General features: G+C 68.9%; 92 protein-coding genes, 2 tRNA genes and 1 pseudogene (1 of these 95 running past the window's edge). 61 read left to right on the forward strand and 34 right to left on the reverse strand.

The features are described 5' to 3' along the window. Positions 1 to 85: 85 nt before the first annotated feature. Positions 86 to 1,495 carry a dipeptidase gene (locus JD292_RS10160; protein ID WP_200132646.1) on the reverse strand — a complete coding sequence of 470 codons (1,410 nt, stop codon included), beginning with the start codon at positions 1,493 to 1,495 and terminating at the stop codon, positions 86 to 88. Positions 1,496 to 1,630: 135 nt separating this feature from the next. Between JD292_RS10160 and JD292_RS10165 the strand changes: the two genes are divergently transcribed. Continuing rightward, positions 1,631 to 1,828 (forward strand): hypothetical protein, encoded by a 198-nt coding sequence (locus JD292_RS10165; protein ID WP_200132647.1) that lies wholly within the window; start codon positions 1,631 to 1,633, stop codon positions 1,826 to 1,828. Positions 1,829 to 1,861: 33 nt separating this feature from the next. Here JD292_RS10165 and JD292_RS10170 read toward each other — a convergent pair whose 3' ends face one another. The 3 genes from JD292_RS10170 to JD292_RS10180 form a co-directional block, all read right to left on the reverse strand. Further along, positions 1,862 to 2,314 carry a nuclear transport factor 2 family protein gene (locus tag JD292_RS10170; protein WP_200132648.1) on the reverse strand — a complete coding sequence of 151 codons (453 nt, stop codon included), beginning with the start codon at positions 2,312 to 2,314 and terminating at the stop codon, positions 1,862 to 1,864. Positions 2,315 to 2,471: 157 nt separating this feature from the next. Then, a complete protein-coding gene (locus JD292_RS10175; RefSeq protein WP_200132649.1) occupies positions 2,472 to 3,068 on the reverse strand; it encodes a TetR/AcrR family transcriptional regulator in 597 nt (198 codons plus the stop codon). Positions 3,069 to 3,198: 130 nt separating this feature from the next. After that, positions 3,199 to 4,053 carry an SDR family NAD(P)-dependent oxidoreductase gene (locus JD292_RS10180; RefSeq protein WP_200132650.1) on the reverse strand — a complete coding sequence of 285 codons (855 nt, stop codon included), beginning with the start codon at positions 4,051 to 4,053 and terminating at the stop codon, positions 3,199 to 3,201. 232 nt (positions 4,054 to 4,285) lie between these two features. On the opposite strand from JD292_RS10180, the gene JD292_RS10185 reads away from it, so the two are divergent. From JD292_RS10185 to JD292_RS10195, 3 genes are all read left to right on the forward strand, one after another. After that, a complete protein-coding gene (locus JD292_RS10185) occupies positions 4,286 to 5,029 on the forward strand; it encodes a hypothetical protein (protein ID WP_200132651.1) in 744 nt (247 codons plus the stop codon). A 128-nt stretch (positions 5,030 to 5,157) separates the two neighbouring features. Continuing rightward, on the forward strand, positions 5,158 to 5,856 hold the full coding sequence (locus JD292_RS10190; RefSeq protein WP_200132652.1) for a hypothetical protein: 699 nt from the start codon (positions 5,158 to 5,160) through the stop codon (positions 5,854 to 5,856). Further along, complete coding sequence (locus JD292_RS10195) at positions 5,843 to 6,364, forward strand: S26 family signal peptidase (RefSeq protein ID WP_200132653.1); 522 nt, start codon at positions 5,843 to 5,845, stop codon at positions 6,362 to 6,364. Before JD292_RS10190 ends, JD292_RS10195 begins: the two co-directional genes overlap by 14 nt. A 2-nt stretch (positions 6,365 to 6,366) precedes the next feature. Here the strand turns inward: JD292_RS10195 and JD292_RS10200 are convergent, their stop codons facing one another. Next, a complete protein-coding gene (locus tag JD292_RS10200) occupies positions 6,367 to 7,497 on the reverse strand; it encodes a YihY/virulence factor BrkB family protein (protein WP_200132654.1) in 1,131 nt (376 codons plus the stop codon). A gap of 272 nt (positions 7,498 to 7,769) precedes the next feature. Between JD292_RS10200 and JD292_RS10205 the strand changes: the two genes are divergently transcribed. The 9 genes from JD292_RS10205 (at position 7,770) to JD292_RS10245 (ending at position 16,787) form a co-directional block, all read left to right on the forward strand. Then, positions 7,770 to 8,087: a YegP family protein gene (locus JD292_RS10205; RefSeq protein WP_200132655.1), complete on the forward strand. Its 318-nt coding sequence runs from the start codon at positions 7,770 to 7,772 to the stop codon at positions 8,085 to 8,087. Positions 8,088 to 8,424: 337 nt separating this feature from the next. After that, positions 8,425 to 8,595 (forward strand): hypothetical protein, encoded by a 171-nt coding sequence (locus tag JD292_RS10210; protein ID WP_200132656.1) that lies wholly within the window; start codon positions 8,425 to 8,427, stop codon positions 8,593 to 8,595. A 225-nt stretch (positions 8,596 to 8,820) separates the two neighbouring features. Next, a complete protein-coding gene (locus tag JD292_RS10215) occupies positions 8,821 to 9,894 on the forward strand; it encodes an alpha/beta hydrolase fold domain-containing protein (protein WP_369411230.1) in 1,074 nt (357 codons plus the stop codon). 150 nt (positions 9,895 to 10,044) lie between these two features. After that, positions 10,045 to 11,631: an ABC transporter substrate-binding protein gene (locus JD292_RS10220; protein ID WP_369411231.1), complete on the forward strand. Its 1,587-nt coding sequence runs from the start codon at positions 10,045 to 10,047 to the stop codon at positions 11,629 to 11,631. Beyond that, entirely contained in the window at positions 11,628 to 12,587 is a 960-nt protein-coding gene (locus JD292_RS10225; RefSeq protein WP_200132657.1) for an ABC transporter permease, read from the forward strand. Before JD292_RS10220 ends, JD292_RS10225 begins: the two co-directional genes overlap by 4 nt. Position 12,588: 1 nt before the next feature. Continuing rightward, positions 12,589 to 13,545 (forward strand): ABC transporter permease, encoded by a 957-nt coding sequence (locus JD292_RS10230; protein WP_200132658.1) that lies wholly within the window; start codon positions 12,589 to 12,591, stop codon positions 13,543 to 13,545. Between the two features lies 1 nt (position 13,546). Continuing rightward, on the forward strand, positions 13,547 to 15,361 hold the full coding sequence (locus JD292_RS10235; protein ID WP_233614122.1) for an ABC transporter ATP-binding protein: 1,815 nt from the start codon (positions 13,547 to 13,549) through the stop codon (positions 15,359 to 15,361). Positions 15,362 to 15,570: 209 nt separating this feature from the next. Beyond that, positions 15,571 to 16,302, forward strand: coding sequence for an ABC transporter ATP-binding protein (locus JD292_RS10240; protein WP_200132659.1), 732 nt, complete (start codon positions 15,571 to 15,573; stop codon positions 16,300 to 16,302). Positions 16,303 to 16,304: 2 nt separating this feature from the next. Next, positions 16,305 to 16,787 (forward strand): hypothetical protein, encoded by a 483-nt coding sequence (locus JD292_RS10245; protein WP_200132660.1) that lies wholly within the window; start codon positions 16,305 to 16,307, stop codon positions 16,785 to 16,787. Between the two features lie 319 nt (positions 16,788 to 17,106). On the opposite strand, the gene JD292_RS10250 is transcribed toward JD292_RS10245, so the two are convergent. The 5 genes from JD292_RS10250 to JD292_RS10270 all read right to left on the reverse strand — a co-directional run bounded on the left by JD292_RS10250 (position 17,107) and on the right by JD292_RS10270 (position 22,586). Beyond that, entirely contained in the window at positions 17,107 to 17,466 is a 360-nt protein-coding gene (locus tag JD292_RS10250) for an immunity protein CdiI family protein (RefSeq protein WP_200132661.1), read from the reverse strand. Positions 17,467 to 18,052: 586 nt separating this feature from the next. Beyond that, a tRNA-Gln gene (locus tag JD292_RS10255) sits at positions 18,053 to 18,127 on the reverse strand. Positions 18,128 to 18,174: 47 nt separating this feature from the next. Then, positions 18,175 to 19,194, reverse strand: a complete 1,020-nt coding sequence (locus JD292_RS12500; RefSeq protein ID WP_200132662.1) for a universal stress protein — start codon at positions 19,192 to 19,194, stop codon at positions 18,175 to 18,177. Then, entirely contained in the window at positions 19,191 to 20,717 is a 1,527-nt protein-coding gene (locus JD292_RS10265) for an amino acid permease (RefSeq protein WP_200132663.1), read from the reverse strand. The genes JD292_RS12500 and JD292_RS10265 overlap by 4 nt, the downstream gene beginning before the upstream one ends. Before the next feature lie 204 nt (positions 20,718 to 20,921). Continuing rightward, positions 20,922 to 22,586 carry an aminotransferase class I/II-fold pyridoxal phosphate-dependent enzyme gene (locus tag JD292_RS10270; RefSeq protein WP_233614125.1) on the reverse strand — a complete coding sequence of 555 codons (1,665 nt, stop codon included), beginning with the start codon at positions 22,584 to 22,586 and terminating at the stop codon, positions 20,922 to 20,924. A gap of 74 nt (positions 22,587 to 22,660) precedes the next feature. On the opposite strand from JD292_RS10270, the gene JD292_RS10275 reads away from it, so the two are divergent. Together JD292_RS10275 and JD292_RS10280 are read left to right on the forward strand one after the other, a co-directional pair. Continuing rightward, complete coding sequence (locus tag JD292_RS10275; protein ID WP_200132664.1) at positions 22,661 to 23,581, forward strand: LysR family transcriptional regulator; 921 nt, start codon at positions 22,661 to 22,663, stop codon at positions 23,579 to 23,581. Positions 23,582 to 23,694: 113 nt separating this feature from the next. Continuing rightward, positions 23,695 to 24,075, forward strand: a complete 381-nt coding sequence (locus tag JD292_RS10280; protein WP_200132665.1) for a VOC family protein — start codon at positions 23,695 to 23,697, stop codon at positions 24,073 to 24,075. Between the two features lie 90 nt (positions 24,076 to 24,165). On the opposite strand, the gene JD292_RS10285 is transcribed toward JD292_RS10280, so the two are convergent. Next, positions 24,166 to 25,131 (reverse strand): Ppx/GppA phosphatase family protein, encoded by a 966-nt coding sequence (locus tag JD292_RS10285; protein WP_200132666.1) that lies wholly within the window; start codon positions 25,129 to 25,131, stop codon positions 24,166 to 24,168. 45 nt (positions 25,132 to 25,176) lie between these two features. Then, complete coding sequence (gene deoC / locus JD292_RS10290; RefSeq protein ID WP_200132667.1) at positions 25,177 to 25,908, reverse strand: deoxyribose-phosphate aldolase; 732 nt, start codon at positions 25,906 to 25,908, stop codon at positions 25,177 to 25,179. A 43-nt stretch (positions 25,909 to 25,951) separates the two neighbouring features. Here deoC and JD292_RS10295 point away from each other — a divergent pair, with 43 nt between their 5' ends. Next, positions 25,952 to 26,353, forward strand: a complete 402-nt coding sequence (locus JD292_RS10295; protein ID WP_233614141.1) for a GntR family transcriptional regulator — start codon at positions 25,952 to 25,954, stop codon at positions 26,351 to 26,353. Between the two features lie 62 nt (positions 26,354 to 26,415). Here the strand turns inward: JD292_RS10295 and JD292_RS10300 are convergent, their stop codons facing one another. From JD292_RS10300 to JD292_RS10310, 3 genes are read right to left on the reverse strand one after another with little or no spacing between them, the layout of a single operon-like run. Next, positions 26,416 to 29,004 (reverse strand): DEAD/DEAH box helicase, encoded by a 2,589-nt coding sequence (locus JD292_RS10300; RefSeq protein WP_200132668.1) that lies wholly within the window; start codon positions 29,002 to 29,004, stop codon positions 26,416 to 26,418. Next, a complete protein-coding gene (locus JD292_RS12505) occupies positions 29,001 to 32,150 on the reverse strand; it encodes an AAA family ATPase (protein WP_200132669.1) in 3,150 nt (1,049 codons plus the stop codon). Before JD292_RS12505 ends, JD292_RS10300 begins: the two co-directional genes overlap by 4 nt. Further along, positions 32,147 to 33,349 carry an exonuclease SbcCD subunit D gene (locus JD292_RS10310; protein ID WP_200132670.1) on the reverse strand — a complete coding sequence of 401 codons (1,203 nt, stop codon included), beginning with the start codon at positions 33,347 to 33,349 and terminating at the stop codon, positions 32,147 to 32,149. Before JD292_RS10310 ends, JD292_RS12505 begins: the two co-directional genes overlap by 4 nt. Positions 33,350 to 33,503: 154 nt before the next feature. Here JD292_RS10310 and JD292_RS10315 point away from each other — a divergent pair, with 154 nt between their 5' ends. Both JD292_RS10315 and JD292_RS10320 read left to right on the forward strand, forming a co-directional pair. Continuing rightward, positions 33,504 to 34,679: a winged helix DNA-binding domain-containing protein gene (locus JD292_RS10315; protein WP_200132671.1), complete on the forward strand. Its 1,176-nt coding sequence runs from the start codon at positions 33,504 to 33,506 to the stop codon at positions 34,677 to 34,679. A 63-nt stretch (positions 34,680 to 34,742) separates the two neighbouring features. Continuing rightward, on the forward strand, positions 34,743 to 36,491 hold the full coding sequence (locus tag JD292_RS10320; RefSeq protein WP_200132672.1) for a cation:proton antiporter: 1,749 nt from the start codon (positions 34,743 to 34,745) through the stop codon (positions 36,489 to 36,491). 54 nt (positions 36,492 to 36,545) lie between these two features. On the opposite strand, the gene JD292_RS10325 is transcribed toward JD292_RS10320, so the two are convergent. Further along, on the reverse strand, positions 36,546 to 37,034 hold the full coding sequence (locus JD292_RS10325; RefSeq protein WP_200132673.1) for an Lrp/AsnC family transcriptional regulator: 489 nt from the start codon (positions 37,032 to 37,034) through the stop codon (positions 36,546 to 36,548). 188 nt (positions 37,035 to 37,222) lie between these two features. Here JD292_RS10325 and ald point away from each other — a divergent pair, with 188 nt between their 5' ends. The 12 genes from ald (at position 37,223) to JD292_RS10385 (ending at position 49,863) form a co-directional block, all read left to right on the forward strand. After that, entirely contained in the window at positions 37,223 to 38,350 is a 1,128-nt protein-coding gene (gene ald / locus JD292_RS10330) for an alanine dehydrogenase (RefSeq protein ID WP_200132674.1), read from the forward strand. 26 nt (positions 38,351 to 38,376) lie between these two features. Continuing rightward, positions 38,377 to 38,829: a hypothetical protein gene (locus tag JD292_RS10335; RefSeq protein ID WP_200132675.1), complete on the forward strand. Its 453-nt coding sequence runs from the start codon at positions 38,377 to 38,379 to the stop codon at positions 38,827 to 38,829. 29 nt (positions 38,830 to 38,858) lie between these two features. Beyond that, complete coding sequence (locus JD292_RS10340) at positions 38,859 to 40,457, forward strand: helix-turn-helix domain-containing protein (RefSeq protein ID WP_200132676.1); 1,599 nt, start codon at positions 38,859 to 38,861, stop codon at positions 40,455 to 40,457. Positions 40,458 to 40,604: 147 nt separating this feature from the next. Then, positions 40,605 to 41,276, forward strand: coding sequence for a helix-turn-helix domain-containing protein (locus tag JD292_RS10345; RefSeq protein ID WP_369411232.1), 672 nt, complete (start codon positions 40,605 to 40,607; stop codon positions 41,274 to 41,276). 40 nt (positions 41,277 to 41,316) lie between these two features. Continuing rightward, positions 41,317 to 42,444: an ABC transporter substrate-binding protein gene (locus JD292_RS10350; protein WP_233614144.1), complete on the forward strand. Its 1,128-nt coding sequence runs from the start codon at positions 41,317 to 41,319 to the stop codon at positions 42,442 to 42,444. A gap of 13 nt (positions 42,445 to 42,457) precedes the next feature. After that, positions 42,458 to 43,339 (forward strand): ABC transporter permease, encoded by an 882-nt coding sequence (locus JD292_RS10355; RefSeq protein WP_200132678.1) that lies wholly within the window; start codon positions 42,458 to 42,460, stop codon positions 43,337 to 43,339. Continuing rightward, the gene (locus JD292_RS10360; protein ID WP_200132679.1) at positions 43,339 to 44,136 is read left to right on the forward strand and encodes an ABC transporter permease; all 798 of its coding nucleotides are present in this window, start codon (positions 43,339 to 43,341) and stop codon (positions 44,134 to 44,136) included. Before JD292_RS10355 ends, JD292_RS10360 begins: the two co-directional genes overlap by 1 nt. After that, the gene (locus tag JD292_RS10365) at positions 44,129 to 45,139 is read left to right on the forward strand and encodes an ABC transporter ATP-binding protein (RefSeq protein WP_200132680.1); all 1,011 of its coding nucleotides are present in this window, start codon (positions 44,129 to 44,131) and stop codon (positions 45,137 to 45,139) included. The genes JD292_RS10360 and JD292_RS10365 overlap by 8 nt, the downstream gene beginning before the upstream one ends. An 11-nt stretch (positions 45,140 to 45,150) precedes the next feature. Further along, positions 45,151 to 46,320, forward strand: a complete 1,170-nt coding sequence (locus tag JD292_RS10370) for an NAD(P)/FAD-dependent oxidoreductase (RefSeq protein ID WP_439649273.1) — start codon at positions 45,151 to 45,153, stop codon at positions 46,318 to 46,320. A gap of 310 nt (positions 46,321 to 46,630) precedes the next feature. Continuing rightward, complete coding sequence (locus tag JD292_RS10375) at positions 46,631 to 48,091, forward strand: APC family permease (RefSeq protein WP_200132682.1); 1,461 nt, start codon at positions 46,631 to 46,633, stop codon at positions 48,089 to 48,091. Next, on the forward strand, positions 48,088 to 48,714 hold the full coding sequence (locus JD292_RS10380) for a DUF3156 family protein (RefSeq protein WP_200132683.1): 627 nt from the start codon (positions 48,088 to 48,090) through the stop codon (positions 48,712 to 48,714). The genes JD292_RS10375 and JD292_RS10380 overlap by 4 nt, the downstream gene beginning before the upstream one ends. Positions 48,715 to 48,753: 39 nt before the next feature. After that, the gene (locus JD292_RS10385) at positions 48,754 to 49,863 is read left to right on the forward strand and encodes a Zn-dependent alcohol dehydrogenase (protein ID WP_200132684.1); all 1,110 of its coding nucleotides are present in this window, start codon (positions 48,754 to 48,756) and stop codon (positions 49,861 to 49,863) included. A gap of 119 nt (positions 49,864 to 49,982) precedes the next feature. On the opposite strand, the gene JD292_RS12245 is transcribed toward JD292_RS10385, so the two are convergent. The 4 genes and pseudogenes from JD292_RS12245 to JD292_RS10400 form a co-directional block, all read right to left on the reverse strand. Beyond that, on the reverse strand, positions 49,983 to 51,167 hold the full coding sequence (locus tag JD292_RS12245) for a pyridoxal phosphate-dependent aminotransferase (protein ID WP_233614206.1): 1,185 nt from the start codon (positions 51,165 to 51,167) through the stop codon (positions 49,983 to 49,985). A 120-nt stretch (positions 51,168 to 51,287) separates the two neighbouring features. Beyond that, positions 51,288 to 52,364, reverse strand: a pseudogene (locus JD292_RS12510) (hypothetical protein); the annotation flags it as partial. A gap of 4 nt (positions 52,365 to 52,368) precedes the next feature. Further along, positions 52,369 to 56,040, reverse strand: coding sequence for a TM0106 family RecB-like putative nuclease (locus JD292_RS10395; protein ID WP_200132686.1), 3,672 nt, complete (start codon positions 56,038 to 56,040; stop codon positions 52,369 to 52,371). A 127-nt stretch (positions 56,041 to 56,167) separates the two neighbouring features. Beyond that, positions 56,168 to 57,451 carry an ATP-binding protein gene (locus JD292_RS10400; protein WP_200132687.1) on the reverse strand — a complete coding sequence of 428 codons (1,284 nt, stop codon included), beginning with the start codon at positions 57,449 to 57,451 and terminating at the stop codon, positions 56,168 to 56,170. Between the two features lie 304 nt (positions 57,452 to 57,755). On the opposite strand from JD292_RS10400, the gene JD292_RS10405 reads away from it, so the two are divergent. Beyond that, on the forward strand, positions 57,756 to 59,360 hold the full coding sequence (locus JD292_RS10405; RefSeq protein WP_200132688.1) for a DEAD/DEAH box helicase: 1,605 nt from the start codon (positions 57,756 to 57,758) through the stop codon (positions 59,358 to 59,360). Positions 59,361 to 59,669: 309 nt separating this feature from the next. After that, positions 59,670 to 60,905 (forward strand): MFS transporter, encoded by a 1,236-nt coding sequence (locus JD292_RS10410; protein WP_200132689.1) that lies wholly within the window; start codon positions 59,670 to 59,672, stop codon positions 60,903 to 60,905. A gap of 96 nt (positions 60,906 to 61,001) precedes the next feature. Here JD292_RS10410 and JD292_RS10415 read toward each other — a convergent pair whose 3' ends face one another. Both JD292_RS10415 and JD292_RS10420 read right to left on the reverse strand, forming a co-directional pair. After that, the gene (locus tag JD292_RS10415) at positions 61,002 to 62,396 is read right to left on the reverse strand and encodes a flavin monoamine oxidase family protein (protein WP_200132690.1); all 1,395 of its coding nucleotides are present in this window, start codon (positions 62,394 to 62,396) and stop codon (positions 61,002 to 61,004) included. Positions 62,397 to 62,445: 49 nt separating this feature from the next. Then, positions 62,446 to 63,960, reverse strand: a complete 1,515-nt coding sequence (locus tag JD292_RS10420; RefSeq protein ID WP_200132996.1) for an APC family permease — start codon at positions 63,958 to 63,960, stop codon at positions 62,446 to 62,448. Positions 63,961 to 64,219: 259 nt separating this feature from the next. Here JD292_RS10420 and JD292_RS10425 point away from each other — a divergent pair, with 259 nt between their 5' ends. Then, a complete protein-coding gene (locus tag JD292_RS10425; RefSeq protein WP_200132691.1) occupies positions 64,220 to 65,575 on the forward strand; it encodes an NAD-dependent succinate-semialdehyde dehydrogenase in 1,356 nt (451 codons plus the stop codon). A gap of 137 nt (positions 65,576 to 65,712) precedes the next feature. Here JD292_RS10425 and JD292_RS10430 read toward each other — a convergent pair whose 3' ends face one another. Beyond that, the gene (locus JD292_RS10430; RefSeq protein ID WP_200132692.1) at positions 65,713 to 67,593 is read right to left on the reverse strand and encodes an FAD-binding monooxygenase; all 1,881 of its coding nucleotides are present in this window, start codon (positions 67,591 to 67,593) and stop codon (positions 65,713 to 65,715) included. A gap of 148 nt (positions 67,594 to 67,741) precedes the next feature. Between JD292_RS10430 and JD292_RS10435 the strand changes: the two genes are divergently transcribed. After that, positions 67,742 to 68,458, forward strand: a complete 717-nt coding sequence (locus JD292_RS10435; RefSeq protein ID WP_200132693.1) for an IclR family transcriptional regulator — start codon at positions 67,742 to 67,744, stop codon at positions 68,456 to 68,458. A 202-nt stretch (positions 68,459 to 68,660) separates the two neighbouring features. Next, positions 68,661 to 70,541 carry a thiamine pyrophosphate-binding protein gene (locus JD292_RS10440; RefSeq protein WP_200132694.1) on the forward strand — a complete coding sequence of 627 codons (1,881 nt, stop codon included), beginning with the start codon at positions 68,661 to 68,663 and terminating at the stop codon, positions 70,539 to 70,541. 4 nt (positions 70,542 to 70,545) lie between these two features. Here JD292_RS10440 and JD292_RS10445 read toward each other — a convergent pair whose 3' ends face one another. Both JD292_RS10445 and JD292_RS10450 read right to left on the reverse strand, forming a co-directional pair. Continuing rightward, a complete protein-coding gene (locus JD292_RS10445) occupies positions 70,546 to 70,797 on the reverse strand; it encodes a PLDc N-terminal domain-containing protein (protein WP_200132695.1) in 252 nt (83 codons plus the stop codon). 54 nt (positions 70,798 to 70,851) lie between these two features. Continuing rightward, the gene (locus JD292_RS10450) at positions 70,852 to 71,592 is read right to left on the reverse strand and encodes a TetR/AcrR family transcriptional regulator (RefSeq protein WP_200132696.1); all 741 of its coding nucleotides are present in this window, start codon (positions 71,590 to 71,592) and stop codon (positions 70,852 to 70,854) included. Positions 71,593 to 71,704: 112 nt separating this feature from the next. Between JD292_RS10450 and JD292_RS10455 the strand changes: the two genes are divergently transcribed. From JD292_RS10455 to JD292_RS10490, 8 genes are all read left to right on the forward strand, one after another. Further along, positions 71,705 to 72,769 (forward strand): phosphotransferase enzyme family protein, encoded by a 1,065-nt coding sequence (locus JD292_RS10455; RefSeq protein ID WP_200132697.1) that lies wholly within the window; start codon positions 71,705 to 71,707, stop codon positions 72,767 to 72,769. Between the two features lie 101 nt (positions 72,770 to 72,870). Next, positions 72,871 to 74,139, forward strand: coding sequence for an aspartate aminotransferase family protein (locus JD292_RS10460; protein ID WP_200132698.1), 1,269 nt, complete (start codon positions 72,871 to 72,873; stop codon positions 74,137 to 74,139). Positions 74,140 to 74,244: 105 nt separating this feature from the next. Continuing rightward, complete coding sequence (locus JD292_RS10465) at positions 74,245 to 75,204, forward strand: AraC-like ligand-binding domain-containing protein (RefSeq protein ID WP_200132699.1); 960 nt, start codon at positions 74,245 to 74,247, stop codon at positions 75,202 to 75,204. A 425-nt stretch (positions 75,205 to 75,629) separates the two neighbouring features. Continuing rightward, entirely contained in the window at positions 75,630 to 76,454 is an 825-nt protein-coding gene (locus JD292_RS10470) for a MoaF C-terminal domain-containing protein (protein WP_200132700.1), read from the forward strand. A 54-nt stretch (positions 76,455 to 76,508) separates the two neighbouring features. Continuing rightward, entirely contained in the window at positions 76,509 to 77,684 is a 1,176-nt protein-coding gene (locus JD292_RS10475; RefSeq protein ID WP_200132701.1) for an ABC transporter substrate-binding protein, read from the forward strand. 126 nt (positions 77,685 to 77,810) lie between these two features. After that, positions 77,811 to 78,686, forward strand: coding sequence for a branched-chain amino acid ABC transporter permease (locus tag JD292_RS10480; RefSeq protein WP_200132702.1), 876 nt, complete (start codon positions 77,811 to 77,813; stop codon positions 78,684 to 78,686). Next, positions 78,673 to 80,472, forward strand: a complete 1,800-nt coding sequence (locus JD292_RS10485) for a branched-chain amino acid ABC transporter ATP-binding protein/permease (protein WP_200132703.1) — start codon at positions 78,673 to 78,675, stop codon at positions 80,470 to 80,472. Before JD292_RS10480 ends, JD292_RS10485 begins: the two co-directional genes overlap by 14 nt. Next, the gene (locus JD292_RS10490; protein ID WP_200132704.1) at positions 80,469 to 81,164 is read left to right on the forward strand and encodes an ABC transporter ATP-binding protein; all 696 of its coding nucleotides are present in this window, start codon (positions 80,469 to 80,471) and stop codon (positions 81,162 to 81,164) included. The genes JD292_RS10485 and JD292_RS10490 overlap by 4 nt, the downstream gene beginning before the upstream one ends. A gap of 106 nt (positions 81,165 to 81,270) precedes the next feature. On the opposite strand, the gene JD292_RS10495 is transcribed toward JD292_RS10490, so the two are convergent. Next, complete coding sequence (locus JD292_RS10495; protein ID WP_200132705.1) at positions 81,271 to 82,110, reverse strand: SDR family NAD(P)-dependent oxidoreductase; 840 nt, start codon at positions 82,108 to 82,110, stop codon at positions 81,271 to 81,273. Between the two features lie 224 nt (positions 82,111 to 82,334). On the opposite strand from JD292_RS10495, the gene JD292_RS10500 reads away from it, so the two are divergent. The 3 genes from JD292_RS10500 to JD292_RS10510 all read left to right on the forward strand — a co-directional run bounded on the left by JD292_RS10500 (position 82,335) and on the right by JD292_RS10510 (position 87,072). Next, positions 82,335 to 84,479, forward strand: a complete 2,145-nt coding sequence (locus JD292_RS10500; protein ID WP_200132706.1) for a primary-amine oxidase — start codon at positions 82,335 to 82,337, stop codon at positions 84,477 to 84,479. Positions 84,480 to 84,928: 449 nt separating this feature from the next. Beyond that, positions 84,929 to 86,569, forward strand: a complete 1,641-nt coding sequence (locus tag JD292_RS10505) for an amidohydrolase (protein WP_200132707.1) — start codon at positions 84,929 to 84,931, stop codon at positions 86,567 to 86,569. 194 nt (positions 86,570 to 86,763) lie between these two features. Next, on the forward strand, positions 86,764 to 87,072 hold the full coding sequence (locus tag JD292_RS10510; RefSeq protein WP_200132708.1) for an EthD family reductase: 309 nt from the start codon (positions 86,764 to 86,766) through the stop codon (positions 87,070 to 87,072). A gap of 269 nt (positions 87,073 to 87,341) precedes the next feature. On the opposite strand, the gene JD292_RS10515 is transcribed toward JD292_RS10510, so the two are convergent. Then, entirely contained in the window at positions 87,342 to 88,982 is a 1,641-nt protein-coding gene (locus JD292_RS10515; RefSeq protein ID WP_200132709.1) for a GMC family oxidoreductase, read from the reverse strand. 195 nt (positions 88,983 to 89,177) lie between these two features. Between JD292_RS10515 and JD292_RS10520 the strand changes: the two genes are divergently transcribed. After that, positions 89,178 to 90,596 carry an aldehyde dehydrogenase family protein gene (locus tag JD292_RS10520; protein ID WP_200132710.1) on the forward strand — a complete coding sequence of 473 codons (1,419 nt, stop codon included), beginning with the start codon at positions 89,178 to 89,180 and terminating at the stop codon, positions 90,594 to 90,596. Positions 90,597 to 90,621: 25 nt separating this feature from the next. Continuing rightward, positions 90,622 to 90,972: a nuclear transport factor 2 family protein gene (locus tag JD292_RS10525; protein WP_200132711.1), complete on the forward strand. Its 351-nt coding sequence runs from the start codon at positions 90,622 to 90,624 to the stop codon at positions 90,970 to 90,972. Between the two features lie 90 nt (positions 90,973 to 91,062). Here JD292_RS10525 and JD292_RS10530 read toward each other — a convergent pair whose 3' ends face one another. Continuing rightward, positions 91,063 to 93,195, reverse strand: a complete 2,133-nt coding sequence (locus JD292_RS10530) for a DEAD/DEAH box helicase (protein ID WP_200132712.1) — start codon at positions 93,193 to 93,195, stop codon at positions 91,063 to 91,065. 205 nt (positions 93,196 to 93,400) lie between these two features. Between JD292_RS10530 and JD292_RS10535 the strand changes: the two genes are divergently transcribed. From JD292_RS10535 to hpaD, 6 genes are all read left to right on the forward strand, one after another. Then, the gene (locus JD292_RS10535; RefSeq protein ID WP_200132713.1) at positions 93,401 to 94,186 is read left to right on the forward strand and encodes a fumarylacetoacetate hydrolase family protein; all 786 of its coding nucleotides are present in this window, start codon (positions 93,401 to 93,403) and stop codon (positions 94,184 to 94,186) included. Next, positions 94,171 to 95,001, forward strand: coding sequence for an HpcH/HpaI aldolase family protein (locus JD292_RS10540; protein ID WP_200132714.1), 831 nt, complete (start codon positions 94,171 to 94,173; stop codon positions 94,999 to 95,001). The genes JD292_RS10535 and JD292_RS10540 overlap by 16 nt, the downstream gene beginning before the upstream one ends. A 143-nt stretch (positions 95,002 to 95,144) precedes the next feature. Then, positions 95,145 to 96,680, forward strand: coding sequence for a fumarylacetoacetate hydrolase family protein (locus JD292_RS10545; protein WP_200132997.1), 1,536 nt, complete (start codon positions 95,145 to 95,147; stop codon positions 96,678 to 96,680). A 1-nt stretch (position 96,681) separates the two neighbouring features. Then, the gene (locus JD292_RS10550) at positions 96,682 to 97,368 is read left to right on the forward strand and encodes a GntR family transcriptional regulator (RefSeq protein ID WP_200132715.1); all 687 of its coding nucleotides are present in this window, start codon (positions 96,682 to 96,684) and stop codon (positions 97,366 to 97,368) included. A gap of 116 nt (positions 97,369 to 97,484) precedes the next feature. After that, entirely contained in the window at positions 97,485 to 98,984 is a 1,500-nt protein-coding gene (gene hpaE / locus JD292_RS10555; RefSeq protein WP_200132716.1) for a 5-carboxymethyl-2-hydroxymuconate semialdehyde dehydrogenase, read from the forward strand. 124 nt (positions 98,985 to 99,108) lie between these two features. Next, complete coding sequence (gene hpaD / locus JD292_RS10560; protein ID WP_200132717.1) at positions 99,109 to 100,251, forward strand: 3,4-dihydroxyphenylacetate 2,3-dioxygenase; 1,143 nt, start codon at positions 99,109 to 99,111, stop codon at positions 100,249 to 100,251. Positions 100,252 to 100,359: 108 nt separating this feature from the next. Here the strand turns inward: hpaD and JD292_RS10565 are convergent, their stop codons facing one another. Next, the gene (locus JD292_RS10565) at positions 100,360 to 101,037 is read right to left on the reverse strand and encodes a TetR/AcrR family transcriptional regulator (protein WP_233614152.1); all 678 of its coding nucleotides are present in this window, start codon (positions 101,035 to 101,037) and stop codon (positions 100,360 to 100,362) included. Positions 101,038 to 101,146: 109 nt separating this feature from the next. Continuing rightward, complete coding sequence (locus tag JD292_RS10570) at positions 101,147 to 102,658, reverse strand: APC family permease (protein WP_200132718.1); 1,512 nt, start codon at positions 102,656 to 102,658, stop codon at positions 101,147 to 101,149. A 101-nt stretch (positions 102,659 to 102,759) separates the two neighbouring features. Between JD292_RS10570 and JD292_RS10575 the strand changes: the two genes are divergently transcribed. The 4 genes from JD292_RS10575 (at position 102,760) to JD292_RS10590 (ending at position 107,917) form a co-directional block, all read left to right on the forward strand. Then, entirely contained in the window at positions 102,760 to 103,908 is a 1,149-nt protein-coding gene (locus JD292_RS10575) for a DmpA family aminopeptidase (RefSeq protein ID WP_200132719.1), read from the forward strand. Between the two features lie 292 nt (positions 103,909 to 104,200). Continuing rightward, positions 104,201 to 105,655 carry an APC family permease gene (locus tag JD292_RS10580; protein ID WP_200132998.1) on the forward strand — a complete coding sequence of 485 codons (1,455 nt, stop codon included), beginning with the start codon at positions 104,201 to 104,203 and terminating at the stop codon, positions 105,653 to 105,655. A 130-nt stretch (positions 105,656 to 105,785) separates the two neighbouring features. Continuing rightward, entirely contained in the window at positions 105,786 to 106,715 is a 930-nt protein-coding gene (locus tag JD292_RS10585; protein ID WP_200132720.1) for an ABC transporter ATP-binding protein, read from the forward strand. Beyond that, entirely contained in the window at positions 106,712 to 107,917 is a 1,206-nt protein-coding gene (locus tag JD292_RS10590) for an ABC transporter permease (RefSeq protein ID WP_200132721.1), read from the forward strand. The genes JD292_RS10585 and JD292_RS10590 overlap by 4 nt, the downstream gene beginning before the upstream one ends. Positions 107,918 to 108,043: 126 nt before the next feature. On the opposite strand, the gene JD292_RS10595 is transcribed toward JD292_RS10590, so the two are convergent. The 3 genes from JD292_RS10595 to JD292_RS10605 form a co-directional block, all read right to left on the reverse strand. Continuing rightward, positions 108,044 to 109,021, reverse strand: coding sequence for a ribose-phosphate diphosphokinase (locus tag JD292_RS10595; RefSeq protein WP_200132722.1), 978 nt, complete (start codon positions 109,019 to 109,021; stop codon positions 108,044 to 108,046). Positions 109,022 to 109,045: 24 nt separating this feature from the next. Continuing rightward, on the reverse strand, positions 109,046 to 110,503 hold the full coding sequence (gene glmU / locus JD292_RS10600; protein ID WP_200132723.1) for a bifunctional UDP-N-acetylglucosamine diphosphorylase/glucosamine-1-phosphate N-acetyltransferase GlmU: 1,458 nt from the start codon (positions 110,501 to 110,503) through the stop codon (positions 109,046 to 109,048). Positions 110,504 to 110,572: 69 nt separating this feature from the next. After that, a tRNA-Gln gene (locus JD292_RS10605) sits at positions 110,573 to 110,644 on the reverse strand. 136 nt (positions 110,645 to 110,780) lie between these two features. Between JD292_RS10605 and JD292_RS10610 the strand changes: the two genes are divergently transcribed. Then, a complete protein-coding gene (locus JD292_RS10610; RefSeq protein ID WP_200132724.1) occupies positions 110,781 to 111,317 on the forward strand; it encodes a MarR family winged helix-turn-helix transcriptional regulator in 537 nt (178 codons plus the stop codon). A gap of 16 nt (positions 111,318 to 111,333) precedes the next feature. On the opposite strand, the gene JD292_RS10615 is transcribed toward JD292_RS10610, so the two are convergent. Then, entirely contained in the window at positions 111,334 to 113,046 is a 1,713-nt protein-coding gene (locus JD292_RS10615; protein WP_200132725.1) for an amidase, read from the reverse strand. A gap of 182 nt (positions 113,047 to 113,228) precedes the next feature. Here JD292_RS10615 and JD292_RS10620 point away from each other — a divergent pair, with 182 nt between their 5' ends. After that, positions 113,229 to 113,840 (forward strand): TetR/AcrR family transcriptional regulator, encoded by a 612-nt coding sequence (locus tag JD292_RS10620; protein WP_200132726.1) that lies wholly within the window; start codon positions 113,229 to 113,231, stop codon positions 113,838 to 113,840. A 101-nt stretch (positions 113,841 to 113,941) separates the two neighbouring features. Further along, positions 113,942 to 115,343: the 5' portion of an amino acid permease gene (locus JD292_RS10625; RefSeq protein WP_200132727.1), read on the forward strand. 104 nt of this gene lie beyond the right edge of the window; 1,402 of the gene's 1,506 nt are visible here — the first part of the coding sequence; it begins with the start codon at positions 113,942 to 113,944; its stop codon lies beyond the right edge, outside the window.

Below are 115,343 nucleotides of genomic sequence, written 5' to 3' on the forward strand. Positions count from 1 at the left end.
CCGCCCCCCCCCCCCCCCCCCGGGGGGGGGGGGGGGGGGGGGCCCCCCCCCCCCCCCCCCCCCCCCTCGCCGCGTCCTCGGAGGTTTACGCGGTGCGCGCGTCGACGCGGCCGAGGAACAGTGCCTCACTGAGCACGGCCTTGCGGAAGGCCTCGAGGTGCAGCGACTCGTTGGGGCTGTGCGCGCGACCGTCCGGGTCCTCCACTCCGGTGACGAGGATCTCCGCGGCCGGGAACTCCTCGACGAGCTGGGCGATGAACGGAATCGATCCGCCGACCCCGATGTCGACGGGCGCCTTCTCCCAGCCGTCAGTCATCGCACCGCGGATCTCCTCGACGGCCCAGCCGCTCGTATCGACCAGGAACGCCTGCCCCAGACCCGGTTCCTCGAAGGTGAGCTGCGCGCCGAACGGGGCGCGGGCCTCGAGGTGCGCCTTGATCGCCGCGAACGCCTCGGCGGGATCCTGGCCGGGGGCGACCCTGGCGCTGATCCGCACGCGCGCCGACGGGATCAGGGTATTTGAGGCGTTCGCCACATCGGTCGCGTCGATGCCGGTGATCGTGATCGAGGGCTGCGCCCAGATCCGGGAGAGAATCTCGCCCCGGCCGATCGGGCTGACGCCCTCGAGGAGACCGGCCTCTTCCCTGAGGCGGGCCTCGTCGTAGTCAGGCGAAGCGAGATCGGCCGATCGGAGCCCCTCGACCGCGACCGCGCCGTCGTCGTCCCACAGTGTGGCGAGCAGGCGCACGGTCGCCATCATCGCGTCGGGTACGGCCCCGCCGAACATGCCGGAGTGGGACGCTCGGTCGAGCGTGTCGATACGCAGGTTGAACGCCGCTGCGCCGCGCAGGGCAACCGTGAGGCCGGGGGTGTCCTCGTCCCAGTTGCTCGAGTCCGCGACGATGATCGCGTCCGCGGCAAGGAGCTCCCGGTTCTCCCGCAGGAAGTTGCCGAACGACTGAGAGGCCCACTCCTCTTCACCCTCGATGTAGAGCGCGATGCCAAGTTCGAGTTCCCTCCCCTCGGCCGCAGCGGCGTCGGCGACCGCGCGGATCGCGGCGAGGTGCGCCATGACGCCGGCCTTGTCGTCCGCGGCCCCGCGCCCGTAGAGGCGGCCGTTTCGGCGCGTCGGCTCGAATGCCGGCGACTCCCAAGCTGCCTCGGCGCCGGGCGGCTGCACGTCGTGGTGCGCGTAGAGCAGCACCGTCGGCCGGCCGTTCCGCGATTCACGGCGGGCGATCACCGCGGGCTGGCCCAGCTCTTCCCCGCCCTCGATCGGTGCACGGCGGATATCCACGAGGTCGAACACCCCGCTCTCCCGCACGAGCGCGGCGATCGCTTCGGCGCTTTCGGCGACGTGGGCAGGGTCGAACGCAGGCCACGACACCGACGGAATCCGCACGAGCGCCTCGAGGTCCGAGAGGGTCTCATCGTGACGCTTCTCGACCGCCTCCCTGATCAGGTTCTCATCAAGTGGCTGTGGCTCGCTCGTCATCTCGCTGCTCCTCTTCGTGTTCGGCTCTGCCGCTTCGCCGTTGTCGGCCGAACCCCAGACTACTCCCGGGGAAAACGCCTCAGCGCCGGGCGCAGCACCGCGAAGCACGCACCGCGAATCGCGTAGCCTGGAACCATGAGCGAACGCGAGAAACGGTCCGGCAGGGGCGCCCCGATGGTGTGGGTCGCCGCTGGAATCATTCTGGGAGTCGCGATCGGGGCGGCGGTCGGCGCGCTCGCCGGGACCGTGGGGGCCGGTGCGGGCGTCGGGCTCGCCATCGGCGCGGTCGCCGGGTTCATCCTCGGCCTGCCGAAGGGCGACCCGGAGGACTAGTCACGCCGGGTTGCAGCCAGGCACTGCGAGTCCTCAGTCGACGATCGGCGCAGCGATCGCCTCGGTCTGGCCAGCGGCCGCGACCGAGGCAAGGGCGCGCTCAAGGATCTGGAGATTCTCGAGCGTCTCGATCTCGGTGACGCGCCCCCAGCGGATCGTCATGAACTGGAACATCGTGTTGTCGTAGACCTCGCCGGTCGGGAGGTCTCCGCTCACGCGCAGGCGCGCGGCGACCCGCGTGCGCCACGGCCAGCCGGTGACGAGCACCTCGCGCACCTCGAACTTCGCGCCGGGCAGCAGGCGCGTCACCCGCTCCCACCAGGCCTCGATCGTGGCGCGCGAGGTGCGCACCCCGCCGAGCGCGTGGTCGCCGTGGAAGCGGTAGTGGAACGGGTCGCCGAGGCCGTCGACCATCGCGTGCCAGTTGCCCCGATTGATCTCGGAGAACACCTGCTCGACCTTGCGGCGAACGATCGTTCCGTACATCTCGCACCCTCCTCGACGGTTTGGTTACGAAAGGTAACGTTACCAGCTGCGGGGCGGGCGCGCGAACGGGCGGGCGCGCGAACGGACGGGCGCGGGAACGGGCGGACGCGCAGGCGAGCGGACGCGCAGAAAGGCAGACGCGCAGGCGAGCCGCGAACTACGAGCGGGCCAGCTCCCGGGCCCCCACGTAGACGAGAGCCGTCTCGACGGTGCGCTCGACCACGACCCCGTCGATCGCCTCGAACCCGGGGACGACGGAGCGGAGCAGCAGCGGCCCGACGAGCACATCGAGCACCGCGCGCGGGTCCCTGGGCGTCTCGATCTCGCCCCGCAGATCCCCGCGCACGAGGATCGCGCTGAGCGATTCCAGCCGCGGACCGAGGAAGCCCGAGATGAAGACCTCAGCGTCGCCGCGACGGGAGGAGAGATACGCGAGCCAGCCGGCCATCGCCTGCCGCACGAGTTCGTCGTCGAAGATCAGCGCCTGCTCGCGCTGGAAGGCGAGCAGGTCGTCGCGCAGAGATCCCTCATCGATGTTCGCCGACAGGGCGAAGCGCGCGGCGAGGATCGCGGGGATCATGTCGCCGATGCTCGCAAACCTGCGATAGAACGCGGGCTTCGTGGTGCCTGCGCGGCGCACGATGCCATCGATCGTCACCGCCGGGAACCCGTCCCGCATGATCGATTCCGTCGCGGCCTCGACGAGCGCCGTATCGATTCTGCGGTCGCGGGGTCGTCCTGCTCCTGTGGTCACTTCTGCCTCTCGCACGAGTAGTCCCCCACGAATCAGGGTAAGCCAGGCGTTACCCGAGATTTCGATTCGCTCGAGATTTTCCACCCGTCTTTCGTGCGGCGAGAGGAGCCTTACGCCCCGGATAAAGGCGTCAGGATCGGCCGGTGAAGCGATCCATCGAGGAATAAACGTGGAAAATCTTCCCGGCGATCAGGTCCCACAGGCGGACGGGGAGGACACCGCGGAGCGCGGCGGACAGCTTCACGGTCCACGGCTTCGTGACGATCGGCGTTCCGAGGATCATGCCCCGCCATGCTGCCGCCACCGCTCGGCGCGGCGTCATGACGGGAGTCATGAGCGGCCCGCGGGCACCGGCGAACATCCCCGTGGAGATGTAGCTCGGGCAGAAGGTCGTCACCCGCACCCGGCCGGCGTCCTCGCGCTCGAGCTCGAGGCGGAGCGAATCGCTCCACCCCAGCATTGCCCACTTGGAGGAGGCGTAGACACTCATGCGCGGGTTCGCGAGCAGCCCGGCAGCCGAGGCGACGTTCAGGATCCGCTTCGGCCGGGAACGATCCGCCATCATGTCCGGGAGCGCCTCGCGGGTGAGCCACATCGGACCGAGCGTGTTGACCCGCATGATGGCCTCGATGTCGCGCTCGGCGTCGTGGTCCCAGAACAGCGCACCGCGGACGATCCCGGCGTTGTTGATGAGCACGTCGGGCGCGCCGGACTCGGCGACCGTGCGCGCGTACGCCTCGCGGATTGCCTCGCGGTCCCCGAGATCGACGACGTAGGCGCGCACCGCGGTTGCCGGGCGGTCGAGCTCGGCGGCGAGCGCACGCGCGCGGTCCCCGTCGACGTCCCACAGCGCGATCGCGGATGCGCCCGCGGCCACGGCACGTCGCGCGTAGAGCTCGCCCATGCCGCGCGCGCCGCCGGTGATCAGCACGCTGGAGCCGCGGATGACTTCGTCTTCGGTCGGGTGCTTCGCCTTGGTTCCCATGCGCCCACCCTAACGTCCTGATCCGGCACGATTTATTTGACAGCGTCCAGGCGGAGGCCGTCGCTGGCCTGCGGCAGAACCCCCGTCGGGTCCAGTGTTCCGCCCAACCCTGGACGCTCCCTCCGACCCCTGCGCGCGAGGAGTCCGCCGCGAACAGTGGATTGCACTACAGGTGTCGATTACTGTCCAGAAGCGCAAGGCAGTCCCATCCACACCGGGAAGGATCCCATCGATGACCTCGCAGTCCCTCACCCCGCCGCTGTCCCGCTCGCTCCCTCGCCCGACTGAGACCGATCCCACCGGTCCGCCCATGCTCGCCGACGGGGTCGCCCACGGCGCTCCCGGCGCTCCGGACTTCTCCCCAGCGCAGAACCCCGCGGAGGCCCCCCTGGGCCGCCACTCCCGGCTCCGCCGCAACCTCGCGGTGATGGTGATCGCGGGCACGGGCGCGCTCGCGCTCGGCTTCGGCGGCACCGCGCTCATGAACGCCTTCTTCACGGCGCAGGCTTCCGTCACGGGGCAGCAGGTGACGACCGGCACGGTGAACGTCACGGCGGCGACCGCGGCGAACTCGAGCCCGATCCAGGTCACCGGCCTGATGCCGGGCGACGCGGCCGAAACCCTGATCACGGTCCGTAACAGCGGCTCGGAGCCGGTCTACCTGAACTTCGGGATCCCCGTCGGAGAGGGGGCAGACGCAACCCTCGCCGGCGCCCTCCAGGCCCGCCTCACGGTCGGACCGGCCGACGGCCCCAGCACGACGCGCTCGCTCACCGACTGGCAGAGCGGCAGGTTCCAGCTCGCAGCGCCGCTCGCGCCGGGCGCTGAGACGCAGGTCGCGGTCAACGCGAGCCTGCCCGGCACCGCCACCGACACCGCGCTGCAGGCCAAGAGCGCGGCGTTCGCGGTGAACGTCACGGCAACGCAGGTCAAGAACACGCCCGTTCCCACGGGCAACACCTGGGTCGCGAACTAACGCGGTCCCGCCAGCCGCCCCCGCCGGCCGGCAGGACGGAACGGCGGCCGGTGCACCCCGCGTGCATCGGCCGCCGTCACCGCGCCCCGCCCACTGACCGGTTTCGAGTGGTTCATCAGAAAGGCATCATGAATCCGCCCCCGCTGTGCGTTGCAACGATCACCACCCGAAAAACCGGCCTCGGCGAGACGCTCCCCCAGCTCGGCGGCGCGTCACCCACCTGGCTGCCGCTCCTCGCCATCGCGCTCCTCGGAGCCGGAGCCGGCGTGATCCTCCTCGCGAGCGCGCTCAATCTCCGCGCCGATCGCTCACGACGGTCACGGAACCGCGGCACGGCGATCGCCGCCGGTATCGGCGGACTCGCCTTCCTCGCGCTCCTCGCGGGCGCCGAGCTGACCGCACCGCGAGCGGAAGCGGTCGGAGTATCGCGCGCGCAGGCCGGCCCGGAGCGGCTCGACACGAGCTACGGCGCCGGATGCCGGCTGTTCGAGGTCACGGGCATCGACCGGAACGAACGGATCGGACGGATCCTCCCCGGGGACGATGCCCCGATCCTGACCGTGGCGCTCACCAATCGCTTCGCGCAGCCCGTCACGGTGTCCGCGGCAGCGGAGCTCCGCCCGACCGCGTCCCACCTCGACGCGCTCCCCGTCACGGCCCGCTTCGCCGGAGCCGCGGAGGGTCCGGCACGGCTCGGGCCCGGACAGGCGACGGAGCTCAGCGTTGCCGCCACTCCCCCTCCAACGCTCGGCAATGAGGCGCAGGGGGCCGAGTACGCGCTCACCGTGATCGTGACCGCGACGGGGCAGCGCGATGTCCGAGGCTGAGGTGCGGCGGAGGCGCGGACGGCCGGCGCGCATCGTCGCGTGGGCGCTCGTGGCGATCGGCGCGATCCTGCTGCTCGCGGCGCCGCTCGCCCACGCGTTCGGCGTGCGCTTCGCCGTCATCAGCGGCGGCTCGATGTCGCCGACGCTGCAGCGAGGAGACGTCCTCGTCCTCGGGAAGGCGCCCGCGGCGCTCGACGTTGGCGACCTCGCGGTCGTCGGGCTGGGCGAGACCGCCTACGTGCACCGCGTGATCCACGCGGAAGACGGCCTCTACGTGCTGCAGGGGGACGCGAACGCTGAGGCCGACCACCGCCGCGTGCCGCACAGCGAGATCACGGGCCAGGTTCTGCATCGCATCGCCGCACCGTTCGCGATCCCTGCGGCGGCGGCGATGAGCGGCGAGGGCAAGATCTGCATCACGCTCGGGTCGATCGCCCTGGTGCTCTGGGCCGCGTTGACCGGCCGCCGGCCGGCCGGGCTGGCGCCGCCGGAATCCCGGACAGCCTGAGCTCAGGCTTTCCCCGCCTCGATCTTCTCGATCTCCTCGGCCTCGGCTTCGCGCGCCTTCTCCAGGTCGTCGGCCGCGATCCTCGCCCGGTCCTCCGCGCGCCTGCGGCGGTGCTGCAGAAGCGTCGCGGCCCCGTGACGCTCCCGCACGGGCTCGCGGGCCTCCTTCGTCGCCACGATGATGTAGCTCGACGCGATCAGGATCACCTGGGATGAAAGGTTGAACCAGATGAGCAAGGCGACGAGGGCGGCAAACGATCCGAGGAGCGGGTTCGTGGTCGCTCCGCGCACGAACAGGCCGGAGAGTTCCTGCAGCACGACGAGGCCGACTCCGCCGATCGCCGCGCCCGTCCAGAGCGCGCGGGCGGGTGGCTTCACGCCCGAGAGCACGCGGAATGCGAGGGCGATCGCGATCGCGTCGATCACGAACACGAGCAGGACGCTCACGATCCGGACCACGACGCTCGTCGTCCCGCCAGCCTCGTAGCCGAGCCACTCAGCGAGTACCTTCCCCGCGACCGAGGCGACACCGGTGAGCACGGCCGCGGCAACCAGGAGACCGCCGAAACCGATCGCGACCAGGAGGTTCCGCAGGATCGCCCAGATGAAGAGCACGTCGTCCTGCATCTCATCGGCGAGCACCCTCAGCGCGGATCGCAGGCTGGCGATCGCGCTGATCGCGGCCCCGATAAGGCCGAGCAGTGAGACGACGCCGACGATCGAGAAGCTCTTCGGGGCATCGATCTTCGTCGGGTCGATCACCTTGCCGATCCCGGGAATGAGCTTCTCGAGCGCGTTCGACAGCGCCTGCATCGCGTCCGGATTGCCCCCGAGCCAGAGCGCTGCGAGCGAGAAGCCGAGGAGGACCGCGGCGAAGACGCTGAACAGGGCCCGGTAGGTGATGCTGTCCGCCAGCATCGAGCCGCGGTTCTCGGAATAGCGCAGGAAAGCGCGCACGATGCGGTGCTTGAGCGCTTTGCCGATCAGCCGGTTCGGGAGCTTCTGCGGCTTCGCTGGGGCGTGCGTCTGCACCGAGACGTCGCCCCCCTCACCGGCCGGAGCCTCTCCGACCGGAACCTCGTGCTCCCGCAGACCGTTGGTGCCTGAGTGCCGCTTTCCCGCTGTTTCGCTCATGCTGTCAGCATAGTAAAGCAACCGCGTTCACTGCGGTAAATTTCCGCCAGGATCAGGACTTCACTCGGAAACAGGAGGCACGGGCCGGGCGCGAGCTCGAGCGCCGCCCCGTGCACGAAACCGGGCCGCAAGAACACTGGGGCAAACGCCGCACCGACGATTTCCCAGGCGTCCACAATTTCGCCATATTTTGCTCGTCACGACGCTAAAAACGCCTGGTAGCATTTCGATTCCATAGGGCTCGATGCGGAGCCCCCGAACGGAGGAACGCCGTGCGATTCAAGGTGGAAAACAACTCTGGAGGCAAGCCGAGCTGGTGGCTGATCGCCGGGAACGGCGAGCAGGTGTGCTGGGCCGGGGAGTCGTTCGCGAGCATGTCGAACGCGAAGCGTGCCGCGGCCTCGTTCAAGGAGGGGGCCGCCGAGGCGAACTTCGAGGTGTACGAGGACGCCGGCGGTAAGTTCCGGTGGCGCGCCAAGCGCGGCGGGCACATCGTCGCCTCCTCCGGCGAGGCCTTCGCGTCGAAGAGCAACGCGCAGCGCGCGGCGGACAATGTCCAGAGCAAGGTCGGCGCGGCCGAGGGGCCCTAGCCCGGGCAGTGTACCGCCGGGCGGTGGCCGCTCCGCACCGGGGTTCGCGTGCGCCCGGCGCGAGGCCCGATCACGCTCGCCTCGCTCCGCCCCTCACCGCGGCACACTTTCCCGGTTTTCCGCGCGCCTTCGCGGCAATTATCACGATTGCATAACATCACGGGCGCCAGTTTCCGTCGCGAAACGCTCCGCAAATCCGGAGCGTGCCTGGGCGCCAGGCCGTTGCCAGCTATGGGAAGACGGCGCCCCGGCAAACCGCTCGCTCCGCGTCGCCAACCAAGAATCTCATCCAATTTTGATGCTTGCGGGTCCTGATCGGGCCACCTATCGTCGTGGCATGGCAAGCTCAGCGCAGCAGGTCACTCAGGACCGCAAGGTCGCACACGGCGGCGCCGCTGCCCGTGCGAATTTCGCGCTCCGTGCCTCCGTGCCCGCGCTGTCAGACCCGAACCGGCGCTCCGACCAGTTCATCGAGCGTGTCCTGATCAAGACTCGGACCCCTCCCTGACGAGCTCATTCAGCCCCGTGCCCAACGGCCGGGGCAGTCCGGGTGCGCCCGGACGAACGTTCCGCGTTCCCTGCGCATCGGATCGCACCTGAGCCGGTGCGCGATCTCCGCGTTCAGAGCCGTGACTCGCCGAGCAGCGAATCCCATCGCCCGGTCGCCGCGCCCATCTTCGTGCGACGCCCTCATGCCTCCCGTTCCCCGTACCCGCGAGCCGAAAGGAAAGCCGTGCAGACGTTCTCCGCGATCCCTGAGCGCATTCGAGACGCATTCACCCCGCAGATGCGGGCCGTCGTCGAGCACCAGCTCGACCGCGCGGCGGCCCTGCGCGCCGACGGCGCGGATCAGGCAACCGACGGGACGCTCGCGGAGGATCCCCGGCCGGGCCCGAACGGCGCCGCGCTGATCGCCGCGGCACGATCCGAGTACCTCGCGGAGCGGGCGTTCTGGAACCAGGGCGGGCCGCGGATGCACGAGACCAGGGATTTCCTCATCAACGCAGCCGGAACGGAGGTCCCCGTGCGCATGCACCGCCCCGGTGACGCGCGCGTTCTCCCCGCGATCGTGTTCCTGCACGGCGGCGGCTTCACCCTCGGGAACCTCGACTCCCACGACCGGATCGCGCGGGTCCTCGCGGAAGCCAGCGGCGCGGCCGTGATCGCCGTCGACTACACGCTCTCCCCCGAGGCGCGGTTCCCCCAGGCCCTGCACGAGTGCGCGGGAGTGATCGCGCGGCTCGCGCTCGACGGCGAACGGTACGGACTCGACGGCGGGCGGCTCGCCGTCGCCGGCGACTCCGCGGGGGCCGCGCTGTCGCTCGGCTCCGCGCTCCTGCTGCGTGACGAACCGGACCGCGTCCCCGAGGCCGCAGCGGATCCCGATCGGGTCTTCGCTTCGCTCCGCGCGATGCTGCTCTACTACGGGGCGTACGGTCTCGCGAACTCGTCCTCGCGCGCCAGCTACGGCGGCTTCTGGGACGGCATGTCCTCGGACGACCTCGGCAGTATCACCGACACGTACCTGTCGAAGCCAGCGGACCGGAAGAGCCCGTACGCCTCGCCGCTGACGGCAGACCTCGACGCGGCGCTCCCTCCTGCCCTCATCATCGGGGCCGAACTCGATCCGCTGCGGGACGACAGCGAGGCACTCGCGACGCGGCTCGAGGCCGCCGGCCACGAGGTCGAGTGGGAGATCGTCCCCGGAGTCCTGCACTCCTTCCTCCACTTCGGCCGCATGCTCGACGAGGCCGGCGCTGCGCTCACCCGCGGAGCCGAGTTCGCGCGAGACCGGCTCGCAGAATAGACCAGCGCCCCACGCGGGCACCACCCCCCGAGAGAACGCAGGACCACCAGGAAACAGACCGAAGCCCACACCGAGCATCGCAACTCGGCCCGACGAATCCCAGCTCAACCGCACCCGCGGACCTGGAAACGCGAAAGGAAGCGACTCAAGGTGAACAGCGGATCGCATCTGCACCACGCGCGGTGGACCCCGTCCCGCCGCACACTCATCGGCACGACACTCCTGGTCGGCCTGTCCGGCCTCCTGACCGCCTGCGGCAGGCCCCCGGCTCTCAAGACCGGCCCGATCGACATCGGCCCGCCTGTCACGGGCGGCACTCTCCGGATCGGCTTCGTCGGCGGCGGCGCCGCGGACACCCTCGACGGCGCCATCGCGACGAACCTCGGCGACGTCGCCCGGGCGATCAACATGTATGACGCGCTTCTCTACCGCGACGACGATTTCGTCCTGCAGCCGTTGCTCGCGACATCGGTGACGTCGAACCCCGACGCGACCGTCTGGACGGCGAAGCTGCGCCCCGGCGTGAAGTTCTGCGACGGCCGGCCGGTGACGTCGAAGGACGTCGTGGCGAGCATGCGCAGGATCATCGACCCCGACGATCCCAAGAGCGGCGCGGCGAGCCTGGGCCATCTGCGCGAGGTCGTTGCCCTCGACGAGCACACCGTCGAGTTCCGTCTGAGCCAGCCGGACTCCGCGCTCGATGACAGCCTCGGGCAGTACTCCATCACCATCGTCCCCGAGGACTTCGACCCGGCGAAACCCGTCGGCACCGGCCCCTTCATGCTGCAGAGCTTCACGCCGGGTCAGTCGACGATCCTGCGCAGGAACCCGCACTACTGGGGCGATGAGGCGCCCTACCTCGACGAGGTCGAGCTGCTCAACTTCAACGACACCGACGCGCTCATCAACGCGCTGCTGTCGAGCCAGGTCGACGCCGTCGCGCAGATCCCGGCGGCGCTCGCCGAGGTCATCGGATCCGACGCCCGCATGCAGATCCTCAATTCCAAGACGGGCATGTGGCTTCCCTTCACGATGCGAACCGACGTCGCCCCCTTCAACGACGCCAGGGTGCGGCAGGCCTTCCGCCTCGCTGTTGACCGCGATCAGATGGTCGAGCAGGTCCTTTCCGGGTACGGCACGGTCGGAAACGACATGTTCGCGAGTTTCGATCCCGCGTATCCCTCCTTCCCGCAGCGGGTTCAGGATCTCGCCGAGGCGAAGCGCCTGCTCGCCGAAGCTGGGCACCCGGACGGGCTCTCCGTCGAACTCGTGACGGCCCCGATCCAGGCCGGCGTCGTCGAGGCGGCACAGGTGTTCGCCGAGCAGGCGGCCGGGGCAGGGATCACGGTCAAGATCAAGAAGATGGATCTCACCTCCTACTGGGGCGACTATCTCAACTATCCGTTCTCGCAGAGCTTCTGGTACACGCGCAACTTCCTGCCCCAGGCGAACTCCGGCGCAATGCCGGACTCCCCGTTCAACGAGACGCACTGGACCGACAAGGAGTTCGTGGCGCTCGTGCAGCGGGCCCGCGGAGAGACGAATGAGGCGGCGAGGAACCGCCTGATCGAGCAGGCCCAGAAAATCATGTACGACCGCGGGGGCAACATCATCTGGGGCTTCGCGAACCAGCTCGACGCCTACCAGAGCTACGTCGGCGGCCTCGTTCCGAACGCGACGGGCCTGCCGCTCTCCGGGTTCCAACTGCGTCGCGTGTGGATTGGAGAACCGGCATGATCCTGCGATTGATCGTCAAGCGACTCGCCATCAGCGTCGCGACCCTGCTCGTCGTCTCGATGGTGATCTTCTTCGTCACCCTGCTCCTCCCCGGTGATCCCGCTCAGGCGATCCTCGGGCAGCAGGCGACGCCCGAGCGGATCGCCGCCATTCACGAGCAGATGAACCTCAACGAGCCGGCGTGGAAGCGCTACCTGCTGTGGCTCGGCGGACTCTTCGTCGGGGACTTCGGTGTCTCGGCGGCGACCTCGCAGCCCGTTTCGGCCCTCATCGGGCAGCGGGTTGGCGCTTCGCTCTTCCTCATGGTCTCGGCGGCGATCATCTCGATCCCCGTCGGCATCATCGTCGGGATCTGGTCGGCGCTCCGGCGCGGCCGCGCCACCGATACCGCGATCACGGGCATCTCCCTCGTGCTCGCCGCGCTCCCCGAGTTCGTGGTCGGCATCGCACTCGTCGCGCTGTTCGCCACCACCGTGTTCCCGATCCTCCCCGCCGTCACGATGCAGCCGCCGGGCACCCAGGTGTGGGACTACCCGGCGCAGCTGATCCTGCCCGTGCTGGTGCTCGTGCTCGTCGTCACGCCCTACATCGCGCGCATGATGCGCGCGACCATGCTGGAGGTGCTGGATTCCGGGTACGTCGAGATGGCGCGCCTGAAGGGCACTCCCGAGCGCCGGATCATCTGGCGCCACGCCCTCCCGCACGCGATCGGACCCGTCGCCCAGGTCATCGCGATCCAGCTCGCGTGGATGGCCGGCGGCGTCGTGGTCGTCGAGTTCCTGTTCCGCTATCCGGGCCTCGGGCAGGCCCTCATCGAGGCGGTGAACTATCGCGACGTGATGGTCGTGGTGGCGATCACGATGATCGTCGCGGCGATCTACGTGGTCGTCAACCTCATCGCGGACATCATCGGGATCCTCGCGAACCCGAAACTGCACACTCGAGGGGAGAATTAATATGTCGAACCAGCGAGAAGCTGCGAGTGTCCACAGCTCAGATGGGCAGATCCCGCAGGGCCCGAACACGGGAGCACCGTCCGCTGAGCCCGGCCACGGGGGCGGAGGCGCCGCGAGCTCGCGCGTCACCCTCGTGTCCCGGTTCTGGCAGCAACGCCAGGCCAAGGTGGGCGTCGTGCTCACCGCCGTGGTCCTGCTGTTCGCCTTCCTCGGGCCGCTCCTGCTGCCGTGGGCGACGGGCTACACCGCGACCGAGTTCGCGGGCCGCCCCTTCCAGCCGGACGGCCTGTTCGGCACCGACAACCTCGGCCGCGACGTGTGGTCGCGCTTCCTCGCCGGCGGACTCAGCCTCCTGTTCTATTCGGCCCTCGCGACCCTCCTCGGGCTCGCCATCGGCGTCGCATTCGGCATGGCAGCCGCCTACGCGGGCGGCTGGTTGGATTCCCTGATCATGCGCGCAAATGACGTGCTTTTGGCGGTGCCGCAGCTGCTGTTTGCCCTGCTCGCCGTCACCGTCCTCGGGCCGCACGGCTGGGTGCTCGTCACGGTGATCGGGATCACCCACGCACCGAGAATCGCGAGGGTGACCCGCTCGGCCGCGCTCAACGTCATCAACGAGGACTACATCCGCGCCGCCGAAATGTACGCGGTGCCGCGCTGGCGGATCCTGTTCCGCGAGATCATGCCGAACATCACCGGCCCGCTGTCGGTCGAGGCCGGGCTCCGCCTCACCTATTCGATCGGCGCGATCGCCTCGCTCTCGTTCCTCGGATTCGGCGTGCAGCCCCCGACCGCAGACTGGGGCCTCATGATCAACGAGAACCGCATCGCGCTCTCGCTGCAGCCGGCGGGCGTCCTGCTCCCGGTGCTCGCGATCGCAGTGCTCACCATCGGCACCAACCTCATCGCGGATTCGATCGCACGCGCATCCGCCAACACGAACGCAGGTGAGAACTAACATGGCTCAGAAACACGCAGCGGCCCGCCCCGCAACCGTGAGCCGCAAGGACGGAACCGCCTGGCACTCGCGCATGATCGCGGAAGAACCGATCCTCGAGGTCGAAGGACTCACGATCTCCGCGACGGCGACCGAGCTCCCCGTGGTCTCGGACGTGTCGCTCAGCCTGAAGGCCGCGGAGATCCTCGCCCTCGTCGGCGAGTCCGGATCCGGCAAGACGACCGTCGGCCTCGCGCTCCTCGGGCACATTCGCCGGGGACTCGAACTCACGCGCGGAACCGTCACCCTGCACGCCTCCCACGACAGCGACCCCGCCGAGATGTTCACGGTCGACGACGCGTCACGGCAGGCGCTGCGCGGCGCACGCGTCAGCTACGTGCCGCAGGACCCCGCGCTCTCGCTGAACCCGGGAATTCGCGTCGGCCAGCAGATCAGGGAGGTGCTCGACGTGCACGGCTTCGGCGATTCGGAGGCGGATCGCGACGAGCGGGTGCGCTCCGTCCTGCGCGAGGTCGGGCTTCCCGACACCGACGCCTACCAGCGCAGGTGGCCCCACCAGCTCTCGGGAGGGCAGCAGCAGCGCATCGGCATCGCGATGGCGTTCGCGATGTATCCCGACGTGATCGTGCTCGACGAACCCACGACGGGCCTCGACGTCACCACGCAGGAGCAGGTGCTCGAGACGATCCGCGATATGACGGTCAAGAACCGGGTCGCAGGGCTGTACATCACGCACGACCTCGCCGTGGTCTCCGAGATCGCGGACCGCGTCGCCGTGATGCTGCACGGCGAACTCGTGGAGGTCGGGGAAACGGCGCAGGTGCTCGGCCGCCCGCAGCACGCCTACACCCGCCGTCTCCTCGCGGCCGTCCCCGATCTGGCCGGAAAGAACCAGATCGGCAAGCGCTGGAAGCTCGACTCGCGCACCGCGGACTTCCTCACCGGGGAGCTCGACATCCTGCGGCACACGAACCCGGAACTCGTCGAAACGCAGCGGCGCAGCGCCGAGACGAGTGACGAGCCGGGCGCGGAGGAGCAGGCGCCCGGAGCGGCCGACACTCCCCCGGAGCCGATCGTCTCCGTCCGCGACCTCAGCGTCGCGTACGGCAAGAACCGGGTCCTGCGCGGCATCGATCTCGACTTCAGGCTCGGCGAGAGCACGCTGCTGCTCGGCCAGTCCGGATCGGGCAAGACCACGCTCGCGCGCGCGATCTCGGGGCTCCTCGGCAACTACGAGGGCTCCGTGTCCTATCGTGGCGCGGAGCTCGCGCGGTCCACGCGGGACCGCACCCAGGAGCAGCGGCGCGCGATCCAGTACGTCTTCCAGTCGCCGTTCTCATCGCTGAACCCGCGCCGCACGCTCGGCCAGTCGCTCTCCGTTCCGCTCGAGATGTCCGGCGAGCTCAGCGCGCAGCAGCGACGCGAACGCGTGCGCGACGCGCTCGACGCGGTGCAGCTCGGACGGGAGTTCTTCAACCGCCGGCCCGGCGACCTCTCCGGCGGCGAGCGTCAGCGCGCCGCGATCGCACGCGCGCTCGTGAATACGCCCGAGGTGCTCGTCTGCGACGAGATCACCTCCGCGCTCGACGTCTCGGTGCAGGCGAACATCATCTCGCTGCTGCACACGCTGCAGGAGGAACGCGAGCTCACGATCCTATTCGTGACGCACAACATCGCCCTCGCCAGGCACATCGCCACCCGCATCGCCGTACTCAACCGCGGCGAGATCGTGGACGACGGCCCCGTCGACGACGTGCTCGAGCACCCGCGCCACGACTACACGAGGGAGCTGCTCGCGAACATCCCGACGCTGTGAGGGGTGGCAGGGGCGGGCCGCACACGCAACCGGAATGAAACTCGTCTCCGAACGTCCACCGAGCATGCGTGGGGGCAGAGGGACCAATTCGGTGCGAAAAATGTTGGTGCTTGCGTAGTGCGGGTCGTCAGCATGGACGGCGTCCGAGAATGCGCAGGACCCGTGCGACTTCGAGCTGTGGAACGCACTCCGGCACGTGAAAGGCGCTCATGCCCGACTCCTCCCGGCATCCGAGCATCGAGTATGACGGCTTCTCAAAGCACTTCGGTCGGATCAGAGCAGTCGAGGGGATCACTTTCAGCGTTGCTCCGGGCCCAATCGTCGGGTTCCTGGGACCCAACGGCGCCGGCAAAACGACGGCCCTTCGCGGTATTCTCGGCCTCCTGCGTCCCACGCGCGGTTCCGCAACAGCGCTAGGCAAGCCGCTCGAGGCGCCCGAGAACCGCGGGCTGGTCGTCGGAGCCCACCTTGACGGAATCGGGTTCGAGACCGGTATCACCGCCAGCCGCCATCTCAAGATCGCCTGCCTCGCGCTCGGCCAGCCACGGAGTCGCGTGGACGAAGTGTTGCGGGAAGTCGACTTAGCGGCGCTGGCGAGACGACGCGTAAAGACATTTTCCACGGGAATGGTGCAGCGCCTCGGGCTTGCGACCGCGCTCCTCGGGTCACGACCCATTTTTGTAGTCGACGAGCCGGGGAACGGTCTGGACCCGGAAGATCTGCGCTGGCTGAAACAGAACCTCCGCACATTCGCAGACGAGGGCGGAACCGTGCTGGTGTCGAGTCACCAGCTTGCAGATTTTTCGAGCATCGTTGACGAGCTCGTGATCATGAAACGCACCGTACTGTACGCGGGTACCCATGAGTCGCTCGTGGGTGCAGACAACGCGACGCTCGAAGAGAAGTACTTCGAATTGACTGACCCATTTGCGGCTCAGTAGGAATGCGACGCGCTGTTGCAGCAGAACTGCTCCGGGCGGTCAGCGGATTCTCCTTCATTGCCGCGGCGCTGTACTTCTTCCTCATCCCATTCTTTGTTCTCACCCAGACAAGTGGCTTCGATGGTCTCTCCGGGGTGTCGTCCGTAGAGGCGAGCCACGCGTTCTTTCGTCCAGCGGGAAGCATTTCCATTGCGACGGCCTCCATCGCCGCCTCTTCAGTCACCCGAGAGTTCTACTACGAATCGATTGATCGGAGCTTGATACTGAACGGGAAGCGGCAGCTTCTGCTCGCAAAGGTCGCCGCCACCGCGATCGTCGGCGCCGGAATGTCCCTGTTCCTGCTCGCAGCGTGGTCAGCGATAGGCCTTATCTGGCTGAGGAACCCGGGATTGAGCCTCGTGTTCGATGAGGTCACTCTCGAGGTGGGACTCGGCATGGTGTCCGCCAGTCTCCCCGCGGTGGCCTTCGGATGCCTTCTGGCCTGAGGAATCAGAAACTACTACGCGACCGCGGCTCTCGTCCTCGTCCCGCCACTGACCCTGAAAATTCCGCTGAGATCCTCGAACCCCGGCCGAGGTCGAACAGGCCCATTCTGCTGAAACCGAGACGCTACTGTCACCGACCGGATGACAGGAAACCGTTCAGAACAAAAACTAGGCCAATTCACTTGACGCAGATCCGTGCCGTGCACCCTTGCGTCTGCCATTCACGGCGCCGCGCTGCCCCGCTTGCTCACGGCAAGGTCCCGCTCCGAGCAGGCATTCGAGATTCGTTGCGAGTGCGTAATTCCGGCACCCTTACACATTAACTTTCGAGGGAAAGTTCAACGTTTGATCCCAGTACGGGATTCCAAGCTGTCACTACCCACTCAGCAGGGAGTTCAGCACGAACTCGCTGCGCCAATTCGTAACCCTCCTGCAGGAAACCGTCCGACAGTTCAAAGCTCGCTGGATCATCGGCCGGGAAAACAGCATCAGCCCGGTCTCCCCATTCGCACAAATCTTGCACGAGCTCAGCGCTCAAACCGATCTCGTGACCATCCAAGTTGCCGTAGCCATACTTCCCTGACATCCACAGAGCGAACTGAGTCCACTCATAGTGCACATCGATGGCGGGCGGTTCGTTCGGGTCCTCGACCTCGAGGTCAATCTTAAGACTCTTCATTTGGAGAAGTTCGCCCCCACAATATAGCCGTTGCCACCGATAGTAATTGCAAGTTTCAAAGTCTTACCTTCGTATTCGAACTCATAGATTGGCCTCCCCGTCCCCTTGCCTGGGTAACCAACGACTTTTCCCTCTTGGATTGCTTTCGTCAAGACTTCCGGGATTTTTGTCGCCGCTTCGGGCATGCCTCCAGACACGCTCGTCTACACCTGTCGTGGTGACCCATCCAAAGCATGCAAGTCATTACTCATCGGCCACTAACTCCCGCCCAGAACCCCGGTGTTTGGGGTGTTCCAGGCGGCCCGGTACCCCTCAGCGACCCTGGCAACAGACAAGCATTAACGGACGCCCCTTTCCAAGGCCCGTCGCAGGCCCCGGCGAGAGATTTTCACTCTAAGGTCCGCGTCGAGTGCTGTGCTTTGCTTGCCACAGCCGGAGTAGATGAAGCGTCGCGCTTTCAAGTGTCACCGCCGGTGGATCCACACGTAGGGTTCATGCGCGAGGCTGTGGAAGATGATGCGGCACCGGGCTGTGAGGGATCGCGAGGAAAAACACGAAAGGCCCTGGGAAACCAGGGCCTTTCATTTGGCTGGGGTACCTGGACTCGAACCAAGAATAACGGTACCAGAAACCGTCGTGTTGCCAATTACACCATACCCCAAGGGTGGGATTCCGCTGCTCCGAGGAGCGCGGCACCGAGAGATTACTCTACCCGAAGTCCCGGCTTCTCGTCCAATCGAGGAGGCCCGGGCGCGGCGTTCGCGTCCGGGCCTCCTCGATGCGCGGAAAACCCCGAGGATCAGTGCCGTGCTTGGCGTCAGCGCGCGCGGCGTACTCCTCGCTCGCGCGGCGCGGCACCATGACCACGGGCACGGGCGACGAGCGGACGATCTTCGCGGCGTGCGATCCGAGCGAGATCCGGGCGAGCGGGCCGAGGCTGCTCGACCCGACGACGAGCACCTCGGACTCCTGCCAGGGGATCGAGCGCAGGGCGCTCCCCCAGCCGTCGCCCGATCCGACGGCGGTCTCGAGCGAGGCTGGCAGGTCGCGGAAGCCCTCGATCTGGTCGAGGATTCCCGCGGTGCGCTCGCGGATGAGGCGCTCCCACTCGGCGAGCACCTCGTCCTCCGCGCGCAGCGAAATGTTCGCCGACACGAAGGAGCGGGGCCGCGTGTGGAACGACGCGATCCGGAACCCGGCGCCGGCCTCAGCGGCGATCGCGGCGGCGCCGAGCACGAGTTCCACCGAGGAGTCCGTGCCGCTGTACGCGGCGGTCACGCGGGAGAGACGCGCACCCTCGGGCGCGACGTACCCCATCGGTGCGATCGCCACGGGCAGGTCCGCGCCCTGCAGGAGGCCGGTGCTGACCGAACCGAGACCGATCTCACCTGCGGCGGCGTTCCCCGCAGAACCGACGACGAGGCGCATCGCCCCCTCCGACTCGCTGACCTCGAGGAGGCCGCGGCGGGCGCTCGAGGCGCCGTGGACGAGGAACCGGGCGGTCACGTCGGCGGGAACGAGCGGGCGTACCGCGTCGAGAGCCTCCTCGGCCTGCTCGACGAGGAACCGCTGATACTCGCTGTCGACAGCGCTCTCGCTCGGCGGCCATGCGGCCGAGTTGATCGCCGCGACCACGAGCTCGCGGCCGTAGCTGCGCGCGAGCAGCACGCCGAGGTTGATCGCCCCCTCGGAGACGTGCCCGGGGGCGACGCCGACGACGATGCTCACTTGCGGCCGCCCTCGCGCTCGGATCCCTCGCCGACGACGGGGATCGACATCGACTCGGCGTAGGCGTCCTCGTCCTCGATCACGTACTTGCCGGGGCCAACGAGGCGGATCATGCCGGTCTTCAGCTGGTGGCCGAGCACGGAGTTCCTGCGGCCCGTGAACCAGTACCAGACGAGCACGAGCACGGTCCAGATCGCGAACACGATGATCGTGATCGGGCGCAGATCCTTGATGATCCAGAGGCAGCCGATGATCGACAGGATCGGGATCACGGGGTACAGCGGGACGCGGAACTTGCGCTCCAGATCCGGCTCGCGGCGGCGGAGCACCATGACGGCGATCGAGACCACGAGGAACGCGGCAAGCGTACCGATCGAGGTCATCTCCGCGAGGAAGTTGATCGGCAGGACGCCCGCGAGGATCGCGACGATGACGGAGACGATGATCGTGTTCGCGACCGGGGTCATCGTGCGGGGGTTGACCTTCTGGAAGATCTTCGGCGCCATGCCGTCGCGCGACATCGCGAACAGGATACGGGTCTGGCCGTAGAGCACGACGAGGGTCACGCTGAAGATCGAGATCACGGCACCTGCCGCGACGACCGTGCCGGGCCAGGTGGCGCCGACGATGTTCTCCAGGATCGCGGAGAGGCCCGCGCTCTGGCCGTCGAAGTCGCCCGAGGCCTGCGCGCCGAGCGCGGTCATGGCGACGAGCACGTAGACGCCGGTCACGATGACGAGCGCGGCGATGAGCGCGATCGGCAGGTTGCGGCGCGGGTTCTTCGCCTCGTCACCGGCCGTGGCGACGGCGTCGAGACCGACGAAGGAGAAGAAGATGATGCCGGCGCCGGTCATGATGCCGGTGAGGCCGAACGGCGCGAAGTCGGCGAAGTGATCGGCGTTCCAGCCGGTGATGCCGACCGCGACGAAGAAGAGCAGGACGGCGATCTTGATGAGCACCATGATCGTGTTCGCGACGACCGAGTGCGAGGTGCCGCGGATGAGGAGCAGGCAGCAGAGTGCGATCAGGATGACCGCGGGGAGGTTGATGATCCCGCCCTCCTCGGGGGCGGCGAGCAGCTCCTTCGGGAACTGGATCCCGAACAGGTTGTTGAAGAGCTGGTTCACGTACTGGGACCAGCCGACCGCCACGGCTGCCGTCGAGACGCCGTACTCCAGGAGCAGACAGGCGGCGACGCCCATCGCGGGCAGCTCGCCGAGGGTGCTGTAGGCGTAGGAGTAGGAGGATCCCGAGACGGGAACGCTGCTCGCGAGCTCGGCGTAGCAGAGCACCGAAAGACCCGCGACCGCGCCGGCGATGATGAAGGACCAGATCACGGCCGGTCCGGCGACGGGAACCGCCTCGGACAGGATGAAGAAGATACCGGTGCCGATCGTGCCGCCGACGCCGATCAGCGTGAGCTGGAAGAGGCCGATGCTGCGTTTGAGCGTGCTGCCGCTCTCACCGCCGTCCTTTGGGACGGGCTTCACACGGAAGAGTTGCTGCCGCAACGTGCTTGTCATCTGGTCGTTCTCCGACTTCTTCGTCTCATCCGGGGACCCGTTCCCCGTTTTTCCTCCCCGACACTATTGCAGGTCGGGCGCCCGGGAGGTCCGGGCTGCCGCGGTTCGTACCGCGAAGTCTAGGTGTTGCGCGCGCCGCGCGGTTGGGGTGTTCGGAACAGTGCTCCGGAGCACCCCGCCGCGAGAGGAGCGCGCTGGCGTGCCCTAAGAATCCCTGATCACGCGATACTTGGTGACGGCGGGATCGATCGCGCCGCGAACATAGCCGGTCGGAGACGCCGCGACGGCGCTCAAGAACCGCACCGCCTCATCGGTGATCTCCTCGCCCGGCATGACGTTCGGAATCCCGGGCGGGTAGGCCGCGAGAGTGTCGGCGGACACGCGGCCGACCGCCGCGGATGCGTCGACGACCTCGGTCTCCGCGAAGAATCCCTCGCGGGGGCTCACGCGCATCGCGCCGGGAGCCGGCAGACTCGGGAAGCGCTCGGCGCCGGCGTGCGCCGCCCGCTCGGCCGCTGCCTCCGGCGACTCGACAGCCTCCACCATCGCGCGGTAGGTGAAGTCGAGATCCGGCGTCTTGCCCGCACCGATCACCGCGACGATCGAGGTCGCCGTCGACATCTCGAAATAGATGTCGTTCGCCTCGATCAGGCGCTGACGCAGCCAGTGGCCGCCCACGCCGGTCACGGAGACGTCGATCGGGACGCGCAGCAGATCGGTGTCCACGATGTCGTCGAACGCGCCAAAATCGTCGCTCACGACGGCGAAGCGCGAATCCTGGCGCAGGATCTCGCGGAAGCGCTTGGCCTCCTCGATCGACCGGCCGATCTGCTCGGTGCCCGTCATGAGTGCGTGGCGGGCGATATCGAGCGAGGCGCGCAGCAGGGCGCTCGTCGAGGTCGAGGCCGTCATGCCGAAGGCGCGCTCGACCAGGGGCTCGAGTCGATCAGCGAAGGGGCCCTCCCCCAGGTGCAGCATCGCGGACTGCGTGAGCGAGCCCGCGAGCTTGTGGGTGCTCGAGATCACGAGGTCGGCGCCGAGGCGGGCGGGAGACTCCGGCAGTTCGGGGTGGAAGCCGAAGTGCGGCCCCCACGCGCCGTCGACGATGAGCGGGGCGCCGTGCCGGTGAGCGACCTCCGAGAGACCGCGGACGTCGGCGACGGAGCCGAAGTAACTCGGGGAGATGACGTAGACCGAGTTGGCGCGCTCGCCGCGCGCCTCGGCCTCGGTGAGCGCGCGATCGAGCGCCTCGGGCGAGACGCCGTGCGCCATCCCGTTGTCGTGATCCACGTTCGGGAACACGTAGCTCGGGGTGATGCCGGCGACGAGCACGCCGTCGCTGAAGCTCGAGTGCGCGCTGCGCTGCTGCATGACGCGGTCCCCCAGACCGCGGACCGCGAGCGCGACCGTGCGGTTCGCCTGCGAGGCGCCGTTGGTGAGGAACCAGGTGCGGCGCGCGCCCCAGGCGTCCGCGGCGAGCGCGAGCGCTTCGTCGAGCGGGGTGCGGGGGTGCTCCGCGGTCGGGAGATCGATGCCGTCGATCAGCATCGGCACGTCGAGGTGCATGGCCTTCTCGCCCAGGAATTCGGCGAGACGGCCGTTGATCCCGCGATCCGAGCCGCCGTGCCCGGGGACCATGAGGTGCGTCGGACCGCTCTCGACGTAGCGCTCGAGCGCGGAGGCATATGGGGTCAGCGTGTGGTCGAACGCCTCGGGCTCGCCGGTCGTGCGGCCGGCCTCGCCGGGGGTCGTGGCCTCATCGCGAGGGATCAGCGGGGTTTCCGTGCGCGCGGCAGCGCTGGCATCGATGAGCATTCCCCCATGCTTGCGCGCCTCGGCCCGCTGGGGAATCCCCGAGAGTTCTCGCATGTGACATATGCTCTCTGTGATGGAACGGACGGAATTTCGTTCCATCAACTATTGGATAGGTGAAAGGTGCTCGCATGATCGACCTGCGACAGCTCCGGGCCCTGCGCGCGGTCCACTCCGAGGGCTCCGTCACCGGGGCAGCCCGGTTGCTCGGCTGGAGCCAGCCAACGGTCGACTACCACCTGCACAACATCGATCGGCTCGTCGGATCCCCGCTGCTCACGCGCACCAAGCGCGGCAGCACACTCACCCCGGTCGGTCACCTCGTCCTCGATCGCGCCCAGCAGATCCTCACGCTCGCGGACCGCACCCTCCACGACGCCCGCGACCTCGCCCAGATGGGCCGGGCGAAGCTCCGCTTCGGCACGTTCCCCACCGCGGCCGCCCACCTGCTGCCGGCGATCGTCTCCGAGATCAGCGCGCTCGGGATCGAACTCGACGCCGTGCTCGAGGAGGTCGACCCGCTGATCGCGCACGTCAACCGTCACGAACTCGACGCCGCGCTCGTGTACTCGGTTCCCGGATACGAGCTGCCGCTGCGCTCCGGGATCGCCGCCACCGAGGTGCTGCGCGATCCGCTCCTGCTCGCGCTCCCCGCCGAGCACCGGCTCGCCTCGCGCACCTCGATCGACCGCTCAGCCCTCCTGACCCTGCACGATGAGCGCTGGCTGCTCGGCGCGACGCCCAACGACCCGATGGACCAGGTGGTCGTCGACGCGTTCGCCGCCGAGGGCCGCAGCCTGGAGGTCGCGATCCGCACCGACGATTTCCAGGTGATGCTCGGAATGATCGCCGCCGGAATGGTCATCGGTCTCGTGGCCCGGCTCGCGAGCGCCCCCGTGCACCCCGGCGTCGTGCTCCTCCCCATCGAGGATCCCTCGTTCGCGCGATCCGTGCTGCTCGTCGCCCCGACCGAGGCGGCGACGCGCGAGCCGTCGACCGCCGTTCGCCAGCTCGCCGGGGCGGTCCGGCACGCGGTCGACGGGATCCGGTAGCGCCGCGCCCTGCCGTCCTCCGCGCTTCGCGCTTCGCGGGGACGTTCCCCGTGCGTGTCGGCGGTCCGTGGAATACTCTGGTCCAGCATCGCATCTACCCGAAGGAGCCCCAGATGATCGATCAGTTCGGCAAAGTCATGATCTACGTTGAGAACCCGCGCGCGTGCGCCGACTTCTGGGTCGACGCCGTCGGTCTCACGGAGGTGTCCACCACGGAAATGGATGAGAAGATCATCTCCGTCGAGCTCACCCACGATCCGGAGGCCGGTGCGGGCATCGAGCTCTTCGATCGCGCGGTGGTCGCTCAGATGTCTCCGGAGATCACCCTCGGCACGCCCTCGATCCTGTTCTCGAGCCGCGACGTCTCGGCCATGCGCGAAGCGCTCCTCGAGAAGGGGATCACGGTCGGCGAGATCGTCAACGCTGGCGGCATGACCACGTTCAATTTCGCTGATCCTGAAGGCAATTACTTCGCGGTGCGCGAGATCGCGTAGGCGCCGCCTGCTCGCTCGCGAGCGTGCGGGCGCCCCGGGGTCGCGGGCGCACGAGCGTGCGGGCGCCCCGGGGGCGCGCGCGGCCGGGGCTCAGGCCTCCGGCGACTCGTCGACGGGATCGGCGCCGCGACCGTCGAGCGCGTCGATGTAGCGCAGCACGATGCCCTCGCGCAGCGCCCACGGGGAGATCGTGAGCGTCTCGACCTCGAACACCTTCATCGCGGTGCGCAGCACGACCGCTCCCGCCATGATCTGGTAGCCGCGCTCCGGCGTGATTCCCGGCAGGTACTCGCGCACGGTTCCCGGCATCTCCCGCAGGGTCGGCTCCCACTCGCGCAGGCCGACGTAGTGGAGCTGCGCGAGATCGCCCGTGAGCGGGTCGGGCGGGCCGCCGATCAGCCGCGCCAGGGAGCGGATCGTCTTCGAGGTGCCGACCACGCGCTTGGGCCGCGGACGATCGAGGAAGAGCTCCTCGCGCACGCGAGTGAACTCCTCCCGCGCGTGCGCGCGCAGCGCGGAAACCGCCTCGCGCGTTGGCGGATCCTCCGCGAGATAGTTCACCGTCGTGCGGCCGGCGCCGAGCGGCAGCGACACCTGCACGTCGGGATACTCGTCGGCGCCCTGCGCGATCTCGAAGGAGCCGCCTCCGATATCGAACAGCAGAATCTCTCCGGCCGACCAGCCGAGCCAGCGGCGCACCGCGAGCATCGTGATCCTGGCCTCGTCCTCGCCGGACAGCACCCGCAGCGCGGCGCCCGTCTCGCGGGCGATCCGCGCGAGCACCTCCTCGCCGTTCGCCGCCTCCCGGATCGCGCTCGTGGCGGTGCAGATCAGATCGTCGACGCCTATCTCGTGGGCCGTGCGCACCGATTCCTTGATCGCATCGATGATGAGGCGAACGCCCTGCTCGATGATCGCGCCGTCGGCGTCGAGGTAGCGCATGAGCCGCAGAATCGCGCGCTGCGAATGGTACGGCACCGGGCTCGCCCCGGGGTGCGCGTCCACGATTAACAGGTGGACGGTATTGGATCCGACATCGATCACTCCGAGGCGCATGAGCAGCAGTCTACGGGGAAGTGAACACCCAGATCCGCAGCGGGATCAGTAGTGCCCGCCCGACGGCGCTGACGCGGCGGCCGGAGCCGGCTCTTCCCACGACGCCACGATGGCGGCCGTGGCGGATACTCCGAAACGTGTGGCGCCCGCCTCACGCATGCGCCTCGCGTCCGCCGCGGTCCGGATGCCCCCGGATGCCTTGACCCCGAGGCGACCGCCCACGGCGTCCGCCATGATGCGCACGGCCTCGACGCTCGCGCCCCCAGCCGGATCGAAGCCGGTCGAGGTCTTCACGAAGTCGGCGCCCGCCGCCTCGGCTGCCGCGCAGCTCCACGCGATCTCGGAGTCGCTCAGCGACGCGGTCTCGAGGATGACCTTTAGGACGGTTCCGGGGATCGCGTCCCGCACCGCACGGATCTCGGCCTCCACTCCGGCGCGATCGCCAGATTTCACGGCCCCTCGGTTGACGACCATATCGACCTCGCGCGCCCCGTTGCGGACCGCGAGCGCCGCTTCGGCGGCTTTCGTCTCGGCGGAGTGCGCGCCGCTCGGGAATCCGGCCACGGTGACGACCTCGAGGCCGCCGAGCGCCTCGGGATCGACGGGCAGCATGCTCGGGCTGATGCATACGCGCGCGACGCCGAGTTCTCGGGCCGCGGCGAGGAAGTCGTGGAGCTCGTCCCGCGTGGTCGCGGGGGCGAGAAGGGTGTGGTCCGCGTTCGCGAGGAACCAGTCGACGGTGAGCTCTTCGGTGGGTGCGCTGGCGTCATTCGTCATGCCGCAAGCGTAGCAACGCTCGGGGTCGCCGTAGGCTGTTCGCATGACTGATGCGGCGCGGATGCCTTCTCCCGGCTCGGGTTTTCGGATCACGGTGGATCGCGAGGCCGCCGAGCCGGCGTTCGAGCAGTTGCGCAACGCGATTATCGCGGCGGTGCGCAGCGGCCATCTGCCCGCGGGATCGCGGCTCCCGACGGTGCGCGCCCTGGCCGCGGAGTTGGGGCTCGCGACGAACACGGTTGCACACGCCTACCGCGCGCTCGAGGAGGCGGGTGTTGCCGAAGGGCGCGGCCGCGCGGGGACGTTTGTCCGTTTCACCGCGGTCGAGGAGCCGGAGGCGCGTGCCGCGGCCGCCGCGTTCGTGGCGCGCATGGGCGAGCTCGGGGTCGCCGAGGGGCGCGCCTTGGAGTTCGTCTCCGAGGCGTTCCGCGCGGTGAACGGGTAACGGTCAGCGGTCAGCGGTCGCCGGTCCCGCGTCGCGCATGTGGCTCGCCGCTGCCGGGCGAGCTACTCCCCCAACGGCCCGACGCGTTCGACGCGGACCGCCGGCTCTCCTTCCGCTTCGGACTCTGCCAGGTCGATGGTGCCGGTGATGGCCCAGTCGCGGTCCCCCTCGGGGTCCAGGAGGACCTGGCGGAAACGCCACACGCCCGCGGCCACACTCTCGGCGCTGCGGTCGAGCTCGAGGAGCGCGGCCGAGCGGGCGTCAGCGTCGACGCGGATCTCGTCGTATTCGGTGTAGTAGCCGGCGAGGGCATCGCGCCAGCGCTGCTCGCCGAAACCGTGCGCGCCGTCGAGTTCGGCGAGCTCGCCGTATCGCTCGAACGCGGCGGCCTGAACGCGCCGGAAGAGCGCGTTGCGGAGCATGACGAGGAAGGCGCGCTCATTGCCGAGCACCGATCGCGCCGGCGGCGGGGCGATCGCGGCCGCGTTCTCGGCGACCTCGCGGTGCTTTTCGGGGTCGGGGTGCGCGAGCTCTTCCCACTCGTCGATGAGGCTCGAGTCGACCTGCCGCACGAGTTCGCCGAGCCACTCGATGAGCTCATCGAGCTCGGGGCTCTTCGCCTGCTCGGGAACCGTGCGTTCGATAGCGCGGTAGGCGTCCGAGAGGTAGCGGAGCACCCCGCCCTCGGAGCGTCCGAGCTGGTAGAAGGAAACGAGGTCGCGGAACCCGAAGGCCCGCTCGATCATGTCTCTGACCACGGATTTCGGCTTGAGCGCGTAGTCGCGCGCCCACGGCACTTCCCGGACATACTCCTGGAATGCCTCGTCGAGGAGCTCCTTCAGCGGCTGCGGATACGTGACCTCCTCGAGGAGTTCCATGCGCTCCTCGTACTCGATGCCCTCGGCCTTCATGGCCGCGACGGCCTCGCCACGGGCCCGGTGCTCCTGGGCCCGCAGGATCGCGCGCGGGTCCTCGAGCGTGGCCTCGATGATGGAGATCACGTCGAGGGGGTAGCTCGGGCTTTCGGGGTCGAGCAGCTCGATCGCGGCGAGCGCGAAGGGCGAGAGCGGCTGGTTGAGCGCGAAGTTGGCCTGCAGCTCGACGGTGAGGCGCAGGAGACGCTGGCCCCTCGCGTCCTCGTGCACCTCGACGATGCCGCCGCGCCGGAGGGTCCGGAAGATCTCGATTGCCGTGCGGGCGTGCTGATACTGAACGGCGCGCGGCTCATGGCTGTCGAAGACGAGTGTGCGCATGGTCTCCAGCGCCTCGCCTTCCCGCTCTTCGCCTCGGCCGATGACTCCGAGCACCATCGAGTGCGTGACCCGCATGCGACTCACCAGGGGTTCCGGGGGCGAGGCGACGATCTTGTCGAGCGTGGCCTCGTTCCAGGCGACGAAACCCTGGGGCGGAGACTTCTTCTTCGCGGGCTTCGCTTTCTTGCCGCCCTTGCCGCCAGCGGCCTTCGCCGCGGCTTTGGCCGCGGACTTCGCGTTCTCGATCTCGTATTCCGGGGCGAGCGCGATGACGTCGCCCTCGGTGTCGAAGCCGGCCCGGCCGGCGCGGCCAGCGATCTGATGGAATTCGCGGGCGGACAGGCGGCGCATCTTCTCGCCGTCGAACTTCGTGAGCGCCGTGATCACGACGGTGCGAATCGGCACGTTGATGCCGACGCCCAGCGTGTCGGTACCGCAGATGACCCTGAGGAGTCCGCGCTGTGCGAGCTGTTCGACGAGCCTCCGGTAGCGCGGGAGCATCCCGGCGTGGTGCACGCCGATACCGGAACGGACGAGCCGGGACAGCGTCTGACCGAAGCCGGTCGAGAATCGGAAGTCGCCGATCGCGTCGGCGATCTCGGTGCGGCCCTCGCGGTCGACGATGCGGATGCTCGCGAGGGCCTGCGCCTGCTCGACGGCATGGGACTGGTTGAAGTGGACCAGGTAGGCCGGGGTGCGGCGCTCCTCGAGGAGTTCCTCGACGACCTCGTGTGCCGGCGCGACCGCGTAGGAGAACTCGAGCGGGACGGGCCGCTCCACCCCGGTGACGAGGCTCGTCTCGCGGCCGGTGCGCCTGGTCAGGTCCTCACCGAGTTCGGTGACGTCTCCGAGGGTCGCCGACATGAGCAGGAACTGTGCCTGCCCCATGAGGAGCAGCGGGACCTGCCAGGCCCAGCCCCGATCGGGCTCGGCGTAGTAGTGGAACTCGTCCATGACGACCTGAGTGATACCTCCCGCTGTCCGGTCTCTGATCGCGAGGTTGGCGAGGATCTCAGCCGTGCAGCAGAGGATCGGAGCGTCGGGATTGATCGAGGTGTCCCCGGTGACCATGCCCACTCTGTCGGCGCCGAACACGTCGACGAGGTCAAAGAACTTCTCACTGACCAGGGCTTTGATGGGTGCCGTGTAGACGGTGCTCCGGCCCTCCGCGAGCGCGATGAAGTGTGCGCCGAGCGCGACGAGGGACTTTCCCGTGCCGGTCGGTGTTGCGAGGATGACGTTGCCGCCGAGGGTGATGCCGAGAATCGCCTCCTCCTGGGCCGGATAGAGGCGGAGTCCCTTTTCTTCCCAGACCCACTCCTCGAAATCGGCGAAGGCCTCGTCGGCCTCGGGCGCACCCTGGCTCGCGTAACGGTCGAGGAGCGTGGCGAGCGTCATGGCTTCTCCTTCTGGGTGGACGATCCAGCGACCACACCTTCTCCGCGGAGCGAACTCACCCCGCGGTCGTCGACGATCACCTCGAGTTGGGCGGGGAGCCGTTCGCGCAGTTCGGCAACGTGGCTGATGAGCGCGACGGTTCGGCCCCCTTCCCGCAGCGCGTCGAGTGTCGCGAGCGCCTGGTCGAGCGCGTCCGGGTCCAGGGTCCCGAATCCTTCGTCGATGAACAGGGTATCGAGTCTGATCCCGCCGGTCTCCGCGGTTACGACGTCGGCGAGCCCGAGGGCCAGCGCGAGCGAGGCGAGAAACGTCTCGCCGCCGGAGAGGGAGTCCGTACTGCGCTCTCGACCCGTGTACTCGTCGAGAACGGCAAGGCCGAGCCCGGATTGCCTGCCGCGACTGCGCAGGCCATCGTCGTGGAGCAGTCGATAGCGGCCGCCGACCATGCGCGTGAGCCGCTGGTTCGCGGCATCGACGATCGCCTCAAGTCGCGCCGCGAGGACGAACGCCTCGAGCCGCATGCGTCGCGTGTTCGGTTCCTTGCCCTGTGCCGCGTCCGCGAGGAGGCGCAGGCGGTTGAGGCGCTCGGCCGCCCCGGCGATGCGCTCGAGCTCCGTGTCGATGCGCGCGAGTTGCGTCTGCCGTCCGGTCAGGCGCTCGCGGGCCGCGGTTTCGGCCTCGGCCGCGCGATTGCCCGCTTCGCGGGCCCGCTCGAGGCGGCCGTTGGCTTCGTCGAGCTGCGCCGGTTCTGCGGGGAGATGTGCGAGGGAAGCCTCCGCGAGTACGCCCTCGATGCGTTGCCGCTCGGCGGTGTGGCGCTCGATCTGCTCAGCCGTGCGCGCGCGTTCCGGCTCCGGCAGTGCCGCCGCGCGCGCCTCGGTTGCGCTGCTGAACGCCGCCTCGGCGAGAACGGCCTCGGCTTCCCGTGCGGCACGATCGCGCAGTTCGACGGCGCTTCGCTCGGCGAGCATCGTCTCCAGCGCGCGTTCCGCGAGCTCGCGGAGTTCGCGTGTGGCGCGCCGCCGCTCCCCGAGAGAGGGGAAACCGCCGCGATCGAGTTCCAGCTGGCGGGAGAGTTCGCGTTCACGACGCTCCTGCGCCGCGGCCGCCTCACGGAGCGCAGCGATCCGCTGCTGATTCGCGGAGAGGTCCCGGGCGTGCGCCGACTGCTCGGTTTCGAGCTCCGCGAGCGCGCGGGTGCGCGCCTCGGCCTCCGCGACCGCAGTCGACGCGCGCTCGAGCGCCGCGCGGGCGGCCGCGGCTTCAGCGGCCGCAGACTCGAGCGATGCTCCTGCCGCACCGGCGAGAGCCGCGGCCCGGCGTTCGCCGAGCTCGCGCTCGCGGGACCTGGCGGCCTCGTAGCGGGTCTGGGCCGACGCGAGGGTGGCTTCCGCCGAATCAATCTCCGCCTCATCGACGGGGTCGTTCTGGACGGCGGGCGCAGGGTGCTCGGTTGATCCGCAGACGGCGCACGCCTCCCCCACACGAAGCCCTGACGCGATCTCGCCGGCCATCCCAGCGAGACGGCGATCGAGCAGCGCGCTGACCGCTGCGGCCGCGTCTGCCGACGCCGCCGCCGCGGCGGCCGTTTCTCCCTCGGCGAGTGCGATCTCCGGCGCGAGCGCCTCGAGCTGCCGCGCCGCGCGCAGCACCCCTTCCGCTCGCTCGACATTGGCTGCCCGTTCGGGCCGGGCCGCGGCCTCGCGTTGCACGCGCTCGTGCTCAGCGCGCGCATCAGCGATCAGCCCAGGGAGCGCTTCGGCTCGCGCGGCGAGCCTGCTCCCCTCCGCCGCCGCGCGTTCAGCTTCGGCGGCGCTGCGGCGCTGCTCGTCGCGCAGCTCCGCGAGATCCCGCTCGGTCTCGTGAGCCCGGTCGAGGAGCGCGAGCGTGGCCGTGGCCCCGTCGCGCAGCGACCCGAGCTCTTCCTCGCTGAGTCGCTCTTTCCCTGGCGAGGGTGCGCTGCCGGAATCCTCCGACGCGAGTGCGATCGGCGAGCCTGTCGCGAGGCCGGCTTCGAGCTGCTCTCTCGCCTGCCGCGCTCCCGCGCTGAGGCGCGCGTGCTCGGCCTCGGCTTCCTCCAGCCGTTCGAGCGCGGGGACCGCGCGCTGCGCTCGGTCTGCCGCTGTCACGCGAGCGCGCAGCGCAGCGATCTCCGGCTCCCGGTCGGCGAGTTCGCGCTCGCGCGCCTGTGCCGCGGCGAGCCGCGCCTGAGCCTCGGCGATCGCCGCGACGCCCCGCTGCTCTCGCTCGGCTGCTGCCGTGCGTTCCCGCGCGGAACCCGCCGCTGCGGTGAGCGCTGCGACGTGTGCCGCGGAGGCCTCGAGCGATGCCGCCACGACCGTCCGCCTCCCCTGCAGGGTGGTGGGGCGTGGGAGATCCTGATCCTGATCCTGATCCTGATCCTGATCCTGATGCGATTGATTGCGTTCCGCTGCCGGTTCGTTCGGTGCAGCCGCAACCGCGAGCGGGTCCGCGGCGATGGCGGCTTCGAGCTGTTCGAGGAGCCCGAGAATCCGCGCCTCGGCGAGGTCGACCTCGTCGCCGAGCGCTTTCCGCCGCTCAAGCAGCAGGCGTTCCACCTCGGCGAAGCGCTCGGTCCTGAAGAGGGTGCGAAGCGTCGCCTGCCGTTCCTGGTCACCGGCTTTCAGGAAGCGCTGGAAGCCGCCCTGCGCCAGGAGGACCACCTGCAGGAACTGCTCGTGGCTGAGTCCCAGCACGGGGGTGAGCATCGCCGCGACGTCCACGGGCCGCGAAGCGAGCCCCTCCCAGTCCTCGCGCGATGCATCCCAGCGCCAGAGTTCCGCCGTGGGCTTCTGCACCGTGGTGCCCTCGCCCTTCAGCTTGGGCCGCTCCCACTCGGGGCTTCGAGCGATGCGGAACCGCTCCCCCGCCATCTCGAAATCCAGGCGGACTCGTGCGCCGCGATCCGGAGCGAGGTGGTCGGAGCGAACCCTGCCGACCTTTCCGTCGTAGCGCGGAACCGAGCCGTACAGCGCGAAGCTGATGGCGTCAAGGATGCTCGACTTCCCCGCCCCTGTTCGGCCGGTGATCAGGAGAATTCCGCCTCTCGCCGCGCGATCGAAGTCGAGAATCTGCTGGTCTTTAAAGGGTCCGAAGCCCTCGATTTCGAGCTCAAGGATTCTCACCGGGTGCCTCCAGTTCGATGGGACGCGAGGGCGATCCGGGACTCCACGAGCACCTCGGCGAGGACTTCACGCTCGGCGGCGTCAAGGCCGTGACCATTGCGGACGTGCTGCAGGAATTCGTCGACGACCTCCTCGTCGCTGCGCTCCGCGACGCGCGAGGCATAGCTGCGCCGTTCCGAGGCTTCCCCGCTCTCCGGCTCGAATTCGATTCTGGCGCAGTGCGGGAAGCGCTCCCGCAACCGACGCATCGCGTCGAGTGGCCGGACCGGATCGGTGAGTACGGCCTCGACCCAACTCTCCTCAGCACCTTCGTACTCGGAACTACTGAGCAGATCAGCGATCCGACCTCGGATCCTCGCGAGATCACGGGGAACCGGGAGCGGGACCCACTGCACCTCGCCGAGGCCATCGGCGGTCAGTTCGACGAGCCAGCTGCCTCGCGGTCTCCCGGCCTCGCCGAAGGAGAAGTGGAGGGGTGCTCCGCTGTAGCGAATATTGGGGGCGAGCTCGCTGCGACCGTGCAGGTGGCCGAGCGCGACGTAGTCGTGGGCGGCGAACACGGAGGCCGGCACCAGGTCGAGACCGCCCGCGGTGAGATCCCACACGAGATCGGCGCCCGCTGCTGCGACGGACTCGCCGTCTCGACCGGCTGCGGCATTCACGGCGAAGCAGTGTGAGAGCACGACAGAGCGATTTCCGCGCTGCGAACGGAGCTCCTCGAGTTCGTGACCGACCCGTCCGAGGAGTTCGCGGTGCTCCCGCAACCGTTCACCCGGATACAGCTCGCGATTGAGCATCGGTTCCAGGTACGGAACGCCATAGATATCGACTGCACCGTGGGCGTCGCTGAGCTCGAGCGGCGAACGGAAGGCGTCGGGTCTGGTGAGCACGTGAACGCCGCCGAGGGCCGCCCACTCCGCCTGGAATCCCAGCCGGATCGCGTTGTCATGGTTCCCGCTGATCAGCACGACTTCCGCGCCGGCCGCGCGGATTCCCCTGATCGCCTCGGCAAGAACGAGATACAGTTCCGCCGCTGGCGCCGCGTGATCGAAGATGTCTCCTGCGACGAGCACCACGTCGACCGAGTGCTCCTCGACCTGCGCCGGAATTGCCGCGAGGACCTCTCGCAGATGCGGCAGCGTCGAATGGCCGTGAAAACTGCGGCCCAGGTGCCAGTCCGAGGTGTGCAGCAGGCGCATCCCGATCCTTCCCGTCATCGAACCCGAAATCGACCGAGGATCCGGGCGATGGATCCAGCCTGTCACAGACCACTGACACGGACGCGACACCGCGCGCCGGCGGGCCGACACGCCGAGACCCGTCAGTGTCGGAGGTCCGACCTACACTGACCCCATGAATCTTCGAATCACCTCACGCGAGCTCCTCGGGCTCCGCACGCGGGCGCTCGGAATTGACGCAGCGGCTCCGCGTGAGCCGCTGGCCGGGAGGAAGCTCTCGCCCGTCGAGGGGATCGCGGAAACGGCCTCCCGCATGCTCGCGGTGCAGGGGCAGGACTGGCGTTCAGCGCGCTGGGCCCTCGGCCTCCGCACGCCTGGCACCTCGCTCGCCGATGTGCACGAGGCATTCTCGAGCGGCAGGATCGTGAGATCGTGGCCCATGCGCGGCACGATTCACGTCCTCGCTGCGGAAGATATCGGCTGGATCCAGCGGGCACTCAACCATCGCGTCCTCGCTGGCGCGCCGAAGCGGCGCCAGACCATCGGCATGAGCGATGCCGCGCTCGAACGCATCGTGGAGGTATCGCTCGCCGCTATCCGAGCCGGAGACGGAATCGATCGGGATCAGTTGTCTACGGCGTGGACGGAGGCGGGAATCGAGTGGCAAGCAGCGTGGCGGTACCACGCGATCTGGTGGCTCTGCCAGAACGGACTCGCGGTGTTCGGACCGGTCCGCGCCGGAGGAGAGCCGCTGCTCGTCGATGCGGAGCGCTGGATTCCGCGGCCGCGGATCCTCGAGGGAGAAGACGCGCTCGCGGAACTCGCGGCGCGGTACGCGGTGGGACGCGGGCCCATCAGGGAGCGCGACTTCGCGTGGTGGACCGGCCTCACCCTCACTCAGGCGCGCGCCGCGATCGCCCACGCGGCAGAGGCCGATCGTCTCCAGCCGCTCAGCCTCGACGGGGCGGCGGGGAGAGCCGGGGAGCTCTGGGCCGCCCCGGAGCAGCTGGAGTGGCTCGGAGAGCGACAGGTGGCCAACGGGAGCGAGGAACCCACGTGGCGCCTGCTCCCCGCCTTCGACGAGCATCTCCTCGGGTACACGGACCGCGAGCCGCAACTCGCCCCCGAGCATTTCGACCGCATCGTCCCTGGCCGGAACGGGATGTTCCTCGCAACGATCGTGCGCGGCGGGGAGGTGGTCGGCACCTGGCGGCGCCCACCGAGGAAAACCTCCGGGATCGAGCTCTCCCCCTTCCCCGGGCACACCGTTCCCCCGGAGGAGCTTCGCGAGGAGGCGGCGCGCTGGGCCAGGTTCCACGCGCTCGAATTGCCCGCGCCGGTCACGGCCTGAGAATGACACCGGGGATCGCTTCACCCGCACGCCACCTCCGGGCTCGCGTGGGAAAATAGCCGAATGGAGTTCGGACTCGTAGCAGTAGCCGCCGTCGTCCTGCTGGTGGGCGCCTCGATTCTCGGCAGCAGAATCGGCGTCGCCGCCCCACTCCTGCTCGTCGTGCTCGGCATCGGTCTCGGCTACCTGCCGTTCCTTCCCCTTATCGAGGTCGACCCGGAGATCATCCTCCTCGTGGTGCTCCCTCCCCTGCTCTACTCCGCGGCCGTCAACGTGCCACTCGTCGACTTCAGACGCAACTTCCGGCCGGTGATCGGGCTCTCCGTGATCCTCGTCCTCCTGACTGCGCTCGTCGTCGGATTCCTCCTGCACCTTGTCGTGCCCGCGATCCCGCTCCCCGTGGCCATCGCGCTCGGCGCCGTCATCAGCCCCACCGACGCCGTCGCCGCGACCTCCATCGGCAAGCGGCTCGGCATGCCCGAGCGCGTCGTCTCGATCCTCGAGGGAGAAAGCCTCGTCAACGACGCCACCTCGCTCGTCCTCCTCAAGACCGCCCTCGCGGCCGTCGCCGGAACATTCGTCTTCTGGGACGCCGCCGGGTCGTTCGCGTACTCGGTCGCGGTCGCGGTCCTGATCGGCGCGCTGATCGGCGTCGTCACGGTGTGGATTCGCGCGCACCTGCGCAACCCGATCTACGACACGATGATCTCCTTCGTCGTGCCGTTCATCGCGTTCATCCCGGCCGAGGCGATGCACGCCTCCGGCGTCCTCGCCGTCGTGATCACCGGCCTCTACACCGGGCATCACGCGTCCAGGCGCTTCAGCGCCACCGCGCGAATGAACGAGCGGCTCAACTGGCGCACCGTCGAGTTCGCCGTCGAGAACGGCGTGTTCCTGCTGATGGGCCTCCAACTGCACGCGCTCGTCGAGCAGACCGGCGACTCCGCGTTCCGGCTCGAGCACACGATCCTCATCGCGGTCGGACTCGTCATCGTGCTCGTCATCTGCCGAGCGATCTTCGTGTTCCCGCTCCTCGGCGTGCAGCGCCGGGCGGCTCGCCGAATCGCGGGGAAGGTCGAGGGCGTCGCGAGGCTCGCTGACCGCTTCCGCAGCAGGGAAGGCGTCAACACGGAGCGGCTGCGCCGGGTCGAGATCCTCGAGCAGCGCTCCCAGGCCGACCTCGATCACGAGCGGGATCAGCAGCTCGGCTGGCGCGACGGCGTCGTCCTCTCCTGGAGCGGCATGCGCGGCGTGGTCACCCTCGCCGCGGCGCAGACCATCCCCGCCGAGGTCCCCTTCCGCGCGCAGCTCATCCTGGTCGCGTTCGGGGTCGCCGTCATCACCCTCCTCCTGCACGGGCTGACGCTGCCGCCGCTTATCCGCAAGCTGTGGCCCAACGGCACGAGCAACGGCGACAGCGCCGGAGAACTCCTCTCGCTGAGCGGCGACCTCATCGAGGCCGCCAACGAGGCCATCGACGACGCCCTCGCCGCAGCGGACAACGCCCCAGCGCCGAGCGAACTCATCGTCGCAAAGGCCAGAGCCAGCGCGCGCATGGCGCTCACACCCATCGTGATCAGGGCGAACGGCGCCAAGACGGCGGAGGCGGCCGCAGCGGCGGGAGCCGAGCTCGACCCCGTCGAGACGCCGCAGCAGACCTTCATGCGGCTCGCGCGCATCGGCCTCGAAGCGCAGCGAACGGCCCTCCTCGAGGAACGCGCCATCGGCCGCTACAGTTCGCGGGCCCTCAAGAAAGCCGAGGCGGCCCTCGACTCGCACGAGACGCAGCTCAAAGCACCGCCGCTCACCTGATCAGGGCGTGCCTGCTCCGGGCGCGCCCTCCCAGCGCGTCCGCCCAGGGCACGACTACTCCGCGCGCACCGGATTCTGGTGGTGGCTGAACACGATGCTCGTCCGCGTCGACGACACCGCGGGATCAGCAGACAGATGCTCGACCACGAAGTCGCGCACGTGATCCGAGTCGCGCGCCGCGAGGTGGATGATGAAGTCCTCGACCCCGCCCAGGAAGAACAGCTGCATGACCTCGGGAAGCGAGCGCAGCTCCTCGCTCAGTTCGGCGATCCGCTGGCGCGCACCAGAGCGCACCGTCACGCTCACGAGCACCTCGAGGTCCAAACCCATCGCGCGCGGATCCACCGACGCCGTAAACCCGGTGATCACCTTCCGCGACTGCAGCCCCCGCACGCGAGCGATGCACGTCGACGCCGCCACGCCCACACGATCGGCGAGCTCCGCATTCGTGATCCGGCCGTTGGCCTGCAGTTCCTCGATGATTCTGCGGTCAACGTCATCCAACTCTACGTCCGGACGCAGATTCTTCGATCCGTCGGGCATGGTGGCCACCTCTCGCTCGCAATATCAGTCCGGACACGATGAAATCCGAAGAGTATTCATCGTTTCGCAACTGAATACGAATATACTGCACTATTAGTAGGTTCCTCACGCAGCGTCGACGCGAGCCGGTGTCGTGCGCCAGGAGTGCACCCACCCCAACCATTCGCAGACTTCTTTGGAGCTCAATCATGCGCGTCGGTATCCCTACCGAGATCAAGAACAACGAGAACCGCGTCGCCATCACGCAGGCGGGCGTCTTCGAGCTGGCCCGTCGCGGCCACGAGGTGCTGGTCCAGGCCGGCGCAGGCCTCGGCTCGGCCATCACCGATGCTGAGTACGTCGCGGCCGGCGCCAAGATCGTCGACGGCGCGGACCAGATCTGGGCTGAGTCGGACATGATCCTCAAGGTCAAGGAGCCGATCCCCTCCGAGTACGCCAAGATGCGCAAGGGCCAGGTGCTCTTCACCTACCTGCACCTCGCGGCCGACCTCGACCTCACGAAGGCCGTCCTCGACTCGGGCACCACGGCGATCGCGTACGAGACCGTGCAGCTCCCGACCCGCGCCCTCCCCCTCCTCGCCCCGATGTCCGAGGTTGCGGGCCGCCTGTCGGTTCAGGTCGGCGCCCACTCCCTCATGAAGGCCAACGGCGGCCGCGGCGTGCTGCTCGGCGGCGTTACCGCGACCCGTCGCGGCAAGGTCGTCGTCATCGGCGGCGGCGCAGCCGGCGAGCAGGCCGCGCGCATCGCGTTCGGCATGGGCGCAGAGGTCACGGTCATCGACATTGCGATCCCCCGCCTCAAGCAGCTCGAGGACGAGTTCTCGGGCCGCATCCAGACCCGCACCTCGAACGCGCACAACATCACCGAGGCGCTCAAGGAAGCCGATCTGGTCATCGGTTCGGTCCTGATCCCGGGCGAGAAGGCGCCGAAGCTCGTCACCGACGAGATGGTCGCGCAGATGAAGCCGGGCTCGGTGCTCGTCGACATCGCGATCGACCAGGGCGGCTGCTTCGAGAACTCGCACCCGACCACGCACGACGATCCCACCTTCCCGGTGCACAACTCGATCTACTACTGCGTGGCGAACATGCCGGGCGCGGTCCCCGAGACCTCGACCGCCGCGCTCACCAACGCCACCCTCCCCTATGTCGTCGCGCTCGCCGACAAGGGCTGGGTCAAGGCGCTGAACGACGACGCGTCGCTCGCCAAGGGCCTCAACGCCCATGACGGCGTCGTGAACTACAAGGGCGTCGCCGACGCGTTCCCCGAGCTCCCGTTCTCGTCCGTCGAGGACGTGCTCGCGGCCAACGCCTAAGCACGCACCCGAGTACTCTGGATCCCATGGATCTGAAGTTCTCGTTCGGAGGGGCGTCACCGGATCACGATCACGGTGGCGCCCCTTCGGGCATTCCCCTCCCCTTCGACGTCGCCCCGGTCTCGTCGAGCAGTGAACTCGAGCTCGTCGTGCGTCGCGATGCCGCCGCCGACGGCGAGCGGATCGTCGCCGAGGCGATCTCCGGTGACGGCGTGACTTATGCCCGCGCCGAAGTGCCCGCGGCGGGGGACGATGCTCCGGCGCTCGCGAGGGCGGCCCGCTCCGGAATGTCCCGCGCGGTTGCCGAGCTGGAGGGCCCGCTCGCCGAGGCGATCACGGCGGTGGTGCTCGATCTCGGCGGATCCGGTTCCGACGTTGCGCGGGAGCTGGGCATGGATCCCGCCGTGCCCGTCATCACCGAGGCGCTGCAGCGCAGGATCGGCGTCGGCGCAGGGACGAAGGTTCGCCTCGGCGCCTAGTCGCCTCTCTCCGCGCATAGCATGGGGGCGTGTCCCTCAGCCTGCGCAAACTCCTTCTGAACGCCTCGCTCCACCTGCGGCTCGTCGTCGGCGGCGGACCGGGGACCACTGAGGAGCAGGCGTTCGATCGGCCTTTCGAGTGGCTGCACGCCACCGACATGATCGATCCGACGCCTTTTCTCGGGCCCGCGGAGGTGATCCTCACCCTGGGCTGGCAGTTCCCGGTGACGGAGTCCGCAGACCCTGCGGTCCCGTCGGTTCGGGTGGAACCCGAACGACTCGCCGCGATCTACGACGATTACGCGGCCCTCGTCTCGGCGCACGGCGTGATCGGGATCGGCTTCGGGAGCGACGTGGTGCACCGCGGGATCCCGCCCCAGCTCGCCGAGGCGTGCCGCAGGCACGGCCTGATCCTGTTCGATGTCCCCTATGAGATCTCGTTCATGGATCTCCTGCAGGAGGCGGCCCAGGTCCTGCAGCGCGATGAGACGGAACGCTACTCGCGTTCACTGCGCGCGCAGCGTGCGATCGCGAATGCCGCTACGAGACGCGACGGCCTCGAGGCCACGCTCCGGGAGACGGCGCGTCAGCTCGACTGCGGCGTGGCGCTCTATGACCCGGTGGGGCGGCCGATCACCGTCGTCGACGCCCCGGACGGGCCGCGCGTCGCCGAAGCGGCGCTCACCGGCATCGTGCTGGAGTCGCTGAGCTCCGGCCAGCGCTTCCGATCCGCCCAGGTCACGCCCGACGTCGAAGCGGTGCTGCAGCTCCTCGGCGAACCCGGCGAGCCCAGCGGCATGCTCGCGCTGACACTGAGCCGCGGGCTCGACGATCTGTCCCGGGACGTCATGTCGAGCGTGCTGGCCCTCGTCAGCGTGTCGCTACAGCAGAACCAGAAGCTCGCCGGGCTCTCCGAGACGCTGCGGGAGGCCCTGCTGCACCTGATCCTCACCGGAAACGCAAGCGTGACCAGCCACATCGTCGAGCGGCTGTGGGGCCCGCTCCCTGCGCCGCCGCTCGTTGCGCTGATCGGGATTCCGCGCCGCTTCGACACCGCGCGGCTGATCCCGGCGCTGGAGGCCCTCCCCTCGACGCCGGAGCTGCCTCTGTTTTTCGCGGGGTACCGCGGCGACGCCGCCGTCATCGTGCCGGAATCCGGCGCGGACCGCGCGATCGAACGACTCGCGCCGTTTGAGCTCACCCTCGGCCGCTCACGCACGGACGAGTGGTCGGGCCTGGGGATCGCGCTCGATGAGGCGAAGAAGGCCGCGGATCACGGTCGCCGCCTGGGTTCCGAGCGGGTGACTCGGTTCTCCGAGATCTGGCGCAATGGGGTGTCTGATCTGGTCGATGCCTCCGACGGCTCGCTGGTGGCTCGCAGGCTGCTCGGTCCCCTGCGCGGCTATGACGCGGAGCACGGGGGCGCGCTCCTCGAGACGCTCGCGGTGTGGTTGCGTCACCACGGACGCCCGCTTCCGGCGTCGCAGGAGCTCGGGATCCACCGCCACACGCTCGCGCATCGCCTCACCACGATCGCCGGGTTGACTGGCCTGGATCTCGACGATTTCCAGGCCAGAGCGGAGCTCGCCCTCGCGTTGCGCTTCCTCGACACGGACCGTCGACCGTAGCACCGGCTGATCAGCCCGTCGTTCGGAACCGCCCACCTCAAATCTGGGAATCACTTGCGGAGTTGCTGAGTGAACGCTAGTGTCGCTCTTACTGAACACAGATGTTCAGTGGACTGAATAACGGCGTTCAGAATGATTGGTGGCAGGGTGAACACTGAACTCGGTACTCGCTCGCACAGCACCCCGCGCGCGGAAGCACGCCCCGGCTCCACTGCCGTTCCCGCGGCCAAAGGCGATGATGGCCCGGACCTCGGCGACCGCGTCGCCGCCGTTCGCCGCTCGCGCGGACTCAGCCTCCGTGCACTCGCCTCGGCGGCCGGCGTCAGCTCGAGCTTCCTCAGCCAGCTCGAGAACGGACGCACCAACGCGAGCGTCTCCTCGCTGCGGAAGGTCGCCGCGGCGCTCGGCCTCACCCCGGCCCAGCTGCTCGATGACGGCGTCACCCACACCGCAGGCGTGCTCCGCGCCGAGGATCGGCCCACGATCCCCCTCGATGGCGGGATCAAATACGTCCTCTCGCTCCCGCCGCTCCGCCAGCTCGAGGTCTACGCCGGCACCTTCGAGCCGGGCGCCTCGACCGGTCCGGATCACTACGTGCACGGCGCCTCGCAGGAGATGTTCGTCGTGACCGCAGGCTCGGTCGTGCTCACTCTCGACGGCACCGACTACACCATGCGCAAGGGCGACTCCATCGAGTACATGAGCAATGTGCCGCACCGCGTCGCGAACCCGTTCGAGCAGGGCGCGGAGGTGCTGTGGATCAACAGCCCGCCGACGCCAGACGAGACCGTCGCGGACCCGACAGGTCCGTCCCGCTGAGACCACCCCGAACCATTCCCACATCGAAGGAGATCTGAAGATGAAGAACACCAGCGCCATGAAGCGCCGCCTCATGACCGCGCTCGCGGTCGTCGGCGTCGGCGGCATGCTCGTCGGCTGTACCGCTGGCGGCGGCGGACCGGTCGACGTCGACCTCGGCAGCGGCCCCGCTGCTGCCGGCGAGGTCAAGAAGGACGCTCTCGCGGGCGTCACCCTCACGTTCTCCTCCTGGGGAGGCATCTTCCAGGACGCGCAGATCAAGTCCCTGAAGCCCTTCGAAGAGGCGTCGGGAGCGAAGGTGCTCTCCGACGGCCCGACCGAGTACTCGAAGGTGAAGGCCCAGGTCGACAGCAAGAACGTCAGCTGGGACGTTGTCGACACCGACATCATCTGGGCCGACAAGAACTGCGGCGAAGACGGCCTGCTCATGGACCTCGACACCAAGATCGTCGACACCTCGAAGATCCCGAACCAGGAGCTCGTCGGCAAGTGCTACGTGCCGGCCATGCAGTACGGCTACGTCATCATGTACAACGAGGAGGCCTACCCGACGGCCCCGACCGGCTGGGCCGACTTCTTCGACACGAAGAAGTTCCCGGGCAAGCGCGCGATCGCTGGCTTCGAGGACATCGGCCCCGGCGTCTACGAGGGCGCACTCCTCGCCGACGGCGTCGCTCCCGACAAGCTCTACCCGCTCGATATGGACCGCGCGTACAAGAAGCTCGACGGCATCCGCGACAACCTGATCTACTGGAAGACCGGAGCGGAATCGCAGCAGATGGTCGAGTCCGGCGAGGCCGACATGGTGCTTCTGTGGTCGGGCCGAGGATACGGCGCGGTCGAGAACGGCGCAAAGTACAAGCCGATCTGGAACCAGTCACTCATCATCGCGGACGCACTCGCGGTTCCGAAGGGCGCGAAGAACCCTGACGCCTCGATGGCGCTGATCAACTACTACCTGGGCACCAAGTCCCAGGAGATCATGGCAGTCGACAGCTCCTACTCGCCGGTCAACGTCGACGCCAAGCCGAAGCTCTCGAAGCTGGCCGAGGAGTACCTCACCACCAAGCCGGAGATCGCCGACCAGATGGTCAAGACGAATCAGGCCTGGTGGGCGGAGAACTACGACGCCGAGCTCGAGCGCTGGATGACCTGGATGCAGGGCTAGGCCAGGACATCCCATGACCACCACGAACATCCCGATCGGGCGCGCGGACCGCAGGTCCTCGCGCGCCCGGTCGCGGGCCCTCCTGCTCATCCTTCCGGCGTACGCGCTCCTGATCGGGGTGTTCGCCTATCCGCTGCTTGAGAGCGTCATCCAGAGTTTCACGGTCCCCGAGCCGGGACTCGAGAACTACACCTGGGCGCTCTCGAACTCGAACAACCTCGAGGTGATCGGCCGCACCTTCGGCAACGCGGTGCTCGCGATGCTGATCTGCCTCGTGCTCGCGTATCCCTACGCCTATCTCATGACGATCGTCGGGAAGCGCGCCCGCGTCGTGCTCATCGTGATCGCCCTGATCCCGTTCTGGACCTCGCTCATGATCCGCACCTTCGCCTGGATCGTGCTGCTCCAGGACAGCGGCATCGTGAACTCCCTGCTCGGCTTGGTCGGCATCGGGCCGCTGCAGTTGATCCGCACCAACACCGGCGTGCTGATCGGACTGAGCCAGGTGCTCATGCCCTTCATGGTCCTCCCCCTGTACGCGGTGATGAGCGGCATCGATCACCGGCTCGTGACGGCGGCGCGCTCCCTGGGGGCCCGCCCGTCTGCGGCCTTCTTCAAGGTGTTCGTTCCGCTGTCGCTCCCCGGAGTGGCGGCCGGCAGCCTGCTCGTGTTCATCCAGGCGCTGGGCTTCTACGTCACCCCGGCCCTGCTCGGTTCACCGTCCGACAGCATGCTCGCCCAGGCGATCTACGCCCAGGTCAGCGGGCTCCTGCAGTGGGGTCGCGGCGGAGCACTCGGCGTGATCCTGCTCGTGTGCACGTTGATCGTCCTCGGGATCATCGGGCTCATCTCGAAGTTCGGTGCCAAACGCGGCATGGCAGTGAAGGTGTTCTGATGCTGAAAGTCACTCCCGTCACCAAGGTGCTCCTGTGGACCGCGGCGATCATCGTCGCGATCTGGCTCGTGGCTCCGACGATCGTCGTGATCCCGCTGAGCTTCACCGATAAGGCCTCGCTCGTGTTCCCGCCGACCGGCTGGTCGTTCCGCTGGTACGAGTCGTTCTTCTCGAACCCGCAGTGGACCGGGGCGCTTTGGAACTCGTTCCTGATCGGCCTGCTCGTCGCCGCGCTCGCGACCGTGCTCGGCCTCCTCGCCGCGATGGGCCTGCGCAATCTCGTCAACAAGAAGCTCGCGGGCGCGCTCACGGTGGGGCTGCTCGCCCCCATGGTCGTGCCGGGGATCGTGCTCGCGATCGGCATCTACGCCGTGTTCCTGAAGCTCGGCCTCGTCGGAACGCTCGTCGGCTTCGTCTTCGCGCACACCGTGCTCGCCCTGCCGTTCACGGTCGTCGCGATCACGGCGGGCTTCGCCAACTTCGACGAGCGGCTCGAGCTGGCGTCGCAGAGCCTCGGCGCCTCGCCGGTGCGCACCTTCTTCCGGGTGACGCTGCCGAACATTATCCCCGGGATGGTCTCGGGTGCGCTGTTCGCGTTCGTCACCTCGTTCGACGAGGTCATGATCTCGCTCTTCATCAAGAGCCCGTACCTGCAGACGCTTCCCGTCCTCATGTACGCGAGCGTGACCCGCGATACCGACCCGACGCTCGCTGCCGCAGCGACCGTCATCCTCATTCTCACCACGGCCATCGTCATTGGTGCGCTCGTGTTCACCGGAAGGAAGCAACGTGGCTGAAACAGCGCGCGGCGCCGAGATCATCCTCGACGGCGTCTCCAAGCACTACCCCAAGTCGATCGCCCTCGACGACGTGAGCCTCGAGGTCCGGGCGGGCGAGTTCATGACCTTCCTCGGTCCGTCCGGCTCCGGCAAGACGACGACGCTCAATCTGATCGCCGGCTTCACCGAGCTCACGACCGGAAGCGTCTACATCGACGGCAAGCAGATGGACCGGGTGCCCGTGCACAAGCGCGAGCTCGGGATCGTGTTCCAGCACTACGCGCTGTTCCCGCACCTGTCCGTGTTCGACAACGTCGCGTTCCCGCTGTCGGAGCGACGCGTACCGAAGGCGGAGCAGAAGCAGCGCGTCCTGGCGGCCCTCGAAACCGCTGGTCTCAAGGGATACGAGGATCGCTTCCCCAAGGAGCTCTCGGGCGGCCAGCAGCAGCGCGTCGCCCTTGCCCGCGCGCTCGTCTTCGAGCCGCGCGTGCTCCTGCTCGACGAGCCGCTCGGCGCGCTCGACAAGAAGCTGCGTGAGCAGCTGCAGCTGGAGCTGCGTCGCGTTCACCGCGAGGTGGGCCGCACCTTCGTGTTCGTGACCCACGATCAGGAGGAGGCGCTCACCCTCTCGGACCGGATCGCGGTCTTCAGCGCCGGCCGGATCGAGCAGGTCGGGACCGCGAAGGAACTCTACGAGAAGCCGGCATCGCGCTTCGTCGCCGAGTTCATCGGCGAGTCGACGGTTGTGGAGAGCGAGGACGGGACGACGGTCACGATCGTTCGCCCCGAGCGCGGCGAACTCGTGCGCGACGCCGCGGCTGCCGGCCCCGGCCGGCCCGCGATTCCCGTCACCGTGCGACAGGCGATCTACCTCGGCTCCGGCTGGAAGTTCGAGATCGTGCTTCCCGACGGCGCGGTCGGCGTGGTGCGCGGCGAGCGCGAACTCGACTGGATCGCCGGCGGCACGGGCGAGGCGGTTCTCACCTGGGATCCGGCGCTCGCGCCGGTGCTGCCCGCCTGATCGGAGCGATGGTGAGCGAGCAGCGAGTCGTCGTCGGCGGGGGCGCCTGGGGCCTCCCCGCCGCGCTGCGACTGCAGGATCAGGGGTTCTCGGTCACGCTGGTGGAGCGCTTCGAGCCGGGCGGTCCGTTCGCCTCGAACGGCGGCTCGACGCGTTTGTGGCGGCTGGCCGACACGCAGGTGTGGCGCGCCCGCGCGATGCTGGACACGCTTCGCGCTCTCGAGCGCCTGAGCGATCGGCTGGGTGAACCGGTGTTCCGTCGCACGGGACTCGTGTGGCGCGACGATGTCTCCCTGCCCCGGGTCGAGGCGGCACTCAGGTCGATCGATCAGCCGGTCGTCAGGATCCCGGCCGACGACGTCGGCGACCACTTCCCCGGACTGCGGCCCGACGGTCGCGACGCGCTCTGGGTGGAGGAGGCCGGGGTCGTCCTTCCCGAGGTTGTGCTCGGCAAGTCCCTCACCGCGTTCCTCGCTGCCGGCGGGGAGTTCCGCGCGCAGACGCGGGTCACCCGGATCGAACCGGGCGATCGCACCGCGCTCGTGCACGTCGAGGGCGGCGAGCCGATCGAGGCCGAGCAGGTGCTCCTGGCGGCCGGACCCGGCACGGCAGAGCTGCTTCCCGGACTGGGCCTCTCCCTTCCGTTGAAGCCCTACATCGAGCAGGTCGTCGCGCTCGGCGACCCCGCGGCGCACCCGCCGGCTCCCGAACTGCCCGGCCTCGTCGATTGCCCGATCGGCGACGAACCCGGCATCTACGCGATGCCCAACGGCCCGCTCGGCTACAAGGTCGGCCTCGACCTACCGCTCCGCGCGCTCGCGGACGGCACGCTCGGGGACGATCTGGAGCGCGACGTCCGGCTGGAGCGTTCGGAGCTGATCCGCGCCAGAATCGCCCGGGACATCGCCTCGATCGTCCCCGAGGTCGTGACCGCCCAGGTCTGCACCTGGACCGACTCGGGCGATGGCGATTTCATCATCGGACGGGTCGCGCCGACGGTCGTGCTCGCCTGCGGCGATTCGGGAGAGGGGTTCAAGTACACCGCGTTCATGGGCGAGTACCTGGCCGACCTCGTCTCCGGCGGTCCGGGCGACGAGGAGTTCCAGCGGTACTGGGATCCCGCTCGCTTCGAGGGTCGCACTGCCCCGCGCGAGCACTTCGACCCGATCGGTCGCCACTGACCGATCCACTCCGCGCGCGGGCCGGTCGCCCGCGGTCCCGGACCCGTCTCCGAACGTCACGACCCGTCTCCTCCTCGCTTCCGCGAGCGGGAGGCGGGTCGTTCGGTTTTGCCGACCGCCGAGCGATCACTGTGGCAAAACGTCCAACGTTCGAGACGTAAAACGACATTCTGGGGTTCGCTCGGACCAGATTGCCCGTTTTTACGTCCATGTTTCACCAGGAATAGACTGAAACGGCCAATGCGGCGGAGTTGCTCCGCACCGCAGAATAGGGGTCTCGACACCGGCCGTCCAGCAAAGGAGCTCGTACATGGTCAAGTTGAAGAGAAGTCTCGGCTTTGGAGCCGCCTACGCGGCCTCGACGGGACTCGTCGTCTCGGGCACCGCGATGGTGTCGCTCGGAAACGGCTTCGGAACGGGCGGCCTCGCCTTCGCGATCCCAGCGTTCATCGGGCTGATCATCATCACAATGGTGGCGATATCCTACGGCGAGCTCGCCTCGATGCTGCCGGGCGGCGGCATGGTGGGCGAGTACACGCTGCCCGCGCTGGGCCGGCTCCCGGCGATCCTCGCCGTCCTGGGCGGGTACCTCGTGCTCGTGTCCGCCGACGGCGGCACCCAATTGCTCGTCGCCGGCGACTCGTTCGAGGGCCTGACCGGCTTCCCGGCACCGCTCTTCTCGTTCATCCTGCTCGCGATCCTCCTCACCCTGAACATCTCGGGCGTCGACATCTTCGCGCGCGTGCAGATCCCCGTCGTGTTCGGCATGATGGGCATCCTCGCCGTCATGGGTCTCGCCGGCGTGTTCGGTTTCACCTCGAGCACCCCCGTCGACAACCCGTTCCTCAACACGGACTGGGGCACCCTCGCCTCCATGGGGGCGGTCGCGATCTGGCTCTACATCGGCATGGAGTTCGTCGCTCCCCTCGCCGAAGAGGTCCGCCGCCCGTGGAAGACGATCCCGCTGGCAATGATCATCGGCGTCTCCACGATCTTCGTCGTCGACGTCCTCTTCGGCTGGGGCGCGACGCGCTACGCCGACCTCGCCGAGATGGCCGCCTCCTCGATCCCGCACGTCGTCGGCGCGACCGCGATCTTCGGGGCCACCGGCGGCCTCATCATGACCGTCGTCACGATCCTCGCGTCCTTCTCGACCGGCAACTCGTACCTCGCGGCCATCCCCCGCATGCTCTACGGCCTGGCAAACGAGGGCCTGCTGCCGAAGTGGCTCGCCAAGGTCAGCAGGCGATCCCGCGTTCCGTGGGCCGGCATGCTCGTGACCGCCGGCTGCATGGCATCCGTGCTCCTCTACTCGACCTTCACTGAGGGCGGCATCGACCTGATCCTGAATCTCATCAGCATCGCCTGTGTGACCTGGCTCTTCAGCTACATCATCGCCCAGGTCGACGTGATCGTGCTGCGCCGTCGCTATCCGAACGCACGCCGCCCGTTCAAGACGCCCCTGTACCCGCTGCCCCAGATCCTCGGCATCGCGTCCTGCGTCTACCTGATCGTGTTCATCGTTCCCGACATGGATCAGCGCCTCGTCGTCTGGGGCAGCGCGGGCATCATCCTCGCCGCCATCGCGATCTTCGCGCTGATCTGGCTGAAGCTGAACCGCCTCCCGATCTTCACCCCCACCGATCTGACGCACACGCAGAACAACATCGTGATCCGCTCCGAGGACCTCGGCGGCGAATACGGCGAGGAGCTCGAGCAGCAGGCCGAGGCGGAGCTGGCAGCCCCCTCCGATCCGGGGGCCCGAGCATGAGCCGCCAGCGGAAGCACGCGCTCGCGGGCGACGGCCCGATCGTCGGCCGGGCGCGGGCCTCCCTCAGAAGGGTCGCCGAGCAGTTCGGCACGATCGAAGCGGCCGATCGCACCTCGGTGCGGGTGCGCACTTCGGAAGGTGTGCCGCTCACGCTGAGCTATTCCCCGGGCAACTACGTGTTCTCGCGCGTCTACAATCTCACGGTGACGGCCGAGCTGCCGCCGGAGTCCGAGGTCCCCGCAGGGATCGAGGTCTCGCACCGGGGGCGGGGCGGGGCACACTTCATCGCTTCGTCCGGGCCCGCGAATACTGGCGCTTTCGGAGTCCCCGGCGGCCCCGCGAACAGCAGTGGCCGGGCCGTCGATCGAGCGCTCGTCGCGTCCCCGCGCCTCGGCGCGCTGAACGCGGCCGTTCGCGAGCACCTCGCCGGCATCGATCTCGTCTCCGCCCGGATCACCGCCGAGCGGGGCACGCGCTCCGTCACGATCACCCCGCTCGGGGGCTCGTTTGTCTGGGTCCTGATCCCGCCCGTGTTCCACGCCACGGCGTTCCCGGCGGGCGAGCCTCGACGCATCATCGACCTCGTCGCAGCACTCCGCGGTTTCCACCCGGTCGCTGCATAGATTCCAGCTGCTGTAACCACCGAACCGAAAGGACTCCTCATGATTGACGTGAAGGCGGCCGTGTTTGTCGGCCCGAATGAACCGCTCGAGATCCGAGATCTCACGATTTCCGATGAGCCCGGCCCCAACGAGGTCCTCGTTCAGATGGCGGCGTCGGGCGTCTGCCACAGCGACCTGCACGCGCTCGACGGCGACTGGGAGACCCCGGCGCCGCTCGTCCTCGGGCACGAGGGTGCTGGGGAGGTGCTCGCGATCGGCTCCGAGGTCACCGATCTCGCGGTCGGCGATCACGTGATCCTCTCGTGGACGCCGTCGTGCCAGAAGTGCGAGTTCTGCGTGTCCGGCAATCCGGTGCTCTGCCAGCTCGCCAATGAGACCGCCTATCAGCACGTGTTCTTCGACGGCAAGCCACGGCTGCGAGATGGGGACGAGGATGTGAAGAGCTTCCTGGCGGTCGGCTCGTTCGGCTCGCACGCGATGGTTCCGGCCTCCGCCGCGATCAAGATCCGCCGGGACGCCCCGCTCGCTCAGGCGGCGCTCGTCGGCTGCGCCGTGACCACCGGGATTGGCGCCGTGATCAACACCGCGAAGGTCGAGCCGGGGAGCACGGTCCTCGTGGTCGGTTGCGGCGGTGTCGGCCTCAACGTGGTGCAGGGCGCTCGCCTCGCAGGTGCCAAACAGATCATCGTCGCCGATGTGAGCGAGGAGAAGCTCGAGCTCGGCCGGAAGTTCGGCGCGACACACACGGTGAACAGCCGGGAGCGGGATCTCGCGGAGGCGGTGCGCGAACTGACGGATGGCCGGGGCGTCGACTACGCGTTCGAGGCGATCGGCCTGCCGTTCACGATCGAGGCGTGCTACGAGGCGGTCCGCCGCGGCGGGACCGCCGTGGTGGTGGGCCAGGTCGCCGATGGCGTGAAGATTTCGATCGATCCCTTCGTGATGAGTGATCAGGAGAAGAAGCTGATCGGATCGAACTACGGGTCGAGCAGGCAGTCCATCGACTTCCCGAAGATCCTCGACCTCTACATGGAGGGGCTCGTAGATCTCGACTCGATGGTGACGGGGCGCATTCCGCTCGAGGGCGTGAATGAGGCGTTCGAGGGCATGCGCAAGGGGCAGGGAATTCGGACGGTCATCGAGTACTGATCTGCGCTGCCGCGCCGCAGCCGGGGTGAGCGCGAATTCCCCTCCCCCGGGATTCGGCAACGCGAACGGCCCGGGCCGGAGGTGTTCTTCTTCCTCCGGTCCGGGCCGTTCGCCTTGTCCTAGCGCTCGGCCTGGAAGCGGAGGATCCTGTTGAGCGCCTCTTCGACGGCGGGTGCGCCCGCGGCGTAGGAGAGGCGCACGGCGCGGTCTCCCGCGACCGGGTCGAAGTCGACGCCCGGCACGATGGCGACGTCGGCGTGTTCGAGGAGGGCGCGCGCGTAGGCCGTGGAGGTGCCGTAAACGTCGAGCTGGGGTCCGAGTTCGGAGTAGTAGTAGAAGGCGCCGTCGGAGGGCGCGGCCTCTCCCCACCCGAGCGCGGGCGCTGCGTCGAGGATGAGCGCCCTGGCGCGGGCGAAGTCGGCGACGATCGCGTCTCGTTCCGCGTAGGTCTCGGGCGTGAACGCCGTGAGCGCGAGCTCCTGGGCTGGGGCCGGCGGGGACAGCGCGAAGTTCGAGGCCAGCGCCTCGACCGGGGCGATGAGGTCTTCGGGGAGGAGCGCCCAGCCGAGCCGCCAGCCGGTCATGCCCCAGTACTTCGAGAAGGAGTTGATGACCACGGCGTCGCGGGTGAGCTCGCGGACGCTGACGCCGCGGGGATCCGGGTCTCCGGGCTCGGGGAAGGCGATGCCGTGGTAGATCTCGTCGCTCACGATGCGCGTGCCGTGCGCCGCGCACCAGTCGACGAGCGCGGCGAGGTCTGCGCGGTTCAGCATGGTGCCGGTGGGGTTCGCGGGCGAAGCGATGATGAGGCCCGCGAGGGCGCCGTGCTCGGAGACCGCCGCCTCGAGCAGCTCGGGCGTGGGCTGGTAGCGCGTTTCCGGGCCCGTGGGGATTTCGATGACGCGCACGCCGAGCGCCGCGAGAATGTTGCGATAGGCGGGGTAGCCGGGGCTCGCGAGGGCGACGGCGTCGCCCGGGTCGAAGGCCGCGAGGAAGACGAGCTGGAATGCCCCGGAGGAGCCGGTCGTGACGGCGACCTCGCCCGGGTCGACGTCGACGCCGTACCAGTTCGCGTAGTGGCCCGCGATCGCTTCGCGAAGCGGCATCGTTCCGAGCGGCCCGGTGTAGCCCGCGGGCTTCAGCGTGCCTGGCGCCGGTCGCGCGGAGGGCTCCCCCGCGCAGAGTGAGACGACGTCGTGGCCGGCGAGGCGGCGGCGCGCGACCTCGTCGGTGATCTTCATCACCTCGAAGGCCGGGATCTCTGATCGCCGGGAAACTCCAGGTGAGGGGGTGGTCGATGCCATGGAGCGGGATGCAGCCTCAGGGGTCGTCATGAGGTCAACGTTACCGGCAGGGGTCTCGTCTGCGAGAACCAACCCCGGGGGTTGGCCGCCGGCCGAGAAGTCGATGTGCCGCAGGAGGATGACGAGCCAGGCGAAGATGATTCCCGCGGCGATGAGCTCGAACCCGGCGAGGTTGAGGTATCCGACCGGCCAGAAGAGGATCGTCGCGACGACGAGCGCTGCGAGGGTGGCGTCGGAGAACGCGAGGAATGAACGGCTGAAGCCGTCGAGCACCCACCGCATGCTCGCGAGCAGGCCGGCGAAGACCACGGCCATGCCGGTCGCGAAGGTGTTGTGCATGATGAGGCTGATATTGACCGGCACGGATCCGACCCCGATGAGACAGCAGCCGATCACCACAAAAGCCCACGCGACCAGGGGAACGTTGCGCGTTCTACTGGGCCGGGCCCGGTCGCTCCAGCGCCGGAGCTTCGGCGCGACGAGGCTCGCGAGCGATGCGAGGAGGAGACCGCCGACGATGAGCGTCGCGTTGAAGATGAAGCCGGAGAGGTTATCGCCGACGCCGAGCTCACTGAAGTGGAGTTTCCACCAGTTGGCGTCGCTCGTGGTGAGCATGGCGATCACGACTCCGCCGGTCATGAATGCGGCGAGCAGCCCGGAGATCCGGGTGGGGGTCACGTCTCCGACGGAGAGCGTGACCCCGTACGCGACGGCTGCGCAGACGAGAGCGACGATGAGCGCGCTCGGGATCGCGTCGAGGAGCAGCCCGGTAAAGCTGTTGGAGAGAACTGCGATGATCAGGGCGAGGATCATGAGGACGATCCCGCAGTTGACGAGCGCGAGGGCGAGCGGGTTGACGATGCGCTCGATCCGCCGCACGAGCGGGGTCGCCCCGTGCGCTGGCGGCCCTGGTGGCCTGAGCTGCTCGATGGCGGCAACGGCGAGCGCGGTCGCGCCGCCGAGCATCAGCGAGATACTGCCGGGACTCACCGGCCCCCAGATGGGGACCGCGTCGCGGAACGCGATGAGTCCGATGATGCAGGCCACGATGGCGGCGACAACGGCGTTGCCCATTGCCCGCTGTTCCCGCCTGGCCGCTGGCGTGTCCCGCCAGGATTCGGATCCCGGATAGAGCAGGGCGAACACCCGGTCGGCCGCCCGGTGAAGCGCCCGAGGTTCGTTCCGTGAGGTGGCCATGGCGTCAGTGTATGCGGCTGGAGTCGAGCGGCCATTCGTTCCGTCGGCCTCGCTCCGTGAGGCGCAGATAGCCGGAGAGCGCGGCAACGCCCTCCGGGCTCGTGGGCAGCCCGTCTCCGAGCCGGTCGGAGGAGACGAGGTGGGCCGACCACTGTGCTCTGCTGATTGCGACATTGAGGCGGTTCCTCATGAGCAGGAACTCGAGCCCTCGCGGCACGTCATCCGGGCTCGACGCCGCGAGGGTGACGATCGCCATGACGGCTTCCTGCCCCTGGAATCGATCAACGGTGCCGACGCGCACGGACCCGAACCCGGCCCGCTCGAGAGCCTCCGAAACGCACTCGACCTGCGCGTTGTAGGGCGCGACGACGATGAGGTCCTCTGGCGTCATGGGCTCCCCCGCGAAGCTCTCTCCGGAGAGCGCCGCCGTCACGAGGCGGACGACTTCCTCAGCCTCCTCCGGCGAGCTCGTCGAATTTCCGCGGTGGGACAGCGGGTGCCAGTGCAGGCCGGGCTCCCCCAGGCCGCTGGCGCGGCGGTCCGCGGCGCTCGCGTGCGCGTGCAGGCGCCCCTCATAGGAGAGCTCGGAAACCACCTCGGTGAGTTCCGGCCGCATGCGCCGCGTCTCGGCGAGGAAGTATCCCGCCGTTTCTGGCATGGTCGCGTGGTCTCCGAGGAGCCAGGAGAGCGCGGAGGTGTCGACGGGTTCCGGGTGACTCCCCTGGGACACCTGCGGAAGCTGCTGGGGGTCGCCGAGGAGCAGGAGCCGCTCGGCGCACACCGCCGCAGCGATCGTTGGGGCGAGCGAGAATTGACCGGCCTCGTCGACGATGAGCAGGTCGAGTTCGCGGCGGCCCACCCGCTCTGGGTGGGCGAAGTCCCACGCGGTTCCCCCGATCACGCACCCGATCCCGGCGTTTGCATGCGCGCTGAGGAAGCTGGCCTGCCCGCCGGAGCGGAGCACGGTGAAGGGCGCTTCTGCCGCGGCCTCCGCGGAGGCCGACCTCGGCAGCGCCTTGCCGACTCGATCCCGGTGGAGCCCGGCCGAGAGTGCGCCGATGAGAACGTTCTCGACGACCTTGTGGGACTGCGCGACGACGCCGATCCGCCAGCCGTCCTCTTCGACGAGGCGTTTGATGACGCGGGCCGCGAGGTAGGTTTTCCCCGTTCCCGGCGGGCCCTGGACCGCGAGGGCCGATCTCTCGAGCCGTCGAAGCGAGTGGGTCACCGCACCGATCATGGCGCCCTCTGGCGTTCCGCCGCCCGCTGCGAGCGCCTCGGAGGAGTCCAGGGGCGTTGGCGCGCCGCCGTCGCGGAAGCGCGGTGTTGCGCGGCGAAGGAGGTCGGTGGCCGGGTCTTGGGGGAAACGGCCGGTACCGAGGGAGTCGAGCATCGCCCCGCCCCACTCCTCGATGGCTTCCTTCTGCTTCCCGGGGTTCGGAGGGGGCCCTGGGGTGAGCCCGAGGGGCATCCGGTCCCAGGGCTCGGGAGCCGCGCCTTGCGTCTCCGCGATCGTCACGCCGTCCTCGTGAACCTCGATGACGTGGGCGGTGCGCGCCCCGCGAGCTCCGGGCGCGGATCCCGGCTGCGGGAAAGGCGCCGGCCGGTCGTAGATGGCGAACACCTCGCCCGGTGTGATCCGCGATCCCGGAGCCGCGTCTCCGTAGAGCCGAATGTGGCGCCTCGGGGTCCGTGCGCGTGGCGGGGTGTGCCAGTCCTCGATGACCTCGCAGCCGCGATCGTCCACGAGCAGCACGTCGCGCGTCTCCGCCCACTCTTCCACCGGGTCAACGAGGCGGGCGAAGTGCGCCCACCAGAACGACTTGCGCTCCCGCTCGTGATAGTCGATTGCGCACGCCGCGAGGGCGATCGCCGAGCGGTCCGCGCGGTCCTCGGTGCGCTCGGCGACGGCCTCGAGGCCCGCGGCGACCGGGCTCGGTTCCGCTTCGACCCCCGCTCGGGCGAGACCACTGAGCTCGGGCTCTTCCGCGGGCTGCGGCGGCACCCCGTGCGCGCGTGCGAGGCCGAGCAGCCAGTCGCGGAGCCGGAGCGTCGAGACGCAGTCGTAGCGGTTGTAGTCTCCGATGGCGTCGAGCCTGGCTTTGCCGGCGGCGCGCTCCTCGGACGAGTCTGACGCGAGCTGTGCGGTCGCCTCCGCGTACTCGCTGACCGATTGCGCACCGCTCGTGACGCCCGCCTCATCGCGGAACTCCTCGCCCATGTAAAGCGGTTCCAGTTTTTTGATGGAGTAGGAGCGCGAGCCCACCCGCAACGCATTTCGGACGATCGGATAGAGGTCCACGAGCACGTGCTCCCTGAGCAGCTCGTCGACCTCCCGCTCACCCACGCCGTGGCGCGCGGCGATGCTCGTGAGATGGGTGCGCTCATAGGCGGCGTAGTGGTAAATCCGCATGCCGGGATAGCGTCTCCTCCGCTCGCTCACGAGCTCGAGGAACCTGATGAGCGCGGCGCGCTCTGCCTCGAGGTCGTGCGCCCAGATCGCGGTGAACTGCTCAGCGGTGTCCACCATGCCGAAGAGGTAGTCAATCCCCCACTGCACCGCTCCCCCGGGGGACGTCTCGCTGAACAGGGGGTCTCCCTCGAAGTCGAAGAACAGGTCGCCCTGATCCGGCTCGGGGATCGCTGCGAGCGCGCTCGCATCCAGGACGCGGACGGGAGGAACGACGCCGGGCCGCGCCTCGATCTGGAGAGCGGCCTGCAACGCCAGTTTTTCGAGAGCGGGAGCGGCGATCCCCGGAACCCTGCCCTGCGGAAGCGACGCAGCGTCCAGGCCCGCGAGCCGATCGATCGTGTCGATCCCGGCGGCGATGAGGGCGTCTCGCTGACTCCGGCGGATGCCCGCGACGAGGAGCGGGTCCCGCGCCGCGCCGATCTCGGGCTCGCACACCTCGCAGCGCCCGCAAGCCTGCACCCAAGAGTGCCCCCATGCGATCCGGTCGGCGCTCTCCGTTCGCCCGTCGGCGCCGACCGCGGTGGCCCGCTCGAGGACGATCTCGTGGAGCCGCGCGCGCCGAGCCCGGAACACGGGCGCAATGTCGCTGATGCGATGCCTCGACTCGCTCCGGTCCCCGAGGATGAGCACGGCCTCCTCGGCCACTGGCACCCCGATCCGCTCGAGCTGCTCGGCGTATGCCGCCAGCTGCATCAAAGCGGTGACCTTGGCTTTTCGCGCCAGCTTGGTGTCTTGTACCTCGTATTCGCCGCTGGGCAGAAGCCTCAGGAAATCCGCGAAGCCGAGAAAGCCGAGAGCGGGCTCTCCCCTGCCTGCGGGACGCTGCTCCGGGTCGAAGAACGTGGCCTGGAACACGAGCCCAGCGCGCGCGTGCAGCGCCGAGGTCGTCTGGGCGGAGACGGCCGTGAGCCCCGCCTCAGACATGGACTCCGGACGCGGGATCTCGACGACCCCTCCCGCGGCGCCGGCCACTCCGGCACCGAGCTCCGCGCGATACTCGGCCAGCACCCGCTCCTCGTGGGCATCGCCCAGCCGCGCGGCCCTGGCGAGCATCGCGTCCTCGTCTGCGGGCACCTCGCCCTCGCGCCCGAGCTTCGCATCGAGTCTCCTGAGGAAGGCGAATTCGCAGATGCTCGCAGCCGTCAGGTCGCTCGCGCTCGTGACGATGCGCCGCGTGCCAAGCGCCGTTTGCTGGACGAACATCGCGTCTCCTTTCGCCCCGGGATCGGGGGTCGGATTGGGGTCCGGATCCGAACGGGGAGGCCGCAGCCGGCCTCGGAAACGACGCTACCGGGAGCCACCGACATTCACGACGCCGTTCCGCCCGGGGTTACAGCCGCGCGATCGTCTCGATGTCCTCGAGGAACGACTCCTGCTGCTCGTCCGACACGGTTGCGCGCGTCACCTCGAGCGCCGCGAGATAGTCAGCTGTGCCCAGCTCGGCGGGCGATTCCGAGCCGCCGCGACCGCCCTTGAGGGCACGCGCCAGCCCGTCCTGCGAGGCGCGCCGCGCCGCGTACTCGATGTCCGCGGGCGTAAGACCCTCACTGCGCCGCACGAGCTCGGGGAAATCGACCCCAGCTGCGATCTCGCTCGGAACGTAGCGCCGCCAGATCGCCTCGCGTGCCTCGGCGTCGGGGAGCCCGATCGGCAGCACATAGTCGAAGCGCCCGTGGCGCATGAACGCCGCGTCGAGGCCCCTGACGAAGTTCGTTGCGCAGATCAGGAGCATTCCCTCGCGGTCTCGGAAGTCGGCGACGATCTTGAGGAGCTCGTTCGTCACCCCCTGCGTCGGCGTCGGCGGATCGCTGCGCTTGCTCGCGATCTCCTCGACCTCGTCGATGAAGACGACGCCGTGCTCGAGCTCGTCAATCCGCTCGAACACGCTCCGGAGCGACGCGGCAACCGACCCGGCTCCGTCGCCGAGCCTCGACGGGAAGACCTCGACGAACGGCCAGTCGAGCCGTGAGGCGACCGCCTTCGCGAACGTTGTCTTTCCCGTTCCGGGAGGCCCGAACAGCATGACCGCGCGGGGCGGCACGACGCCGTAGCGATCCGCGAGGTCGGGCTGGGCGAGCGGCGCGACGAGCCGCTCTTCGAGCAGGGCCTTTTCTCGGCGCATACCGGCGACGCCCTCCCACAGGTGGCGGGGCAGGATCCGGCCGCCGAGGTCCTTCAGCAGTTCGATCTCACGGCGCTGCACCGGCATCTGCCGCTCGAGGTAGCGCAGGTTGTTGCGCAGCTGGAAACCGTTCTCCGTGAGCTGGTCGAGGCGGGTGCCCTCCGACGCCAGGACGGACAGGGTGGACAGGCCGAGCGGGGCCATCTTCCGCTCGATCGCGTCGAGCAGGGCGCCCGATACGTTCTCCGACCGGGATTCCTCGCTCACTCCGAAGAACACGATCCAGCCCTGTGCGTGCGCGGCCCGCCCCACGGCGGCGCCCACAACCCGCTCGTCGCGCACCGCGACGACGGCGTGGTCCTCGCGGCAGGACGCCGTCACCTCCGCGAGAGAGTAGACGGGCTGCTCGGAGGAGGTGCGGGCCTCCCACCAGAGACGCACCACGGCGTCGAGGTCGTCGTCATGGAATTCGCGGATCGTGATGCGTGCCATGAGTGCATCATGCCAGACGCGCGTGTCGTCTCCGCGTCAGAATCGCGTCCGGATCGGACCGGAATCGGGCCGGAACGGACACGGATTCGTGACTCGCCCAGCATCCCGGAGCCTCGATCCGGTAGACTCTCCCCTCGGACCACCCGATCAGGGTCGTCCAGCGTCGCAGTTCATTCCGCGCTCCTCCCGCCTCAGGGATCCGGATCGCGCGGTCCGACACCCGCGGCGAGACGGTGCGCGAACCCGCGCACCCGCCGAATCCGTGGCTGCGCCGTGCGCGGTCCACCGTGCATGAAAGGTCCCCGTGACCCCCACCCCTTCTTTCCTCTCTCTCGGCGTGCCCGAGGCCATCGCTGACGCGCTCGCGAAGAACGGCAAGTCCGAGCCCTTCCCGATCCAGCGCGATACGCTCCCCGACACGCTCGCGGGACGCGACGTGCTCGGCCGCGGCCGCACCGGCTCCGGCAAGACGATCGCGTTCGGCATCCCGCTCGTCGCGAACCTCGCGACCGACGCTGCCAAGAAGCGCCGTCCGAGCCGCCCCCGCGGCATTGTGCTCGCCCCGACCCGCGAGCTCGTCACCCAGATCGCCGAGACGCTCAAGATGCTCGCCGATCCGATGGGCGTGAAGGTCACGACGATCTTCGGCGGGATCCCGCAGCGCCGCCAGGAGGCCGCGCTCGAGGCCGGCGTCGACATCGTCGTCGCGGCCCCCGGCCGTCTCGACGACCTCATGCGCCAGGGCGTCGTGTCGCTCGAGGGCGTCGAGATCACCGTCCTCGACGAGGCGGATCACATGGCCGACATGGGCTTCCTCCCGGTCGTCACCCGAATCCTCAACAAGACCCCGAAGGTCGGCCAGCGCCTCCTGTTCAGCGCGACGCTCGATAACGGCGTCGACAATCTCGTGAAGAAGTATCTCCACGACCCGATCCTGCACTCGGTCGACTCGGCGGAGTCGCCCGTGCCGCAGCTCACGCACCACGTGTTCGAGGTGTCGGGCAAGGATGCGAAGGATGCGCTGATCGAAGCGCTGGCCGCTGGCACGGCTCGCCGGATCCTGTTCACCCGGATGAAGCACCAGGCGAAGCGCCTCGCGAAGCAGCTCACCGCCCGCGGCATCCCCGCGGTCGAGCTGCAGGGCAACCTGTCGCAGAACGCGCGCGATCGGAACCTCGCCGAGTTCGTGAGCGGCGAAGCGCGCGTGCTCGTCGCAACCGATGTCGCGGCGCGCGGTGTCCACGTCGACGGCGTAGACCTCGTCGTGCACATCGATCCGCCGGTGGAGCACAAGGCCTACCTGCACCGCTCGGGCCGCACGGCCCGCGCCGGCAACGAGGGCGACGTCGTGACGATCGTGCTTCCCGAGCAGCGCGGCGAGATGAAGCAGCTGCTGCGCGCCGCGAAGATTCGCGTGACGCCGCGTCACGTCGATCCGAACGCCTCGAGCATCGATCCCGAGGTGCTGTCCCTGATCGGCGAGATCGCCCCGCGCGTCGACCCGCGTGAGACGGAGCGCCGCCGTTCCGAGGCTCAGGCCGCGCAGCAGCGTGCCGCCGGCCACGCCCCGCAGGGCCAAGGCAAGTCGCAGGGCGCCAACGCGCGCCGCAAGCGCTCGCGCGGCGGTCGCGGCGGCAACGGCGGCAGCGCTGATCAGAGCGGCCAGCAGCCGGGGCAGGGCCGTTCCGGCCGCGGCCAGGGCGGCCGGGGCCGCGGCGGAAACGGCGGCGGCGCGCAGGAGGCCCGCGGGGGCCAGCAGGGCCAGCGCCAGGGCCAGGGCGGCCAGCGCCAGGGCCAGGGCGGCGGCCAGCGCCAGGGCGGCGAGCCGCAGCGCGGGGCGCGTCGTTCCGGTCGTCGCGCGCAGAGCTCCGGCGGCACGGTCTACTCCACGAGCTCATCCGGAGCCTGATCCACCGCACCTGATCCGCGGCGGATGATCCGCGGAGCTTGCTCCCGGTGCCTCACCAGCGCGCGGATTCTGCGGCGTCAGCTCCGCAGCGCCCGTGCCGGGCTCCGTCATCCGACGCGCACACGTCTCGGCGGCCTCGGTCCTCGCACCTCGCGAGAGACCGGGGCCGCCCTGTTTGGGCGCAGCATGTTCGACCTCGGCAGCCGATCCGTCCATCGACCGTAAATTTCGGAGAGAAATTCACGTTTCGCCGCGAAATCGGTCGTCGGAGCTCTTCTCTGGGAACCCTCCCAGCCATATACTTTTCTGATGGGCATTTATCGGGATCTTGGGCGGAATCCAGGAGTTTTTCGCGTACTTTTTTCGCAGCTCATGGCCCGGTTCCCGTTCGGAATGCTGTCGATCATCCTGCTGCTGCACATCCAGCTCGCGTACGGCGCGTACGCCTACGCCGGCATCGTGCTCGCCACGCAGTCGATCGGCCAGGCGATCTCCGGCCCGCTGAGCAGCCGCCTCATGGGGCGTCTCGGCATGCGTCCGGTTCTCGCCACCACCTCGCTCGTCTGCGCCGTGCTGCTCGTCGTGATCGCGTTCGTGCATCTCCCCCTCGTCATCACGGCGGGGATCGCGTTCCTCATCGGTCTGACGACGCCCCCGATCACGCCGGCCGTTCGCACGATCTACCCATCGCTCGTCCCGGGTTCGCAGTTGTCCGCGCTGTTCTCGCTGGACGCCGCGGCGCAGGAGATCATCTGGGTGCTCGGCCCCGTCGTCGCGGTGTTCGTGTCGTCGCAGTTCGGCACGGCCACCGGCCTGTGCGTCGCAGCGGCGTTCATGGTTGCCGGCGGCGCCTGGTTCATCCTGAGCCCGTCGATCTCGAAGGTGATCATCCCGAAGTCGCGTCGCGGCCTCGGCGCCGTCCTTCGCTACCCGACCGTCATCATCTCGACCGTGGTCGGCTTCTTCTTCGTCGCGGCGTTCGCCGCGATCGAGGCCGGTATCGTCGCCGCGTTCTCGGGAGGCGGCTCCGGAGGGCACAGCGGCCACGGCAGTATGGAGTCGGGCGTCGTGCTCGCCGTGTTCGCGGGCGGCTCGCTCGTCGGCGGGCTCGTGTTTGGGCATCGCGAGCTGCGGCCGTGGTCGCTGCTCGTGCGGATTGCGATCGTCCTCGTCGGCACCTCTCTCGCCCTGGTCAGCCAGAACATCTGGTGGCTGTGCGCCGTCCTGTTCCTCGGCGGCCTCGGCACCGCGCCCGCGTTCGCCGCGGTGTCGAGCATCGTGAGTTCGACAGTGAAATTCTCAGAGACGGCCGAGGCCTACGGCTGGGTGGGCACCGGCCAGCTCGTGGGCGTCGCGGCCGGATCAGCGGTCGCCGGCGTCGCGATCGACCACTTCGGACCGACCGGCGCGATCCTCGCGTCTACGATCCTCCTCGTGATCTGCGCCTTCTGCGCCGCGGTCACGATCAAGCAGCTCCCGGATCTCAAGGGCCGCGCCATCGAGCCGCCGCCGGAGACGGGCACGCTCGCCATTCCGCTCCCCTGATCCCGCCGGGATCGGCGAGGAAGGGCGGAGCGGATCGAAACGGCCCCGCGCGGAGATTCGCTTCCGCGCGGGGCCGTTCGCCAGTTCGGGGCCGGTTCAGCGGGGGTTCGGAGGAGTCTCCTCGGCCCGGATGATCTCCGCGACCGGGACCTCCCTCCCGAGGATCCGTCCCGCGGCCCGCCGGCCGGACTCGACCGCGGCCGTCACGGTCGCGGGATCCTCGGTCCACGTCGCCTCGCCCGCGATGTGCACCCTGCCGCCGCCGATGGGCGTCGCGATCAGGTCGTGGTCCTCGGTCCGCGATCCCACGGTCATGTAGGCGTACGAGCCGTGGCTGTACGCGTCGTCCTGCCAGCGCGTGATCGTGTGCCCGATGGGATCGGGGATTTCTGCGCCGTAGAGTGCGCGCAGGCCCGCCATCACGGAGTCGATGATGCGCTCGTCGCTCCAGTCCCGGGTCTCACGCGCCGCGGGTCCGGCCGCGAAGGTGAGCAGCGTCGGCTGGTCGTGGAGCGGGGTGAGGTCGTACCAGGAGTGCCACCAGTCCCCCGCGGCACCCTGGCGGCGGATCGCGTAGACGCCGGCGTCCCAGAAGCGTTCCGGGAATCGCAGGAAGACTTTCTCGAAGGCGTTCATCTGCAGCCCCGCGATCGCGTGGCTCACCTCATCGGGAAGTTCGGGTTCGAAGCGGATTCCGCCAGCCCGCAGCACCCCGATCGGCACCGTCACGACGACGCGCTCCGCCGCGAGCGTCTCCGCTCCCTTCGGCTCGCGGTGCCGCCCGCGCCCGCCCTCCGCGGTCACCGTTTCGACGTGCACCCCGTCCTCGGCCCAGCGCACCGTGCGCGCTTCGCGTCCGAGGCGAACATCGAGTCCCGCGGCGAGGCCGCTCGCGAGCGCGTCGTATCCCTCGGGGAACACGACCTCGTCGCCGTCGACCGCGTCGTCGTCGAGCCCGTGCGAATCGAGGTCACCGATCCAAGCCCCGTATTGCTCCTCCGAGCGGTGCTGCATGTACTCGCGCACGCGCTCAGCACGCTCGGCTTCCCAGCCGAGGTCCGCGAGCGCCCTGGCGACCGCGTCGGCGTAGGACGCGACGGGGCCGACAGCCTCGATCGCGGCGGGAAGCGCCTGATCACAGGCCGCGACATCGGCGATAAAGGATTCTGCCTCGGCGTCGCTGAGTCGTGCACCGTCAGGGCCGTAATAGGCGATCGGTCGCCCGCCGGCCTGGAAGCTGCCGACGGTGAACTCCCTCATCGGCATCCCGAACGCGGTCGCGATCTCGTGGACCGCACTGTCGGTGATCCCGTGAATCCAGGAGGCTCCCCGATCCGTGACGACGCCGTCGCCGCGCTCCGATACCACGCGCCCGCCGATCCGGTCGCGCGCCTCGATCACGACGACCCGCTGGCCGGCGCCGGCGAGAATCCGCGCGGCGGTGAGCCCCGCGATCCCCGCTCCGATGACGACGGTGTCGAACTGTTCCATGTCTCCTCCTTGGAATACGCGACGAAGCTGCTGGCCGGATGCCCGCCGTTTACTCGTCAGGGACGAGGACGGCCGTGTCCGCGTTCAGGCTCTGGCCGCGGAAGTACGGCTTCGAACCCGGCCGCAGCCACCACAGGAACATGAGGACGAATCCGAGCAGGATGGCGCCGACGCCGATCACGAACGCTCCGCCGACGCCGAAGAGGACGGTGTAGCCGTACTCGACGTCGAGCATGTCGATCGCCGACTGGATGAACGCGTAGCCGAGCATGATCCCGCCGAGCAGCGGCAGGATCCCGCGCAGCCACAGATTGCGGGCGCTGTCGCGGAGCGTCTTTCGGAAATACCAGACGCAGGAGAACGCGGTAAGCGCGTAGTAGAGGGCCACCGCGAGGCCCATCGAGGAGAGCGAGTCGGCGAGCACGTCCTCGGACACGATCGACATCACGACGTAGTAGGCGATCGACGCGATGCCCATGACGATCGTCGAGAACCAGGGCGTCTGGAACTTGGGGTGCACGGCCGAGAACTTCTTCGGCAGCGCCTTGTACACGGCCATCGAGAGGGTGCCGCGCGCGGTCGGGAGGATCGTGGTCTGCGTCGAGGAGGCGGCAGAGACCATGATCGCGAGGATCAGGAACCAGCCCCACGGCCCGAACAGGACGTCCTTGAAGACGATGAACACGTCGTCGAGGCTGTCGGGGTTGGTGAGGCCGAGGCCGGTGTCCCCGAACCCGGCGTACATCATGATCGCCACGGAGATCGCGACATAGGTCACGATCAGGATCACGATCGTCCACATGGCCGAGCGGCCCGGCGTCGTTCGCGGGTTCTTCGTCTCCTCGTTCAGGGCGAGGCAGGTGTCCCAGCCCCAGTAGATGAAGAGGCAGAGGAGCACGGCCTGCACGAAGCTCGACCAGGAGTCGAGGCCGGAGGGGTCGAACCAGTGCCAGTCGAAGGCGACCGAGTCGGGGTTCGAGCCGTCGACGGCGTGGACGACCGCGAGGATTCCGAAGCCGGCCATCGCCGCGTACTGGATCACCATCAGGACCATCTGCATCCGCTCGCCCATCTGGACGCCGAGGGTACTGATGAACGTCATGATCGCGATGAACACGACGGAGGTGGCGACGACGATCACCCGGTTGTTCGCGAACTCCTCGTTCCCGACGAGGTACCAGAGGTACTTGCCGGTGATCTCGCCGACGTTCGCGAGCACCATGACGCCGGCGACCGCGACCGCCCAGCCTCCGATCCATCCGGTGATCGGGCCGAACGCCTTGGCGCCCCAGAAGAAGGTGGTGCCGCTGTCGGGCATCTCGCGGTTCAGCTCCTGGTACGCGAGGGCCGCGAAGATCATGGGCACCGCGGCCGCGATGAATGCGACGGGCGCCTGCGCCCCCACGGCGAGGATCACGTAGCCGAGTGTTGCCGCGAGCGAGTACAGCGGTGCTGTGGAGGCGAGGCCGATCACCGTCGAGCCGACCACACCGAGCGTGCCGCGCCGCAGGCCCTTATCCGCCGCCGCGTCGGCGGTGACGCGGGTATTGCTGTGAGTCTCCATTGTCATGGGGACACCCTATCCGTAAGTCAATGACGTTGACCAAACGCTACAGCTGTGAGGTTTCGTTCCCCGGGAGAGATCATTCACCCCGGTTGCGACGAATTCCGCAGAAGATTCGATCAAAAGGCACGAAAAGCGCAGTCCAGGCCCGGCGCGCCCGGCAGAATCCGAGTCATCCGGGATGTAGTGCTGATCAGCTTGTTGTGGGAGGATGAGGAGTACCCACCACCCGACGAAGTCACTAAGGAGTGAGTCATCTATGGGCACCTTCGCCGTTATCAACCCGGCCACGGGCGAGACCATCGCCGAGTACCCCGACGCAACCGCTGAGGAGATCGAGGCCTCGCTGGCTTCGGCGCAGAAGGCGTACAAGGAGTGGTCGCGCAAGACGACGGTCGCCGAGCGCGCCGCCCTCGCCAAGCGCGCCGCCGAGCTCTTCGATGAGCGCAAGGACGAGCTGGGCGCGATCATCAACCGCGAGATGGGCAAGCCCCTCGACCAGTCGATCGGCGAGGCCGAATTCTCGGGCGCCATCACGGCCGCGTTCGCCGACAACGCCGAGAAGTGGCTCGCCGACGAGCAGCTCGAGGTCGAGGACGGCCTGAAGTCGTTCTTCCGCTTCCAGGGAACCGGCGTCATCCTCGGCATCATGCCGTGGAACTACCCGTACTACCAGGTCGCTCGCTTCGCCGTTCCGAACCTCATCCTCGGCAACACGATCATCCTGAAGCACGCCGCACAGTGCCCCGAGTCGGCACTCGCGCTCGAGACCCTGTTCAAGGACGCCGGCTTCCCCGAGGGCGCCTACGTCAACGTCTTCGCGACGCACGAGCAGATCTCCGGCATCATCGCCGACGACCGCGTGCAGGGCGTCTCACTCACCGGCTCCGAGCGCGCCGGTGCGATCGTCGCCGAGCAGGCCGGCCGCGCACTCAAGAAGTGCGTGCTCGAGCTCGGCGGCTCGGACGTCTTCCTCGTCCTCGACTCGAACGACCTCGACGCAGCCGTCGGCTACGCCGTTGGCGGCCGCATGGAGAACACGGGCCAGGCGTGCAACGGCTCCAAGCGCATCGTCGTCATGGACAAGTACTTCGACGAGTTCGCGGAGAAGTTCAACGCCGCGATCGCCGGCCAGTCCTACGAGAGCGGTGACTTCGGTCCCATGTCGTCGGCTCAGGCAACGAAGACCCTCACCGCACAGGTGCAGGGCGCGCTCGACCAGGGCGCAGAGGTGCTCGTGGGCAACAACACCCCCGAGGGCAACCTCTACACCCCGTCGGTCATCACGAACATCACCCCGTCGATGGACGTGTACAGCCAGGAGCTCTTCGGCCCCGTCGCACAGCTCTACAAGGTCTCCAGCGACGAAGAGGCGATCGAGCTCGCCAACTCCTCGCCCTACGGCCTCGGCTCCGTCGTGATCTGCGACGACCTGGAGCGCGCTGAGCGCGTCGGCAACCAGCTCGACGTGGGCATGGTCTTCATCGGCGCCTCCGGCCTCGAGGGCGCTGACGTGCCCTTCGGCGGCGTGAAGAAGTCGGGCTACGGCCGCGAGCTCGGCAAGGTCGGCATGCTCGAGTTCGCCAACAAGAAGCTCTTCCGCTTCGCAGGCTAATTCGCTCGCGCACCGCGCAGAGGGCCCCGGGATCATCACGATCCCGGGGCCCTCGCTGTCTCCCGGACAATCACCCCAGGGAACGCGAACGGGGCCTCGGGATCACTGAGATCCCGAGGCCCCGTCAACGTCCCGAGCTACCGCTCGCTGAGGAACCCTGCAAAGTAGTCCGCGAGCTCCTTCGTTGCGCTGAACGGGAGCACCGCGGCAACGTAGTGGTCGGGGCGAACGACCACGACGGCGCCGTCTCGGCTCACGCCACGCGTTTCGAAGATGTCGACGTCACCGGTCTTGGTTGCGTAGACCTTCTCGTAATCGACGAGCTCGAACGGGCCGGTCAGCGGCAGGAACAGTTTGGAAATCGTGGCGGGATCAACGTCGTGGTGATCCTGCTGGTAGATCGCCTTGACGTCGAACAGGCTGTCAACGTCCGCGCCGAGCGGGGTGAAGCGCTGCACGGGCGACTCGGGAGACGAGAGCATCCACTCGGCCCACTCGTTCATCGCCGTGGCGTCGCGATCCGCGAACGCGTAGATCCGGAACCGGCCGTCCGCGCGGTGGTGGTGGCCGATGTGCACGTCGACCGCGTCCGAGACCCGCGTCGTGCGTTCGGAGCGGAATCGCTTGCCGATCGGGAAGCCCTCGGCGAGCGACTGGTGCTCCGACGTGGCCGTGAGCGGGCCGGACTGGTACTGGGTCATGAACCCAGCCGGGAACTCCGCCGTCGAGACGTAGAAGTCCTCCAGCTCGGACGGGCTGTTGAACTCCTCGGGCCGCTTCGCCATCAGCGTCGACCACTCCTTGTCGAAGTCGATCAGGTTCTTTGCGATGACCTGGCGCTCGTCCGAGTAGGTCTCGAGCAGAGCCTCTGGAGCGCGCCCCTCGAGGACGTAGCCGAGCTTCCAGCCGAGGTTCCAGCCGTCCTGCATCGAGACGTTCATGCCCTGGCCTGCCTTGGCGCTGTGGGTATGGCAGGCGTCGCCCATGAGGAAGACGCGCGGGCAGCGCTTCTCCTCGCCGGGCGCGTGGGCGTCATCGAAGCGGTCGGTGAGGCGGTGCGCCACCTCGTAGACACTGTGCCAGGCGACATTGCGCACATCGAGGCGGTAGGGGTGGATGATCTTGTTGGCGCGAGCGATGATCTCGTCGATCGAGGTCTCGCGCACCTTTCCATTGTCGTTCTCATCGACCTCGCCGAGGTCCACGTACATCCGGAACAGGTAATTGCCCTCCCGCGGAATGTGGAGGATGTTGCCGCCGTCCTCCGACTGGATGGCGCACTTCTTGCGGATGTCGGGGAAATCGGTGGTGGCGAGCACATCCATGACGCCCCAGGCGTGGTAGGACTGGTCGCCGGCGAGCGAGCCGCCGATCGCGTGGCGCACTCCGGACTTCGCGCCGTCGGCGCCGACGACGTACTTGGCGTGCACGGTGAGTTCCTCACCTTTACGCTCGCCGGCGGTGCGGCGGAGGGTCACGGCGACGGGGTACTCGCCCGTGCCCGCGACCTCGAGACCGACGAACTCGTAGCCGTAGTCAACCTTGCTGCGGGCTGGCGATCGCTCGGCGAACTCGTTGAAGTAGTCGATGATGCGGGCCTGGTTGACGATGAGGTGCGGGAACTCGCTGATGCCGTTCGGATCGTCCGGGGTGACCGCGGTGCGGATGATGTCCTCGGGCTTCTCGGGGTTCGGCTTCCAGAACGCCATCTCGGTGATCTGGTAGGCCTCCTGGATGATCTGCTCCGCGAAACCGAACGCCTGGAAGGTCTCGACGCTGCGCGCCTGGATGCCGTCGGCCTGGCCGATGATGAGACGCTGGTCCCGGCGCTCGACGATGCGCGTGACCACTCCGGGGAACTGCGCGAGCTGGGCGGCCGTGATGACGCCCGCGGGGCCGGAACCCACGATCAGCACGTCAATCTCGGAGGGAAGGTCGTCCGGGCGGTCGCGGCCGACACCCGCGGCCGGCTGCACTCGGGGGTCGGTTGAGACGTAGCCGTGGTGGTGGAACTGCACTGTTTCTCCTCTGCGTGGCTGCGGGGCGCCGAAGCACCTCAAGCTTGTTCGATAATTGAACACGGTGTTCTTATATCGCACAAACAGGATAGGCCGCGTTTTCGGTTCGCACAATACGCGCGAGCGAAAACTTTGGGAAGATAGCACCATGAGCGACAACGGTTCCGAGGGCACGACTGCCGGTTCACAGACCCTTTCGCGCGGACTCCGCGCCCTCGAACTCCTCGCCGAGGCGGAGGCCCCGCTCTCCATCGCAGAGCTCGCGGACGGGCTGGGCGTGCACCGCTCCAACGCCTACCGGATCCTCCGCGCCCTCGAAGAGCGCCGCTTCGTGATCCGCGACGACGCCGGACGGATCCGCCTCGGGCCGAAGCTGTCGGTGCTCGCGCGCGGGGTCGCTCCGTCGCTCCACGCGGCGGCGACGCCCGCAATCACCGAGCTCGCCTACGAGCTCGGCATGACGGGCTTCCTCACCGTGATCGACGCCGACGAGGTCGTCACGCTCGCAACCGTGGAGCCGTCGAACGTCTCCGCCACGATCGCGCGCAATCCCGGGGTGCGCCACTCAGCCCGGCGGGGCGCGCCAGGCCACGCGATCGAGTCGTCGCTCACCGCGACCGAGATGCGCGCCTACCTCGGTGTCGACGAGATGAGCGAGGAGGCCCGCGAGACGAAACGCCTCGGATACGCGGTGAGCCAGAGCGAGGTAATCGACGGCGTCACCTCGGTCGCGATCCCGCTGAGGCTCGCCGGCGAGCCACCCGCAGCCCTCGCGGTGGTGCACTTCAAGGTTCCCGAGGATCTCGACGGTGTCGTTTTCGAGCTGCGCCGCGCCGCGGACCACATCCGCCGCAGCTACCACTAGGCCAGCCCGGCTCGGAGGTCGTCTCGTTCCGCTGGGAGACCACCCCGCACGATAGACTGGGATCGTCCGGCCCGACCGGACCCGTTCGCTGGCGAATGGGGCACTGGTCGGCGAAGGCGCTCGAAAAAGGGGCGCTGCAGTCGCGGATCGCGCGGCGAGACACACAAGGCCCGTTCACCTTGTCTCCCTCGAAGGAACTCCCATGTCGGAACCCCGCACCCTCACCCGCGCGCTCGCCGAGATTCTCGCGAAGCACGCTGATCACACGTTCGGCCTCATGGGCAACGGTAATGCCCACCTCATCGAATCACTCGCGAAAGAGGGCCTCCGCTACACGGCGGTCCGTCACGAGGCCGGAACCGTTGCTGCCGCTGACGCGTACACGCGCGTGAGCGGCAAGCTCGCCATCGCCACCACCACCTACGGGGCCGGGTTCACGAACCTCGCCACGGCGCTGGCTGAGGCGACCCGCGCCCGGACGCCCATGCTCGTCGTCGTGGGTGAAGCGCCGAGTACCGGCGTGCGCCAGTGGGACGTTGATCAGGAGATGCTCGCTGCGGCGCTCGGCGTGCGCACCCATATCCTCTCGGTCGCGAACATCGAGCGCACGGTCGAGCGCGCGGTCTCGTATGCGCAGCGGCTGCGCTGCCCCGTCGTGATCGGCATCCCCTACGATCTCGTGAAGGCCGAGGCCGTTGAGCCGAGCCCCAAGGCGACACCGGCCGGGGGCATCGACCTCAACGATCCCGCGGTGATCGCCGCGCTCAGCGCCTCCGTGGCCGAGACGGTCGCCCCGGCAGCGCCTGCGCCCGCCCCGCGCAGGATCGTCGCCCCCTCGGCGCATCAGCTCGAGTCCGCGGCGTTCGCCCTGCTCGAGGCCGAACGGCCGCTGATCCTTGCGGGTCGCGGCGCCCACATCGCAGGGGCCGCCTCAGAGCTCGGCCGCATCGCAGAAACCCTCGGTGCGCTCACCTCGACGACGGCGCTCGCGCGCAACATCTTCCCCGATGATCGCTACGATCTCGGCATTACGGGCGGGTTCGGGCAGGAGGCCGCGATGGCCGTCGTGCACGAGGCCGACACGGTGCTCGTCGTCGGCGCGAGCCTCAACCAGTTCACGATGCGCTTCGGCGAGTTGTTCGGACCGGGCACGGAGGTGATCCGGATCGATGGGGAGCAGGTGGCCGCGCCGGAGACGGTCGCCCCGATCTCGCACATTCTGCTCCAGGGCGACGCCCGCGAGACCCTTGCGGCGCTGTCCGACGCCCTCGAGGCCGCTGGCGCCCAGTCGAGCGGCTGGCGCGATCGCGTCGAGGGTCTCGAACCGGGCGGTGCGCTCCGCGTCCGCGACACCGGTCTCACCGTGCACCCGCAGGGTATCTGCGCGGACGGCCGGCTCGATCCGCGCGCGGTCGCGGCGAAGATCGGCGGCCTCCTCCCCGAGGATCACCACATCACGACCGACGGCGGCCACTTCCTCGGCTGGGCGAACATGTACTGGCCCGTCGCGTCGCCCGAGCGCATGATCATGGTGGGCACCGCATACCAGACCATCGGCCTGGGCTTCCCGACCGTGGCCGGCGTCGCCGCCGCCGCCCCCGGCACGACGACGGTTCTCAGCACCGGCGACGGTGGCGCGCTGATGGCGCTGCCCGATCTCGAGACCGCGATCCGCACCTCGCGCAGCGGCCTCGTCGTCGTCTGGAATGACGCGGCATACGGCGCCGAGGTCCACCTCTACGGTGAGATGGGCCTTGACGAGACCCCCATGCTGATCCCCGAGGTCGACTTCGCCGCGATCGCCACGGCAATGGGGGCCACGGGCATCAAGGTGACCTCGCTCGACGATCTCGACGCCCTGGCCGAGTGGCGCGATTCCGGCGCGAACGGCACGCTCGTGCTTGACTGCCGGATCTCGCGCAGCGTCGTCGCGCCCTACCAGCTGGAGATCCAGCGTGCGAACGGGCTGCACGTCCCCGGGGATCCGGAGCCGGAGTCCGTTGCTGCGGCCGTTGACGCCGAGGCCGAAGCCGACGCTGCGGCGGCCGACCGGGTCACCGAGGCGCCCGAGGCCACCGAGTAGCCCCTCACCCGTCGCCGCGAGCGGCAGCGCCGCGCACGGGCGCGCCCTCCCGGCGACGCAGCACGAGGAATATCGCTGACGCGACGAACGGGAACGCGAGCAGAACCACGAGCCACAGGGCAAACTCCATACCCGTGTACCGTTCCCGCTTGCGCACCAGGAACACGAGGGCGGTGATGAGGAGCGCGAGGCCGAGCAGGGCAATCGCAGCGAACACGAGATCGTAGGCGAGCGGAAACTCAGGTGACGACGACATCGGTCCTCCTCAGTGACGGCAGTCCGGCCTGCCAGAACGCGATTCCGGCTCCATTCAAGGCGCAGTCGCTGCGTCGCGCAAGGCCTCCGGTGGCATTCGTATCGCGCGCGGGGGCTCGCGTCGCTCGAGCCCCGCGACGAGACGCCCGAATGCGGCGAGAGAGGCGGCGGGATCCGCGCCGTCCCTTACGACGGCGATCGCCGATTCCCGGATCGCCCCGACGAGCAGCCGCGCCGTCGATGCGGCGTCGAGTCCGGGGTCGATGAGTCCTGCCGCGCTCGCCGCGGCGAGTTCGTCACGGATCATGAGCGCGCTCGCGCCGGAACCGATACCGCGTGCGGCGCCGTCGACGATGAGGGCCGGCCCGGACACGTTGAAGAAGTGCCCGATCCGCGCGTCGCCCGCGAGCTCGAGCATGGCCTCGGCGTGCGCGACGATGCTGTCTCTCCAGTCGGTGGCGAGCGCAGCGGCGGAGCTGGTGCGCGCGATGAGGTCGCGCGCGAGTTCCGCGTAGGCCCCGCTGAGCAGTTCGTCGCGGCCGTCGGGGAAGTGCGCGTAGATCGTGCCGCGGGAGATCCCCGATGCGGCGGAGACCCGGTCGATCGTGAGGTCTGCGTCGCCGAATTCCCCGATCACCTGGAGGGTTGCGGCAACGAGGTCCTCGCGGGTGCGTCTGCGGCGGCGCTCGCGAGGGGTTTCGGGCCGCGCCTCTCCCCCTGCCGCTCGGGGCGCAGCGGCCGCGCCAGCCGCGCCAGCCGCGCCGACGGGGAGGGACGATGCGCGGGACTCTTCCATGCCCCGAGTCTAGAAGACGCGCTCAGCTCTTGTGAACTCGAGATATGGTTTCTATACTCCGAGTACAGAGTTTGCGTCGCGGCCGCTCGGCCGCCCCATCGAGGAGACCCGTATGAGCAGCGAGAGCACGGCCCCGCAGGATCCCGCCGGGCCGCAGGATCCCGCCGAGCCGCACGATCACGCCGAGCCGATCGCTCGCGAGGCGATCGCAGCGTTCGGGCTCGATGCCTCGGCGCCGCTCCGCCTCCTGAAGCGGCGCGAGAACCACGTCTACGCCTTCTCTTCCCACGGCGAGGAGTACGTCGTCCGCGTGCACCGCCGCGGCTACCACTCCGACGCGGAACTCGCCTGCGAACTGGACTTCGTGCGGGCACTCCACGCCGCGGGCGTGTCCGTGCCCGATTTTCGTACCGCGCCAGATGGCCGCGGCTTCGTGGTCGTCGACTCCGGGGACGCCGCGCTTCCCGGCCCGCACCAGGTCGACGTGCAGCGCCTCATCGAGAATCGGGGTGGCTTCGGCGATGAGCGCGCAGCGGTCGACGGCTCAGCGGGGATCGAGCCTCACGACTTCCGTGCGCTCGGCTCGCTCATCGCCCAGGTGCACGACGCGACCGAGCGCTCCGGCTACACGATGGCGGTGCCGCGCGACGACTGGGATCTCGACGGCCTCGTCGGCGAGGAGCCCGCCTGGGGCGATCCGCTCAGGATCGCGGAGCTCGCCGGAGGCGACCGGGCGGCCGTGATCGCCGCGATCGCCCGGATCCGGCACACGCTCGGCGCCTACGGCACGCCTGCCGGTCGTTTCGGCCCGATCCACGCGGACCTCACCCCCGAGAACGTCCTCCGCACGGATCGCGGGCTCGTGCTCATCGACTTCGACGATTTCGCCGCAGGCTGGCACCTCTTCGACCTCGCGACGGCGCTCTACTTCTTCACCCCGCACCCCAGGCACGACGAGTATCGGGCGGCGCTGTTCGCGGGGTACGAGGCGATCCGCCCGCTCGATCCGGCCGATCACGCGGCCTTCCCCGCGATGCTGCTCGCGCGCGGCCTCACCTACCTGGGCTGGTCGGCCGACCGCCGCGGCGAGCCGACGGCGGAGTGGCACGCAACCACGGTACTCCCCCACGTGGTGCGTCTGTCCCGCGAGCTTCTCGGCGGGCCGCCGCACCCCTGAGCCGGCCGCGATCGCTGCGCCGCATCACCGCACCACCGCATCTCCGTGCCACATCCGCACCCCGATCCCCCAGAACTCAACTCCCGAACAGGAGCGCAACCATGACCGCCAACGCAGCTCTCAAGGCCCGCCGCGACCGCACGATCGGTCCATACTCCCCGCTCTTCTACGACGAACCGCTCCAGTTCGTACGCGGCTCGGGCGTCTGGCTGGAGGAGGCCAACGGCGAGCGGTATCTCGACGGCTACAACAACGTGCCCCACGTCGGCCACGCGAACGGCCGCGTCGTCGCCGCGCTCGCCGAGCAGGCCGCGACGCTCAACATCCACACCCGCTATCTCAACGAGCGGGTCGTCGACTACTCGGAGCGGCTGCTCAGCACGTTCGCGCCGCGTCTTGACCGGATCCTGTTCGGCAACTCGGGCTCGGAGGCGAACGAGCTCGCGCTCCGGATCGCCCGCCAGCTCACGGGGAGCACGGGCGTCATCGTTTCCGACTACAGCTACCACGGCACCACGATCACGCTCGCGGAGCTGACCACGGGCCTCAGGACGCGGGAACCGCTCGGCCCGCACGTGCGGACGCTCCGGATCCCCGATCTGGATCGCGATCAGCGTCCGGAGGCGGAGGTGCTCGCGGAGACGCTCGCCGAGCTCGACGCGGCGATCGCCTCGCTGCTGGATGAGGGATACGGCGTCTCGGCCAGCCTGTTCGACCCGCTGTTCTCAACCGAGGGAATGCCCCGGGTGCCTGAGGGTCTGGTCGCGGGGATCGTCGAGCGGGTCCGTCGTGCTGGCGGCCTGGTCATCGCCGACGAGGTGCAGAGCGGTTTCGGTCGCACGGGCGGATGGATGTGGGGCCACGATTTCGCCGGCATGACCCCGGACCTCGTGACGATGGGCAAGCCGATGGGCAACGGCCATCCGATGTCCGCCGTGGTCACGAGCGAGGCGATCCTCGACGAGTTCGGATCCCGCAACGAGTTCTTCAACACTTTCGCGGGGAACCCCGTCTCCGCCGCGGTCGGCGAGGCCGTGCTCCTCGAAATGGAGGCGGAGGGGCTCATGGACCGGGCGAAACGGCTCGGCGCCGAAGCGCGCGCCGAGTTCGATCGCCTCGCGGCAACGCACGACTTCGTGCGCGCGGCGAAGGGGACCGGCCTGTTCCTGGGACTCGACTTCGCCGTGGACGGCGTACCGGCCCCGGAACTCGCGAAGCGGGTGGTCGAGGGAATGAAGGCCAGGAACGTGCTCATCTCCCGGATCGGGCGCGACGAGAGCGTGCTCAAGGTGCGCCCGCCGCTCGCGTTCGGCGAGGCCGAGCTTCCGATCCTTCTCGGAGCGCTCACCGACTCGCTTTCCGATATCTAGTGTTATCCTGCCCGTGAGCGCGCCGCTCCGCTCCGGCGGCCCGCGGCCAGCGGCCCGAGCAGCGACTCGGCGGCCGCGCATGATCGACGACGAGGTGATCGAAAAATGGTGTCAGCAATACAGCCGGCGCATCGTCCCGGACTCTCCGGCGTCCGCGCCGGCAGCCTGAGCGAGTTCCGTAGCCTCGCATCATCCTCCTTCGTCCCGCTCGCGATCTCCGCGGAGCAGTCGCTTCCGTTTTCCGGCCGGATGACCTCCGCGGACGCCGACGACATCGTCTTCACCGAGGTCGCGGCTCACGCCCACCTCGTGGAGCGCACGCCCGAGACCATCGCGGCGGGCGGCAGCGGTTTCTACAAGGTGAGCCTGATGCTCGCCGGCCGATCGATCCTCGTACAGGACGGGCGCGAGGTCGTGCTGAACCCCGGAGACATGTCGGTCTACGACACCTCACGGCCCTACTCCCTCATCTTCGAGGAGGAGTTCCGGAACCTCATCATGATGTTCCCGAAGGATCGACTCGAGCTCCCGATCCCCTTCACGGAGCAGCTCACTGCGGTGTCCCTCGGCGCCGAGCATCCGGCGCTCGCCCCCGTGGTGAAGGCGTTCCTGTCGCAGTTCCCCGCCCAGCTCGCGACGCTCGAGGGGCGCGTGCGCGACAAGATCGCCCACACGAGCCTCGACCTGATGGGGACCCTGTTCTCGAGCATCCTCGACGCGGATCCCGCCGCGCGCGACCCCCACCAGGTTCTCCTCCAGAAGATCACCCGCTACATCGACGCGAACCTCGCCTCTCCCGACCTCTCACCCGGCAGCATCGCGCAGGCGCACTACATCTCGACCAGGCACCTGCACGCCCTCTTCCACCAGGCCGACACCACCGTTTCGACGTGGATCCGCGAGCGCCGCCTGGAGCGGTGCCGCAACGACCTCATCGATCCCGTCCTCGCCGACCGCACCGTCTCGGCGATCGCCGCCCGCTGGGGCTTCGCGGACGCGGCGCACTTCAGCCGCGTGTTCAAGGCCGCCTACGGCGTCTCGCCGAGCGAGCTGCGGCGCGCGTAGCCTCGGGGTCCACTCGGCAGCGCGGCCCGCGTAGCCTCGGGGTTCGCCTCGCAGCGCGGCCCGCGTCGCACCGGGGTCCGCTCGGCAGCGCGGCCCGCGTCGCACCGTCCTTCAGCCCGCCCGGCGGCCGGCTTCGCGCCGTGATTCCCCTCCCACGGCGCATCCCGCCGCGGCCCGTTGCTCCTCTGATTGGCGCTCGTTTCGAGCCCGGCAGAATCGCCTCCGCAACCTTCCCGTGACACTCCTTGACATCCCGGGCACGGGCATTGTCTGCCGCGGCAGGGCGTCCGCCCCACTGCTGCGCACGCGTGCTCGCCTCCCTACTCTGAAGCCAGTGGATCGAGCAGCGCGGCCCTTCCCCGGCGGCCGCGCCCCCAAACGCCCGATCCCTCCAGGACTGAAGCGACACGAAGGAGTGCAGCATCATGGCAAGCGAGACCGTCCGAGCCGGCGCCGATACGACGGCGGCAGATCCGAACGAGTGGCGGAGCTACGACGAGTTCGCGGCGGGAATCGATACGTTCCGCCTCCCGAACACCTCGCTCGCGGGGACCCGCCTGAGCCTCACCCTCGACGGCGGCTCCACCCTTGACCTGGCCTTCGGCGAGGGAACGGTCGAGTGGCGCGCCGCGGGCGACTTCGCCACCGACGGTCCCCTCAGCGATCCGTACGACGCGGTGCGCGTGCGCGACGACGTCGTGTTCGTCAACCTCCCGATCGAATCGCGCGAGCGCGAGGCGATCACGATCGTGTACTCGGAATCGACGCACCGCGCGCTCGTGAGCCGATCCGTCATCGGCGAGGAGGACACCGAGGGCGAGCCGCGCGTCAGCCAGACCTTCTGGGCTGGCGTCACCGACGCGGGCGAGCCGAGCGGCGAGGCCCCCGGGCCGTCCCGCGACCTGATCGGCAAGCGCAACCTCTACCGCTACAGCCCGTTCCACCTGTACGAGCACGTCTACGTCTCGAGCCAGCGCTACGCCTGGCAGTGCGTGCAGGGCGTGCAGCGCGGCCACGGCGACATGGACATGTCGACCGTGTGGAAGTTCGCCGACGGGCTGTATCTGTTCTGCTTCCGCGAGTTCCGGATCGCCGTCGCGAGCGTCTGGCTCCACGACCTCGGCTACCAGCTCATGACGACGGGGATCTTCCTCGGCCTCACGGGCGACGGCGCCGCCGAGCACTCCAGAGCCGGCGGGCACATCTACCCGATCGGCTCCGTCGAATACCCCGATGTGCAGCCGGTCTGATCCGGCAGCGCACCCCAGCTTCATCGAACAGCTCACACCCGAGAGGACACCCCAATGAAGAAACGCATGATCAGCGCCGCGGCGCTCACGGCCGTGGCGGCGCTCGCGCTGTCCGGCTGCGCCGGCGGCGACGGCGGAGGCGGATCCACGATCAAGATCGGCTCCGTCAACACCCTGAGCGGGCCGGCAACCTTCCCAGAGGCCTCGGCCGCGGCGAAGGCCGTGTTCGACCGCGTCAACGCCGACGGCGGCGTGAACGGTCACAAGATCGAGTACACGACGGTCGACGACAAGGGCGATCCCGCATCGGCCACCGCAGCGGCGCGGCAGCTCGTGGGCAGCGACGAAGTGGTCGCGCTCGTCGGCGGCGCCTCGCTCATCGAGTGCGAGATCAACAAGAACTACTACCAGCAGGAGAAGGTGCTCTCGGTCCCCGGGATCGGCGTCGACACCGGCTGCTTCGACTCCCCGAACATCGCGCCGGTCAACCTCGGCCCGTTCAACGACATGACGCTCACCCTCTACAACGGCTCCGAGAATCTCGGCCTCACCGACATCTGCGTGCTGCTCGAGATCGCGGGATCCACGAAGCCCGCGTACATGGCCGGGGTCGAGAAGTGGACCGAGCTGACCGGGAAGAAGCCGAAGATGGTCGACGATAGCCTCCCGTATGGCGGCTCGGACTACACGTCCTACATCGTCAAGGCGAAGAACGCGGGCTGCAAGGCGATCGCGGTCAACGGTATCGAGCCCGACGCGATCGGCCAGGTCAAGGCCGCGCAGGCCCAGGGCTGGGACGACGTCCACTTCCTCTTCCTCACGAGCACCTACAGCGAGAACTTCGCCTCCGCGCTCGAGTGGACGGGCGGCGGCGTCCACGTGCCCGCAGAGTTCTACCCGTTCACCGAGGACAACAAGATCAACGCCGACTGGAAGGCGCTGATGGAGAAGAACAAGGTCCCGCTCACCTCCTTCAGCCAGGGCGGCTACCTCGCCGCGACGAATTTCGTCGAGGTGCTGAAGGGAATGAAGGGCGACATCACCCGCGAGACCGTGTCGCAGGCACTGCAGAACATGAAGCCGATCGAGAACGATATGGTCGCGTTCCCTTACGAGTTCAAGAAGATCGCCGCGCAGGACTACCAGCCCGGCGGCTGGCCCATCGTGCTGAAGTCCGGTACGAAGGCCTGGTCCAAGTCCGCTGACGACTGGCTCGTCGCGAAGGGCTAGGAACCCGAATCCCCTCTCCCGGGTGCGGCGGCCCGATCGCCGCACCCGGGTTCTCGTCAGCGATTCTCGCGAAGAAGGAACCATGCTCTCCACTTCCCCGCCTCCACGCCCGCACGGGGTGACCCCGTGAGCGGCGGCGCGCTCCTCCAGGGCGCCCTCGCCGGGCTCGCCTCGGGCGGCCTCTACGCCGTCCTCGCCGTCACCCTCACGCTCATGTCGCGGCTGGTCCGCGTCGTCAACTTCGCGCAGGCCGCGACGGGCATGTTCGCGGCCTTCTCCGCGGTCTGGCTCGCCACGTCGCTCGGCCTCCCGATCTGGCTCGCCACGATCGCGGGTGTCGTGATCGGCGCGCTGCTCAACGGGATCATCGGCTGGGTCGCCGCGACCTGGCTGTCCGAGGCGTCCGTCACGCTTCGCTCGGCGATGACGGTCGCGCCGTTCCTCATGCTCATCTCGCTGTCGTTCATCCTGTTCGGCAACAAGCCGCAGCCGTTCGCGCCGATTCTCTCCGGTCCTGCGTTCACCGTCGCGGGAGTCGTGGTGAGCTGGGTGACGATCGTCATGGTCGCGCTCGCGATCCTCGTCGCCGTCGGGTGCGCCCTGATGCTGCGCCGCACCACGATCGGCACGAAGCTGCGCGCCCTGTCCGAGCGACCCACGACGGCAGAGCTCATCGGCATCGCAGCGAAACCGCTCTCGATCGGGGTGTGGGCCGCAACCGGGGCGATCTCCGCGATCACGGTCATGGTCATCGCGCCGTCGCAGTCGAACGACGCCATCAGCCTTTCCATGCTCATCATCCCCGCGTCCGCCGCGGCGCTCCTCGGCGGCTTCCGCAGGCTCGACCTCGCCGTTGTCGGCGGCCTCGTGCTCGGCATGATCTCCGGCGTCGTCGCCCAGATCCCGAGCCTGTCGTTCGTGCGGAACTTCATCCCCTTCCTGTTCATCGTCGTACTGCTGCTGTGGACGCAGCGGAAGGAGGTGTGGGATGCCGCTCGCTAATCGCCGGATCAGGGCGTTCCTGCCCGTCGTCGTCGCGATCGTGGGCGTCGTCGCGGTCTATTTGCTCAGCACGGGACTCTCCGGCTACTTCGTGTTCCTCGGCATCAGCGCCATCACCGCGATCATCGCCGTGATGGGGCTCGGCGTCGTCACCGGCTCCGCCGGCATCATCGCGCTCTCCCAGCTCACCTTCGCCGCGATCGGCGCGTGGGTGGTCGCGTGGATGAGCCTCAACCACGTGCCTGGCGGGTTTATCGTCTGGCTCCTCGCGGGCGGTCTCGCCGGCGGAATCGCTGGCATCCTGATCGGCCTCCCCGCGCTCCGGCTTCGGGGCGTCAACCTCGCGGTCGTGACGCTCGGCTTCGCCGCGGCGTTCGACGTGATGCTCGTGCAGATCCAGTTCCCCGGTGCCGTCGACGGAATCCCCGTCGACCGGCCGCAGGCGTTCTCGAGCGACCGGGACTACTTCTTCTTCGCCGGGATCGTGCTCGTGATCTGCGCGCTGATCGTCTCGTGGCTGCAGCGGAGCCGGATCGGCAGCAGTTGGAAGGCCGTCGCCTTCTCGGAGCGCGGCACCGCCGCGGTTGGCCAGAGCGTTTCGGCGGCGAAGCTGTCGGCGTTCGCGGTGAGCGCGGCGCTCGGGGGCATCTCGGGCGGCCTGCTGGCCGGCCAGGTGCAGCTCCCGTTCGCCTCCAGCTTCACGCCGCTGCAGTCGCTCGCGCTCTACATTCTGGCCGTGATGAGCGGCACCTATCTGATCGACATGGCGATCTTCGGCGGCCTGCTGTGGGTGATCGTGCCTGAGCTGCTGAAGCGCTGGGGCGTCCCCCAGGACTGGGGCTTCGTGGTCTTCGGTCTGCTCGGCATCCAGGCGATCACGAGCGGATCGAACCTCGGCGAGGGCATCCGCGGCCTGCTGCGGCGGCGCAGGAAGGCAGCCGCCGAGGGCCCCGTGACGGGCAAGCTCGTCGAGGACCCCGCGGCCGACGGCGGATCCGACCAGCCGATCCCCGGCACCTCCGTGCTCGATGTGTTCGCCGTGGCGGAGGCGGCCGAGCCGATTCCCGCGGGCGCTCCCCCGGTGCTCGAGGTGCGAGGACTCGGCGTCCAGTTCGGCCAGCTGAAAGCGCTCGACGACGTCTCGCTCACCGTGCCCCAGCGCTCGATCATGGGCCTGATCGGCCCGAACGGCGCCGGCAAGTCGACCTTCGTCGACGCGGTGAGCGGATTCCTGCCGCAGCACACGGGCAGCGTCGTGCTCGACGGCGCCGACATCAGCCGCACCTCGCCCGTGAAGCGGGCGAGACTCGGCCTGCGCCGCACCTTCCAGCAGGATCGCGTGCCGCCGCAGCTCACGGTCGAGGCATACGTCCGCTTCGTCGCGCGCAAGCGCCTCGACCACGACGAGCTCGCCGACGCGCTCGCGTTCCTCGGCTGCCCGCCGCCCGAGGAACTCCTCTCCACGGTCGACGTCGGTACGCGCCGCCTCATCGAGGTCGCGGCCGCGGTGCTCGCGGGGCCGCGCGTGCTGATCCTCGACGAGCCGGCCGCCGGCCTGTCGCACGAGGAGCACCTCGCCTTCGGGCACCGTCTCACCCGCATCCCGTCGCGCTTCGATACGGCGATCATCCTGATCGAGCACGATCTCGACCTCGTGCGGTCCGTCTGCACCGAGCTCACCGTGCTCGACTTCGGAAAGGTGCTCGCGCAGGGATCCAGCGCAGAGGTCCTCGAGAATCCGGCCGTGATCAAGGCCTACATGGGAGATGCGGAGATCAGCTCATGAGTGAATTGCAGTTGAGCGGCCTCACGGTGAGCCGCGGGGCCGGGCCCGTGATCTCGGACGTCGACCTCACGGTTCGGGGCGGCGAGATCCTCGCGCTCGTCGGCCCGAACGGCGCGGGCAAGACGAGCCTGCTCGAGTCGGTGTCGGGGGTGATCCCGCACTCCGGCGGCGACATCCTCGTCGACGGTGCGTCGATCGCGAAGCGCAGCCGCGTGCAGCGGGCGCGCTCCGGGATCGCCCACATCGAACAGGGGCGTGCCATCTTCCCGTCGCTCACCGTGCGAGAGAACCTCCTGCTCACGGCAAAGACCGAGGCTGCGCTGACGGAGATCCTCGGGGCCTTCCCCGAACTCGAGAAGCGGATCGACTCGCAGGCGGTGCTGCTCTCGGGCGGTGAGCAGCAGATGGTCGTGCTCGCGCGAGCCTTCGCCTCGCAGCCGCGCTTCCTGCTCATCGACGAGATGTCGCTCGGGCTCGCGCCCGTCGTGTTCATGCGGCTGCTGCCGCTGATCCAGCAGATCGCCGCCTCTGGCGTCGGCGTGCTCCTCGTTGAGCAGTTCACGCACCTCGCGCTCGGCGTCGCCGACGAGGCGATGGTCGTCGCGAGCGGGCACGTGAGCCACGCGCAGGGGCCTGCCGCGGCGCTCGCCGAGGATCCGGAGCTGCTTCGGCGGGCGTATCTCGGGGGCTGATCGGGGTTTCTCGCGGGTTTCTCGCGAACGAGGCGGGGGTGAGGCGATTGCCTCACCCCCGCGTCTTCGCGTTCGCCCGGCATTCCCTCGCGCACGAAGCCGAGCCTCACATCCCCGCGTGCTCGAACGCGAGCGTCGGCAGGTCGACGATGTGCGCGCCGCCGTCCGCCATGAGCACTGCGCCCGTGAGATACGAGGCCTCACCCGAGCCGAGGAAGCGCACGACCGAGGCGATCTCCTCGGATTCCGCCGCGCGGCCGAGCGGAACGTCGCGCGTCACCCGCCCGTACGCCTCATCGCGGTTCTCGAGCTCGGGCGCGTGCGCCATGAACTCGTCCATCTCCGCGTCGGCCATCGGCGTCCGCGTCCAGCCGGGGCACACCGCGTTCACGCGCACGCCGCGCTTCCCGTAGTCGCGCGCGAGCGAGCGTGTGAGGCCGATCAGGGCGTGCTTCGTCGTCGTGTACCCCGCGACCTTCGGCCCCGCGAACACGCCGGCGAGCGACGACACGATCACGATCGCCCCGCGGCTCTCGAGCAGCGCGGGCAGCGCCTCGCGCGCCATCACGAACGCCGTCGTGAGGTTCACGCGGATCGACGACTCCCACGACTCGTCGCTCGTCTCGCCCACGGGGTCGAAGCCGTGCCCGCCAGCGTTCGCGACGAGCACGTCGAGCCGACCGTACAGCGCGAGCGTCTCCGCGACGGCCGCGCGCGCCGACTCGCCATCCGCGGCATCCGCGACGATCGCGTGCCCGCCGACGTGCGAGGCGACCTCCTGGATCGGCCCGGGTCGCCGGCCAACGAGCACCACGCGGGCGCCCTCCTCGGCGAAGCGCGCCGCAACCGCGGCGCCGATCCCCGTCCCGCCGCCCGTGATGAGCACGACCTTGTCGCGCACGCTCCGATCCGGAAGCCCACGCGGGCCCGATCCCAACGACACCATGATTCCTCCTCCTGCCGGGCCCCTTCGCCCGTGCGCCGAACGCCTCGCCGCGCGCACGCGGCACACGCCCATCGTCGCCCGTCCCCGGCCTGATCGGCACATTCGATCCCGATCCGACAATGCGAGAGCGCGGACCGTCAACCCCTTCCCCCGGATCCGCTGCGATACTGACGATGGTGGCCCTCGCCCCCGGCGGGGCCGCGAACTGCTGGAGGACGGTTTCAATGACGCACACCCCCGATACGACGCACACGCACGGGAAGCGGGTCACGACCCCGCAGGATCCCACGCACCCCCTCGATCCGCTGACCGGCGAGGAGATCGCCGCGGCCCGCGCGATCCTCGCCGACGCGGGGCACTTCGCCGACGACACCCGGGTGCCGCGCATGCTCCCCGTCGACCCCGACAAGGCCGTGCTCGCGGCCTGGCAGCCGGGCGATGCGCTCGACCGCCGGATCCGCGTCACCCTCCTCGACCGCGACAGCGGCCGCACCTCCGAGGCGATCGTCTCGGTCACGCGCGGGGAAATCGACTCGTTCCGGGTGATCGCCACGACCGAGCCGCCCTACGGGCAGCCCCAGTACCTCTTCGAGGAGTACGCCGACGCCGCGGACATCGTCAAGGCCTCCGAGGAGTGGCAGGCCGCCATGACCCGCCGCGGCCTCGCCGAGCACATGGAGCTCGCCTTCTGCTCCCCGCTCGCCCCCGGCTTCTTCGGCCGCGAGGACGAGATCGGGCGCCGCATCATCCGCTCCCATACCTACCTGCGCTTCTCGGAGCAGGACAGCCCGTGGGCGCACCCGATCGAGGGCCTCGTCGTGCACGTCGATCTCACCGAGCGCCGCGTGATCCGGATCGACGACGAGGGCGACGTGCCCGTGCCCGAGCAGCACGGCAACTACGGCCTCGACGTGCAGGGCCCCGTCCGCACGACGCTCAAGCCCATCGAGATCACCCAGCCCGAAGGCCCCAGCTTCTCGGTCGACGGCAGCCTCGTGCAGTGGGAGAACTGGAAGTTCCGCGTCGGATTCACCCAGCAGGAAGGCCTGGTCATCAACCAGATCACCTTCCGCGACGGCGACGAAGACCGCAGCGTCGCGCACCGCGCGAGCGTGCCGGAGATGGTCGTCCCGTACGGCGACACCTCCATCAGCCGCTACTGGATCAGCTACTTCGACGCCGGCGAATACCTGCTCGGCAAGAACGCGAACTCGCTCGCCCTCGGCTGCGACTGCCTCGGCGTGATCCACTACTTCGACGCTTTCGTCCCCGACGACGAGGGCAACCCCGTCATGATCCCTCAGGCGATCTGCATGCACGAGGAGGACTACGGGATCCTCTGGAAGCACACCGACCTCGACGGCCACGCCGAGACGCGGCGCAGCCGCCGCCTCGTCGTCAGCTACTTCGCCACGATCGGCAACTACGATTACGGCTTCTTCTGGTACTTCTACCTCGACGGCTCGATCCAGGTCGAGGCAAAAGCCACGGGCATCGTGTTCGCGGGCGCGGGGATCCCGGGCAGCGACAACCCGCACGCCCCCGAGATCGCGCCCGGCATCTTCACGCCCGTGCACCAGCACCTGTTCTGCGCGCGGATCGACGCCGCAATCGACGGCGAAGACAACACGCTGCACGAGATCGACGCGGTCGGGATCCCGATCGGCCCCGACAACCCGTACGGCAATGCGTTCACCTGGTCCGACACGCAGCTCAAGAGCGAGCAGGAGGCGCAGCGGATCGCGAACGGCCTCGTCGGCCGCGTCTGGGAGGTGCGCTCGGCTCACCGCACAAACTACGTCGGCAAGCCGACCTCGTACTGGCTGATCCCCGAGGGGAAAGCGCTGCTCGCGGCGCAGCCGGAATCGACCGTGTACGGGCGCGCCAACTTCGCCACGAAGCACCTCTGGGGCACCCGGTACGACGCCGAGGAAATGTACCCGGCAGGCTTTTACCCCAACGCCCACGCGCCCGGCGCCGGACTCCCCGAGTGGACCGCCCAGGACCGCAGCCTCGACGGCGAAGACATCGTGCTGTGGCACGTGTTCGGGCCGACGCACATCCCCCGCACCGAGGACTGGCCGATCATGCCCGTCGACTACTCCGGCTTCTGGTTCAAGCCCCACGGCTTCCTCGACGAGAACCCCGCCATGAACCTCCCCGAGGACGCGCGCGCCGGCGGCGGCGCCTGCGGGATGGGCGACGGCGATGCGGGCGGCGTCGGTGGCGGCGTCGCCGGTACGGGCGCGGGCGGGGTCGCGGGTGCGGCGGCGGCCGGGTCCGCGGGATGCTGCGCCTCCGGGAACTGCGGGTGCTGCGCGGGCGACACCTGCCGCTGCAGCGGCGCCAACTGCGCCTGCGGGAAGTAGCGCCCACCGTGCGCGCCGGACGGGCCGCTGCCGCTCGGAGTGTGCCGCCGCTGCGGTTCCTGGCCGCGACCGGATTCCCAACGCGACGGATCGATCCGGGGTTCGCGATCCTGGGTTCGCGATCCGGGTCTCCGGTCCGGGGTCCCCGATCCTGCGTTCGCGATCCTGGTTCCCGATCCGGGGTCTCCGATCAGGACTGCCGATCCTGGGTTCGCGATCCTCGCTCCCGGTCCGCGGTCTCCGATCCGGGCCGCCGATCCAGCATTCGCGATCCTGGCTCCCGGTCCGGGTCTCCGATCCGGGCTGCCGATCCTGGGTCTCCGATCCGGGCTGCCGATCCTGGGTCCCCGATCCTGGTTCCCGATCTCGGCTCCCGGTCCTGGGCTCCTTGATCTGACTTGCCGATTCGAAATCCCCATCCGAAATCCCTGATCCGTTTGGAGTCAAAGATGACCGAAACACCCGATCTCATCCTCACCGGCGGCCGCGTGTACACGGTCGACCCCGCGTTGCCGGAAGCCGAGGCGATCGCGATCGCCGAGGGCCGGATCGCAGCCGTCGGCTCCTCCGCGGAGATCCTCGCACTCGCGGGGCCCGACACCGAGGTGCGCGACCTCAACGGCGCCTTCGTGATGCCAGGACTCATCGACGTCCACAACCACCATCTCCTCGCCGGCAAGGAGGAACTCTTCGAACTCCGCATTCCGATCGGCGCGCACCTCGACACGATCCTCGAAGCGGTGCGGGCGCACGCCGCTGCTCTGCCCTCGGATGCTTGGGTGGTCGGCGGCCCCTGGATGAGCGACCGGCTCGGCGAAATCAACACCGTTGCGGCGCTGCAGGGTCTCGATGACGCCGCCGGCGGGCGCCCCGTGATGCTGTCAGACGACTCCCACCACAACCGCTGGGTGAACTCGCGAGCCATGGAACTCGCTGGCGTTTCCGCCGGTCAGCACGGTGTCGTGCTCGACTCGGAGGGGCGGGCAACGGGCGTTCTCCTCGAGGCAGCAGGCCTCCCCGTCGCCCGCGCGCAGGAGGCTGCGGGCGGGCTCACCCCCGAGCAGACCCGCGCCGCCTCCCAACGCGGCGTCGAGATCCTGAACTCGTTCGGCGTCACAGCGTTCCAGGACGCCGGCGTCTCCACCCACATTCTCGAGGCCCTGCAGTCACTCGACGAGGCCGGCGAACTCAACGCCTGGGTCGTGAGCTCCCTCCTGATCAACGATGAAATCTTCGGCTACCCGGCGATCGGCAACGACCTCGTCTTCGACGGCGAGCGCTTCCGCACCGAACACCACCGGCCCGACTTCGTGAAGATCTTCCTCGACGGCGTCCCGCCCACTCGCACCGGCGCGTTCCTCGAGCCGTACCTTCCCGACGACACGCACGGCGCCCACCACCACGGAAATACCCTGCTCAAACCGGAGGAGCTCACCGACTGGCTGCGCAGGGTCGCCGCGGTCGGCCTGTCCGCGAAGGTGCACTGCACCGGCGACGCCTCCGTGCACGAGGTACTCAACGCGGTCGAAACGCTGCGCGACGAGGGGATCACCTCGACGCGCTACCAGGTGGCGCACGGCCAGTTCGTGCACCCCGACGACATCGAGCGCTTCGGCCCGCTCGGCGTCTCAGCCGACATCTCCCCGTTCATCTGGGTCCCCGGCCCGATCGTGGAGGCGATCCGGCAGGTGCTCCCGCGCGAGCGCGCCGATCGCATGCAGCCGAACCGCTCCCTCATCGACGCCGGAGCGAACGTCGCGGGCGGATCCGACTGGCCCGTCTCCCCCTCACCGAACGCGTGGGAGGGCATCCACGGCCTCGTCACCCGGCAGGACCCGAGCGGACAGTACCCCGGCGAACTGTGGCCCGAGGAGGCGATCACCCTCGACGAGGCCATCGCCGCATTCACGATCTGCGCGGCCGAGGCGATGGGACTCGCCGACGAGGTCGGATCGCTCTCGGCCGGCAAGTCCGCCGACTTCGTGATCCTGGACCGCGATCCCTTCGCGCACCCCGCGACGGAACTCGTGCACACCACGGTCGACGAGACCTGGTTCGCGGGACGACGCGTGTACGCGCGGGGCAGGTAGGTGGCCCGGGAAGCGAAGACGGTGGCGTCGCCCAAGTTGATCGCCCCTCCCGCCGGCCTCGTCGGCCCCGCTGACTTCGCCGGCCCCGCCGACCTCGCCGGCCCGGCCGACCTCGTCCGCCCGGCCGGCCCGGCCGACCACACCAGACCCGCCGTTCCGTTCCGAAACGTTGCTCACTGATTCGAGGAGGAATCATGCACAAACTCCTGGTCCTCTACCCGGAGCCCACCGATCGCGCCGCCTTCGAGGAGTACTACCGCGGCACCCACCTCCCCCTGTGCCAGCAGTTGCCGGGGGTCCGATCTATCTCGATCGCACTCGGCATCTGCGAACCCGGGGCCGGACCCTACTTCGCCATATTCGAGGCGACCTTCGACACTGAGGCGGACTGCCACGCCGCTCTGGCCTCCCCCGAGGGGCGTGCCGTCGAAGCGGACGTCCCCAACTACGCCACGGGTGGCGCAACCGTGATCGACTACACGCTCGAACCGCACGCCCTGTAGTTTCGCGCGCGGGCCTGCCGGTATTGCGGTCTTGGAACCGGGCGCTGCGGCGTCGGTCGGTTCCCTGGCCCCGGATCCCGCGCGCCCCGGTTCGTAAAATAAGCAATGTGCGTTAAATAAGCCGATAATCGCGCATTCGTACTTATTTAACGCACATTGCTTATGTATTGAACGGGTTGGGGGGTGGCGAGCGGCGGGAGGCGCGGCGGCCCTGGCGCCGAGCGGCGGGAGGCGCGGCCCGCAAACCGCCGCCGCCGCCCGCGGGCGGCCTACCGCTCCCCGGCGAGCACGAAGCGCGCGCCCAGTTCGCCGATCAGGATCGCGGGGGCGTTGGTGTTGCCGGTCGTGATCCGCGGCATGATCGAGGCGTCGATCACCCGCAGGCCATCAACGCCGTGGACGGCGAGACGAGGCGAGACGACCGCCAGATCGTCAGTCCCCATCTTGCAGGTGCCGACCTGGTGGTGGTAGGTCGCGAGCGTGTTGCGCACGTAGTCGACGAGGTCCTCGCCGTCACCCACTGAGGCGCCGGGGTACACCTCGGTCGCTCCCCAGCCGCCGTCTTCGGGTGCCGCGGCGAGCGACGCCTGGGAGCCGATCCGGCGGCACTGCCGCACCGAGGCGACGAGCGAGGCAACGTCCTCGTCGTGGCCGAGCGCGTCGGGATCGATCAGGAGCGGATCGTCGGCACCCGGGCCAGAGAGCCGGATCTCGCCGCGCGCTTGCGGCGTGATCAGCCCCGCCATCAGGGAGAATCCGTTTGCTCCGCGGGGCTCGAGGAAGTCGCCGTACATGGGGACCGAGAAGTGGATCGGCTGCGTGTCCGGGCGATCGAGTCCGGGGCGGCTCTTCCAGAACAGGTGCGACTGCGTCACGGAGACGCCCTCGCGGGGAGGGTCGATCGGTTGTTCGGTGTCGAAGATCACCGGGGCGAGGTAGTGATCGTGCAGGTTCTTGCCGACGCCGGGGAGGTCGACGACGGGCTCGATCCCGACCTCGCGAAGCTCTTCGGCCGGGCCGATCCCCGAGCGCAGGAGCACGCGGGGCGAGTCGATCGCCCCGGCTGCGAGGATCACCTCGTCGGCGAATGCCTCATGCGTCTCACCGCCTCGCGTGTATCGGACGCCGACCACGCGAGGGCGTCGCGATCCGCCCGCACCCGCGCCACTCGCGCTACCGGCGCCTGCGCCATCCCCCGCCTCCGCACCCGACTCACCAGCGAAGATCAGCTCGAGCACCCGGCAGCCCACCCGCACGTCGACGCGATCCCGAACCGGCTTCAGGTACGCCATGTAGGTGTTGAGCCGTTCGCCTCCGCGGACGGTGATCTGCTGCTGGGACACCCCCTCGATCGAGGCGCCGTTGTAGTCGGGGTTGTGTTCGAGGCCCTCCTCGACGGCGGCGTCGATGATCGACTGCTGGATCGGCGAGAGTTCGTAGTCGTCGGTGACGTCGAGTAGGCCGGAGGTTCCGTGCAGCGCGGGGTCCCCCGCTCCCGAGTAGTTCTCGATCGACTTGTAGACGGGCAGCACGTCGTTCCACGACCACCCGTCGTTCCCAAGGGAGGCCCAGTGGTCGAAGTCCTGCGGCGCGCAGCGCACCCAGATCATCGCGTTCAGCGCGTGCGATCCGCCGAGCACCTTGCCGCGCGGGAGATGCATGCGGTGCCCGTTCGCTCCGGCCAGCGGGACGGTGAAGTAGTCCCAGTCGTCCTCGCTGTGCCACAGTTCGCCCATGCGGCTGAGGTCGTGGATCGCGGGGTTCGTGTCCTCGCCGCCCGCCTCGAGCACCGTCACGTCGACGCCCGCGTCGGCGAGCCGTCGCGTGACGACCGATCCCGCGGATCCCGCTCCGATCACGATTGCCGTCCGCGGGACGGCCGGGGTGGATTCGCTGTGCTGTTCCGACATCAGAGCTGCTCCTCTTGGTTGTGCGCGGGCGCCGTCGCCCGGGCGGTGCTCTGAGCCTCTCACCGGGGCATCTCCCGGTCGAGATGGGTTCCTCGGTCATGCCCGGGGAGTCAAGTGCAGTGCGGGAAGGGTCAACCCCGTTCCTGGGCGACCGCATACCCTGAGAGGAAGGACCGGACTCGAAGTGGAGGATCCATGAGTACATACGAACAGCTGCTGGCTCAGGTGGTTGCGACGGCTGGCGAGGGCGAGACCCGCGAGGTGTTCGACCCGGCGACCGGCGATCTCATCGGGATCGCGCCGGTGCAGGGCGTCGCCGAGCTGGAGGCAGCGATCGATCGCGCCGAGGCGGCGCAGCCCGCGTGGGCCGCGCTCAGCGACGACGAGCGGATCGCCTATCTGAACAGGGCGGCCGACGCGATCGAGGCCGCGGCCGAGCCCCTCGCCGAGCTGCTCTCGCGCGAGCAGGGGAAGCCGCTGAACGGCCCGAACGCCCGCTTCGAGGTCGGCGGCTGCGTTGCGTGGACGCGCGCCGCGGCCGGCACGCCGCTGCCGGTCGAGGTGCTCATCGATGACGAGTCCGGCTACGCCGAAATGCACTACCGCCCGATCGGCGTCGTGGGCGCGATCTCGCCGTGGAACTGGCCGATGATGATCTCGATCTGGCAGATCGCCCCGTCGCTGCGCATGGGCAACACGGTCGTGCTGAAGCCGGCCGAGACGACCACGCTGTCGGTGCTCGCGCTCGTGAAGGTGATGAACGAGGTGCTCCCCGAGGGCGTGCTCAACATCGTTCCCGGTCCGGGCCGCACGGTGGGCGATGCCCTTACGCGCAGCCCGCGCATCGGCAAGATCATGTTCACGGGATCGACGCCGACGGGCAAGCGAATCATCGAGGCGAGCGCCCCGAACGTGACCCGCCTGACACTCGAGCTCGGCGGCAATGACGCCGGCATCGTCCTGCCCGACGTCGATCCGAAGGAGATCGCGGAGAACCTGTTCTGGGGCGCGTTCATCAACACGGGCCAGACCTGCGCCGCACTCAAGCGGCTCTACGTGCACGACGACGTCTACGACGAGGTCGTCGAGGAGCTCGCGAAGGTTGCGGCGAACATGCCGATGGGCGTGGGTCTCGAGGATCAGAACGTGCTCGGCCCGCTCCAGAACAAGGCGCAGTTCGACATCGTCGACCGCCTCGTCGAGTCGGCGAAGTCGTCCGGTGCGCGCGTGGTGATGGGCGGGGATCCGGATCGGGATCAGCCCGGCTACTTCTACCCGACGACGCTCATCGCCGATATCGACGCTCACCAGGACCTCGTCCTGGAGGAGCAGTTCGGTCCCGCGCTCCCGATCATCCGCTACTCCGACGTCGACGAGGCGGTGAAGCTCGCGAACGAGCTCGAGGTAGGCCTCGGCGCCTCGGTGTGGTCGTCGGACCGCGACAAGGCCCGCGAGCTCGCTGCGCGGATTCAGGCGGGCACCGTGTGGATCAACTCGCACGGCGGGCTGCACCCGATGGTGCCGTTCGGCGGCGCGAAGCAGTCGGGGTACGGGCGCGAGTTCGGCACGCTCGGCCTGAAGGCCGTCGCTGAGCCGCAGGTCGTCAGCGGCTGATCGCTCGGATACTCAGGAGATCGTGATGGATCAGGAGATCCGCGCCGCGGTGCAGCGCTACGTTGACGGCTGCGCTGCGGCGGATCCGGCGCTCGTACGCGAGGCGTTCGCCCCGAACGCCCGGATGTGGGGCTACCTCGGCCCCGACTACGTCGAGATGTCCGGGGAGGACTTCGTCGTCAACGTCGTCGAGCCAGCCGAACCTGCCGGCCCCGACTACGCCTCGCAAATCAGCGGGATCGACGTGACCGGTGACACCGCGCACGCGGTACTGGAAGAGCAGGGCTTCCTCGGCGCGAATTTCCGCAACCACTTTGGGCTCGTGCGAAGAAACGGCGTGTGGCGGATCGTGAGCAAGGTGTTTACGACCGTCTGAGGCGGACGCGCTGATCAGACCCCGAACGCGAAAAGCGGCGCCTCCCGGATCTGCTCCGGGAGGCGCCGCTTCGTCGTTCAGTGCCGGTGGTTACCAGCGGGGCTTGCGACGGCCGTCCGCGCGGTCGGCGCCGCCGTCGCGGCGGTCGTCGCCGCCGCCCCAGCGGGGCTTGCGGCCGCCGTCGCGGTCGTCGTGGCGCTGGTAGCCGCCGCGGTCACCGCCGCGATCGTCACGACGGCCGTAGCCGCCGCGGTCTCCGCCCCGGTCGTCACGGCGGCCGTAGCCACCGCGGTCCCCGCGATCGTCGCGGCCGTAGCCGCCCCGGTCGCCGCGGTCGTCGCGGCGCTGGTAGCCGCCGCGGTCTCCGCCGCGATCGCCTCGGCGGCCGTAGCCGCCGCGGTCGCCCCGGTCGTCGCGGCGCTGGTAGCCGCCGCGGCCTCCGCGGTCGCCGCCCCCGCGACGGTCTTCCCAGCCCTTGCCGCGCGGGGCGGGGCCGGTGTCTTCGCGGATCTCGATCGGCTTGCCGCCGATCACTGTGGACGAGAGCGCGTCGAGCGTGCTCGCTGGCAGGTTCTTGGGGAGCTCGACGAGGGAGAAGTCGTCGCGCACCTGGATGCGGCCGAAGTCGTCGCGGCTGAGGCCGCCCTCGTTCGCGATCGCGCCGACGATCTGGCCCGGCTTCACGTTCTGGCGGTGGCCGACCTCGATGCGGTACATCTGCAGGTCGGTGCGGCGCTCGCGCGGCCCGCGGTCCTCGCGCCCCTTGCGGTCGCCGCGGTCCCGGTCGCCGTCCTCGAGGAAGCGGGCGGCCTGCTTGCGGTCGCGCTCGAACTTGCGGTCGTCGTCCTCGGTGAGGAGGAGCGGGGTGTCCCCCTGCGCGACAACGGCGAGTGCCGCTGCGACGTCGTTCTCGGGAACGTCGTGGTGACGCACGTAGTGGTCGATGATGTCGCGGAACGCCTCGATGCGGCTCGAATCGTCGAGTGCCGCGGTGATCGCGTCGTCGAAGTTCGACAGGCGCGTGGCGTTGACCTCGTCGATGCGGGGCAGCGGCATCTGCGTGAGCGGCTGCTTCGTGGCCTTCTCGATGGCGTTGAGCAGGCGGCGCTCGCGCGGCGTGACGAAGCTGATCGCGTCGCCCGAGCGGCCGGCGCGGCCCGTGCGGCCGATGCGGTGCACGTAGGACTCGGTGTCGATCGGCAGGTCGTAGTTGATGACGTGACTGATGCGCTCCACGTCGAGGCCGCGCGCTGCGACGTCGGTCGCGACGAGGACGTCGAGCTTGCCGTCCTTCAGCGATTGCACGGTCCGTTCGCGCACGTTCTGCGGGATGTCGCCGTTAATGGCGGCCGCCGAGTATCCGCGGGCGCGGAGCTTCTCGGCAACCTGCTCCGAGTCGCCGCGGGTGCGCGTGAAGACGATGAGGCCGTCGAAGTCCTCGACCTCGAGGATGCGGGTGAGCGCATCGAGCTTCTGGGTGTAGGAAACGACCGTGTAGCGCTGCGTGATATTCGAGCTCGTCTGGGTTTTCCCAGCGATCTTGATCTCCTGCGGGTCGCGGAGGTGCTGCTGCGAGATGCGACGGATCTGGGCCGGCATCGTCGCGGAGAACAGGGCGACCTGCTTCTCCTCGGGGGTGTCGGCCAGGATCGTCTCGACGTCCTCCGCGAAGCCCATCTTGAGCATCTCGTCGGCCTCGTCGAGGACGAGGTACTTGATCTGGCTCAGGTCGAGCGATCCGCGCTTCAGGTGGTCCATGATGCGACCGGGGGTTCCGACGACAACATCGACACCGCGGCGGAGCGCGGACAGCTGCTGGCCGTAGGCCTGGCCGCCGTAGACGGGGAGCAGGTGGACGCCGGGAAGATGCGACGCGTAGCTCTCGAACGCCTCGCACACCTGGAGCGCGAGCTCGCGGGTGGGGGCGAGGACGAGCGCCTGGGGCACGTCGGATCCCGGGGTGATGCGGGACAGGATCGGCAGCGCGAACGCTGCCGTCTTGCCGGTGCCGGTCTGCGCGAGGCCGACGACGTCGCGCCCCTCGAGCAGGACGGGGATGGTTGCGGCTTGGATGGCGGACGGGGTTTCATAGCCCACGTCGGTGATCGCCTGGAGCACCTTGGGTGCGAGGCCCAGGTCGGCGAAGGTGACGCGGTCGCCCTCGGATTCTGCGGGGGCGGTGGCGTCGATGCCCTCTGGCTCGACGTTTTCGGTAATGCTCATCAGAGAATTCTACCGCGCTTCCGGCGCCCACACGCCGCTCAGGGCCCTGATCCCGAATCGGTTTTCGAAATTCTCGCCGCGCGTTCATCCGGCGGAGCTGGTCACGCCCTGTTCGGGGACGGATTTGGAGCTCCCAGCGCCTTCCCCTGGCGCATCGATCCGGGATCGTATACGATCCAAAGCGACCCCGAGGAAGTGAGGTTCCATGCTCGAGAAGGCGCAGATCGAATCCATCGCGGACGAGTTGGTGCAGGCCGACCGCGACCGCACCATCCTGCCGAAACTGACGTCCAGGTATCCGGGCATGGAGATCGAGGACTCCTACGCGATTCAAAAGGTCTGGTCAGACCGCCGGATCGAGGCGGGCGCCCGCCTCGTGGGCCACAAGATCGGCCTCACCTCGAAGGTGATGCAGGTCGCCACCGGCATCAGCGAGCCGGACTACGGCGTCATCCACGACGACATGGTGCACGAGTCCGGAGCCGTGATCGAGTTCGACCGCTTCTCAAACGTCCGCATCGAGGTGGAGCTGGCCTTCGTCCTGTCGAAGCCGCTCAGCGGCCCCAACGTCACGATCTTCGACGTGCTCGACGCGACCGCGTACGTGGTGCCCGCGCTCGAGATCCTGAACTCCCACCTCGAGCTCGAGGGCCGCACGATCGTCGACACGATCAGCGATAACGCCGCGATGGGCGCGATGGTCGTCGGCGGCAGGCCGGTGCGGGTCGATGAGACCGATCTGCGCTGGGCCTCCGCGCTGCTCTACCGCAACGAGACGATCGAGGACTCCGGCGTCGCCGGCGCGATCCTCGGTCACCCGGCGCTCGGCGTCGCCTGGCTCGCGAACAAGCTCGCCCAGCACGGGCAGACCCTCGAGGCGGGCGAGATCATCCTCGCGGGATCGTTCACGAAGCCGATGTGGGTCGAGCGCGGCGACACCGTGCACGCCGACTACAACGGACTGGGGTCGGTGACATGCCGGTTCGTGTAACCCTCCCGCCCACGCTGCGGGCGCGGCTCGACGTTTCCGACCGCCCGCTAATCGGGCTCTGGGCCTGCGCCGGCAGCCCCGTCACGGCGGAGATCGTCGCGGGAAGCGGCTGCGACTGGGTGCTTCTCGACGCCGAGCACTCCCCCAACGGACTTGAATCGGTGCTCGCGCAGCTGCACGCGATGTCCGGGTATCCCGTGGCGCCGCTCGTCCGCCCGCCGTTCGGCGATCCGGTGCTCATCAAGCAGTTCCTCGACCTCGGCGTGCAGAATCTCCTGATCCCGATGGTCGATTCCGCCGAGCAGGCCAGCGAGGTCGTGCGCGCCGCGCGCTACCCCCTGAACGGGATCCGCGGCGTCGGATCGGCGCTCGCCCGCTCCGCCCGCTGGAATCGCGTCGAGAACTATCTCGGCCGCGCCGACGAGTTCGTGAGCGTCACGGTGCAGATCGAGTCCGCCGCGGCGGTCGCCGACGTCGAGCGCATCGTGCGCGTCGACGGCGTGGACGCGATCTTCGTCGGCCCGTCGGATCTGGCTGCGTCGATGGGCCTGATCGGGCAGCAGAATCACCCGGAGGTCGTCGAGGCGGTGCTGCGCTCGATCCGGGCCGCGGTCGACGCCGGGATCCCCGCCGGGGTGAACGCCTTCGTCCCGGCGGACGCCGAGCGCTACATCGAGGCAGGCGCCTCGTTCGTCGCCGTCGGCGCCGACGTCGCGATCCTCGCGAGGCAGACGGAAGCCCTGGTCGAGCGCTTCATTCCGGCAGCGAACAACGAAGCAGATGGTGCAGATCCGGCGCCCCGCGCGAGCTACTGAGCCCTTGGCCGGGACCGAGCCCGAGGTCCGGGCAGGGCACCGCCGAAAGCCTGAATCCCACCCGAGAATCCACCCCATTCCCTCTTCCCCGATCCGCACGGATCGTATACGATAAGAAATACAACGAGATGAGCGAGGTCGCCATGACGTACGGAATCCCCACCCCAGGCAAGATCATTGCCGTCCATCTCAACTACCCTTCGCGAATCGCGCAGCGCGGACGCACGCCGGAATTCCCCTCCTACTTCTTCAAGCCGGCCTCCTCGCTCGCCCCCACCGGCGGCACGATCGAGCGCCCCGCCGGAACCGAGCTCCTCGCGTTCGAGGGCGAAATCGCCCTCGTCATCGGGGAACCCGCCCATCGCGTCACGCCCGAGGAGGGCTGGAAGCACGTCGCCAGCATTACCGCGGCCAACGACTTCGGGCTCTACGACCTCCGCGCAGCCGACAAGGGCTCCAACGTCCGCAACAAGGGCGGCGACGGCTTCACCCCCATCGGCCCGAAGGCGATCCCCACGGCGGGCCTCACGCAGGACGACTGGCGCGTCCGCACCTGGGTTAACGGCGAGCTCGTGCAGGACGACACGAGCGACACGCTGAAGTTCCCCTTCGGCCAGCTCGTCGCCGACCTCTCGCAGCACATGACCCTCGAGACCGGCGACGTGATCCTCACCGGCACGCCCGCAGGCTCCTCCGTCGTGATCCCCGGCGACGTCGTCGAGGTCGAGGTCGACGCCCCGAACACCCCGGGCGCCCCGACCACCGGCCGCCTCATCACGACGGTCACGCAGGGCACCACCGCCTTCGGTGACTTCGGCTCGAAGCCGAAGGCCGACGACCTGCAGCGCATCGAGGCCTGGGGCAGCGAGGCCGAGCACGCGGCCGCGGTCGCCGCTGGCCGCGCCACCCCGCTCGACTCGGCTGCGGCGAGCGCCGAGGCCGCCGGTTCCTCGGCACCCGCAGCGGCACTCACCGACGAGATCCGCGCGCAGCTCGACGGCGTCGCCGTCGCCACGGTCTCCGCGGCGCTCCGCAAGCGCGGCTACGTCGACATCTTCATCGACGGCGTCCACCCGAACCACGAGGGCGACCGGATCCTCGGCACCGCGAAGACGCTCCGTTTCATCCCCTTCCGCCCCGACCTGTTCAAGGCGCACGGCGGCGGTTTCAACGCGCAGAAGCGCGCGTTCGACACGGTCGAGGCCGGCGAGGTGCTCGTGGTCGAGGCCCGCGGCGTCCCCTCCACCGGAACGGTCGGCGACGTCCTCGCCCTCCGCGCGCAGGTGCGCGGCGCTGCCGGGATCGTGACCGACGGCGGCGTCCGCGACTTCGCGGCCGTGCAGGAATTCGACATCCCCGTCTTCTCGCAGGGCGCGCACCCGAGCGTCCTCGGCCGCCGCCACGTGCCGTGGGAGACGGACGTCACGATCGCGTGCGGCGGCGCGGCCGTGCAGCCGGGCGACGTGATCATGGGCGACCGCGACGGCGTGATCGTGATCCCGCCGTTCCTCCTCGCCGAGGTGGCCGCCGAGGCCGCGGCGCAGGAGGAAGCCGACGCGTGGGTCGCCGATCAGGTCGCGGCAGGGCACCCCGTCGACGGGCTCTTCCCCATGAACGCGGAATGGCGCGCCAAGTACGACGCCGAACGGGCCGCGAAGGCGGCAGGGGGCGGGGCCTGAGATGACCGCGGAGTCGAAGTCAGAGATCGCATACCGCCTGATTCGGGAACGGATCGATAGCGGACAATACGTGCCGGGCTACCGGCTCGTGCTCGCCCCGATCGCGCAGGAGCTCGGCATGTCGGTCGTTCCCGTGCGGGAGGCGATCCGCCGTCTCGAAGCGGAGCAGCTCGTCACCTTCGAGCGCAACGTCGGTGCGCAGGTTTCCCTGATCAAAGAGACGGAATACCTGCACACGATGCAGACGCTCGCGCTCGTCGAGGGAAACGCGACCGGCCTCGCGGCGCCGTTCATCACCGCGGACCAGGTTCGGCGGGCGCGTGCCGTCAACGCGACCATGCGCGAATCGCTCAGCGCTTTCGACCCGCAGCGCTTCACGGAGCTCAACCTCGAGTTCCACGCGGTGCTCTTCGAAACCTGCCCCAATCCGCACATCCTCGACCTCGTGCACCGCGGCTGGAACCGCATGAAGGTGCTGCGCAACTCGTCCTTCAGCTTCGTGCCGGGCCGGGCGCAGGAATCGGTCGAGGAACACGAGCGGATCCTTGAACTCATCGAGCGGGGCGCCGACGCCCTGGAGGTGGAGCTCGCCGCGCGCGAGCACCGCACGAAGACGCTCGATGCCGTGCTCGCCTACTCGGACGAGCATCGCCACCACGGCGAGCCACAGGCGGCCCCGGCAGCCTGATCCCTACTCGCCGCACCACGCTCCGCGCAGAATCCCGATCCGGATCGAATCCCCCTCCCGAGTCCGCGCGGAACCCCAGATCACACCAACCAGCACGACAGAACTACGGAGACAAGATGATCCAGGAGAAGCCAACCGGGCTGCCGGACAAGATCCGCCACTACATCGACGGCGAGTTCGTCGACTCGGTCGGAGGCGAGGAGTTCGACGTCCTCGAGCCCGTTTCCAACGAGACCTACATCACCGCGGCGTCGGGGCAGAAGGCCGACATCGACCTCGCGGTCGCCGCCGCGAAGCGCGCGTTCGAGGAGGGCCCGTGGCCGAAGATGCTCCCCCGCGAGCGCTCGCGCATCCTCCACAGGGTCGCCGACATCGTCGAGTCCCGCGACGCGCAGCTCTCGCTGTTCGAGAGCTACGATTCCGGCCTCCCCATCACGCAGGCGAAGGGCCAGGCCCGCCGCGCCGCCGAGAATTTCCGCTTCTTCGCCGACCTGATCGTCGCCCAGCACGACGACGCGTTCAAGGTTCCCGGCCGCCAGATGAACTACGTGAACCGCAAGCCGATCGGCGTCGCTGGCCTGATCACGCCGTGGAACACGCCGTTCATGCTCGAGTCGTGGAAGCTCGGCCCCGCGCTCGCGACCGGCAACACGGTCGTGCTGAAGCCCGCCGAGTTCACGCCGCTCTCCGCCTCGCTGTGGGCCGAGATCTTCCGCGAGGCCGGGGTGCCCGACGGCGTCTTCAACCTCGTCAACGGCTTCGGCGAGTCCGCGGGCGACGCGCTCGTCAAGCACCCCGACGTGCCGCTCATCTCCTTCACGGGCGAGAGCAGCACCGGATCGCTGATCTTCGCGAACGCAGCGCCCTTCCTCAAGGGCCTGTCGATGGAGCTCGGCGGCAAGAGCCCCGCCGTCGTCTTCGCCGACGCTGATCTCGAGTCCGCCCTCGACGCGACGGTGTTCGGCGTGTTCAGCCTGAACGGCGAGCGCTGCACCGCGGGCAGCCGCGTGCTCGTGCAGCGCGAGATCTACGACGAGTTCGTGGAGCGCTACGCCGAGCGGGCGAAGAACATCGTCGTCGGGCTCCCCAGCGATCCCGGCACCGAGGTCGGCGCGCTCGTGCACCCCGAGCACTACGAGAAGGTCATGAGCTACGTCGAGCTCGGCAAGAGCGAGGGCCGACTCGTTGCCGGCGGCGGACGCCCCGAGGGCTTCCCGACCGGCAACTACGTCGCCCCCACGGTGTTCGCCGACGTCTCCCCCGACGCCCGCATCTTCCAGGAGGAGATCTTCGGGCCCGTTGTCGCCATCACCCCGTTCGACACGGACGAGGAGGCGCTCGAACTGGCGAACAACACGAAGTACGGCCTCGCCGCCTACATCTGGACCTCCGACCTGAAGCGGGCGCACAACTTCGCGCAGTCCGTCGAGGCCGGCATGGTCTGGCTCAACTCGAACAACGTGCGCGACCTGCGCACCCCGTTCGGCGGCGTCAAGGCCTCCGGTCTCGGCCACGAGGGCGGCTACCGCTCGATCGACTTCTACACCGATCAGCAGGCCGTCCACATCACCCTGAACGAGGCCCACAGCCCCCGCTTCGGCACCGGGGCCAAGTAATCCACCGCTGTATTCCGCCCGCGGCGCGCGGGCCGGGCACGCGAGGGCCGACCCCCGTCGGCCGCCGCTCCCCGGCCCGGACCGCGCGCCAGGGCACCCCACTCAGAAAGGCACGGAACACGACATGTCCGCACTCAACGATCGAGTCAAGACGTCCTCAGGTTTCTACGTGACGAAGGAAGCCCCGATCGCCACCGATAATCCGATCCCGACCCCGTCGGTCCCCGCACCCGACATCCTGCGCTGCGCCTACATGGAGCTCGTGGTCACCGACCTCGCGGCCTCGCGCGAGTTCTACGTCGACGTGCTCGGCCTCACCGTGACCGAGGAGGACGAGAACGCGATCTACCTCCGCTCGCTGGAGGAGTTCATCCACCACAACCTCGTGCTCCGCAAGGGCCCCGTCGCCGCGGTCGCCGCGTTCTCCTACCGCGTGCGCACCCCCGAGGACCTGGATCGCGCCGTCGCGTTCTACACGGAGCTCGGCTGCCGCGTCGAGCGTCGCGCCGAGGGCTTCACGAAGGGCATCGGCGACTCGGTGCGCGTCGAGGATCCCCTCGGCTTCCCCTACGAGTTCTTCTACGACGTGGAGCACGTGGAGCGCCTTGCCTGGCGCTACGACCTCTACACGCCGGGCGCGCTCGTCCGCCTCGACCATTTCAACCAGGTCACGCCGGACGTCCCGCGCGCGACGAAGTTCATGCAGGACCTCGGCTTCCGCGTGACCGAGGACATCCAGGACGAGGAGGGCACCGTCTACGCCGCCTGGATGCGCCGCAAACCCACCGTGCACGACACGGCGATGACGGGCGGAAACGGCCCCCGCATGCACCACGTCGCCTTCTCCACCCACGAGAAGCACAACATCCTCGCGATCTGCGACAAGCTCGGCGCCCTTCGCCTGTCGGACCGGATCGAGCGTGGCCCGGGACGCCACGGCGTCTCGAACGCGTTCTACCTGTACCTCCTCGATCCCGACGGCCACCGCGTCGAGATCTACACGCAGGACTACTACACCGGCGATCCCGACAACCCCGTCGTGACCTGGGATGTCCACGACAACCAGCGTCGCGACTGGTGGGGCAACCCGGTCGTGCCGTCCTGGTACACGGAGGCCTCGCTCGTGCTCGACCTCGACGGCAACCCGCGCGAGGTCATCACGCGCACCGAGGACTCGGAGCTCGCCGTGACCATCGGCGCTGACGGCTTCTCCTACACCCGCGAGGGCGACGAGGAGAAGGGCTTCAAGCTCGGCAACACGCTGTAGGCGGTCACGCCTCGACGAGCGGCGGGCGCGACGACCGGGGATTTCCCCGGCGTCGCGCCCGCTGGCGCGTTAGGCGCACCCGCTTCGCACGGCGACGCGGATCCGGCGCTACTCCGCGGCCGCTGGCTCGGGAGACGGCGCGGGAGCGACGCCGTCGCCGGCGCCCTCCCGATCCTCGCCCTCGCGATCATCGAACTCGACGCCGAGCGCGAGCCCCGCGTAGGAGCGCACCGCCTGGCGGCACTCCTCGCGCGGGGTGAGATCGCCGACGAGCGGGTACAGATCGTAGGCGTCCTCCAGCGCGACGAGGTTCTTCGCGATGATCCCAGCCGGTGATCGCAGGGTGAATTCCCCGGTCCCGGCACCGATCTCGATGATGGTGCGGTAGAGCATGACCTGCCGCTCGGTGAGCGAGCGGTGCGCGGGGAGGTACTCGGGGTGTTCGACGAGGATCGCGACGCTCTCGTAGACCTGCCGGAGCTCGTCGCTGATCACGTCCGGCACTCCCGCGTCGATCATCTCGCGGATCCGATCCGTCGCGCTCCCGGGTCGCTCGAGAATCTTGCGCCGCTCGACGAGGAACTCCTCGAGCGCGCCAGCGAGCGCGGTCATCTGTAGCTCGTCCAGGCTGGAGAAGTAGTGGAGGACGTTGGCGGGGCTCATGGCGGCCTCCGCTGCGACCGCGCGCACGTTGATCGACCGACGGGGTCGCGAGCGCGCCACCCGCCAGAACGCGCGAATGATCTCGTCGCGTCGTTCCAGCCGCTTCCGAACGCTCGCACTCATGCGCTCCACCCTATCCGCCCGGGGTTGCCGGCCCCAGCGTGCTGCCGCGCCGCGGCACCGACCGTACGCCTGCGCACGAGCGGCGCTGCCCCGCGGCAACACGAGCTCCCTATCCCGCGCGTTCCTCCGCGGGCACCGTCACGGTTTCCGTGAGGCCCGCGTAGTACGTCGGTTTGCTCGCCTTCAGCACGAGGCCGACGATGATCCCGCCGATGAACAGGATCGGCGTGGGCAGCAACAGGATCCAGTTGATCGCGCCCTCGAGCCCGGTCACCACCTCGAAGTTCGTGATGATCAGGACGAAGCCGGTGAGGAGCCCGATCGCGCCGAGGATCGGGGCGATCGTGACGCGCCAGACGCTGTGCCCCCGCCGATCCTTGACGAAGTACCAGACGACCGCGATCGCGGTCACGGCCTGCGCGAACACGAGCCCCTGGACGCCCGTCGCGTAGGTCCAGAGCGCGAGGCCGAGGAACGGATCGGCGCCCACGAGGATCGCGATCAGCACTCCGATCGCGGAGAACGCGCTGAGCGAGAGGCTCGCGACGGCCGGAGCGCCAGACTTCTTGCCCGTGCGGCCGAGGACGCGCGGCAGGAGGCCCTCGCGGCCGAGCGAGAACAGGTAGCGCGTGCAGGCGTTGTGGAAGGACAGCACGCAGGCGAAGAAGCTCGTGACGATCAGGATCTTCATCACGAACGCCGCCCACGCTCCCGCGAGCTGGCCCGTGCCCTCGATCACCATGGTTTCAAACGCGTCGCTGCGCGCCATTTCGACCACGCCGTCGACGCCGAAGGCGACCGTGAGGATCCAGAAGGTGAACGCGTAGAAGACGCCGAGAAAGGCGATCGCGATGATCGTGGCCCGCGGGATCGTGCGCTCGGGCCGCTTCGCCTCCTCGGCGTAGATCGCGGTGCTCTCGAAGCCGAGATAGGCGCCGAACCCGATCACGAACAGGGTGCCAGCTGCCGGGGCGAAGAACACGTTCGCCGGGTCGAACGACGCGAGGCTCCAGGGCTCGGGACCGCCGTCGGCGAGCGCCGCGACGGCGAACACGAGCAGGATCGCGACCTCGAGCGTGAGGAGCACGGCGAGGACCTTCGCGCCGACATCCACCTTGCGGTAGCCGAGGAAGGCGACGATCCCGACCGCGAGCAGCGACCAGACGCCCCACGGAAGGTCGAGTCCGAATAGCTCGGCGAAGGTGAACTGGGCGAAGAACCCGATGAATCCGTAGAACGACACCACGAGCGAGATGTAGGCGAACACGGTGACCGAGGACACCCCGATCCCGAACGGCTTGCCGAGGCCGCGCGACACGTAGGCGTAGAACGCGCCGGCGTTGCGCACGCTCTTCGACATCGCGGTGAAGCCGAGGGCGAAGAAGATCAGGACCACGGCGCAGAACAGGATTGCCCCTGGCGCGCCGATCCCGCCCATGCGGAAGGAGGTGACAGCGCCGCTCAGGATCACGGTGAGCGGCGCAGCGGCAGACACGACGAAGAACACGATGTCCCAGGTCCCCAGACGGCCGGATGCGAGACTCGTGGGGGAAGAGCCGTCGCTGCTGCCGTCCGCTCCGGGTGGCGTGCTCGAGCGCTCGGTTGCGTGCGGTGTGGACATCTCGACTCCCTCGTCGTACTCGAATGCTTTGAACAATGATCGAAAACTACCGATCATTACCCGCTTCCAGGTAATGTAAGCACAAATGGAAGGATTGAACAATGTTCGATGATTCGCGAAACCGATCGACAGCATCGCCCCGCGCCCGCGCACTCGGGATCCCCTTCGATGGCGAGCCGGGGCAGGAGAACGCGATCACCGACGTGCCGGGCCTCGAGGTCGGGCTCGTCACGATCATCGAGGATTCCCCCGTCGTCGCGCGCACGGGCGTGACCGCGATCCTTCCCCGCGGCCGTGACCGCGCGGGTGAACCCTGCGCCGCGGGGATCGCCGTACTGAACGGCAACGGCGAGCTCACCGGTCGAAGCTGGATCGAGGAGTCGGGCCAGTTCCAGACCCCGATCGCGATCACCAACTCGCACGCCGTCGGCGCCGTGCACCGCGGCGTCGACGCCTGGATGGCCGAGCACCACCCGGAGTCCGCGGCCGCGTGGATGCTCCCCGTCGTCGGCGAGACCTGGGATGGTTACCTCAACTCGATCAACGCGGACATCGTGCGGCCCGAGCACGCGATCGCCGCGATCGACGCGGCCGGGCCGGGACCCGTCGCCGAGGGCTGCACCGGCGGCGGAACCGGCATGAACTGCTACGGCTTCAAGGGCGGCACGGGGACGGCGTCGCGCGTGGTGCGCTCGGGCGATCACGCGTACACCGTGGGCGTGCTCCTCCAGGCCAACTTCGGTTCTCGCGCCGAGCTCACCCTCGCGGGCCGGCGCCTCGGCCGCGAATCCGCGGCTCCGAATCCGATGGAGACGAGCGGCTGGTTCTCCCAGGATCTGCGCCGCGCGGGGGCGCAGGCCGCCGGCGGCGCTGGCAGCGTGATCGTCGTCGTCGCGACCGACGCCCCGCTCCTCCCCGATCAGTGCCGCGCGCTCGCGCGCCGCGTCCCGCTCGGCCTCGCCAGGACCGGCACGACGGGCAGCCACTTCTCCGGCGACATCTTCCTCGCGTTTTCGACCGCGAACCCCGGCGGCTTCGGATCCAGCATGACCAGCGACGCCATGACCGTCGAGACGGTGGAGCACCTTTCCTGGGGCGGGATCGACGCGCTGTTCACGGCGGTCGTCGAGGCGACCGAGGAAGCGGTGGCGAACGCGCTCGTCGCGGCGCGAACGATGGAGGGCCGCGACGGTCACGTGAGCTACGCGCTCCCCCACGAGGAGGTGCGCGCGGCCTTCGCGAGGGCGTAGGCGGCGCGCCGCCTCCCCGATCGCGGCGCGCACTATCCATTTGGATCGTTTGTGCGCGCATTGCATACCCCGTCTCGCTCTCGGAACACCCGCTCATGCTTACAATTCGGGCGAGCGCCTCGGGCGCGGGACAGGGCCGTCCAACGTGGGGCGGCGTCCGAGAGGGGATCCGCACACCATGACCAAGCACACCGTAGACGGCGCGCCCGCCGCGGCCGGCACCGCCGCCGGACACGACGCCACCGATCCCGGGCTCAGCCGGCGCACACTGGGTGTCCCGGCCATCACGCTCATGATCATCGCGGCCTCCGCGCCGCTCACGGTGGTCGCCGGCGGCGTCACCACCTCCTTCGCGGTGACCGGCTCACTCGGCGTCCCGCTCGGCTTCCTGCTGATCGCGGTCATCCTCACCGTCTTCGCGGTCGGATACACGGCGATGGGTCGCTTCATCACGAACGCCGGCGCGTTCTACGCGTACATCGCGCAGGGGCTCGGCCGCCCGCTCGGCGTCGGCGCCTCGCTCATCGCCCTGGTCTCCTACAACGCGATGCAGGTGGGTATCTACGGCCTGTTCGGATTCCAGCTGTCGATGTTCCTCGAGGCCAAGTTCGGCTTCGCCTCACCGTGGTGGGTCTGGATCCTGCTCTGCATCGTCGTCGTCGGGATCCTCGGCGTGAATCGCGTCGATCTGTCCGCGAAGGTGCTTGGAATCCTCGTGGGCCTGGAATTCCTCGTCGTGATCGTCTTCGACGTGATCTCCCTGGGCGCCGCGCCCGAGGGCGTCTCGACGGCCACGCTCGCGCCGTCCGCCCTGTTCGGCCCCGCGCTCGGCCTGATCCTCGTCTTCGGTGTCGCCGCGTTCATGGGATTCGAGGGAGCCGCGATCTACGGCGAGGAGGCGAAGGATCCGAAGCGCACCGTGCCGAGGGCCACCTACGCCGCGGTCGCGATCATCGGCGTCTTCTACGCCTTCAGCGCCTGGGCGTTCTCGGTCGGCATCGGGCCGTCCCAGATCGTGGCGAAGTCGCAGGAATCCGGGCCTGACCTGATGTTCGTCTTCATGTCGAGCCACGCTGGCGTGCTCCTCGCCGACATCATGACGGTGCTGTTCCTCACGAGCCTGTTCGCCGCGCTGCAGTCGTTCCACAACTCCGTTGCGCGCTACTTCTTCTCCCTCGGCCGCGAGGGCGTGCTGCCCGGGTGGTTCTCGCGCACGAGCCGGGCCGGCGCGCCGTGGGCCGGATCCGTCGCGCAGACCGTGATCGCCGTGATCGTCGTCGTCGGGTTCATCCTCGGCGGCGAGGTGTTCGGGGGCGCCGCTGCACTCGGCGACACGGCCTTCCTCTACCCCGTGCTCACCATGTTCACCTGGCTCACGAATACCGGCGCAATGGGGCTCGTACTCCTGATGGCGGTCATCGCCGCGGCCGTGATCGGGTTCTTCGCGAAGAACAAGCGTGGTGTCGGGATCTTTACCTCGCTCATTGCGCCCGCACTCTCGGGGATCGCGCTGCTCTGGGTGTTCGTCATGATCCTGCAGAACTTCCCGCTCATGCTCGGCCAGGAACAGCCCGATCTGACCACCTTCCTGCTCCCGGGGGTCATCCTGGCGGCCGGCGCGATCGGGATCGTCTGGGGCTACATCCTGAGGTCGCGCCGCCCCGAGCTCTACCGCCAGATCGGCCACGGCACCGAGCCGGGCGCGTACGGCACCCAACTGATCGAGGTCGTCGAGGACGGGAACTGAGACTCGTCCGGTCCGCGCCGCCCATCCCCCGGCGGGATGCGCGGGCCGGGCGATCCGCGAAGGGTGACATTTCACCTCAAAAACTGACGCATCGGGGCATCTTCCGCGAAGACGTCACTACGCTGTGGATATGACAGCAGCGATCGAGGCGCGAAACGTCGCGCGATCCTTCGGGACCAAAGCGGTGGTGATCGACGCCTCACTGAGCGTCGCGCCGGGCAGCATCACGGCGCTCGTCGGCCCGAACGGCAGCGGCAAGACCACGCTCATGCTCATGCTCGCAACCCTCCTGCGCCCGGACTCCGGCGAGATCAGGATCGCGGGACACGATCCCCTACGGGCCACGGCCGCCGCCCGCGCCCAGCTCGGCTGGATGCCGGACACCCTCGGCTCGTGGGGCACCCTGACCGTACGCGAAACCCTGTTCGCCGTGTGCCGCATGTACGGCCTCACCGCCGACACCGCGAACACGCGAACCCAGGAGCTCCTCGCGATCGCCGATCTCGGCCAGCTCGCGGGACAGCGCACCAACACCCTGTCCCGCGGCCAGAAGCAGCGCCTCAGCCTCGCCCGCGCATACGCGCACCAGCCGAGCGTGCTGCTGCTCGACGAGCCGGCCTCCGGCCTCGATCCTGAGGCGCGTCTCGCCCAGCGCGCTTCCCTGTCGCGCCTCGCCGAGCGTGGAGTCGCGGTGCTCGTGACGAGTCACGTACTCGACGAGCTCGAGCAGCTCGCCACCGACGTCGTCCTCATGCGCGACGGCCGCACCGTCTCGGCGGAACTCGCCGCGCAGGCCGCCGAGACGACCCGCTGGCGGGTGCGGGCAACCGATCCCGAAGCGCTGCTCGCAGCACTCGCCAGCGCCGGGGTCGCCGCGGAGCGACGCGGTGGCATCTCCGGCGATCACGTCGTCGTGCTCGTGGCGGGCGAAGCCGGAGCCGCGTCGCTTCTCCGAAACCTGATCACAACGGGAATCGACGTGATCGAATACGCGCCGCTCAGCGGCACTCTCGAGCGGGCCTTCATGGGCTCCGTACGCGCAGAGGAGGACGGCGCATGAGCGCACCGAACGAGACCACGGCTCTCCCGCAGGAACCGGACGGACGCGGTCCCACCGACGCGCCGTTCTCCAACGGGGCACCGGGGATCCGTCCGCCCGGTTTCTTCGCCGGGACCTGGCTGATCGCGTCCCTCGAACTCCGGCAGCGTCTCCGATCGCGCACGCTGTGGGTGCTCGCGATCGTCTGGTTCGCGATCATCGGGATCGTGACGTTCGCGATCTGGTGGACACTCGTTGGCCTCGCCTCGGGGGACCCGGATTCCGGTGGTGCGCTCAATGCGTTCCCGCTGTTCTCCGTGATCGTCTACTTCGTGCTGCTCTTCGGCACACTCGTCGCCCCCGCCATCTCAGCGGGGTCGATCGGCGCGGAACGCACGGGCGGCACCCTCGCGACCACCCAGGTCACCCTGATCAGCACCTGGTCGATCCTCGCCGGGAAAACGCTCGCCGCCTGGATCACCGGCGTCGCCTTCATCGTGGTCGCCTCACCGTTCGTGGTCCTCAGCCTCGTGGTCGGCGAATTCCGCCCGGCCACGCTGTTCTTCGCCCTCATCGGGCTCATCCTGCAGATCGGGCTGTTCACCGCGATCGGCGTGGGACTTTCCGCGATGATCAACTCGCAGGTGTTCGCGATCGTCACCGCCTACCTCGTCGTCGCCGCGCTCTCGATCGGCACCCTGATCGCGTTCACCCTTGCGGTCGGCACCACGGTCGAATACCAGCAGGTCACCCGGACCACCTTCTCCGATGGCTACTGGCAGCGAACGAGCGAGTGCGACCCTGCCACCGACAGCGGCTGCCTCGTGCCGCTGCCGGGAGAGTGCACCACGAACACCTCGGAAGAGCAGGTCGTGCACAACGAGCGGTTCTGGTGGATCCTCACCCTGAACCCGTACGTCGTGCTCGCCGACATGGCCACCACCGGAGGCCAGGACCACGCCGATGGAGACCTCTTCACCGTGATCTCCTCCGGTGTGAGATTCCTCCAGATACCCGCGACCTCCGACGCCGCGGACGGCTGCGTCGTCGGCGAACATCCCGACGCGCGCGTCGAAGCGCAGGCCGACGATTTCTCCGGTCAGCCGTACTGGTGGGTGGGCATCCTTCTGCAGTCGGCGCTCGCGGCCGGTGCTCTCGCCGGCGGGTACGCGCGGCTCCGCACGCCAGCGCGCAGCATCCCGAAGGGAACGCGCGTGGCGTAGCGCCGCGCCCTCACGACGGGAAACTGCGAAGGCGGGAAGGATGCGTGAGCATCCTTCCCGCCTTCGTTCCGTGGGCCGGCGCAGTAGCGCCGCCGCGACGCGGCCGAAAACCCGATGGGTTTTCGGCTACGCCGCGCCCTCAAACATGGAGGTGACGGAGCCGTCCTCGAAGACCTCGTGGATCGCCTTCGCGAGCAGCGGGGCGATCGACAGCACGGTCAGCTTGTCGAACTGCTTCTCCGGGCCGACCGGCAGGGTGTCGGTGACGACGACCTGGTCGATGAACTCCTGCGACAGGTGCTCCGTGGCGCGACCCGAGAAGATGGCGTGCGTGCACGCGATCGTGACGCCGCGGGCGCCGTTCTTCTTGAGCGCCTCGGCCGCCTTGGCGATCGTGCCGCCCGTGTCGATCATGTCGTCGACGACGACGCACCAGCGGTCCCTAACGTCGCCAACGATGTCGTGCACCGACACCTGGTTCGGCACGAGCGGGTCGCGACGCTTGTGGATGATCGCGAGCGGAGCGTCGAGCTTGTCGCTCCAGATATCGGCGACGCGCACGCGGCCCATATCGGGCGACACGACCGTGAGGTCGTCGCGGTCGATCGTCTTCTTGAAGTGATCGAGCAGCACCGGCATCGCGAAGAGGTGGTCGACGGGGCCGTCGAAGAAGCCCTGGATCTGGGGTGCGTGCAGGTCGACCGTCATGATGCGGTCGGCGCCTGCTGCCTTGAACAGGTCGGCGACGAGGCGCGCCGAGATGGGCTCGCGGCCGCGGCCCTTTTTGTCCTGGCGGGAGTACGGGTAGAACGGGGCAACAACCGTGATGCGCTTCGCAGAGGCGCGCTTCAGGGCGTCGACCATGATGAGCTGCTCCATGAGCCACTCGTTGATGGGGTTGGTGTGCGACTGGATGACGAAGGCGTCTGCACCGCGGACGCTCTCGTCGAAGCGGGCGTACAGCTCGCCGTTCGCAAAGGTGCGGGCGTCCGTGGGAACGAGCTCGGCGCCCAGTTCCTCGGCGACCTGCTCTGCGAGCTCGGGGTAGGCCCGGCCCGTAATGAGGACGAGCTTCTTCTGCCCCGCCATCTCGATCTTGCTCATCGGTGCGTAATTCCCATCTCCCGCTTAGTGTTCACCGTCTGTCGCACGGGGCGCCTCTGCCGATTGGGCCCTGGACGCCGCTTCCGCGGAGCTCGTTCCCGGTCGGTTTTCAACGACCCACCCCTCGATGTTCCGCTGCGGCGCCACGTTGAGCGCCAGGGACCCCGAGGGGACGTTCTTCCGGATGACCGTACCCGCTGCCGTGTACGTTCCATCCTCAATGGTAACCGGCGCGATCAGCACATTCTTCGATCCGATGCGAACTGCGTCGCCGACCGTGGCCTGATGCTTCTGCACTCCGTCGTAGTTGGCGAAGATCGTGCCCGCCCCGATATTGGAGCCCTCACCGATCGTCGCGTCACCCACGTAGCTGAGATGGGGGACCTTCGATCCGTCGCCGATCTTGGCGTTCTTCGTCTCGACGAAGGCGCCGATCTTGCCGGCTTCCCCGAGCTCGGTGCCCGGGCGAATGTAGGAGAACGGGCCGACGTCGACCCTGGGGCCGAACACCGCGAGAGTGGCCTCGCTGCGGCGGATCCGGGCACCCTCCCCGACCTCGCAGTCCACGAGCGTGGTGTCCGGGCCGATGATCGCCCCGCCGGCGATCGTCGTTGCGCCCTGGAGGAAGGTGCCGGGCAGGATCTCCGCATCGGGACCGATCGAGACGTCGGCCTCGATCCAGGTCGTCGCCGGGTCCTGAATGGTGACGCCGGCGCGCTGGTGCGCGCGCACGATCCGCGCGTTGAGCTCCCGGCCCGCCTCGGCGAGCTGGACACGGTCATTGACGCCCGCGATGAGCCACGGGTCGTCCGTAGCGACCGCCTCGACCGCCCCGCCGCTCGCGAGAATGCGGGCTGCGGCGTCGGTGAGGTACTTCTCCCCCTGCGCGTTGTTCGTGTCGATCTGTGCGAGCGCCTCCTGCAGCGCGCGGCGAGCGAAGACGTAGATTCCGCCGTTGATCTCGGTGATCCGGCGCTGCTCCTCGCTTGCGTCTTTCTCCTCGACGATCCCGGTGACGGCGCGGCGCTCATCGCGGAGGATCCGCCCGAGGCCGGTCGGGTTCGCGAAGATCGCGGAGAGCATGGTCATGGCGCGGCTGCCCTCGAGATGACCGGTGAGCAGGTCTTCGAGCGTGGGCGCGTCGATGAGGGGCACGTCGCCGGACAGCACAACGACCGAGCCGTCGAAGTCGGAGGGAAGCGCGGCCAGCGCGAGCTCGACGGCGCGGCCGGTTCCGGGCACGTCGTCCTGGTCGACGATCACCGTGTCGGGGGCGTGCTCGAGGATGGCGGCCGACACCCGTTCGCGCTCGTGGCGGACGACCGCGATGACCTGCTGAGGCACGAGCCCGGCCGCGGTGTCGAGCACGTGCGCGATCAGCGAGCGGCCGCCGATGGGGTGCAGCACCTTGGGAAGCGAGGACTTCATGCGCGTGCCCTGGCCAGCGGCCAGAATCACGACGGCCAGCGAACGGTCTTTCATCGGGTTCTCCCTTTCCCCCCGCGCGCGGCGTGCGAGGTAGCCGCGACGGATTTCCCGGTCACGCAGCCGCTCCGCCCCTAGGATTCGAACCTAGACTTCACAGCTCCAAAGGCTGTCGTGCTGCCATTACACCAAGGCGGATCGTGCCGAAAAGGCACGGGTAACAGTCTGCCAGACTCGACGGGGCTTCTCGCCCAGCCCGGATCCTTCGCCGAAATCTGGGAAGAACTCGGCGGACGGGTGGGCTGCACACGGATCATTCCTCGATAATGGAGGGATGAAGCACGATGACGAGGTCGATCAGATCATCGCCGATTGGGGCACCGCTCGCCCGGATCTCGATCTCGCGCCGCTCGCGATCTTCTCGCGGCTCTGGCGCGTGAGCAAGCATTTGGACCGGGCACGTTCACACGCCTTCGAGCGTTCCGGGCTCACGAGCTGGGAATTCGACGTGCTCGCGGTGCTGCGACGCGGCGGCGAACCATTCAGGCAGAGCCCGAAGGTGCTCGTGCAGCAGACGATGGTGTCGAGCGGCACGATGACGAACCGGATCGATCGACTGGTGGATCGGGGCCTCGTGGCCCGGCACACCGACCCGAACGACGGCCGCGGCGTGCTCGTCGAGATGACGCCACTCGGGCTCACCCTCGTCGACGCCGCGATGACGCGGCTGAGCGACTCGGAGGAGCGCATGCTCGGCGGTCTCCCCCGGTCGGAGCGCGACCGCCTGTCGGCACTGCTGCGGCGGCTCGCGGCGAGCATCGACCGCTACGAGCCGGTGACGGAGCCGATCAAGCTGCCGCCGAGCGAGTAGCCCGGCGGCAGGCCGGCTACTCGCCCCCGATCGCGTCCCCGGGCAGCGCCGGAGCCGACGCCGGCGGGCGGCGCAGCGTGCCGCCTTCGCCCGCCTCGAAGGCCGCGGCGTAGGCGAGCAGCTCGGGATCCGAGTACGCGCGTCCGGCGAAGGTGATCCCGACCGGCATGCCGATGTCGCTCATGATCCCCATCGCGACCGTGGCGCTCGGAATGCCGAGGTGGCGGAGCGCGTAGTTGCCGTTGGAGAAGAACACGCCGTTGTCCCAGGCGCGATCCGCGGAGGCGACGTTCACGTCGGCATCGGCGGGCCCGACGTCCCCGTTCGCGGGGAACACGACGCCGTCGAAGCCCTCGGCCTCGAGCCAGTCCTCGAAGAGCTCCTTGCGGAGCTGCAGCAGCCCACGGAGGCCGTCGGCGAAGTCGGGACGCTCGCGCGGATCAGGGATTCCAGCCTGCGCGTAGGCGACGGTCGCGCGGTAGCGGTTCTCGTAGTCCTCGATCTCCTCATAGCGGTCGGGCAGGCTGCCGGGCGGCGCGGGGAAGATCGTGTCGGGATCGACAGCCCCGAGGTTGGGGATCGCCGGGTCCCCGTTGGCGCGGAGGAAGTCGTCCCAGCCGAAGGCGAGGAAGTCGGTGAACTCGGTGTCCATCCAGCCAGCGGGGAGGACGCCGAGCTTGTCGACGTTCTCCTGGCCGGGGCGATCGCCCTCGTACTGCTCGATGAGGGGGAAGTCCGTGACGACGACCTCGGCCCCGAGCGCCTCGAGGCGCTGCTTCGCGGCGGCGAACAGATCGAGAACCGAGGGGCGCACGTCGATGGGGAACGCGGGGTCTTCGCCGAGGTACATGCGGGGGACGGCGAAGCGTTTCCCGCGGAGCGCGTCGGGGTCCTGCAGCGCGAGATAGCTTTCCGGCCGGTGCTCGCTGGGCTTCGGGAGCGCGATAACGTCCTGGTTGCGCCAGAAATCGCCGCGACGGATCGGGTCGTCCTGCACGAGCACGTCCAGCAGGCGCAGCATGTCCGGCATCGACCGCGTGTGCGGCACCACCACGTCACGGGCCGGGAACAGGGGCCAGTTCCCGCGAATCGACAGGATCCCCCACGACGGCGTGTACGCGCACAGCCCATTATTCGAGGCCGGGCTGCGGCCCGAGGACACCGTCTCCTCACCCATCCCGAACACGGCCAGGTTCGCGGCCGTCGACACGCCAGACCCGTTCGACGATCCCGACGCGAACGCGGCCGCGAGGAAGTCACGGTTGTAGGGGCTTTCTGCGCGGCCGTACACGCCGCGCTGCATGCCGCCGTCGGCCATGGGGGGCATGTTCGTCTTCCCGATCAGGACCGCGCCCGCCTCGCGCAGCTTCGCGACCGAGAACGCGTCCCACTGGGCGACGAGGTGCTCGAACGCGGGCGACCCGGACGCGACCGTGAGCCCCTCCACCATGTAGGAGTCTTTCACCGTGAACGGGACCCCCTCGAGCGGGCGGGCCGTGCCCGCCGCCCAGCGCCGATCCGACTCCGCCGCCTGCGCGAGCGCGTCGGGATTGGGCACCACGATCGCGTTCAGACCCTCCGGCCCGCGATCATACGCCTCGCCCCGGGCGAGGAACCGCTCCGTCAGCCAGGTACTCGTGATCGTGCCCGCGGCCAACGCCCCGAGCACATCCCCGATACTGGCCTCAATCAGGTCGAATCCGGCCTCGCGGTTCGTCGGTTCTGCCACGGCACTTCCTCGTCTTTCGTCGGCGATGTATCCTGAAAATAGTTTCAGTCGCGTGGCGCGCCGTGTCAAGTGCGGCGCGCGAACCGCATCCGGGAACGCGAGCCGAAGCGCGACCGGGAGCCGGATGAAATCGGGACCCGGGTGAAACCGGGACCCACGTGGATAGTGGATGAAGGAGCGACATGGCCGAGGACGCACGCGAGAGAATCCTCGACGCGTGCGCGCGCGTCATCTCGCGCTCCGGCTTGCGCCGCTTCCGCATGAGCGACGTTGCCGGCGAGGCGGGGGTCTCGATCGGCCTCCTCGCCTACCACTTCGGCGATCGCGACGGCCTCCTCGCAGCAGCGCTCGACCACGTCACCGCGGGAACGAACGCACGCGCCGCCGGCGCGGCAGCGGCTGACGCGGGAGCGGCCTCCTCGACGCGGCCGGACCGTCCCGCGGCCCAGCGCCTGGAATCACTGCTCTGCTCGGAATTCGGCGATGAACCGGGTGTACGGGAGGGCTCCACGGCGTGGAACGAGGTGCGCGCGGCAGCCGTGTTCGAAGCGGCGCAGGCCGCTGCGGTTGCGCGCTCCACCGCCGACTGGCAACGGCAGGTTGAGGAGCTCCTGGAGGAAGCGGGGGTACCGAACACCGACGCCCGCGAACTCGCGCGCATCCTCACCGCGCTCGTCGAGGGGCTCTCCGGCCGCTGGCTGACCGGCCAGCTCACGACCGCTGACGCGCAGGATTCAATCCGGATCACATTGCGCCTGCTCGGATTTGGGGCTGGCGCCGACGCTCTAGGCTGACGCTAGAATCGCAGCAGCCGGGCGCGTCCCGGCGCCTCCGGGCGATCCTCGGGGGCGCTTCGCGAGTCGGCACCACCCCCAACACCCAAGGAGACACCCGAATGTCCGAGTCCGCCTCCCCCGGCCACGACCACCTGCAGCGCGGCCTGTCGAACCGCCACCTGCAGCTCATCGCGATCGGCGGCGCGATCGGCACCGGCCTCTTCCTTGGTTCCGGCAAGGTCATCAGCCTGACCGGGCCCTCCGTGCTCTTCATCTACGCCGTGATCGGCTGCATGATGTTCTTCCTCATGCGCGCGCTCGGCGAGATCCTGCTGTCGAACCTCAATTACAAGACCTTCGGCGACATCGCGAAGGACCTGATTGGGCCGTGGGCCGGCTTCATGGTCTCCTGGACCTACTGGTTCACCTGGGTGGTCATCTGCGTCGCCGACATCATCGCGATCACGAGCTACGTCTCCTACATCAATGCCTCGATCCCGCACTGGATTCCGGCGCTGGTCACGGCGCTCGCGCTCGTGATCCTGAACCTGCAGCCCGTCCGCTTCTTCGGCGAGATCGAGTTTTGGTTCTCCCTGATCAAGATCGTCGCGATTCTCGCCCTGATCGTGACGGGCATTGTGCTCCTCGTGACCGGGTTCACGAACCCCGATACCGGCACCTCGGCCCAGCTCTCCCACATCTGGTCGCACGGCGGGATGTTCCCGTTCGGCCTGTCGGGCTTCCTGCTCGGCTTCCAGCTCGGCATCTTCTCCTTCATCGGGGTCGAGCTCGTGGGCACCGCGGCGGCCGAGACGAAGGATCCGCACCACAACCTGCCACGCGCGATCAATTCGATCGTCGTCCGCGTGCTCATTTTCTACATCGGTGCGCTCAGCATCATCATGGCGATCACGCCGTGGGACAAGCTCGATCCCGACAAGAGCCCGTTCGTCACGACCTTCCTGTACGCGGGCTTCGGCGCGGCGGCGTTCGCGATCAACCTCGTCGTGCTCACCTCGGCGGCATCGAGCGCCAACTCGGGCTTCTACTCGGGCACGCGCATGATGTTCGCGCTCGCTCAGGACGGCCACGCTCCGAAGGCGTTCCACATCACCGACGACCGCGGCGTTCCGCGCCGGGCCGTGTTCTTCTCCGCGGTGTTCGTGCTCTCCGCTGTGCCGATTCTGCTGCTCGGCGAAAACGTCATCGAGGCGTTCACGATGGTGACCTCGGTCGCGTCGACGTTCATCCTGTTCATCTGGAGCATGATCCTGATCAGCTACCTGCGCTACCTGAAGCTGCACCCCGAGCGGCACGCGGCTTCGAAGTATCGGGCGCCGTTCGGGCGGGTCATGCCGTGGATCGTGCTGGTGTTCTTCGCCTTCATCGCGTTCACCATGCTCCTCGCGAAGGACACGCGCGAGCCGCTGCTGTACACGCCGATCTGGTTCGCGATCCTCGCGGTCGTGTGGCAGCTGCGGAAGCGCCGCCTCATCGCGGAGGGCAAGCCGATCACCTCGG

Origin of the sequence: Leucobacter edaphi (genome assembly GCF_016522535.1) — a bacterium.
GTDB lineage: Bacteria > Actinomycetota > Actinomycetes > Actinomycetales > Microbacteriaceae > Leucobacter > Leucobacter edaphi.

Bases quoted from the DNA above. Each gene is read 5' to 3' on its own strand.
- JD292_RS10160 (WP_200132646.1), bottom strand. From the start codon at position 1,495: ATGACGAGCGAGCCACAGCCACTTGATGAGAACCTGATCAGGGAGGCG.
- JD292_RS10165 (WP_200132647.1), top strand. From the start codon at position 1,631: ATGAGCGAACGCGAGAAACGGTCCGGCAGGGGCGCCCCGATGGTGTGG.
- JD292_RS10170 (WP_200132648.1), bottom strand. From the start codon at position 2,314: ATGTACGGAACGATCGTTCGCCGCAAGGTCGAGCAGGTGTTCTCCGAG.
- JD292_RS10180 (WP_200132650.1), bottom strand. From the start codon at position 4,053: ATGGGAACCAAGGCGAAGCACCCGACCGAAGACGAAGTCATCCGCGGC.
- JD292_RS10185 (WP_200132651.1), top strand. From the start codon at position 4,286: ATGACCTCGCAGTCCCTCACCCCGCCGCTGTCCCGCTCGCTCCCTCGC.
- JD292_RS10190 (WP_200132652.1), top strand. From the start codon at position 5,158: ATGAATCCGCCCCCGCTGTGCGTTGCAACGATCACCACCCGAAAAACC.
- JD292_RS10195 (WP_200132653.1), top strand. From the start codon at position 5,843: ATGTCCGAGGCTGAGGTGCGGCGGAGGCGCGGACGGCCGGCGCGCATC.
- JD292_RS10200 (WP_200132654.1), bottom strand. From the start codon at position 7,497: ATGAGCGAAACAGCGGGAAAGCGGCACTCAGGCACCAACGGTCTGCGG.
- JD292_RS10210 (WP_200132656.1), top strand. From the start codon at position 8,425: ATGGCAAGCTCAGCGCAGCAGGTCACTCAGGACCGCAAGGTCGCACAC.
- JD292_RS10225 (WP_200132657.1), top strand. From the start codon at position 11,628: ATGATCCTGCGATTGATCGTCAAGCGACTCGCCATCAGCGTCGCGACC.
- JD292_RS10230 (WP_200132658.1), top strand. From the start codon at position 12,589: ATGTCGAACCAGCGAGAAGCTGCGAGTGTCCACAGCTCAGATGGGCAG.
- JD292_RS10235 (WP_233614122.1), top strand. From the start codon at position 13,547: ATGGCTCAGAAACACGCAGCGGCCCGCCCCGCAACCGTGAGCCGCAAG.
- JD292_RS10240 (WP_200132659.1), top strand. From the start codon at position 15,571: ATGCCCGACTCCTCCCGGCATCCGAGCATCGAGTATGACGGCTTCTCA.
- JD292_RS10245 (WP_200132660.1), top strand. From the start codon at position 16,305: ATGCGACGCGCTGTTGCAGCAGAACTGCTCCGGGCGGTCAGCGGATTC.
- JD292_RS10250 (WP_200132661.1), bottom strand. From the start codon at position 17,466: ATGAAGAGTCTTAAGATTGACCTCGAGGTCGAGGACCCGAACGAACCG.
- JD292_RS10265 (WP_200132663.1), bottom strand. From the start codon at position 20,717: ATGACAAGCACGTTGCGGCAGCAACTCTTCCGTGTGAAGCCCGTCCCA.
- JD292_RS10270 (WP_233614125.1), bottom strand. From the start codon at position 22,586: ATGCGAGAACTCTCGGGGATTCCCCAGCGGGCCGAGGCGCGCAAGCAT.
- JD292_RS10275 (WP_200132664.1), top strand. From the start codon at position 22,661: ATGATCGACCTGCGACAGCTCCGGGCCCTGCGCGCGGTCCACTCCGAG.
- JD292_RS10280 (WP_200132665.1), top strand. From the start codon at position 23,695: ATGATCGATCAGTTCGGCAAAGTCATGATCTACGTTGAGAACCCGCGC.
- JD292_RS10285 (WP_200132666.1), bottom strand. From the start codon at position 25,131: ATGCGCCTCGGAGTGATCGATGTCGGATCCAATACCGTCCACCTGTTA.
- deoC (WP_200132667.1), bottom strand. From the start codon at position 25,908: ATGACGAATGACGCCAGCGCACCCACCGAAGAGCTCACCGTCGACTGG.
- JD292_RS10295 (WP_233614141.1), top strand. From the start codon at position 25,952: ATGACTGATGCGGCGCGGATGCCTTCTCCCGGCTCGGGTTTTCGGATC.
- JD292_RS10300 (WP_200132668.1), bottom strand. From the start codon at position 29,004: ATGACGCTCGCCACGCTCCTCGACCGTTACGCGAGCCAGGGTGCGCCC.
- JD292_RS10310 (WP_200132670.1), bottom strand. From the start codon at position 33,349: ATGCGCCTGCTGCACACCTCGGACTGGCACCTGGGCCGCAGTTTTCAC.
- JD292_RS10315 (WP_200132671.1), top strand. From the start codon at position 33,504: ATGAATCTTCGAATCACCTCACGCGAGCTCCTCGGGCTCCGCACGCGG.
- JD292_RS10320 (WP_200132672.1), top strand. From the start codon at position 34,743: ATGGAGTTCGGACTCGTAGCAGTAGCCGCCGTCGTCCTGCTGGTGGGC.
- JD292_RS10325 (WP_200132673.1), bottom strand. From the start codon at position 37,034: ATGCCCGACGGATCGAAGAATCTGCGTCCGGACGTAGAGTTGGATGAC.
- ald (WP_200132674.1), top strand. From the start codon at position 37,223: ATGCGCGTCGGTATCCCTACCGAGATCAAGAACAACGAGAACCGCGTC.
- JD292_RS10335 (WP_200132675.1), top strand. From the start codon at position 38,377: ATGGATCTGAAGTTCTCGTTCGGAGGGGCGTCACCGGATCACGATCAC.
- JD292_RS10350 (WP_233614144.1), top strand. From the start codon at position 41,317: ATGAAGAACACCAGCGCCATGAAGCGCCGCCTCATGACCGCGCTCGCG.
- JD292_RS10355 (WP_200132678.1), top strand. From the start codon at position 42,458: ATGACCACCACGAACATCCCGATCGGGCGCGCGGACCGCAGGTCCTCG.
- JD292_RS10360 (WP_200132679.1), top strand. From the start codon at position 43,339: ATGCTGAAAGTCACTCCCGTCACCAAGGTGCTCCTGTGGACCGCGGCG.
- JD292_RS10375 (WP_200132682.1), top strand. From the start codon at position 46,631: ATGGTCAAGTTGAAGAGAAGTCTCGGCTTTGGAGCCGCCTACGCGGCC.
- JD292_RS10380 (WP_200132683.1), top strand. From the start codon at position 48,088: ATGAGCCGCCAGCGGAAGCACGCGCTCGCGGGCGACGGCCCGATCGTC.
- JD292_RS10385 (WP_200132684.1), top strand. From the start codon at position 48,754: ATGATTGACGTGAAGGCGGCCGTGTTTGTCGGCCCGAATGAACCGCTC.
- JD292_RS12245 (WP_233614206.1), bottom strand. From the start codon at position 51,167: ATGGCATCGACCACCCCCTCACCTGGAGTTTCCCGGCGATCAGAGATC.
- JD292_RS10395 (WP_200132686.1), bottom strand. From the start codon at position 56,040: ATGTTCGTCCAGCAAACGGCGCTTGGCACGCGGCGCATCGTCACGAGC.
- JD292_RS10400 (WP_200132687.1), bottom strand. From the start codon at position 57,451: ATGGCACGCATCACGATCCGCGAATTCCATGACGACGACCTCGACGCC.
- JD292_RS10410 (WP_200132689.1), top strand. From the start codon at position 59,670: ATGGGCATTTATCGGGATCTTGGGCGGAATCCAGGAGTTTTTCGCGTA.
- JD292_RS10415 (WP_200132690.1), bottom strand. From the start codon at position 62,396: ATGGAACAGTTCGACACCGTCGTCATCGGAGCGGGGATCGCGGGGCTC.
- JD292_RS10420 (WP_200132996.1), bottom strand. From the start codon at position 63,960: ATGGAGACTCACAGCAATACCCGCGTCACCGCCGACGCGGCGGCGGAT.
- JD292_RS10425 (WP_200132691.1), top strand. From the start codon at position 64,220: ATGGGCACCTTCGCCGTTATCAACCCGGCCACGGGCGAGACCATCGCC.
- JD292_RS10435 (WP_200132693.1), top strand. From the start codon at position 67,742: ATGAGCGACAACGGTTCCGAGGGCACGACTGCCGGTTCACAGACCCTT.
- JD292_RS10440 (WP_200132694.1), top strand. From the start codon at position 68,661: ATGTCGGAACCCCGCACCCTCACCCGCGCGCTCGCCGAGATTCTCGCG.
- JD292_RS10445 (WP_200132695.1), bottom strand. From the start codon at position 70,797: ATGTCGTCGTCACCTGAGTTTCCGCTCGCCTACGATCTCGTGTTCGCT.
- JD292_RS10450 (WP_200132696.1), bottom strand. From the start codon at position 71,592: ATGGAAGAGTCCCGCGCATCGTCCCTCCCCGTCGGCGCGGCTGGCGCG.
- JD292_RS10455 (WP_200132697.1), top strand. From the start codon at position 71,705: ATGAGCAGCGAGAGCACGGCCCCGCAGGATCCCGCCGGGCCGCAGGAT.
- JD292_RS10460 (WP_200132698.1), top strand. From the start codon at position 72,871: ATGACCGCCAACGCAGCTCTCAAGGCCCGCCGCGACCGCACGATCGGT.
- JD292_RS10465 (WP_200132699.1), top strand. From the start codon at position 74,245: ATGGTGTCAGCAATACAGCCGGCGCATCGTCCCGGACTCTCCGGCGTC.
- JD292_RS10470 (WP_200132700.1), top strand. From the start codon at position 75,630: ATGGCAAGCGAGACCGTCCGAGCCGGCGCCGATACGACGGCGGCAGAT.
- JD292_RS10475 (WP_200132701.1), top strand. From the start codon at position 76,509: ATGAAGAAACGCATGATCAGCGCCGCGGCGCTCACGGCCGTGGCGGCG.
- JD292_RS10485 (WP_200132703.1), top strand. From the start codon at position 78,673: ATGCCGCTCGCTAATCGCCGGATCAGGGCGTTCCTGCCCGTCGTCGTC.
- JD292_RS10490 (WP_200132704.1), top strand. From the start codon at position 80,469: ATGAGTGAATTGCAGTTGAGCGGCCTCACGGTGAGCCGCGGGGCCGGG.
- JD292_RS10495 (WP_200132705.1), bottom strand. From the start codon at position 82,110: ATGGTGTCGTTGGGATCGGGCCCGCGTGGGCTTCCGGATCGGAGCGTG.
- JD292_RS10500 (WP_200132706.1), top strand. From the start codon at position 82,335: ATGACGCACACCCCCGATACGACGCACACGCACGGGAAGCGGGTCACG.
- JD292_RS10505 (WP_200132707.1), top strand. From the start codon at position 84,929: ATGACCGAAACACCCGATCTCATCCTCACCGGCGGCCGCGTGTACACG.
- JD292_RS10510 (WP_200132708.1), top strand. From the start codon at position 86,764: ATGCACAAACTCCTGGTCCTCTACCCGGAGCCCACCGATCGCGCCGCC.
- JD292_RS10515 (WP_200132709.1), bottom strand. From the start codon at position 88,982: ATGTCGGAACAGCACAGCGAATCCACCCCGGCCGTCCCGCGGACGGCA.
- JD292_RS10520 (WP_200132710.1), top strand. From the start codon at position 89,178: ATGAGTACATACGAACAGCTGCTGGCTCAGGTGGTTGCGACGGCTGGC.
- JD292_RS10525 (WP_200132711.1), top strand. From the start codon at position 90,622: ATGGATCAGGAGATCCGCGCCGCGGTGCAGCGCTACGTTGACGGCTGC.
- JD292_RS10530 (WP_200132712.1), bottom strand. From the start codon at position 93,195: ATGAGCATTACCGAAAACGTCGAGCCAGAGGGCATCGACGCCACCGCC.
- JD292_RS10535 (WP_200132713.1), top strand. From the start codon at position 93,401: ATGCTCGAGAAGGCGCAGATCGAATCCATCGCGGACGAGTTGGTGCAG.
- JD292_RS10540 (WP_200132714.1), top strand. From the start codon at position 94,171: ATGCCGGTTCGTGTAACCCTCCCGCCCACGCTGCGGGCGCGGCTCGAC.
- JD292_RS10545 (WP_200132997.1), top strand. From the start codon at position 95,145: ATGACGTACGGAATCCCCACCCCAGGCAAGATCATTGCCGTCCATCTC.
- JD292_RS10550 (WP_200132715.1), top strand. From the start codon at position 96,682: ATGACCGCGGAGTCGAAGTCAGAGATCGCATACCGCCTGATTCGGGAA.
- hpaE (WP_200132716.1), top strand. From the start codon at position 97,485: ATGATCCAGGAGAAGCCAACCGGGCTGCCGGACAAGATCCGCCACTAC.
- hpaD (WP_200132717.1), top strand. From the start codon at position 99,109: ATGTCCGCACTCAACGATCGAGTCAAGACGTCCTCAGGTTTCTACGTG.
- JD292_RS10565 (WP_233614152.1), bottom strand. From the start codon at position 101,037: ATGAGTGCGAGCGTTCGGAAGCGGCTGGAACGACGCGACGAGATCATT.
- JD292_RS10570 (WP_200132718.1), bottom strand. From the start codon at position 102,658: ATGTCCACACCGCACGCAACCGAGCGCTCGAGCACGCCACCCGGAGCG.
- JD292_RS10575 (WP_200132719.1), top strand. From the start codon at position 102,760: ATGTTCGATGATTCGCGAAACCGATCGACAGCATCGCCCCGCGCCCGC.
- JD292_RS10580 (WP_200132998.1), top strand. From the start codon at position 104,201: ATGATCATCGCGGCCTCCGCGCCGCTCACGGTGGTCGCCGGCGGCGTC.
- JD292_RS10585 (WP_200132720.1), top strand. From the start codon at position 105,786: ATGACAGCAGCGATCGAGGCGCGAAACGTCGCGCGATCCTTCGGGACC.
- JD292_RS10590 (WP_200132721.1), top strand. From the start codon at position 106,712: ATGAGCGCACCGAACGAGACCACGGCTCTCCCGCAGGAACCGGACGGA.
- JD292_RS10595 (WP_200132722.1), bottom strand. From the start codon at position 109,021: ATGAGCAAGATCGAGATGGCGGGGCAGAAGAAGCTCGTCCTCATTACG.
- glmU (WP_200132723.1), bottom strand. From the start codon at position 110,503: ATGAAAGACCGTTCGCTGGCCGTCGTGATTCTGGCCGCTGGCCAGGGC.
- JD292_RS10610 (WP_200132724.1), top strand. From the start codon at position 110,781: ATGAAGCACGATGACGAGGTCGATCAGATCATCGCCGATTGGGGCACC.
- JD292_RS10620 (WP_200132726.1), top strand. From the start codon at position 113,229: ATGGCCGAGGACGCACGCGAGAGAATCCTCGACGCGTGCGCGCGCGTC.